Raw genomic sequence first — 112795 nt, forward strand, 5'->3', positions numbered from 1 at the left:
GGATCAGCGGCGCGAGATAAAACTCTACACGGATTCCCACCAGACGCAAAATCGGCCTGCGCACTCATCCTTGGCTTCAAAAACTCCGAATTCTCGCGGTTCCTGAGCGGATAGGAGTGTATCCTCCCCAAAAACAACTGAAATTTGTTGTTATGAAGCGGGTCACTCTACGAAAAAAGGGTTGCCACCTGTCTCTCGACAAGTGGCAACCCTTTGAAGAATGCCCAGTGCTACTTGGTGCCCTGATTACGCAGACGGGAAACTTCGTACAGCGAAATGCCGACGGCCATCGACGCGTTCAGCGATTCCATGGCGGAGTCGATGGGGATCGAGACAATGGCGTCGCAGTTTTCGCGAACCAGTCGGGACAGGCCCTTGCCTTCCGAGCCAACCACGATGCACAGTGGGCCGGTCGCCAGTTCAAAGTTTGGCAATTCCATGTCGCCACCGGCGTCTAGGCCGATCACGAAGATACCGGCGGCCTTGATTTCCTTCAGCGCACTGGTCAGGTTGCTGCACTTGGCAACAGGAACGCGCACGGCAGCGCCGGCGCTGGTTTTCCATGCCGAGGCAGTCATGCCAACACTTCGACGCTCAGGGATGATGACGCCGTCTGCGCCAAATGCGGAGGCCGAGCGAACGATCGCGCCAAGGTTGCGCGGGTCGGTGATGCCGTCCAAGGCAAGGAACAGCGGCTGGGAGTTGGTGTACCCGCGGTCGTAGTCCTTGATAGTCTTGGTCGCCAACTGAACGGCGTCCTTGTATTCGTAGGGCGGAATCTGCAGGGCAAGGCCCTGGTGGATCGCGCCATCGGTCATCCGGTCGAGCTCCTGCTTGGAGGCTTCCATCAACGGAATGCCCTGGGCCGCAGAAAGCTTGAGGGACTCGCGCACGCGGTCGTCAACATCAACGCGGATGGCTACATGCAGCGCCTTGGCAGGGATGCCGGCGCGCAGTGCTTCAACCACCGAGTTGCGGCCGGTGACAAATTCGGCGTTGACCTTGATGCGGTCGGTGCGATTGCCGGTGCTGCGCTTGGCTGCCGAGCGCTCGGAAAGCTGCTTGGCGCGGTAAGCCTTGTGGTACGGGCGGTCTTCTGCCTTCGGGGTCGGGCCCTTGCCCTCGAGGGAACGTCGTCCCTTGCCGCCACTGCCCTTGGTTGGGCCCTTTTTGCTCATGGTTTGTGTCCTTAAAGTTGAGTTTGTTGTAGCCGCTAGGTCGGCTAGTTGTTCAGTGTCCAGCGGGCGCCGTCGGCCGAGTCGAGCACCGTGATTCCAGCGGCGGCCAAGGCATCGCGGATCGCATCCGAGCGGGCCCAGTCCTTGGCGGCTCGCGCCTGGGCGCGTTCAGCCAGCTGCGCCTGGATCAGCTGATCCAGGACATCGTGCTCGGCAGTTGCCTTGGAATTCTGCTGATTGCCGGCATCGTCCAGTCCGAGGACCCGGGTCATCGCCAAAACCTGGCCCAGTGCGGTGGCCGTGGCTGCGTCGTCGTGCTTGTCCAGCGAGGCATTGCCGTGGCGCACGGTTTCGTGCAACGCCGCCAGGGCCATCGGGACGTTCAGGTCGTCATCCATCGCACTGGCGAATGCCTCCGGCACCTGCGTGGCAACGATCGAATCTGCCGCGGCACCCAAACGGTAGCGGGCGTTGGAGATGAAGGTGTCGATGCGTTCCACCGCGGCACCGGCTTCGGTCAGCGAGTCCGGACGGTAGTCCAGCATGGAGCGGTACTGGGCCTGGCCCAGGAAGTAGCGCACCACTCGGGCGTCGGCCAGGGCGAGCATTTCCTCGGGGGAAATGGTGTTGCCAATGGACTTGGACATCTTCTCGCCCTCGTAGGTGACCATGCCATTGTGCATCCAGAAGTTGGCGAACCCGTGGCCGGCCGCATTGGACTGCGCCATCTCGTTTTCGTGATGCGGGAAACGCAGGTCCAGTCCGCCACCGTGGATGTCGAACTCGCTGCCCAGGTATTTGCCGGCCATCGCCGAGCACTCAAGGTGCCAGCCCGGGCGGCCGCGGCCCCATGGGCTTGGCCAGGAAGCGGTGCCCGGATCGGATTCCTTGTGCCCCTTCCACAGGGCGAAGTCGCGGGCGTCCTTTTTGCCTCGCGGATCGGAGTCCGCGGCGTCCTGCATGTCCTCGATCTTCTGCCGGGTCAAGGCACCGTACTGCTCGTACGAGCGCACGTCGAAGTACACATCGCCGGAGCCATCGGCGGCCGGGTAAGCGTGGCCTCGCTCGATCAGCTCCGAGATCAGCTCATGCATTTCGGTGATGTGCCCGGTAGCGCGCGGCTCATAGGTCGGCCGGCGTACACCGAGCGCTTCATAGGCGCGGGCGAATTCCTGCTCGAAGCGGTAGGCCAGGGCAAACCATTCTTCGCGCGGCTTGTAGTGCTTGTCGGCCTCGAAATCTGCGGTAAAGGAGTTGGCGGACTTCTCCAGGATCTTGTCATCGATATCGGTCACGTTGCGTACCGTGGTGACCGCAAACCCGCGGTATTCCAGCCAGCGAACCAGGACATCGAAAACGATGGCGCTGCGCACATGGCCTACATGCGGCATGCCCTGTACGGTGGCGCCGCAGTAGTACAGCTTGACTTCGCCTTCGGCTAGCGGCTGGAAGTCGCGTACAGATGCTGTTTTGGTGTCATAGAATCGCAGGCTCACGCCTTTAAGGTTATCCGATGGACACGGCCTTTGTACTTCACTTGTGATGCGCTCGCTGATCTGGGCATTCGCCGGGCCTGCGCGCTCACCGCTGCCGGGGGAAGACCAGGGCGGTGGCGTAGGCGGTAATTCCGGTGCCTTCGCCCTCGTACCCCAGGCCATCGCTGGTGGTTGCGATGACGCTGACTGGGGCGCCTATCGCATCGCTGAGCACCTGGCTGGCCTCTTCGCGGCGGGCCGAGAAGCGCGGGCGCCGTCCCACAAACTGCACGGCGACATTCCCGATTTCGAACCCTGCCTCGCGAACCAGGCGGGCCGCTTCTGCAAGCAGGCTCACACCGCTGGCCCCGGAGAATTCCGGCCGGTCCACCCCAAAGTGGGTTCCCAGATCGCCGATCCCGGCAGCGCTAAAGAGCGCATCGCAGGCAGCATGGGCCACCGCGTCGCCGTCCGAATGCCCCGAAAGGCCAACATCGTCCGGGAAGTGCAGGCCAGCCAGCCACATTGGCCGGGCGGGGTCCTGGCTGACGGCGTGGACGTCGATGCCGTTGCCGATGCGTGGCAGAATCATTGTTTCCCTGGCAGTGTTGGCGGAGCTGTTCTGGTCGGTGGCCAGCTGGTTGGCGGTCTCCAGGTCCTCGGGGTGCGTGACCTTCAGCGCCTGCTGCGCTCCGGCGACGACCTGCACCTTTTCTCCCTGCGCGCTCACGATCGAAGCGTCATCGGTAACTTTTTCCAGTTCGGCTTCGGTGCAGTGGTCGAGCTGGGCATGGGCCTGGCGCAGCACCGCTGCGTTGAATCCCTGCGGAGTTTGCACCGCGCGCAGGGTGGATCGCGGCGGTGTGTGATCGATGAATTCAGCACCCGCCGCGCCTCCCGGCTCCACGACTGAGATCGTGTCGGTTACCGGCAGCGCGGGGATGACCGCATTGGCTTGCCCCTGGTCCAGGGCATCGAGGACCCGGTCGTAAAGCTCTGCGGGGGCAAAGGCGCGGGCGGCGTCATGAACCAAGATGGCCGAGGCCCCGGGATTGACCGCTTCGAGCCCGCGGCGTACAGAATCGGCGCGGCTGCTTCCGCCGGGCACGGTGCGCAGCATGGAACCAAAGGCGGCTAGCGCTTCGGCCATGCGGTGGTCGCCAGCGGGTGTGACCACGATGATTTCGGTGATCCGCTTGACCTGGAGGATTCGGTCGATGGCGTGCTCCACCAAAGTTTTGCCGGCCACCTGGACCAGTGCTTTGGGGATTCCGGCGCCGAGCCGCGTGCCCATTCCGGCAGCAACCAGGATCAGGCTCGAAGAATGCGATGGGGTTTGCTTCACAGCGCCCAGCTTATCGTGTTCATCGGCAAGTGATTGGGCTTTTAACGGCAACAGCCGTGAAACGCTTTATAGCGCTCCACGGCAAGATGCAATCGGGAGTTTTGCCTAGGCCGAAGCCAAGACCTCATCCAACAGGCCCTCGGCCTTGGTCTCATCCAGGTCCTTGGCCAAAGCCAATTCGCTGATCAAAACCTGACGGGCCTTGGCCAGCATGCGCTTTTCGCCAGCCGACAGACCACGATCATTTTCTCGGCGCCAAAGGTCACGCACGACCTCGGCAACCTTGATGACATCGCCGGAAGCCAGCTTCTCGACGTTTGCCTTGTAGCGGCGCGACCAGTTGGTCGGCTCTTCAGTAAATTCAGCACGAAGGACATCGAACACATGGTCCAAGCCTTCCTGACCTACCACGTCACGCACGCCAACCAGATCAACGTTCTCTGCAGGAACTTCGATGGTCAAATCGCCCTGAGCCACCTTGAGCTTGAGATACATTTTCTCTTCGCCCTTGATCTTGCGCATCTTGATCTCTTCGATCATTGCGGCGCCGTGGTGCGGGTAGACAACAGTCTCGCCAACCTCAAAAACCATGTGGATAAACCCCTTTCCCACAAACTAGTCTAACATGTTTACCATCAACGATCCCTCGTTTGTGCCCCATATAACCGCGAATTCACGCGGAATCGCCTCTTCCATTCGCAAGAGAAACATGGTAAGAAGAAAGTACGCTGAACAGGGTTTTATACCTCTTCATCCCTTTCCCGGTTCTCTACCACTTGTCGAAAAGCGTGTGTTGCACGTCGCTAAATCGCGTCTTTGCGTTAAAAACAGCTAGGCTTAGAGGTAATCGTGGTCTAAATCTTGGGTTGCCCCTGCTCTGGGCGCAGCCAGGCAGATAGCCTCGAACCGAAGCAACTCATTATTCTCACCGAGGAGTTAGTGTCGTGATCACCGCACGCATGACCGCTGGACGCCGCATTGCCGCGTCCCTCGCTGTGGCTGCCCTGGCATTCGGTGTCACCAGCTGTGGCGCCATCAACGAGCAGTCCACCAACACCGACTACGCTGCCAGCGATGGCGTGCATGTCGACGTTGCCGACGCACAGGTCCGCAACCTGATGTTCGTTACCAACAGCGACGGCTCCAAGGCGCGCCTGATCGGCACCGTTGTCAATGATAGCGATTCCTCGCTGACCCTGACCGTCAAGGCAGCCAGCACCCAGCCGGTAACCATCTCGGTTCCAGCCGACGAAAGCGTCAAGCTGGAAGACGACGCAAACCAGAAGGTCATCTCCGGCCTGAACATTGCAGCCGGCGAGCACGCAGAGACCGCTTTCACCGCATCTGGTGAGACCGTGGACTTCAGCGTTCCAGTCGTAGACGGCACCTTGGCTGAATACCGCGACTTCGTACCAGGCGGATCCGATGACTCGGTCACCGACCACCTGAAGAAGACCGAGAGCCACTCGACTTCGGGCCACTAGGGCTCAGCAGAACAGGGAGCCTGGGAGCGAATCCTTTGATTCGTTCCCAGGCTCCCTGTCGTTTAAGTATTGTTGCCGGCTACACCACGAACTTGTAGCCCAAGCCGCGCACGGTCACCAAGTGCTCTGGCGTGGCCGGGTCGGGTTCAATCTTCGAGCGCAGGCGCTTGACGTGAACATCGAGGGTCTTGGTATCCCCCACATAGTCGCTGCCCCAGACGCGGTCGATCAGCTGGCCGCGAGTGAGCACTCGGCCGGCATTGCGCAAGAGCATCTCAAGCAGTTCGAACTCCTTGAGCGGCATGGACACCTCGGTATTGTCGACCGAGACCATGTGGCGTTCAACGTCCATGCGCACCGGGCCGGCGGTGACCACATTGCTGATGAGCTCCTCGCCCTCGCCCTGGCGGCGCAAGACGGCACGGATGCGGGCCAGCAACTCGCGCGATGAGTAGGGCTTGGTGACATAGTCGTCGGCGCCCAGCTCCAGGCCAACCACCTTGTCGATTTCCGAATCCTTGGCGGTGAGCATGATGACCGGGACCTGGCTATTGAGTCGGATCTGGCGAATCACCTCGGTGCCCGGCTGGCCCGGCAGCATCAGGTCCAAGAGCACCAGATCGGCGCCGTGGCGTTCGAACTCGGTGACGGCAACCAGCCCGTCCTCGGCGATCCGTACTTCAAAACCTTCGCGCTCCAGCAGGAAAGACAGCGGGTCAGAGAGCGATTCCTCATCCTCTACGATCAATATGCGGGTCATCGTCGTCCTCCTTCGCGATCGGAGGTTCTAGCCTCGACCGCTCGTTCCTTCATCATCTCGTCGGCGGCACCATCGGTGCCCGTCCGTTCTTCATCCGCTAGGGGAAGTCTTAGGGTAAAAGTGGAGCCTTGGCCGGGCTGCGACCACAGGGATACTTCGCCACCGTGGTTGGCCAGCACGTGCTTGACAATGCTCAGCCCCAGTCCGGTGCCACCGGTTTGCCGCGAGCGTGCCGAGTCCACCCGGTAGAAGCGCTCGAAGACGCGTTCTTGCTCTTCGGGTGAAATGCCCGGCCCCTGGTCGGTGACCGAAATCTGCGCGTAGCCATCACGCTGGCGGATCCCCACGCCCACCTTCGTGTTCGCCGGCGAGTAGCGGATCGCGTTATCGATGAGGTTGCGCACAGCGGTCATCAGCAGGTCGGGATCGCCCAGGATCGGTTCCTCCAGATGTCCGCCCACGGTGATGCTGATGCCCTTTTCCTCGGCAAGCAAGTGGCTGCGGTCCACCGCTTCGGCCACCACGTTGTGGATGTTCACTTCCCTGCCCTGCACAATGGCATCGCTGGCTTGCAGCCGGGAGAGCTCGATAATGTCCTGGACCAGCGCGGCAAGCCGCCGCGATTCCTTGTCCATCCGGGTGGAGAAGCGGCGCACAGCTGTCGGATCGTCGGCGGCTTCGGTAATGGCCTCGGCCAGCAAGGAGATCGCACCGACGGGTGTTTTCAATTCGTGGGACACGTTGGCCACGAAGTCATTGCGCATGGCTTCGGTGCGCGTGATCTCGGTGCGGTCATCGGCCAGCAGCAGAATATACTCATCACCCAGCGGCGCAACACGCACGTGCACAATCAGCTGGCCGGCGCCGAGCGTTGAGCGTTGCAATTCGTACTGGCTTTCAGCGATCACGCCGTCCGCCCGGACCTGGCGCACCAGGGCCAGCAGTTCGTTGTGCACGAGCGTATGCCCACGAACCAGCCCGTAGGCATAGGAAGCCGGATTGGCCCGCACCACGCCGTCGACATCATCGAGGATCACGAAGGCGCGTCCGATGACGGACAGGACAGCGGCTGCACCTTCAGGGAGCAGGGGCTCGTCAACCTGCGGCAGTCGGGCGGTCCGGCGCTGCGACATCCTGAAAGCGATCACGCCAACGATGCCCAAGGCCAGACCGAGGACACCGGCTATCAGAGTCGAGATCACATCGTTCACCCTTTTAGCCTAGCTTCCCCGCTGGGTTCCTTCGTTCCTAAATGACGCGAAAACGGCCAAATCGGCGCGCTGTTCACCAAACGTTCACGTTTCGTGGCATATTCGTTAATCACCCGCTGACAGGCTGGAGTAAGACCCTCCACCATGCCATAAATCTGTTTGGGGTGGTTCGCTGCGAAGACAGGGAACCCGCTGGCATGGGAACCGACACTCGAAAGGAACTGCTGTGCGTAAGGTTTTTCAGGCAGATCTACAACAAATTGGCGAAGAACTTATTGAGATGGCCAACCAGGTCGCGACCGCAATGGATCGCGCGTGGGATTCATTGGCGAATGCCGATGTGGAGCTAGCCCAGGAAGTTATCGCGGCGGACGCGAAAATTGATTTCCTGCAGAACCAGCTGGATGAACGAGCCATCGACACCCTGGCACTCCAGGGCCCCGTGGCCAGCGATCTGCGCATGATCGTCGGTTCGCTGCGCATGAGTGCTTCCCTGGAACGCATGGGCGACCTCGCACGCCACCTGGCGCAGCTAGCCCGCCTGCGTTTCCCGCAGCCGGCAATTCCAGAAAGGATCTCGGCAACCTTTTCTGAAATGGCCAGGATCGATATCCAGATTGCCCAGGCGGTAGCCCGCCTGCTCGATACCCGCGATCTGAAGATTGCCGCGGAAATTATTGAATTGAACCACGAAGTCGATCGCCTGCACTCCAGCGTGTTTGCGCGAATTGCGGAAGCGGATTGGGATGCTTCGGCACCGACTACCGTTGATGTTTCATTGACCAGCCGCTATCTGGAGCGTTTCGGCGATCATGGTGTTTCGGTAGCACGCAAGGTGACCTACCTGGTTACCGGCGAGTGGGACCCGTCCGACGCCTGAGCCAGTGAGCGCGTGCTGAATTCTTGACGTAGTGCCTGTTGCCGGAGAACTCCGGCAGCAGGCACTACTTTTTTGGCCATGTGCGCCATGAGCCGTTAAGGCGAAGGGCAACCCGCCAATTGGCGGGTTGCCCTAGAAATTTTCGACGCACTAATAGCGCCAGCGTAAAGCGGGTTTTAGCCTTCGCACTCTACGCAGAAACCTACATTGCCTTCTTCGCGAACCAGCTGTGAGCGGTGGCGAATCAAGAAGCACGAGCCACAGATGAACTCGTCGTCTTTCTGTGGAATGACGGTAACCGTCAGTTCCTCGTTGGACAAATCTGCACCTGGCAGATCCATACCATCAGTGTGATCGGCTTCGTCGAGCTCGCGCACGACGGACTTGGCGTCCGGTGCGTTTGCGGACTTAACCGCATCCAGAGAAGCCTTACGTGCCTCAGCAACGTCTGGGCGGACTTCATCGTAATCAGTTGCCACGAATTGCATTCCTAACGTGAGCCATTGAGCCTATTCGAAATAGGAGATTACAGCATACTAATGCCAAAAATACAATCGTGCGCAGTAGTTTCGCTCACAGCCATATAGCCGGCCCATATTCGCGCTTAAAGCCGAAACGGCGGCACCAGCATTTCCAAGCTCAAGGCCTGGGGTTCTGGTACCGCCGAATAGTGGGTCTTACTTGCGTCCCTGGTTTGCGACAGCCTTGATGGCGTCGGCCGCAGCTGCAGGATCCAAGTAGGTTCCGCCGGCGGTGATCGGCTGGAAATTGTCGTCCAGCTCATAGACCAGCGGGATGCCGGTTGGGATGTTCAGGTTGGCGATGTCTTCATCGCTGATGCCGTCAAGGTGCTTGACCAATGCACGCAGCGAATTGCCGTGGGCGGTGACCATAACGGTCTTGCCTGCGGACAAATCTGCCTTGATGTTGTTTTCCCAGTAGGGAAGCATGCGGTCGAGCACGTCCTTGAGGCACTCGGTGCGTGGTGCGGAATCGCCCAGGGCGGCGTAGCGCTCGTCGTTGATCTGGCTGAATTCCGAAGCGTCGTCCAGGGCTGGTGGCGGGGTGTCGTAGCTGCGGCGCCATTCCATGAACTGCTCTTCGCCGAACTCGGCCAAGGTCTGCGCCTTGTCCTTGCCCTGCAGCGCGCCGTAGTGGCGTTCGTTCAGGCGCCAGTCGCGGTTCACTGGGATCCACGAGCGGCCTGCGGCCTCCAAGGCCAGGTTGGCGGTGACAATCGCACGGGTCAACAGCGAGGTATGCAGCACCTCTGGCTTGTATCCGGCTTCTGCCAGCAACTGGCCGCCGCGTGATGCTTCAGCACGGCCCTGTTCGGTCAGCGATACGTCGTACCAGCCGGTGAACAGATTCTTTTCATTCCATTCGCTCTGCCCGTGGCGAAGCAAGATCAAAGTGTGACTCATGTAATCCATCCTATCCAATGCTCCAGCGCAGACGCGCCAAAGTTAAGGAGTGTTCATTAATTGAGAAGACCCGCCCCTCCATCTGCAGGAGAGTGCGGGTCATCAAAAGATTCATGTTCTTTGCCGGGGCCTAGTAGTTGTACCAGCCGCCGCCTTGGCCGCTGACTGCTGGTTTCACATCGGCCAGGTAGACACAGGCAATGCAGGCACCAATCAACTGCAAGAAGCCGATTCCACCCCCGCTGAGGATGCCCAGCAACGAGACAACGGCACTGGCAGCCGTCAGGCCGGTCCAAAAGCCTTTGGTGCGCTTGCCTTCCTGCGCAAAGCGCTGTGCACCATGGCGCAAGCAGTCAATTACCGCCCAGACCGCGAGCACCAGAATGATCACGCTCAGAGCCAGCATCAAGTAGTACTCGATCAGGTGGGCAACATACATCATGGACATATCTTCACTCTACCTATGGGCGTTGGAATTTTTTGGTACTGCCACGCGCTAGAGCTGTTCCAGCGCCTGCTTCAGATCCGACCACAAGTCCTCGACATCTTCAATCCCGACCGAGAGGCGGATCAGGTTCTCGGGAACGGTCTGCGGCTCCGACGCATGGCGTGCCCGGCGCTCGGCCAAGGTTTCCACCCCTCCCAGGGATGTCGCTCCGGTAATGAGGTTGAAGGCAGCGACAACCTGGTCGGCGTGCTCGGCGCTCTGCCCCGCTTGGAAGGCGATCACCGAACCGAAGCCGTCCATCAGCTGCGCAGCGCGCTCATGTCCTGGATCCTGTGCCAGGCCGGGGTAGCGCACCGCCTGCACCTTGGGGTGTTCGGCCAGGCGCTGTGCCAGCACCTGGCTGTTGCTCTGCGAACGATCGATGCGCACCGCCATGGTGCGTACACCACGCAAGGCCAGGAAGGTATCCATCGGGGAGGCGATGGCGCCATGCAAGGTCCGGTAGCCATGCAGCTTCTGGCGCAGCGACTCATCGCTGGTCACCAGCGCGCCCATGATGACATCGGAGTGCCCTGAGAGGTACTTGGTGACAGAGTGCACCACTACGTCGGCTCCCGAAGCCAATGGACGCTGCAGCAACGGGGTGGCGAAGGTGTTGTCCACGATGCTCAGCACGCCGCGGGCCTGGGCTTCTGCCAGCAGCACTGGCAGGTCTGCGACCTCCAGCATCGGGTTGGTCGGCGATTCCACCCACAGCACGTCAGCACCCTGCAAGGCGGCGATCACTTCATCGGTGTCGGCAATATCCACCGGGCGAATGCTCAGCCGGCCGGCAGCTTGCAATTCCGAGCTCAGGGCCAGCGAACCGTTATAGGAATGCCTTGGCATTACCAGCACGCCACCGGCGGGAACCAAGCTCAACGCTGCAGCAATGGCAGCCATGCCCGAGGAGAATACCAGCGCCGGCAACGCGGCAACTTCCAGCTGGCCCAAGACCTCTTCAAATGGGTCCCAGGTCGGATTGGAGAAGCGCGCATAAACGCGTTCATCGGCAGCGGCTTGCCCATGGGAGTGATAGGTCGAGGTGAAGGTCACCGGATGGTTCACCGGTGCATCGATGGCATGGGCCGGACGGCCACCTGCAACGACAAGGGTCTTCGGATCCCACTCGGGGCGCGGAGCTGATGGCGTGCTGCTGGAGTTCATGGAAAAAACTTTACGCGCAGCCGCCGCACAGCGTTGGATGGATTTCACTACATTTCATCTGACGAATCCACCACACTGGGCGATTAGTTGCGCACGGCCCAGGGGTTGCGCAGATGTTTTGCCGGCTCCTTGGATAGGCTAGAGGGGTGAATAACGAATCGAGCGCGCCGGCCCCAGGCTTGTTCATAGTCTTTGAAGGCGGCGACGGCGCAGGCAAGTCCACGCAGGTCGCCCTCGCCCAGCAATGGCTGGAAACACGTGGGTCCAAGGTCATTACCACCCGCGAGCCAGGCGGAACCCAAATCAGCGAGGCACTGCGTTCGCTGGTACTTGAACACGGCCATGGCGATATCGATTCACGCACCGAAGCCCTGATCTACTCCGCAGCCCGGGCCGCCCACGTCCAGCAGGTCATCACCCCGGCTTTGGCCGCTGGCACCCATGTCATTTGTGACCGCTTCGTTGATTCCTCACTGGCTTATCAGGGAATCGGACGCGCCCTGGGAATTGAGTCGGTCGCAGGGATCAACCATTTCGCCACGAACGGGTTGAAGCCAGATGCCACGATCATCTTGGACATCTCTGCAGCCGATGGCCGAGCCCGGCGCATCGCTGCTGGTGGCGGTGTGGAAGCGGCCGACCGGCTGGAAGCAGAACCCGACGATTTCCACGAACGCATCCGCCAGGCCTTCCTGGAACTGGCTTCCCTGGAGCCGGACCGCTATCTCGTCCTGGATGCCAACAGCAGCGTCGAAGACCTGCACCACGCTGTCACCACACACCTGGCTGGACTGCTGTGAGCCGCCCGGTCTTTGGCGATCTGGCTGGCCAGCAGCGCGTCATCGATACGCTGTGCGCCGAGGTCGACCGCGGCAATCCAACCCATGCGTGGCTGGTCACCGGCCCTCCTGGCTCGGGGCGAACTACGGCGGCCCGCGCCTTTGCGGCAGCCTTGCAGTGCACCACCAGCCCAGCCGGCTGTGGCGAGTGCGAGAACTGCAAGCTGGTGCTCGCTTCCTCGCACCCGGACGTATCCTTTGTCTCCACCGACAAATTCGAATACCAGATTGCCGATGTCCGCCACCTGATCACCCGTGCGCAGGAAAGCGCCAGCACCGGGCGTTGGCGCATCATCATCATTGAAGACGCGGACCGCATGTCTGAACGCAGCACCAATGTGCTGCTCAAGGCCATCGAGGAACCGCCAGCGCGGATGATCTGGATCCTCTGCGCTCCCTCCCCGGCCGACGTCTTGGTCACCATCCGCTCTCGTTGCCGCGCGGTGAATCTTTCGGTGCCCTCCACCGCAGACGTGGCGGACCTCTTGGTGCGCCGCGACGGCCTTGATCCGCAGCAGGCCCTCTTCGCTGCCCGAGTCTCGCAGTCGCATATTGGCGTGGCCCGGCTGCTGGCCCGCGATGAGCAGGCACGAATCCAGCGTGAAAAGGTTGTTACCCTGCCACTGCGCACCACCACTTTGCCCCAGGCCATGGCGGCCGCCGCGGAAATCTCCAAGTTGGCCACGGAACGCGCGGAGAACATCACCGGCACCGATCTGCAGAAGAAGACCGAACAGCTGCGCCATGCCAATGGCCTCGGCCCTGAAGAAACCATTCCTCCTGGGTTGCGCGGCCAGTTCAAGGCCTTGGAAGAGGATGCGAAGCGATTCGCGCGACGTGCCAGCTTTGATGCCTTGGACCGGACTTTAACCGACTTGACCACGTTTTTCCGTGATGTCTTGAGCCTTCAGCTGGGAACCGGGATCGAGCTGATCAACGAGCATTTGCGCGAGAAGCTCGAAGCTTATTCACAAGGCCAGAGCAAAGAAAAATCGTTGGCCCAGTTGGACGCCATCAACCAGACGAGAAGCCGCTTGGCCGCCAACGTCAATCAGCTCATGGCTTTGGAAGCATTGATGACTCGACTCCTTCCGAACCCGGGTCGCCGCTAACCAACGCAAGGAGACACTCAACGTGCCTGTACGCTCATCCAAACTGCGTTTAATTGCGGTGGCGACCCTGCTGGCCTTTGCCGGGCTGACCAGTTGCTCCGCTGGATCGACGCTCCCTGACTCCGAAGGGACCGACGCCACTCCGAGCGCCAGCAGCGTCGAAGCCCCGCAAGGACTGGAGAGCTACTACTCCCAGCAGATCGATTGGGAGAAATGCGGCGATGTTATTGAATGCGCCACGATCAAGGTGCCGCTGGACTATGCAGACCCAACCGGTGACAGCATCGACCTTGCACTGAACCGGCGTGTTTCCGAGGGAGCCAGCCGAAACCTGCTCGTGAATCCTGGCGGTCCCGGTGGTTCTGGGCTGGATATGGTCGAATCTTCGGTGCAAGCCATGTTCAGTGCAGACTTGCAAAAGGCCTACAACGTGATCGGCTTTGACCCGCGTGGCGTGGGTGAAAGCACCCCGATCACTTGCCAGAGCGATGCCGAGACCGACGAAGGAAGGCAGGAGAACCTGCGCGCCTGGTTGCCTGAAGATCAAGAACAGATCGTCGAGGAAACCGAGCACTACGCGGCCGATTGCGCGGCCAACACCGGGAAACTCTTGGGCCACGTTGATACGGTCTCGGCTGCCAAGGACATGGATGTCATCCGCGCGGTGCTCGGGGACAAGCAATTGGACTATCTCGGGTTCTCCTACGGAACCTTCCTCGGGGCAACCTATGCGGACCTGTTCCCGCACAAGGTGGGTCGCTTTGTCCTTGATGGAGCCATGGATCCAAAAAGCCAGGCCGCTGACCTGACCAAGGCGCAGGCCGTTGGTTTTGAGCACGAGATTGAAGCTTGGCTGGCCCAGTGCGTTGAATCCGAAGGCTGCCCTTTCAGCGGAACGGTGGAATCCGCCAAGGTGCAGTTGCAGCAGTTCTTCGCCCAGGTCGAGAACGAGCCCATGACCTCCAGCGATGGCCGCACCGTGCCAATCATCGATTTTGTCAACGGCTTCATCTTGCCGCTGTACGACAATTCAAATTGGCCGTACCTGACCCAGGCCATGGCATCAGCGGTGAATGACGGGAACGTCGATGCCATTCTCGGATTTGCCGACCTCGCCGCCGATCGGCAGGCCGATGGAACTTACGGCTCGAATTCCAGCGATGCGTTTGCTGCCATCAATTGCTTGGATCGGCCAATGAATGCCGATGCTGAGGCAATGGGGAAGGAAGCCACCGAGCTGATGCGCGTAGCTCCGACGCTGGGCAAGTATCTGTCCTACGGCGAGATCGCCTGTGACGCATGGGATCACAAGCCCACTGGCAAGGCTGGAGCGCTGGACGCCAAGGGTTCCAGCGAGATCCTCGTCGTTGGTACGACCTCGGATCCTGCAACCCCGTACCAGTGGTCGCAGTCGCTGGCCAAGCAGTTGGATAACGCCACGCTATTGACCTACCAAGGGCATGGGCACACTGCCTACGGCCGTTCCAATGACTGCATCACCGAAGCGGTCGATGGCTACCTGATTGACGGGAAGGCCCCGGCACCGGATACACAGTGCTGAGCGGGGCGTTCATGTCTTCCTCGTTTTGACGATCAGACAATTCCTCGGATAAAGTGACGTGGTGCCTGTTTGCAGGTACAGGCCTCCTTAGCTCAGGGGTAGAGCAGCTCCCTCGTAAAGAGCAGGTCGCCGGTTCAAATCCGGCAGGGGGCTCGGTTGTGAAGAAAAACCCCGGAATCATGTGTTGCATGATTCCGGGGTTTTTCGCATTGCCGGCCCTTAGCTTCCACCGGTGATTTCATAGTCGAGTGTTATTGCTCCCCCGGTAGCGTAGTTGGGAACGTCAGCGGCGACAGCTTGACCCTCGGGTGAGCCCATCGCAGTGCGGAAGGCTTCAACATCGCTGAACTCGGCCTCGAAAATCGCGAAGTACCCAGCTGCCTGGCCTTGCGCGTCCGGGGAAATCCCGGTCGAGTAGCGCCACGCACGAAGCCCTGGAAGCTTTGCCGCGAGCGGCAAGTGGGTCTCTTCGTAGTATTTGATAAAGGCGTCGCGATCAACTGGTTCTGGATATAGGACGATGAGCTTGTGCATGGCGAAGTCTCCTCATGGATTGCCGGTTATCGGGAGCGCAACGGCCCCTCGAATTCTTGGAAATCCGAGGGGCCGTGCGCAGGCTTAATGACCTATTCGAAGTCGGCAGTAGCGGGGTCAGCCGCGATGCGCCCTTCGGGTCCACGATCCAGGGTAGCGATCGCTTCGATATCTTCAGCGTCAAGGGCTACCTTCAGGGATTCGAAGTTCTCGACGATGCGCGCATCGGTCACGGACTTCGGGATCACGACGTTGCCCAGGGCCAGATGCCAGGCGATGACAACCTGTGCCACCGAGGCGCCATGCTTCTTGGCGATGCCTTCGAGCACTGGGTCCTTGAGCAGGTCCCCGCCCTGGCCCAGTGGCGACCACGACTCATGCAGGATGCCGTGTTCCGCTTCGTAGGCGCGCAGTTCGGCCTGCGGAAAGTACGGGTGGGTTTCCACCTGGTTGATCACCGGGCGCACACCGGTTTCGGTGTAGAGCTCTTCAAGGGCTTCTACGGTGAAGTTGCAGACGCCGATGGACTTCGCTTTGCCGTCCTTCTGCAGCTGGATCAGCGCCTTCCAGGTGTCCACGTAGGTGCCGCGCTTCGGCTGCAGCCAGTGGATAAGGTACAGGTCGACATAGTCCAAGCCAAGGCGCTCCAGCGATGCCTGGGCAGCTGCGATGGTCTTCTCATAGCCCTGGTCCGCGTTCCAGACCTTGGTGGTGATGAAGAGGTCTTCACGGGCAATGCCGCTTGCGGCAACTGCGCGGCCGACGCCAGCCTCATTGCCGTAGATCTTTGCGGTGTCGATGTGGCGGTAGCCAGCCTTCAGCGCCTTGCCAACAGCTACTTCCGCTTCGTCGTCCTTGACCTGCCAGACGCCGTAACCCAGCTGGTCAATGGTGTTTCCGTCGAGGAACTTACTTGTGGGTATTGTTTGGGTCATGCAACCAATTTAGTGCACGGCTTGCCCCGATTTCTAGGACCACCACGCAACTGATCGGGAAAAGTCAATTATTCGCTGTCAGCGAGCAGCTGCATGGCCCGGCCAACGTCTTCCTTGACCAGCTGCGCGCGATGGCGGACCGATTCAATATCGATCGGCTCCCCCGCTTCAGCCTGCATCCGCATCATTGCAATGACCTGTGCGGTGGTCGCAAGGTCGTTAGCCGACTTGGTGAGGCTGCGGTGCACCCCTGCGGTGGATTGCGGAATATGCTCGTCGTTGCTCGGCGTGATCCGGTGGGCCATGCAGCAAAGCTGACGCACCGCGGGCAACAGATCCGCCATCTCGTTGGCTTCCTTCACCAGCAGGTTGTACACCTGGTCATCGGCAATGCCTTCGACCACCTGGAAGACGCGATCCAGGGACCGCTGGAAGCGGTCGTGGGCGCGGCGCCAGACGCCCTCGCCAAGTTCGCGAGTGGCTGCGCGCTCAGCGCGAAGTCGTGAAAAGAACGCCATGACACTTCTTTGCCGGTGATGTACAAGGATCGATAGCTCTAGCCTACCGGTGACCAGGCACCGCTTAGACCTCGAGCACGACACAAAACGAAACCGGTCCCGGAGCCTGCCGCAGGTGCGGCGGGTCCAGGACCGGTTATTGATGCTTCTAGCAGCAACGCCCTTCAGGATTCTTCTCTTGCCAGTCGGTGTAGTCCTTCCAGAATTCCCGTTCACTCATCGGTTTCTGGTCCGGATGGGTGCGGGCTTGGTGTTCCAGATAGTGCTGGTATTTATCCGCTCCCAGCACACCGTCCACAAACTTCTTGGCCTGCAAGAGGCGTTCCATCAGCGAAGCCATGGCTAGTGGCCGCCACGCTGAATTTGTGATGCCGCCGGAACCTGCTTCCATTCCTTCTCCAGCTGCTTTTCGGCAGGAGTGGAAATCAGCCCCGAGGGTGCGTACATCTTGGAAGGAACAGCGGGATCCTCTGTATCGTTTCCGCCACCGTTCTTCTTGGCCTTGATGGTCGCCATGACAGCGGTGACAATCACCACCGCGGTCAGCAGCAAGAAGAGCACCGACAGCCAACCCTGAACTCCGGTATTGCGGACCACGGCTTCCATCGCTTCAACTGTCTTGGCCGAACCGAGGGAAGTTTCGCCGTTGGCCAGCGCCTCCTTGTAGGCATTATGGTTGGCGAAATAGCCGACCTTGGCATTGGTTGAGAAGATCTTCTGCCAGCTGGCAACGAAGGTGACCACCACGGTGAAGGCCAGCGGCAGCGCGACAACCCACAGGTATTTGAAGTTGTTCCGCTTGGCGATGATCGTCATCACCACGGCCAAGGCGATTGCCGCCAACAGCTGGTTGGCAATGCCGAAGAGCGGGAAGAAGGTGTTGATGCCGCCGAGCGGGTCGGTCACGCCCAGGATGAGGATGTATCCCCATCCAGCCACCATGACCAGGGTGCAAATCCACACCCCGGGACGCCATGAGGTGTCCTTGAACTTCGGGAAGAAGTTGCCGATGGTGTCCTGAAGCATGAAGCGGGCCACGCGGGTGCCAGCGTCAACTGCGGTGAGGATGAACAGTGCCTCGAACATGATGGCGAAGTGGTACCAGAAGCCCATCATCGCGGTGCCGCCGAACCATTGGTGCATGATGTGGGCGATGCCCACAGCCAGGGTCGGCGCGCCGCCGGTACGCGAAACCACACTGGTCTCGCCCACATTGGCCGCCAGCTCGGTGAGGGTATTCGGTTCCAGGTTCACGCCGGCAAGGCCCAGCGAGTTCACAAACGCTACCGCGGTTTCCACGGTGCCGCCGGTAGCTGCCGCCGACGAATTCATGGCAAAGTACACGCCACGGTCAATCGAGATCGCTGCAACCAGCGCCATGATGGCCACCATGGATTCCATCAGCATTCCGCCGTAGCCCAGGAAGCGGGTCTGCTTTTCCTTTTCAACCAGCTTCGGGGTGGTGCCTGAGGAGATCAGTGCATGGAAGCCCGAGAGCGCGCCACAGGCAATGGTCACGAAGAGGAACGGGAAGATATGCCCGGAAACCACCGGGCCATCGGCGCGTCCGGCGAACTCGGAGAATGCAGGAACCGTGATTTCCGGGCGCACAATAATGATGGCTACGGCCAGCAGGCCGATGACGCCGATCTTCATGAACGTGGACAGGTAATCACGCGGAGCCAGCAACAGCCAGACCGGAAGTACGGCGGCGATGATGCCGTAGATGATGATGGCCCAGGCGATAGTGGTGCGATCCAGGTGGAAGAATTCAGCACCCCACGGCGATTCGGCGATCCAGCGCCCTGAGATGATCGCGAACATCAACAGGACAAAGCCGATGATGGAGATTTCCAGAACCTTGCCCGGGCGGATGAAGCGAAGGTAAATGCCCATGAACAAGGCGATCGGAATGGTCAGGCCCACCGAGTACACGCCCCATGCGGATTCGCCCAAGGCGTTGACCACAACTAGTGCCAGGATGGCAGTAATGATGATCATGATGGTCAGCGTGGCGATCAGGGCGGCGGTGCCGCCGATCAAGCCGAGTTCCTCGCGGGCCATCTGGCCCAGCGAACGCCCGCCACGGCGCATCGAGAAGAACATCACCAGGTAGTCCTGGACCGCGCCGGCCAAAACTACACCGACAATAATCCAGATCGTTCCCGGCAGGTAGCCCATCTGGGCTGCCAGAATCGGGCCAACCAGCGGGCCGGCACCGGCGATAGCCGCGAAGTGGTGCCCGAAGAGCACACGGCGGTCGGTGGGCACGAAGTCGCGCCCGTTGTTCACCGACTCTGCCGGGGTTGCGCGGAAATCATCGGGCTTGACGATCTTGCGTTCGATGAACTTCGAGTAGAACCGGTAGGCGATCAGGTACGTGGCCACGGCCGCGAAGACAAACCAAATCGCATTGATGGTTTCTCCTCGCGAAAAGGCAAGGAAAGACCAGGCAATGCCACCAATCAGGGCGATGGCAATCCAGACGGCGATCCGCAAAGGCGTCCAACGCTTTTCTTCGCGTTGGGCGACTTCAGGATCAACGCCGGCCGGGGGCAGCGTATTTTGGGCACTCAAGGTGAGCATCCTCCTCAGGGCGTGACAAGTGATGTGCGCGACCGGCCCCTATAAGATCGGTCACGTGATTAAGGCTACTGTGTCACTTTACGCGCCTGAAACATTTCCGGCTAAACCCTCACGACGATCTTTCCCGTGTGCTCACCTGAATCAAAATACTCATGAGCACTAGTCAGATCGGAAAATTCGAAGACTTTGGACACGTTGATGGACAGTTTGCCCTCATCGACCAACGGCATCACTCGTGCGACGGCCTGCTTGATGATCTCGCTCTTCTGCTCCAGCGGCCTGGACCGGAGAGTCGTGGCGATCACCCGCGCCCGCTTTCCGAGCATCACGCCCAGATTCAGTTCAGCTTTCGTTCCTCCCTGCAGGCCAATAACTACCAAACGCCCATCCACGGCGAGCGCATTGATGTTGCTCTGCAGGTACTTGGCTCCGATAACGTCAAGGATCAGGTTCACTCCCTGTCCATCGGTCAGTTCCTTGACGCGCTGCTCAAAATCCTCTTCTCGGTAGTTGATGCCCTCATCAGCTCCCAGCTGCTGGCAGTACGCAAGCTTCTGGGCCGATGACGCCGTGACAATCACCCGTGCGCCGGCCGCCTTGGCCAGTTGAATCGCCATGGAACCGATGCCGCCAGCGCCACCGTGAATCAAGATTGCCTGGCCTTCTTGCAGCCCGCCCTCGATGAACAGATTGGAGACTACCGTTGCGGAAACTTCTGGCAGCGCGGCGGCTTCCACGCTGGAGAGTTCATCGGGGATTCTGATGAGCAGTTCGGCCGGCACGTTGACGTACTGCGCATAGCCGCCTCCGGCCAGCAGGGCCGCTACGCGGGTTCCAATGCTCCACTCGGTCACCCCGGCACCAACCGCGGCAATGCTTCCGGATACTTCCAGCCCTGGAATGTCGCTGGCACCTGGAGGAGGTGGATACACGCCCTTTCGCTGTTGGACGTCTGCCCGATTCAAACCAAAAGCTTCGACCTTGACTAGTACTTCCCCGGGGCCGGCAGCAGGGATTTGCCGTTCGGTAAGTTCAATAACTTCTGGCCCGCCACCAGCGTTGTAGATGTAGGCATTCATTGTTTGGCTCATGGGGCCCAATTCCTTTCATTCGGGGTTCATGCCGTATACTTTTTCGGGTTGGATGGTTGTCCGAGCGGCCGAAGGAGCTGGTCTTGAAAACCAGTAGGCGGCAACCCCGTCTCATGGGTTCAAATCCCATACCATCCGCGTTATGAGTTTGGCGGGCTGATCTTCGGATCGGCCCGCCAAGCTGTTTAATGCCGTTCGGCCGGCAGCCCTTCGCCCACCAGGAAACCGGCAAGGCGCGCCACTTCGTTGGCCACGTGGGTAGCGTCCTTGAGTGTTCGTGCTGCGGGATTGTTCAGGTCACCGGCTTGCGCAGCAATGGCAGTCCCCCATTGGGCTGAGGATAGCTGCAGTCCCATCACAAAAATGCCGCGGTGGGCCAGGCCCTCGCTGTTGACCAGCCGGTAGGGTTCGCCAACAACATCAAATCCCGAGCCCGGGAGGCTTTCACCTTCAGAATTGCGCCACGTGTGCGCCCGGCCAACGTGGTCCTTGAGCAACTGCCTGATCAGCGTTGTGTCATTCTGCAGTACGCGGTTGCTGGGCATCATTGCTTCGCACATGGTCTTGGCTGTGTGCACTTCTGCGTCCACCCATGGCGATGAAGCCGTGAACTGGCCAGAAACTTCATCAAAGGCGAACTCGGGCTCCGGGCCGATAAAGGTCACGATGCCAGCGCGGGACAGCGCCAGCAGCTGTTCAATGCGTTCCAAGGGCGGCCCGGAGGCCAGCCCCTCGACCAGCGGCTCGAAGTGTGCCTGGATCTCTTCTATTCGAGATTGCTCGTCGATAGCGCCTGCGACTATCAGTTCCTTGACCAGCATGCGACCGGCGTTCATGGTCATGATTGCGCAGGACAGCGGGTCATCGAGTCCCGCTGAGCTGTGCCGGGCATTGCTGGCCAGATAATCCTGCACTGCCAGTTGGTAGTCCTCGTTGGAGGCAAAACCGATCTCTTCAAAGGGGCGTGCGAGCTTGGGAACATCCAGCCATTGAATCTCCGGGAATTGCGAGATGAATTTGCGCAGCTCTCCCAACCACACCTGGCTGCCTTCACGGTGTTCGGCTACGAGGATTGCCTCTAGCTGGTCAACGAATTCTTCTGCTGTGGACCCCGCAGGCGCACCGCTGATCTGGACGCACTGCCGATAATAGGCAAAGAGCACATCACGATGCAGCTTGGGCCAAATATGCCGCGAGAATTCTAAAGTGGCGTTTGAATTTGTCGCCCGGATCTCGGCCAAGTGGCCGATCAGATCCTGGACATCAAGAAAGCGCAGTTGAATCTCATCGGGAATGAACTGGTCAACTACCGGCTTGCCCCAGTACGGAGTTCCGCGGCGCGAGGCGACAATGAGTTCCGGCTCCCTCCCGGAACCAACGTACTCAAGGCGCTGCCCTGGCTCGGCACCGACTTCCCGGAATATGCCGCCTCGGCCCAAGGTCAGTTCTGCCATGCAGTCAAAGAAGTTCAATCCCAGTCCGCGAATCAGCGCTGGCTGGCCCCCTACGAATTTATTGAAATCCAGGTCCGCCGGGATATTCGGGGGCAGATAGGTAGCGCCGGAATTAGTCGCGGCTTCCTGAAGCTGCTTTTGCCACGGATTCAGCTCTGCACTTTGATGCCCCAGAGCCAGCACCACTGCGTCCACCGGCAAATGCTGCACCTCGGAACCGTGAGCCGCCGCTTGGTATTCCAATTGGTACCCGTTGCCCTGCGTCCGCAGCGCCAGAACCTCGGCGGCAACATGCTGGATGCTGAAGGAATCATGCTCACGCAACACCTCGCAGCTTCGGTCAAAAACATGCTCCAGATATTCGCCGTAGATGGCCCGTGAGGGATAGGTCCCCGCGTCAATGCGCTCAATGGTTCTCGCATGGTCTTCGCTGAGCTGCCGTCCATCGCCCTTCAGCTGCACAAACTGCCTGAAACTCAGGCCAGGCTCATCGGTGGCCCGTTCCGGCGCGACCGTAGGAAATGAAGCGGGGGTGTTCATCCAGAAGTTCTCCGACTGGCGTGGATTCCAGACATGCCCCGATCCGGGACGGTACGGGTCAAAAACCACAATGTTCAGCCGGCTGCCTTTGGGCGTCAGCTTTAGTGCCAAGTCAGCAAATCTTTCGACCACACTGGTGCCGCGCGGGCCCGCCCCGACAATGGCCAGGCTGTACTCATTCTTGGGGTTCTCCATCACGGTGCTCACTCCTATAGGTTATTACCTTCAACGCAGGCCACGAGCCCCAACGCATAGACTATGCCCATGACTGAGCAAGTTTCTAAGGCGACGAGCACCGATCCATATTCATGGCTGGAAGGGACCCGCGACGAAGCTGCCCTGAATTGGGTACGCCAGCAGACGCAGCGGACTGAAGACGAGCTCTACGATGACTCGTTCCGCGGACAGGTCCAGCACATCAAGTCTGTTCTCGATGCCCAGGACCGCATCCCGATGGTCACAAAACGCGGCGAGCACTACTACAACTTCTGGCGCGACTCGGAACACCGTCTGGGACTTTGGCGGCGCACAACCTGGCAGTCCTATCTCACCGATGCTCCTGAGTGGGAGGTCCTGCTCGATCTGGATGCCTTGGCGATCGCCGAAGGACAAGAATGGCATTTTGCTGGATCCTCGCTGCTTCGTCCACAGAAGTCAGAACCCTACGAACGGGCGCTGATTCGCCTGAGCCCCGACGGTGGCGATCAGGTGCGCGTCCGCGAGTTTGACTTGACCAGCAAGGGTTTTGTCGAAGACGGCTTCGACTTGCCGTTGGCCAAGACCCAGGCCTCCTGGATTGACCGGGACACCTTGCTGGTCGGCTCAGCCAGTAGCGGGCAATTCACCACGCGATCCACCTACTCGAGCACGCTGCGCCGCGTCGGTCGGGGCATTGGAATTGAAGAGGCGCCGATACTGTTCGAGGTCGACAAGGAGCATGTGGCTGCCTTCGGCTACTACGATTCCACCCCGGGCTTTGAGCGCGTGGTGACCACTGACGCCATTGATTTCTATCATTCGATCACCGGGGTCTTCCTCGATGGAGAGCATCATGTAATTGATGTGCCCACCGATGTTCAGGTCAGCCTTCACCGGCAATGGGTGCTGTTCGCCCCGCAAACTGATTGGGAGCATCAAGGCCAGGTCGTCGCAGCCGGCTCATTGGCGATCGCCCAGCTCGATGTGTTCCTAGCCCATGGAACTATCGAAAGAGTGCTCTTTGCCCCCGATGAAAGCACTGCCTTGGAGTCTTTGAGCTTCACCGCAAACTATCTGCTTCTCACTATTTTGCATCACGTCGCCGCTCAGGTGCGCGTCATTAGCCTGCGCGATAATTTCAGCGAATCGCAAATGCCGCTGGAAGATCCGATGCTGAGCATTTCGGTGGGTGCCGTCGACGATGAAGACGGCCTCGCTGGCGATGACTATTGGATGACGGTCACCGGTTTCACCACTCCGACGACGTTGTTGAGAGGTGCCGTCGGTTCCAAAGCCGCCACGGTGAAGAAATCACCAGAACGCTTCCCCGCCGATGGACTTGCTGTCACCCAGCATTTCGCAACCTCAGCTGATGGCACTCGGGTTCCCTACTTCCAGGTGGCGCCCGAAGACGTGGTTCTTGATGGGCAGAACCCGGTACTGATGGATGGCTATGGCGGATTCCAGCACAGCATGACCCCTGGCTATGCCGCCGCGATGGGCGTGGGATGGCTGTCTCGCCACAACGATAGCGGCCGACGAGCAATATACGTGATGGCCAACATTCGAGGAGGCGGCGAATATGGTCCGGCTTGGCACCGTGCGGCCCTGCGCGAAAAACGCCACCGGGCCTACGAGGATTTTGCGGCGATCGCCGAAGACCTGGTGCAACGTGATGTGACCTCACGCGAGCATTTGGCCGCTACCGGCCGATCCAATGGCGGTCTGCTCATGGGCAACATGATTGCCGGGTACCCCCAGCTGTTCGGCGCCATCTCCTGCGGAGTCCCGCTGCTTGACATGCAGCGCTACACCCAGCTCGCCGCGGGGCATTCATGGATCGCCGAATACGGGGATCCTGAAATCCCCGAGGATTGGAAGTTCCTTCGGACGTTTTCTCCCGTGCATCGCCTCAGTGACCAGCCTCATCCAGTGGATGACTATCCTGCGTCGTTGATTTGGACCACAACCTCCGATGACCGGGTCGGTCCCTCGCAAGCACGCATCATGGCGGCCAAAATGATGGATCTGGGTATTGATAATGTGCGGTATCACGAGCCAGAAGGTGGCGGCCATGCGGGTTCCACCGACAACGAGTCAACCGCGAAAATGCTGGCTACAAGTTACGAATTCCTCTGGCGACATGTGCAGTAGCCGACTCGTTTTGGAACACGCGCCTATCTTCAGGTAGGCTAGATTCTGCTGGAAACAGCGGATGGACACGTGCCAGAGCGGCCGAATGGACTTCACTGCTAATGAAGGGTCGGGCTAAAACTCGACCGGGGGTTCAAATCCCCCCGTGTCCGCCATAAAACCCCTACTCAGGTAGGGGTTTTTTTCTTCCAACGCCATGGAACCGGGCAAAAGCGTCATAGCCTTGCCGCATACTAACTTCATGGCAAGCTTCGACACCTACACCAGCCGAAAAACATCACGAATTACCGTGTCCGCTGGTACTCAGATCACGATCTCCTATCGCAGATATTCGACACCGAAAAAGACGCGCTCCGATGGTTCAGATGACCTAGCAGGTGCGCGCGCCACAGATGGTATCGTCCAGGTAATTCTCAATGCTGTTCCTCTCCCCTTCTTGTCCATGTCGATGACTCGCACGATGCCGCCGACCGCATAGCGCGCGGGTTATGGTGAGTCATGCGAGCCGGATGTGGCAGATCCCCCGATCCATCCATCGGAGGCTTTGTCGTGGTTGGGTCAGCGGGTGTTGGCATCGATGTGAAGATCCACAAGGGCAGGAGCAAGAAAGTAGTTCATAGTCGAATTCTTTCGGGCCGAGGAAAACCCAGAGACCTCTCGTGCCCGGGCATTAGACAAGCCACCGCGCTGGGTGGCTTAGGTTTCTGGTGTGTAGTTCGGCTTCAGCTTGCCGACATCCCTGGCAAGTTTGTTTAGGGCTTGTCAGATTCCTCTGCGATCGCTTTATGCTGGTTGAGCGTTGCGATGTTCTCAGCGAGTTTCTCCGCATTCTCCGCCAGCATATAGGCTGTTTTGTTTCGCGAACTTCAATGCGCTCCGTCTGGTCTTTGACTGATCCACCCTGAGTCGACGTGACCTCACGTTGGATCCGCCCAGTCCTTTTCTCCAAAGCGAGGGTCTTAGCGGAGACACCAAGCGCTGCGGGCTGGATGGTTTTTCCGGCGCGGCCCTTCTTCTCTGGTTTCCCGTTCCACTCGTCGAGCAAGTCCGCGAATTCTCGTAGCCGGCACCCGCTGACCCCAGCGGCTTCAAATAGAACGCCGCAAGAGTACGAGGGTGGATATTATCCCCATCGCTTGAGACCAGCTCTTAGGAATTCAGGGATCGGGGGCATCAGTCCTCCATATGCCTGACAGTGTGGTTGGCATAATTACTTTGTTTTATAACTTTTGTGCAACGTTGGACTATTGGTGCACAAATAGCCCAAACCTTGTGATTAGCTGGGAATCCACGAAATGCTCATTGGGGGAAAATTGGGGTCAAGCAAAAGGTCATCTTCGGAATTCAGACCATTCAACGCGCCGTTGATTATAAGAGCCGCCGATGCAATCCATGATGATCATGAAGTCTACGAGGTAGCATGGCAATGCCCCGAATGTTCGCACAATTCGCTGGCGTCCGCTGCCTGCAGAGCGTCCGGATTTGACCCTGAAGTCTTCGCCGGAACGAACGAGTTTTGCCCGAATTGCGCTCAGTCGTTTGAAGGAAAAGCCGAAGAGTACTTCCTAGGGCCGTTGGCCAGGCCTGCAGGGGGTCATTAGATTATTGGCGAACCAGCCTAAACTGCTTGGAACTAGAAGGACAGGGCCTGACGCCACCCTGGTGAACGATGTCTCAGGACATGCAGGCCGTGTCAGCAAATGGTTCCGGGTGGCGGAATTGCTGTCGTGGTGGGCCGGATGGATATGTTGGAACCAGAGGCAGAACCGTCACCGATGTCCCAAGAGAAAACAATTTCTTTTTAATCCGCAAATTCACGCGCAGCTCAGAAGCCGCCTGCACCGCGAACGCCCAAGAAAGCCTCGAAGACTACTTTCCTGATGCTATCGGCGCCCGATTCCCTGCAACTGAAATCAAAAAAGGCGCCCCGAGCTTGGTGCTCGGGGCGCCGATTTGAAATCCTGCAGGCGAATCGTCAGCCTGCGCTAGTCCTTGCGCTTAACAAAGGTCTGCAGCATGTTCTGCACGATGTCTTCCGGCAACGACGTATGACGCACGATAATCTCTGACATGCGGTCCAAGTCAGTATCGGCGATCGCTTCAAAGAGTGCTTCACGGTCGGCTTCAGGCAGTTCCGCCGCGTCGAAGTGCACAGGTCCGTCAGGTCCTTGGCCCTCAAAACGGAAATCAGCAACACTGCCATCGGTTGCTCCACCGGACATTGGCGAGGTCGCGATCATCCGCTCCAGGTCTTCCACCGGCAGACCGGTGTAGCCATGCAAAATTTTTGCCGCTTCTTCAAAGTTGGAATCGCGCAGCATGGAGAACAGCTGGTCGTATTCATTTGCTGGCAATTGCTCGCTGGAGAATTCGCGGCTCTCGCCATCGAGCTCAAAGGCCATCTTGAAGTGGGTAGCGCTCGGCTCATTTTCCAAGCCGAACTGCTCGCTCCACTCCTGCGGAACCACCCAAAGGTCATCAGTGGATTCCGGATGGGAGTCCTCTGCCTTGTCCGTGGATGCCTCGCGGTCTTCACGCTCGACCTGGGCTTCCAGCTTGTCGCTCAAGGCCTTGATCTCAGCATCATCAATTGGAAGTTCCTTGGCTGGAGCAACCTGCGGGTACTTATCGAGGCTGCGCACCGCGATGACGCAGTTCTTCACCGAATCGCCGGTAGCCGCACGGTAGATCTGCACGGCCCCCATGACATCGCCCTTGGCCAAGTTGCGGTAGACCGAGTTGCGAGAGGAATCATCTAGTTTCGCGTTAGCTGCTTCGGCCGCTTCGCGGGAGATCGCCTGCGCAACTTGCGCAGTGTTCTTCTTCCGCAATGCCTGCAGACCGAAGTAGCCCAGGGCAATCACGGCAATGACGACGACGAGCCAGATGATAATTTCCATACATCCAGACTACTTCGTTTAACTGTGCAATCACCCTGCTACGCCCAAAGTGAAAGGCAGGACACCTGGCGCCCCGGCAATCCGCAAAGCACGGCCGGCCATCGCCAGCGACCATCGCGAATCTGCAAGGTCGTCAACCAGCAAAATCGGACCGGGAGCCCCCGAAACCAGTTGTTCCAAGGCCATCGGAAGTTCGAAGGCGTCGGCTACCGCGGCCACGCGGAACGCGGAGTTGCCCCCGGAGCCGTTTTGCGGCCCCGCGCCCCGATACTCCAGCTGCCCCAAGTATCGAAGCCGCCCCACCTCGGCCAAGTTCTGAGCCAGCGAGGTGATCAGTTGCGGGCGCTTATTCGAAGGCATGGCAACAACACCCACCGGGCGTTCTTCCCAGTTCCATTCGGCCAGAACCTTGACACAGGCATCAAGCATCGCCTTGTCGATGGGGTGATCGGCCGGGTCGGCAAACAGCTGGCGCAAGCGATTGCCCCACCCGAGATCGGTCAGCCTGGCCAGTGCGCGGCCATTGGCCAGCTGCTCATCAACAGGAATTTTCCCCTTGAGCGAATAGCCCAATCGGTCCAGTCCCGAGGGGTAGAGCTTGCGCGGCTCGATCGGGATGCCGACCCGTCCCAACGCCGCCTGGGCGCTGTCCTTGGAATTTTCTGGAATGTGGTCATCGAACCAGACCCCGGCACAATTATCGCAACGGCCGCAGGCCACCGAGCGCGGGTCATCCAGTGCCTCGGTCAGAAACTGCATTCGGCAACCCCGGGTGTTCTCGTAGCTGACCATCAGGGTTTGCTCGTGAATGCGGCTTTGCGCCACGCGCTTGTACCGATCAGCGTCATAGGCCCACGGCATATCGGTGCGCATCCAGCCACCGGCTACGCGTTCCACGGCCCCGTCCACGGCCAGCACCTTCAGCAATAGCTCCAGCGGGGAACGGCGCAAATTCACCGCGCTCTCCAAGGCAGGAACGCTCATCGCGCCATCGGTGCTGGCCAAGGCGTCAAGCACCTGGGTAGCGCGGAGCTGATCCGGCATGGAACTGGTGGCGAAATACTCCCAGATTTCCGAATCGTCCGGGCCAGGAAGCAGCAATACGTCGGCATTCACACTGCCACGGCCGGCACGGCCAACCTGCTGGTAGTACGCTACCGGCGAGCTCGGGGCACCCACGTGAAGCACAAATCCCAGATCTGGCTTATCGAAGCCCATCCCCAGCGCGCTGGTTGCAATCAGCGCTTTGACCTCATTGTTTTTCAGGGCTTGTTCTAGCCGCTCGCGCTCCTCCAAATCGGTGCGCCCGGTGTAGGCGGCCACTTCATGCCCGGCTTCACGCAATAATCTGGCGATATCCTCAGCTGCGGACACGGTGAGCGTGTAGATAATGCCGGAGCCCTTGAAGTCGTTGATGTGGCTGAGCAGCCACGCCAGCTGCATACGCGGAGATGGCAGGCGCAGCACGCCAAGGCGCAGCGAATCACGGGCCAGGGTGCCGCGCAGGGTGAATACCTGCTCGGTCCCGCCGGCCAGTTGTTCAGCGACGTCTTCAACCACGCGGCTATTGGCTGTTGCGGTGGTGGCCAGCACTGGCAGGCCCTGGGGCAAGCGGGCGATCAGGTCGCGAATGCGGCGATAGTCCGGGCGGAAGTCATGGCCCCAGTCGGAAATGCAGTGCGCTTCATCGATTACCAGCAAGCCCAAACGCTGCATCAGCATGGGCAATTGCTGTTCGCGGAAGGACGGATTGTTCAGCCGCTCGGGCGAGACCAGCAGCACATCAAGTTCATTGCGCTGCAGCTTGTCAAGAATTTCACGCCATTCGAGCACATTGGCCGAGTTGATGGCCGCGGCACGGACCCCGGCACGTTCTGCGGCGGCCACCTGGTCGCGCATCAGTGCCAGCAGCGGGGAGACGATCAGGGTCGGGCCATAGCCTTGCTGCCGAAGCAGCAGCGACGCGATGAAGTACACCGCGGATTTTCCCCAGCCAGTACGCTGGACCACCAGCGCGCGGCGGCGTTCAGCGACCAGGGCTTCGATCGCTTCATACTGTCCGTCGTGGAACTGGGCTTCCGGGTTTTGCACCAGGGCGCGCAATTTCTGCAGCGCCAGTGTTTTCAGATCCACCTGCATTGAGCCATCCATGGCTCAAGTATTTCAGTTTCCTCCCCTGTTTTAGTTCCGGGGCGGGACGATTTGTGCAAGAAGCGGGAAACAGAGGGTGACGGGAACCTTTATTTAGCGGAAGTGTTAGGCATTTCCCATGCACAATAGCGCCATTCTCGATGATTTGAATCAGTCAAACCGGTAGGCTGAAAGGTGTGAGTGAAGAAATTGATCTTAATCAGAGCTTTAAGGCCTACGACGTTCGCGGCGTAGTCGGCGAGAGCCTGAATGCCGAAGCGATCGAAGCTATCGGCGCTGCCTTTGTCGATGTCTTGTCCCTGGCCGGCAAGGACGTATTGGTCGGTGGCGACATGCGCCCGTCCTCGGCAGAATTTTCCCAGGCCTTTGCCCGCGGTGCCACCTACCGGGGCGCCAACGTCATCATGCTCGGATTGATTTCCACTGACGAGCTGTACTTCGCTTCCGGCAAGCTGGATGCAGCCGGCGTCGTTTTCACCGCCAGCCACAACCCTGCCCAGTACAACGGCATCAAGATGTCCAAGGCTGGCGCTCGTCCGATCTCCTCGGCCACCGGCCTCTTCGACATCCGCGACCTCGCGCAGCAGTACCTGGACGAGGGCCTGCCGGTCTCCGGCGATGCCCCGCAAGGAACCATCTCCGAGCGCGATGTCCTGGCAGACTACGCCGCCTACCTGCGCGAACTGGTTGATCTCTCGGCCATCCGCCCATTGAAGATGGTGGTGGATGCTGGCAACGGCATGGGCGGCATGACCACCCCTGCGGTCCTCGGCGATACCGTGCTTGCGGCGCTGCCTTTGGAAATCATCCCGCTGTACTTCGAGCTCGATGGCACCTTCCCCAATCACCCGGCCAACCCGCTGGAACCGGAAAACCTCAAGGATCTTCAAGCCGCGGTGCTGGAGCACTCCGCCGATCTGGGACTGGCCTTCGACGGGGATGCCGACCGCTGCTTCGTGATCGATGAGCGCGGCCTGCCGCTCTCCCCATCGGCGATCACCGCACTGGTTGCGGTCCGCGAAATCGCTCGTGTGCAGGCCGCCGGCGAAGCGAACCCGGTGATCATCCACAACCTGATCACTTCCAAGGCTGTTCCTGAATTTGTCGCCAAGTCTGGCGGCACCCCGGTGATGACCCGCGTGGGCCACTCCTTCATCAAGGCCGAGATGGCGACCCAGGGCGCGGTTTTCGGTGGCGAGCACTCCGCCCACTACTACTTCCGCGATTTCTACAATGCCGACACCGGCATGCTTGCTGCCATGCATGTTTTGGCGGCGCTGGGCGGGCAGGACCTTCCGCTCTCCGAACTGGGCGCCGAGTATGAGCCCTATGTTGCCACCGGCGAGATCAATTCGCAGGTTGAGGACAAGGAGGCCGCCACCGCTTCGGTGCTCGCGCACTTTGACGGACAGCCGGTGGATGTGATGACCATGGATGGCACGACCATTTCTGCTGCCGACGGCAGCTGGTGGATCAACCTGCGCCCGTCCAACACCGAACCATACCTTCGCTTCAACGGCGAGGGCCGCACCGCAGAAATCATCGAGCCTGTGCGCGATGCCGTATTGGCGATCGTGCGCGGAGAAAACGCCACCAACTAGCAAAGGGAAGACATGAATCTCGAATCATTGGATGAGGGCGTCAAGGACGCGCTGAACAAGGTTCTGGGCACCGCGCTGGGCGTGGCTCGCGAACAGCTTGAAGAGCAGGGCGTGTTCCTCCCCTTCGCCATCGCCCTGGAGCCGAAGGAAGGCGAAGACGAGCCTGAGCTGCGCCTGATCGCCGTCCCGCCAACGGACGATCCCGAGGATCCGGACGCCGATATCGACACCGAAGCCATGGCCTCCGAGCTGGTCCAGGTCCTGAATCAGCAGGGCACCCACTTCGAGTCCATCGCCATCGCCTCGGACGTGCTGCTCCAGGAAAACGATCGCGACGCCATCCACGTGGTGGCCGAGCACCGCGTGGGCGCGGCCCTGGCGATCGTCCAGCCGTACACCATGCCGGCAGAACCAGGCGGCGAGTGGCTCTTCGACGAGCCTGCTGCAGAATCCGCGGAGGCTGTCTGGGCCAACGCGCTCTAGAACCGGCCTTGCAGTTTTGGGGTCAGCATGGTCACTATGCTGACCCCAAAATGCTTTCCCCGCGTAAAGTAATAAGCATGAAACTCAGCGCCTTCACCGATGTGTGCCTGCGAACCATCATGGTTCTGGCAACACCCGGCACCGGGCAGCTGACCAGCCGCGAGATCTCCGATTCGGTTGGAGTCCCCTATAACCACGTCGCCAAGGCCGTGCTGGAATTGCGCACGCTGGGAATTTTGCAGGTCACTCGCGGCCGCAACGGCGGCGCGGCCTTGGGCGATAACGCGTTGCACACCTCGCTCGGCGGGCTGTTGCGCCAATTGGACAAGCGCACCGATATCGTCGATTGCTCCGAACATGACGCCCAAACGGCTTGCCCGCTGTCGGGCAATTGCCGATTGCGGGCTGTCTTCCGCCAGGCTCGTGAAGCTTTCTACGCTTCCTTGGATCCCTTGACCATCCAGGACATCTGCCCTGGATCATCCGCGTCGCCGATCACGTCGCTTCCGTTCCCGATGGTGCGCGATTTTTCCTAGCTTCTCCTCGCCGCTGAAGTGATTTCGCTTGCTCTTCGCGGGTGGCCCGCCGATGAATTTGCAATCTTCTTCTACGAGGCGTAGAAATGAATCATAAATCTTGCATTTCATATGCGAGTTATTCCTACTCCCAAGGAGACCCGATGCTGTCCCCCAAGTCCTTCCCTTTCATTGAGGCCACTTTGCCGATCATCGCAGAGCGCATCTCCAGCATTACCCCGAACTTCTACAACCGCCTGTTCGCAGCCCACCCGGAACTGCTCGACGGAATCTTCTCCCGCTCGAACCAGAAGAACGGCACCCAGCAGCAGGCCTTGGCCGGGTCGATCGCAGTTTTTGCCACCTATCTGGTCAAGCACCCTGGCACGGCTCCTGAAACGATGCTCGCCCGCGTAGCCCACAAGCACACCTCCCTTGGGGTCGCCGAGGAACAATACCCCATCGTCTACAAGCACCTGTTTGATGCCATTGCCGAAGACCTGGGCGACGCGCTGACCCCGGAGATCGCCGACGCCTGGACAGAGGTCTACTGGCTGATGGCCCACGCGCTGATCAAGATCGAGAAGGGCCTGTACGCGCAGCAGGCCAATGCCGGGATCTACGCCCCGTGGAAGCTCGTCGAGCGCGCTGAAACCGGCGTTGATTCGGTAATCCTCAGTTTTGAACCGGCTGACGGCACTCCAGTCACCGTGGCCAAGCCGGGCCAGTTCGTTTCGGTGCGCATGCCGATGGCCGACGGTCTGCGCCAGGTTCGCCAGTACACCCTGAGCAACGATGTCGAGCATGCCCGCCGCCGCACCATCACCGTGAAGCTGGATGTGAACGGCGAGTTCTCCCCGGTAATCCACAACAACCTGGAGATCGGCGGCGTGATTGAGCTATCGAACCCCTATGGCGACCTGGTCATCGACAACGAGGGCTCGCCCCTGGTGATCGCCACCGCCGGCATCGGCTGCACTCCTAGCGCCGCCGCATTGCAGACCTTGGCTGCCCACGGCTCCACCCGCAAGATCACCGTGCTGCACGCAGACCAGGAAATCACCACGTGGCCATTGCGCGAGCAGATGCTTGAATCCATCGGCAAGCTGCCAGGAGCCACGCTCAGCACCTGGTTCGAACGCGGGGAATTGCCCGAGGGGCTGAACGCCCAATCCGGCTATATGGACCTCGCCGCGGCGCTGTCCGAGGATGCCCAGGTCTACCTTTGCGGTCCCCTGCCATTCATGAACGCCGTGCGCACCCAGGCGCTGGAAGCCGGTATTCCAGCCGAGCGCATCCACTATGAGGTCTTCGGTCCCGACGTGTGGCTCGCCGCCTGATATCAAGGGTGCACTTCGGCGCTGCCGGCGGATTCAGGGAGAATTCGCCGGCAGCGCCTTGTGCCGCTACTTTTCGGTATCCGCAGGATCTTCCCGGCGATCGCCTTGCTGCGGCTCCTTCTTCTTGAAATCGAGTTTCGCGGTGAACCTGCCCGGCTTCTTCTGCCCGGCTTCTTCTGCCGCCCCCATCGATTCCTCGGCTGCCCGGCTTTGATCTGCCGGCGCTTCAGCCGGCTGTTCCGCTGGCGCCGGCTTGGCGCCGCGTGCCGGTTTCACCGCCTGCGGGTCAACGAGGATCTGGTGCAGGCCGCCATCGGCAATCCACTTGCGCAGCACCGAGTTGAAGAGGATCGGATTTTCGATATTCCACTGGTGATGCATTCCCGGAACCACGCGGGTGATCGCCTGCGGAAGCTTCTCGCGCAATGCCGCGAACGACTTCTGCACGATTTTCGGCTCTTTGGCGCCCACCAGCGCAAGCACCGGCCCTTGATAGGCTTCGAGGTTCCCAGGCAGCCCGCCAGGATCCAGGTCGTTCATGATGGCACGCATATTTTCGGGCTTCAGCTTGACCCCGTGTTCAGTGAACAGCTCGCGCTCGTCGTCAACCATGCCGTAGGCCCCGGCTTGGAAACGCCAGTACCATTCGCTGCCGATCAGCTTCAGCTGCATCCGGTGGAAGGCGCGGGCTGTGGCGCTGGCCCCGGTCACCGGCGCACCGGTGATCAGCACCGAGTCCACCAGTTCGGGATGCCGTGCAGCCACGTGCAGGGCAATGACCCCACCGAGTGAAATGCCAACCAGATGCACGCCGCCTTCGGAGACTTCATCGGCGATCAGCGCTGCTACATCGTCGGCGGCCGATTCCAAGCCCTCCCAGGTTTCCTCGAAGCGGGCTCCGAAGGCCGGCAGGTGCAGGGTGAGGATGTTGAAGTCGCCGAAGGCCAGGACCTGGGGATCCCAGCTCCAGTTGCCGACGTTGCCTCCGTGCAAGAAGACCAGGGTTGGCACCTGGCGCTGGCCCTCTGCCGCCCGCCCCGGGTGGACCTCGGGGTAGTCGGTGGCGTCACGCGCTGTGCCTTGAGCTGGCTTGGGCCCGGAATCTTTGGCGGAAGTCATGGCAGGTACTCCAATACCGCGTCGAGCCATTCCAGCTCGGCGGCTTGTTGTCGGATCGCATGGTCAAGGGTGGCGGCCATCAAGAAGCTTCGCCGGTCGGCGGCCGCGCGCATATCGATGCCTTCGCGCTGGGAGAGGTAGTCATCGAGGATGAACTGGGTAGCTTCGCGACGCTGCACCAGCAATGCTTCGATGTCTTCGCGCTCCAATTCGGCGGCGAAGAACACCTGCCCCATGAAGGGATCACGTTCTGGAGATTGCACGGCTCCTGCCGACAGCCACCCGGTGAGGACTTCGCGTCCCGCGTCGGTGATGTGGTGTTCTTGGCGGTCAGGGTAATTGCTTTGCGCTACGGTGCGCACGGTGGCATAGCCCTTATCAACCAGCTGAGCCAAGGTGCGATAAATCTGTGCCTTGTCCGCATTCCAGAAGTGGTTAATAGAGGAGTCAAAGTGCTTTTTGAGCTCATAGCCAGTCATCGGCGACAAGCACAGCAGCCCAAGAATCAAACGTGCCAAAACCATAGGGTTATCTTTTCACAGTTAGTTGATTTTGCACCCACTTTGGCTCGGTGTGGGAAAACTGTGCCCGGATTGTGACAATTGCGCGCCACGGTTGCTTTTTGCGCAGGCAAAAGGCTCCTCGCCTCTGGAATCCCAGAGGCAAGGAGCCTTTCATCCCTTATTGACCAGCGTTTCAGCCTAGGCGTTCAGGCGCGACTTCAAGCCATCAAGCTCGGCCCGCAGCGAAGCTGGCAGCGCGTCGCCGAAGTTTGCGTACCATTCTTCGATGCCCTCGACCTCGGTGGCCCATTCGTCCTTGTTCACGGCTACGGCAGCCTCGACGTCGGCCGGGGTGAAGCCTTCCAAGCCGGTCAGGTCGATAGACTCGCCGGTTGGCACGTTGCCGATGATGGTCTCCTTGGCATCGGCGGTGCCTTCGATGCGCTCGATAGCCCACTTGAGCACACGCGAGTTGTCGCCGAAGCCTGGCCATGCGAAGCCGCCATCGGCGGTGCGGCGGAACCAGTTGACCAGGAAGATCCTCGGCATCTGTTCAGGGTTGAGCTTGGCCGAGATGTTATCCCAGTGGTTCAGGTAGTCACCTGCGTTGTAGCCGATGAATGGCAGCATGGCCATTGGATCGCGGCGGATCACGCCGGTGGCGCCCGCGGCTGCCGCGGTGGTTTCCGAGGACAGGGTGGAGCCCATGAAGATGCCGTTGGTCCAGCTGCGCGCTTCGGTCACCAATGGGATGGTGGTCTTGCGGCGGCCGCCGAAGAGGATCGCGTCAATCTTCACGCCGTTTGGCGAGTAGTAGTCCTCCGAGAGCATGTCGACCTGCGAGATCGGGGTGCAGAAGCGCGAGTTAGGGTGCGCTGCCGGGCGTCCGGACTCCGGGGTCCAGTCATTGCCCAACCAGTCGGTCAGGTGTGCTGGAATCTCGTCGGTCATGCCTTCCCACCACACGCCGCCTTCGTCGGTGAGGGCCACATTGGTGAAAATGTTGTTGCCCTTGGCAATGGCGCGCATGGCGTTCGGGTTGGTGGACCAGCCGGTGCCTGGCGCTACGCCGAACAGCCCGTATTCCGGGTTCACGCCGCGCAGTTCGCCGTCCTTGCCGATGCGCATCCAGTTGATGTCATCGCCCAGGGTCTCTGCCTTCCATCCATCGATGGTTGGGTCCAGCAAAGCGAGGTTGGTCTTGCCGCAAGCCGATGGGAAGGCAGCCGCGATGTGGTAGGCCTTGTTCTGCGGGCTGGTCAGCTTCAGAATCAGCATGTGCTCTGCAAGCCAGCCCTCATCGCGGGCCATGGCCGAGGCAATGCGCAACGAGTAGCACTTCTTGCCCAGCAACGCGTTGCCGCCGTAGCCCGAACCGAAGGACATGATGGAGCGCTCTTCCGGGAAGTGCACAATCCACTTGTTCTCGTTGCATGGCCACGCAACGTCTTCCTGTCCTGGCTTCAATGGTGCGCCGACCGAGTGCAATGCCGGTACGAAGAAGGCATTCTCCGCTTCCATCTTGCGCAGGACTTCAGTTCCGATCTTGGCCATGATGCGCATGGAAGCCACGACGTAGGCGGAGTCGGTGATTTCTACGCCGTAGGCAGGAGTTTCGGCATCCAGCGGCCCCATGACAAAAGGAATAACGTACATGGTGCGTCCGCGCATCGACCCGTCAAACAGGCCATTGAGCATGGACTTCATCTTCTCCGGGTCTTCCCAGTTATTGGTGAAGCCAGCGTCTTCCTTCTTCTTGGAGCAGATGAAGGTGCGCTCTTCTACTCGCGCAACGTCCTTGGGATCCGAGAATCCAGCGTAGGAGTTAGGGAAATTTGGATCGGTCAGCTTAACCAGGGTTCCGGCCTCGACCAGCTCGGCGGTCAGTCGATCGGCTTCTTCAGCTGATCCGTCTACCCAATAAACACGATCCGGCTTCGTCAGGGCGGCCACTTCTTCAACCCAGCTTGCCAACGCCTTGTGCGAAGTGGCGGCTGCGTCGATAACGGTCTGATCCGAGCTCGTGCTCATTATTTGTTCCCTCCATTGGGCTCAACTAGCAATGAATCAAGGCTATGGGGAGCATGCGGAGCCGACCGTGTGATTGAGACCTCAGAATTCTCACGCGCGTTAATTCAGAAGTAGAAAATTCCCGAAATTCCGGGGAAGGGGAAAGCGCGACGTGTAAAAATATGTGACGAAGGTCACGTAGACCGGTACCCTTTAGCCCGCTTCATATATCCTTTTGTTCACCTCGGCACGGTAGCTTTGCCCGCCAATTTGTACATGCCGAAAACGACCTGTATAGTAATTCGAGGTTCGTGAGAACGAATCAACAACAGAATATGCGCCCATAGCTCAGCTGGATAGAGCGTCTGTCTACGGAACAGAAGGTCAGGGGTTCGAATCCCTTTGGGCGCACAAATTGAAAATTCCCACTCAACCGAGTGGGAATTTTTTTGTTCCCACGGAGAAGTTGATGCGCCAGCTAACCCTTGATTCGCACACCGCCCTTCGACTGCTCAAAGTCAGCGACGCCTCGCAGCTTGCCCAGGCTTACCTGCGCAACAGAGAGCATCTAAGCGAATGGGAACCAGAGCGGGCCGACGAATATTTCACCGAAGCCTGGCAGGCCGAGAATATTTCACAAGTCCTTGCTGCACATCAAAACGGGCTGGCCTACCCCTATGGACTCTTCCGAGGAGATGCGCTGGTCGGCCGTTTTAATATCGCTTCAGTCGTCCGCGGCCCCTTCCAGAGCGGCAGCCTCGGCTACTGGGTCGATCACAACTTCACCGGCCAGGGCCTCGCCTCGCGCGCCGTGGCCGCGCTGCGCACCGAAGCCACCGATTCCCTTGGCTTGCACCGGCTCGAAGCCAGCACCCTCTTGCACAATCACGCTTCGCAACAAGTGCTCCTCAAAAATGGCTTTGGCAAAATCGGCATGGCACCGAATTACCTGAAAATCGCTGGCAGATGGCAAGACCACAACCTCTATCAGGCGATACTCCACGACCGAGCCTGATCTCCCGGGCACAGGCCCTGGATTCTATGGCAATCAAGCCATTCAATGCCCTCTCCACTAGATATTTTGTGAATCACGGCACTTTTGCCCATTTCGGTTTTTTCTCCGCCTCAAACTCGTGTACAGTTATTCAAGTCGTCAAGACGACAACAAATAAATATGCGCCCATAGCTCAGCTGGATAGAGCGTCTGTCTACGGAACAGAAGGTCAGGGGTTCGAATCCCTTTGGGCGCACAAATTGAAAATTCCCGCTCAACTGAGTGGGAATTTTTTTATGTTCTTGCCGGAATTCGACCTGCCAGCTAGTGGGAATCGCGCAGCACAAGTTTGGTGTCCATGATGCTCCACTCGGGCACCTGCTCGCCCTGGATCCTCTTGATCAGCAATTCAGCCATGATCTCGCCCTGGCGTTCAGGGAACTGCGCAATTGTGGTCAGGGGCGGGGTGGAACTGCGCGCGAACGAGTCGTCGTCCACCGCAGTCACCGATACATCCGCGGGCACTTTGAATCCTGCTTCGGCCAGCGCCTGCAATGCTCCGAAACCCATCTGCGCACTGGCGGCAAACAAGCCATCAAAATCGGCCTTGCTTTCAATCAGCTGCTGCATGATCCGGTGTCCGCTGGCGGGTGTGAAATCACCAATCCTTATGACCGCCGGTTCTAGCCCGGCGTTGTGAACTGCCTGCTGGAATCCGGTCAAGCGGTCCAAACCGGCGCCCATGTCCTGCGGCCCGGCGATCATCGCCAGCCTGGTGCGCCCCTGGGCAATGATGACTTCGGTTGCTTGGCGGGCGGCAGCAATATTGTCGATGTCTACTACATAGATTTCATTCTGGTCGGTGCTCATGGTGCGTCCGCCGTAGACCAGCGGCAGCAGGGAGCCCAGATCCGCATAGGAGCGGTCCGCCGCATGATGCGACAGCACCAAAGCCCCATCAACGTTTCCGCCCTGGAGATAGCGGGTGGTTTTTGCAGGATCCGATTCGGTCGAGAGCAACAAGGTCAGCATGAATTCGGTGCCCGCCACATATTGAGCGGCCCCCTGAACCACCTTGGCAAAATAGGGATCTGCGAAGAACTTCGCCGTATTTTCGGGAACCACGAGCGCAATCGAGTTGGTCCTCCCCTGGGCCAGCGAACGAGCTGCCCGGTTGGGGACATAGTTCAGCTCCCGGATCGCCTGTTCAACGGCCTTCCTGGCATCAGCTTTCACCCGGTCCGAACCGTTGACCACACGCGATACCGTGGCGCGCGAAACCCCGGCTCGCTCTGCGACCACTTCCAGTGTTGCCTGCGGCTTGCGTGGTTCTTGCATGCTCATTCCTGTGCGCCTGGGTCCGGGTAGTTTGCTGGCCACCCAAGCACGCAAGATGGTCCGCAACGCCCCTAGCCGGGGCCGCGGACCATCACGCTCAGGTGTTATGCCATTGTACGATTAGCGGCAATCAGGCTTGCGTAGGCCCGACCGCTATTCTTGATGATTCGTTCTTGGCTCTGGTAATCGACATAGATGATGCCAAAGCGCTTGTCATAGCCCCAGGCCCACTCGAAGTTATCCAGCAATGACCAAACGAAATAGCCACGGACATCTACGCCGTCCTCGATGGAACGGGCAACTTCATCCAGATGGTCCAAGATGTATTCGCTGCGCTCGTGGTCATCGACGGTTCCCGCTTCGCTCACCTCATCGGTGTACGAGGCACCGTTTTCGGTGATGTAGAGCGCCGGCAGGTTCGCGTAGTCCTGCCGCAAACGGTTAAGCAGCACCCGCAATCCCTGCGGGTTCACTTCCCACCCCATGGCGGTGCGAGGCAAGTCGCGCGCCGGGAAGGTCACGTACTCGCTGCCCACGAATGGAGAAGACTTGGCGGAATCCGTGGGAACCACCGCAGCTGGCTGGCCTTCTGGAAGCGGGTGGCCGGACACATTGTCATCGTGGTAGTGGTTGACGCCAAGGAAATTGATGGGCTGGTGGATGATTTCCAGGTCCCCGGGATGAATCACGCCGGACAGCCCCAGATGGCCGACATCCTCCAAGAGGTCTTCCGGGTAGGAGCCCTTCAGGACCGGATCCAGATACATCCGGTTCCACAACGCATCGATGCGGCGGGATGCTTCAAGGTCCACCGGATCGGCAGGGTCATTGGGCACGGCATTGGTCAGGTTCAAGGTGATGCCAAGTTCTTGCGCACCCAATTCGCGCAACCGCCGGGTGGCAAGCCCGTGGGCCAGATGCTGATGGTGCATGGCGGCCAGCGCGGCCTCAGGTTCTTGGCGTCCCGGTGCATGCTCGCCGGCGGCGTAGCCGATCAGCGACGAGCACAGCGGCTCGTTGAAGGTGGTCCAGTGCTGCACGCGGTCGCCGAGCTTGCCGTAGACCGCCTCGGCGTACTCGACAAATTGGTAAGCGGTATCGCGGTTGGCCCAGCCACCGTGTTCTTCCAGCGCCTGGGGCAGGTCCCAGTGGTAGAGGGTCAGCCATGGCAGGATGCCGTTCTCCAGCAGCTCGTCAACGAGGCGTGAATAAAAATCCAGCCCCTGCTCATTGACCGCGCGGCCGCCGGGCACCACCCGGGCCCAGCTGGTGGAGAAACGATAGGAATCAAGCCCCAGTTCCCGCATCAGCCCTACGTCTTCGCGGTAGCGATGATAGTGGTCTACCGCCACCTCGAGGTTTTCTCCCCCGGCGATGGCTCCTTCCTTGCGGGCAAAGGCGTCCCAGACGGAGTCTTCCTTGCCATATGAATGGCCTGCGCCCTCGATTTGAGCCGCCGCGGTGGCCGAGCCGAAGAGGAAGTGCTTGGGCCACGAAAATTCTTGGGATAGGTGATGAGTCATTAGCCCTTTACAGCTCCTGCCATAATTCCGGATACAAGTTGTTTGCCTGCCACGACGAAGAGCAACAGCAGGGGAATCGTGGCCATTAGCGCGCCAGTCATCACGATGGTGTAGTCGACATATCGGGCAGATTGCAGCTGGCTCAGGGCCACCTGCAGGGTGGGTGTTTGCGGGGCCACGAGCATCGGCCACAGGTAGTCGGTCCACGCGGTCATGAAGGTGAACAGCGACAGGATCGCCATGGCCGGACGGGCCGCCGGCACGCCAACATGCCAGAAGGTGCCAATCATTGATGCTCCGTCAACGCGGGCAGCTTCAATCAGTTCGTCCGGGATGTTGTCCACCAGATACTGGCGCATGAAGAAGACTCCAAAGGCAGTGACCAGAGTCGGGATCATGATCGCTCCTAGGGAGCCGGTCCAGCCCAGCTGCTTCATCATCATGAACATCGGGATGATGCCCAGCTGGGTCGGCACCGCCAATGTGGCGATCACGAAGATCAGCAGTCCCTGGCGCCCGCGGAAGCGCAGCTTGGCAAAAGCATAGCCTGCCAAGGTGGAGAAGCTGACAACCGAGAAGGTGATCACCGAGGAGACGACCAGGCTGTTGCCCAGCGCCGCCCAGAAGTCGACCGAATCGAACACCTCGGCCACGTTGACCCAAAATTGCCCGCCGGGCAACAGCGGCGGCCAGGCCGAGGAGAAGACGGCACCGGTGGAGGAACCAATGACGAAGGAATACCACAGCGGGTAGGTGCTGCCGATGAGGAATGCCAGCAGGATGCCGTAGGTGAGGAATCCGGGGCGCCGGTCGGCGGAAAAGTTCTTTCCCCGGCCCGGGCGCGCGACCTTGGGCACCGAGGCCCGTTGCACGGTGGCGTTACTCATCTTTGGCACTTCCTGTCTGCAAGCTGGCGAAGCGATTCCTGGCACGTTTGTCGGCGCGGTTGACCGCTCGGCGGGGTTTCTTCTGCTCCGATGACGAGGCGATGGTGCCGGAGATCAAGAAGTTGATCACGCCAATGACGATGATGATCAGGAACAGGATCCAGGCCACGGCCGAGGCGCGGCCGAAGTCTCCGCGGTTGAAGGCCAGGTCCCACAGGTAGAGCACGGTGGTTTGGTATTGCCGGTCTGGCCCGCCGGGGACCGAGCTGCTGGGGTTGAAGAGTTTTGGCTCGGTGAAGATCTGCAGGCCGCCGATGGTCGCGGTGATGATCACGAAGATCATTGTGGGGCGGATGCTGGGCAGCGTGATGGAGAAGAAGCGGCGAATCGCCCCGGCCCCGTCAATGGCTGCCGATTCATGCAGTTCACGCGGCACCGCCTGCATGGCCGCGAGCAGGATCAGCGCGTTGTAGCCGGTCCAGCGCCAGTTCACCATGGCCGCGATGGCCATATGCGAGGGGAACACCTCGGTCTTCCAGGCGATCGCATCCAGGTTCAGGGCACCGAGCAGGTTGTTGATCAGGCCATACTTCTCGTCGAAGGCTGTGGAGAAGATCAGCGTCACCGCCACCGGGGTGACCACATAGGGCACCAGCACGCTCATCCGCCAGAAGGTCTTGGCGCGAATGTTCTGGTCGAGCATCGAGGCAATGAACGTGGCCACCACCAGCTGCGGGATGGCCGAGAGCAGGAAGATGCTGAAGGTGTTAAACAGCGAGTTCCAGAACAGCGGGGACGCCAGCTCGGCTTTGTAGTTATCCAGGCCCACCCAGTCGCCAGCCCCGCCCAGCAGGTCCCAGTCGTTGATCGACACCACAAAGGTATAGATCAGCGGGAAGAGCCCGACCAGTGCAAAGAGGATGAAAAAGGGCGAGATGTAAAGATACGGCGAGTATTTAAAGTCCAGCCGCCCGCGCAGGTGCCGTCGGCGCATGGCGCGTTCGGCCTTGGATTCCTCCAGTTTTTCGACGGTGGGAGTGCTTGGTTTTTCGGCCGCGGGTTTCGGCCGTGACATAGGTGTCGTGGTGCTCATCAGTGTCATCTTTTCTGCTGCAGTTGCGTTGTGCGGGGCCAGGCCCGTAGGTGCTGCCCAGCCCCGCACCATGCGGTGGTGGCTATCGGATTACTTGATGTCCAGTTCCTGCAGCGTTGACAGGGCGCTGTTCCAGGCGGCTTCGCCGTCGGTGCCCTGGTCGATGGCGATGGTTGCTGGCCCGAAGACCTGCTCCTGGATGACCGAATCCTCGGCGCCCTTGAACTGGGCCTTCACTCCTTCGGCACGGTGGCCGAGGATTTCGCCAATGGGTGCGCCGTTGAAGAACTTGGTCAGCTCGTTCTCGCCGGTGACGGCCTTGGACTTCTGGGCTTCAAGGTTGCTCGGGAAGGCTCCCGCTTCTTCGAAGGAAGTGGCCTGCGAGGTGGCGCTGGTCAGGTACTGGGCCAGCTTGGCTGCTTCGGCAGGGTGCTTGGAGGTGCTTGGCACCGTCAAGAATGCGCCACCCCAGTTGGCCGGGCCGCCCGGGAAGACATCGGCAAAGTCCCAGCCGTCCTTCGCATCGCCACCGGCGCCTTCGACTTGGCCCTTGACATTGCCCAGCATCCAGCCTGGGCACGGCATCACGGCGAAGGAGCCATCAACGAAGGCCTGGCCCTTGCCCCAGTCCCACTGGGTCTGCCCCGAAGACAGACCCTTGGACGCCGCAGCGGACAGCTGGTCCCAGCGCTGGCGCAGTTCGGTGTTCGAGTCGATGTTCAAGGTGCCGTCGGTCTTGTAGTAGCCTTCATCGAGCTGGTTGACCATGGCATTCCAGACGAAACCGGACTGGTCGTAGAAGGCCTTGCCGGATTTCTTCACATAGTCCTCGCCGACAGAGAAGAAATCCTCCCAGGTGGCGTCGTCGCCGCCGAAGAGTTCGGCCACCTTGTCGCGATCGCTGGGCAGGCCGGCATCCTTGAAGAGCTTGCTGTTGAAGCACAGGCCCATGGGGCCGATGTCGGTGCCGTAGCCGATGGTTCGCCCGTTGGCATCGGTGGCCTGCTTGACCTTCCAGTCCACCCAGTCGCCCGAGATTTCGCCCGCGCCATATTCATTAAGGTCGGTGAAGCTGTCGGAGACGGTCATGACCTGGCCGAGCCAGCCTTCTTCCACGGCCTGGACATCCGGCAAGCCCGCACCGGCGGCTTGCTTGGTCTTCCAGTCGGTCAGCGCGTTGCCGCCGGTGTCGATATTGGTGGCTTCGATGGTGACGCCCGGGTTCTCTTGTTCGTACTTCTTGTAGAGGGGATCCAGTCCCTGGGTGCCGAAGGTGGTGACCGCCAGGGTCACGGGATTCTCGGCCGAGGCTGGCTGGACGGCGTCTTTGCTTTCGCCCGATGAGCAGCCTGCGGCGAGCAGTGCGATGCTTGAGGTCAGTGCTAGTACCTTGGCAAGCCGAGTTGTTCGTGAGGGGTTCACGGTGACTCCATTCAAGTTCGGTTCGTGCGAGTGGGTGGGACCAACTAATTTTGAGAGCGCTCTCAAAATACAGCAAAAATAATAGGGCCCATCCCTGAACCCTGCTTGCCATGGCAATGAAAGCAGCTCCGCTTAGTGATTTTGTGAGCGCTCTCACAAAACTTCTTCATCAATTCTCCACGATGGAACTTTCTTGTCAAGCCCCAAAGAAAAATTGGCCGGGCACCCTTCACGAGGAAGGGTGCCCGGCCAATCAAAGGGGCGGCAACTAGCCCTTTTTATTCAGTTCCAGTCCGACGAGCACCGGATCATGATCCGATGAGCGGTACTGGTTCGCGGTAAACAGGTCGGTGATGTTGTAGTTGTAGCGGCTGTATTCATAGCCCACGGATTCGATGGCGTTGATATTCCAGATATCCTGCCCGGTCACCTTGGCGGCCAATTCTGGCGAGGCCAGAATATGGTCCAGGGAACCGCTCAATCCGTCATAGATGTAGCTCTGCGAATCCGCCGAGGCGCCCAGGTCAACGTAGCCCGCATCGGCGAGCACCCGGATTGGATCCTCGGCGGCGTAGGAGTTGAAGTCTCCAGCCAGCAGCACCTTGCGGGTATTGCGCGACTGCTTGAGCTGATCGGCAAAGCCAACCAGGGCCTTGGCCTGCTCAACGCGGTCGGCATTCCAGGCTCCCTGTCCGTCGCCGGAGTCGGCATTGCCCGAACCGTCATCGGGGTTGGATCCCTTGGACTTGAAATGGTTGGCCACCACGACAAAACGGGTGTTCTGGTTGCCGCCGACCTTCTGGAAAGCCTGGCCCAGTGGATCTCGGGCATTGCCAAAGGCCTCATCGTCGAGGATGACCGATTCGTCAATCGGCTTCACCGTCTTGGCGCGATAGATGATCGCGGTGCGGATCACATCTTCGTCAGCCGGAATAGCCGCCGGGCTTGGCACGTAGCTCCAGATCTTCTGGCCGGCAGCCGAGTTCAGCTGCTCCACGAGGTGGGCGAGGGCGGCGTCGCGGTCCTGTCCGGAACGGGCCGAGTTTTCGATCTCTTCGAGCACCACCACATCGGCGGTGAACTTGCCCAGCGCCGCAACAATCTTGGACTGCTGGCGTGCGAAGCTCTCCGCGTTGGCAGCTCCGCGGGCATCACAGCCCTGGCGCACGGTCAGCGGATTGCCCTCGCGGTCAGTGTAGTACTTGCACCCTTCGAGCTGGTCTCCGGTGGTGGTGAAGTAGTTCAGCACGTTGAAGCTGCCGACACTCACATTGCCGCCTACTTCTTGCGGTGCTTCGTTGTCGATCTGCTCAAATGCCAGGGCAATGTCCGCGTCGTCAGCGCCAATCACCTGGCCCTGGGGCTGCAGCCGCCACAAATCGTAGCGGTAGTCCAGGATCATCGGACCGGTGAAGGCGGCGTTGGCGCCAACGCTGACCCGCTGTTCGGCGTCAATGTAGGGCAGGGCCACCGTGGTGTTCTTGGCGGTGCTGAAGTTCAGCGTGGCGCCGTCGTCAACCACGATGGAGCGCTGCGCATTTTCTTCGGCGAGCGCGGCAGCCTGGCCACTGCCCGGGGCAAAAACATCGGTGGGCTGGCGGAGCAATTTTTCACCTGGCAGGATCGAGCTGGTTCCCATGGCCAGGCTCAGCTCGCCGTACTGGTTCAGCGAGTAGTTATCCGAGACGGTGAACTCGCCCTGCGGTTCTACGAGCATGGATTCGATCTGCTCGCGCCCGGCCTCGTCGCTGGGCAGGGAGATGGCCAGCGGCTTGATGGCTTCGGCGGCTTCCTCCAGGCCCTGGACGCTTTCGGCTTTGATCTGGGTGAGCCCATAGTACTCGCTGACAGTCCCGGAAACCTGCAGGTGATCCCCCACCTGCACGGAGGACACCTCGTCGGGAGCGTAAACGAATACCGCCGGGCTGCCGCCGGTTGGCAGCTGGGCCCCGGTGCCGGCGCTTTGCAGGTAAAAACCGCGGATCCCGCCCTCGGCGTAGGCGCCGGTGACCACCCCGCGCACGGTGGCTTGCTGGCCAGCCAGCGCAGAGCTGTCGCCGGTGCCCTGCACCTGCTCGATCGGGGTGATCTCGATGGTGTCGGCCTGGGCTGCGCTGAAGCTGGTTGCGGCAACCGCCCCTGACAACAACACTGCTGCAATGCGCGTAGTTCGTCTTTTGCTCATGATGTCCCTCAGTTGATGATCGATGGTGTCCAGGCCTGAAGATAATCAAAGTCCGGTGAACGACTCATGAACTTCACCCGGTCTTTGCAAGGCCTATCCAAGAACCATCCAAAAGCATCAAGCGGTTTACGTCCAGAGGTGATTAAAGGAATATTCGCACTAATTGAACTGACCGGTCAGTTCAATTAGTCTGTAACTGTGCTTATCGCAGATTCAGTCACCGTCAATGGACGCCACGACCAGCTGGTGCCGCCTACCTCGCTGCAGGTCATGCCCGGCGAGGTCCACCTCGTGGTTGCCGACCCGCAAATTTCGCGCACCGCACTGGCCCTCGCGCTCAGCGGACGGATGAAGCCCACCACCGGCGCGGTGTCCTGGGGCCACGCCGACTCGCTGAAAACCCTGCGCCAGCACACCGCCCTGCTCGATTCCCCCGAGGTCAACGAGCCCGAATCCCATATGAAGGTCCGCGATGTCATCGTCGAGGATCTCGCCTTGATCCCCGGCCCGATCTGGCGCAAGCCGCGGCCCAAGAAGTGGATGGAACAGCACGGATTCAGTGATGTCGCCACGCAATGGGCCGATGCCATCGACCCGGTCCGGCGCCTTGAACTGCTGCTGCTGCTGGCCGCCGAGAACCCGAAAATCCAATCGCTGGTCCTCGACTCCCCTGACCGCCACGACATGCACGACGAGATGTGGCTGGGCCTGCTGCTGGACTTTGCCGAATCGCACCGCGAATTCGCGGTGGTCGCCATCGTCGCCAATGTCCCCTACGACTGGGATGGGCCGGTCAGCCACCTGGGCTCCAGCTGGCAAGAACCCCTTGAAATTTCCCCGCCGGAAACCGGCCTGCTCGATACGGCACTGCTGATCGACGAGGCGCCGGAGCAAGAAGAGCCGGCAGCCGAAGAATTTGTGCAGGAAGAACTGGATCTGGATCTTCCCGAACCAGCCAGCGAAGCGAAGGACAACTAATGACGACGTTGCAGCTCGCGCTCTCCGAACTCAAGCGCATGACCCGCGGCACCCTGCCAAAGCTGGCGCTGATCGCCCTGACCTGCGTACCGCTGCTCTACGGAGCGCTCTACCTCTATGCCAACTGGAACCCGCAGGGAAACCTCGACAAGGTCACCGCGGCCGTGGTCAACCTCGATGACGGAGCCAAAAAGGACGGCGAGTTCACCCGCGTCGGCGATGACGTGGTGGAGAACCTCGAAGAGGACGGCACCTTCAGCTGGGCCCACCTCGACACCCGGAAAGAAGCCGAAGACGCCGTAGCCAGCGGCGAATACGCGTTCGCCCTGGTGCTGCCCGATGACTTCTCGGCAGCGCTGGTCTCCCCCGGCGACTTCAAGGATGCCGACCAGGCCGACCTTGAGCTGCTGACCAACGACGCGAACAACTTCATGGTCTCCAATTTTGCGCGCACCCTCGCCGGCGAGGTGCGCACCTCGGTCTCCGAAGAGGTCGGCACGGAAACCGCCTCGGCAATGATCGCCGGCTTTGTGGACATCCACAGCTCCATGGGCGATGCCGCCGACGGCGCGAAGAAGCTCTACGACGGAACCCTGAGCCTCGGAGACGGCGTGCTCACCCTGGCCGATGGCACCACCAAGCTGGTCGACGGCAGCAGCGAGCTCTCCGAGGGCAGCGTGAAGCTCAAGGACGGCACCTCCCAGCTCTCGGGAGGACTGCAGGATTTGCTGGCCGGACAGAAAAAGCTGAGCAATGGGGCCAGCGATTTGGCCGACGGCACCGGCGAATTGGCCACCGGCGCGGACAAGCTGAGCAAGGGGCTGCAAACCATGCAGGCCAAGACCAAGTCCCTCCCTGACTCGGTCAGCCAGCTTAACGACGGCACCCAGAGCGCCAAGGGCGCCGCCGATCAGCTGGCCACCGGCTCGCGCCAGGTCGCCGACGGAAACCAGCAGCTGGCCACCACCGCAGATGAGGCGATCTCGGTGATCAACCAGCTGCAGGCCGACACCGACCAGCGGCTGGAAAACGTCAAAACCGACGCCCAGGCGCAGCTGGATCAGCTGGTCGCCGAGGGCACGCTGAGCGCCGAACAAGCCAAGGCCATCAAGTCCACGATCAGCCAGAGCGTCGAGGAATCCGCCTTGCCCAACGCCCTGGAATCCAAGGTGGACCAGGTGAACAGCGGCTTGTCGTCAATGCAGTCGAAATTGCATACGCTTGCCGATGGCTCCGAAAAGGTCGCCGATGGCAATCAGCAGCTGGCCACCGGCCTGGGCACCCTAGCCGAGGGGACCAAGAAGCTGGACGCCGCGGTGCCAAGCCTGGTGGATGGCATTTCCAGCGCCGCCGACGGCTCGGCCGCACTGGCCACCGGCGCCCACAGCGCCAACGACGGAGCCAAGAAACTGGCCGCCGGGGAAAAGTCGGCGCTGGCCGGAACCTCCCAGGCTGCCGGCGGCGCCAAAGCCCTCGATGAAGGCGCCGGAACCCTGGTGCAGGGAACCGATGCGCTGCACGGCGGACTGGTCAAGCTCTCCGACGGCGTCGGCGACCTGTCCAAGGGCGCCGGACAGCTCGAAGACGGATCCTCGCAGCTCTCCAGCGGCCTGGATGACGGGGTCAAGCAGGTCCCGAACCCCGATCAGAAGACCAGCGACCAGCTGGCCGACGTCATCGGCTCCCCGGTGGCGCTGGATAACGTCAAGCAGGCCGAAGCCCAGTCCTATGGCGCCGGCTTGGCCCCCTTCTTCATGACCCTGGCCACCTACATCGGCGTTTTGGTCCTCACCCAGGTCATGCGCCCGATCACCAAGCGCGCGCTGCTCTCCAACGGAAGCAACTGGAAGATCTCGATCGGCGGGTGGCTGCCCTTCGCCGCCATCGCGGTGGTGCAAACCAGCCTGCTCTACGCGGCCGTGCACTTCGGCCTGGGCCTGACCACCGCCCACCCATGGATGGCCTGGCTCCTGCTGGTCTGCGCCGCCCTGTGCTTCAGCGCCCTGATCCAGGGGTTCTTCGCCCTGCTGGGCACCGCAGGAAAGTTCCTGGTGCTGGTGCTCATGGTCCTGCAGCTGATCACCGCCGGCGGCACCTTCCCCTGGGAGACCCTGCCGGAGCCGCTGCAGTTCCTGCACCAGATCCTGCCGATGGGCAACGTGGTGATCGGCATGCGCCACCTGGTGTACGGGGCCGATCTGGGCGTGCTTTCCACCGTGCTCGGCTCGCTGCTGATCTACACCGCCCTGGGCTTGCTGCTGAGCATGCTCGCGGTGCGGAAGAACAAGACCTGGACCCTGAAGGTCCTGCAGCCGGAGCTCAAGGAATGACCACGCCAGCCAGCCAACGCCGGCGGGTGCGCGCCACCGATTCCAAGGAACGGATTTTCGAGGCCGCCATGACCTTGCTGGGCACACGGGCCCCGGAGGCCGTCTCGGTGGACCAGATCGCCGCGGCCGCCGGGGTGTCCAAGGGCACCGTCTACTACAACTTCGGGTCCAAGGACGAGCTGATCAGCCAGATCCTCGACTTCGGCGCGCAGAAGCTGATGGACGAGCTTTCCCGCGCAGCCGCCGGGCCACAGCCCTACCTGGCGCTGAAGCACATGGTGGAATTCGCCATGGACTTCGTGGCCAGCTACCCGGCCTTTGTCCAGCTGTGGATGCAGGAGCAATTGCGCGCCGATGACACTAGCGACTTCAGCACCACGACGCTGCATCGCCAGGTCACCGATGTGCTGCTCCAGGTCCTCGAACGCCTGGTCCGGCTCGACCAGGCCGAAAAATTCCCGGTGGCCACCACCATCTTCGGCGCCGCCTTGTTCACCGCCCGGATGCGGGCCACCGGCCGCGCGGATTTGGCGCGCGATCAGGTCATCAGCGCCGTGATGCTCACGGTTGACGGGCTGCTGGCCACCCGTCCGCACGCCACGAGCTAGTCGGCTTAATCCCCGGCAGCTGCCCGGAGTAGATCACCACTCCCGGGTAGCGCTCCAGCCGCTCCAGCAGCTGGGCATAGCCCCGTGCCGGCAGCCGGGTGGCCAGCTCATCGAGCACCAGCACCGGCGGCTCGCGCAGCAGGGCGCGGGCCACCAGCAGCGCCGCCTGCTGGCCGCGTCCCAGCGGTTCCCCGCCTCGGCGCAGCCTGGTCTCCTCTGCCTGCGGCAGCGCTGCCAGATCCAGCCCGCACTGGGCGGCCAGTGCCAGCGCCTTGCCCATCGAGGCTCCGGGGTGGCGGTAGCGCAGGGCCCGCCCCAGGCTGCCGCGTTCTGGCACCATCGATTCCAGCGCCGCGCCCACCAGCTTGCGCCGGGAGGCTTCAGGCAGGTCCTCGCTGCGCCCTTCGGCGATCCATACGCCGGCTTGGCCCTGGCCGCACTGGCCATAGCTCCCGGTGGCGATGGCCGCCAACAGCCTGGAGCACTGCTCCTGGGTCCCCAGCACCTCAATGCGTTCGCCCGGCTGGGCGCGCAGCACCGGGAAGCGGTCCGGATCCCGCGCCGGCGGATGGATCCGCACCGCCGAAGGCTGGCCCAGCAGCTCCCTGGCATCCCGGGTGCTGGCCTGCCGCGCGTCGCTGCCTCGCCATTGCTCTTCCTGGGCCAGCAACGGGGCCAGGATCCGGCGCCCGGCCTTGTAGTTCTGCCGGTACTCCACCGCCTTGCCCCATTCGCCCAGGCTCCCGGCGCAAATCCCCATCAGCGTCAGCGCCGTAGCCACCGCGGAGCCAGGCAGGCCTGCCGCCGCGCAGATCCCGACCACCAGCGCGGTGCCCAGCAGCGGCACGGCCAATGCCGAGCCGCGCAGGGCGGCGGCATAGCGGGCCCGTTGCACCGACGCGTCGATCACCTTCTGCGCAGAACCCTGCACCCGCGCCACCTCGCGGTCGATCCCTCCCCCGGCGGCGATCGCGGTTCGCGCGGCCACGGTGTCGGAGATCCGGGCCGCCAAATTCCCGCGATGCCGGCGCAGGCTCCTGGCGCTGGCAAAAGTTCCGCCAGCCAGGCCCGCCAAAAGCGCCGCCTCGAGCAATAGCGTCAACCCCAGGCTCGCGGCCAGCAAGGGGTGCATGAGCCACAACCCGGCACCGCTGACCAGCAGCAACGGCAGCCCCGCCACCAGCGGCACCAGGCCCTGCACAATCCAGTTGCGGATCGAGGACAGGTCATTGGTGGAGCGGGCGATGGTGATCCCGGCCGAAGGGCCGCGCTCGCTGCGCAGCGCATGGGCGATCAGCCCGCGCCGCAATTGCGCCACATAGTGCTGCCCGAGTTTCTCTGCGAGCACCCGTTCCAGGTACTTCGCCGCAAAAAACCCGGTCACCAGCCCAATCACGGCGCACAGCGCAGCGATGGCATAACCAGCGGAAAGCTGCCCGATCAGCCAGCCGATGGCGATCGAGAGCAGACCGGCGAGAATGCCCAGGCCCAAGAGCCCCGCCAGCAGCCTGCGCCTCCCCGGTGCAACCAGCCGGGGCAAGCGGTTCCCAGATGCCAATGGCTGCACTACTTGGCACGCATCAGGCTGGTGGCTACCTCGGCCTGGCACAGCTCAAAGGTGCCGATCACCGGGGTGGACAGCTGGCTCTGGGCTTCCTGCGCGGCCAGCGGCGAAGCGGTCACCACCCCGCTGACCGCGGCCAGATCGAGCCCGGCTTCCAGCAAGATGCGCTCCCCGGCCTGCGCCCCGAGCGCGTCCTGGGCGCTGAACAGCACCCGGTCCACATGTTCGGCAAACATCGGGTCGGCCAGCAATCGGGAGGTTTCCCCCTGGAACAGCCCGTCGGCGATCTCGATGATCACCGCATCTGCTCCGCTGGCGCGCTGCTCCCGGATCATCGCCACGAGCAGCGAGCGCACCGTCTCATAGTCCAGCCGGTAGGTGGTCGGGTAGCCGAAGTCGGTGAAGTCGCACACGCTGAACGCTCCGGCATCGATGAACAGGTTCGGGTCGTTGCCGGCCCCGGTGCCGGTCGCCTTGCCCGCGGCCACGCTCATCCCGGCGTTGACCAGCCCATTGACCAGGCAGCCCAGGGTGGTGGACTTCCCGGAGTTCATCGAGGTGCCCAGCACCGCGATGACCGGCGGGCTCACCGCTCCGGCGTGCGCTGCGCGGGGCGAATCGTTGTTGATGTCCAGCGGCGCGAAGTCCAGGAGGTTCACCACCTTGCCGTGGCGCACCAGCAGGCCCACCGGCTCCAGCTGCGTGGCCTGGTCGATGGATGCGTGCTGCTCGATCACTTCGCTGGCCACGCCGCCTCCGGCCACCAGCTGGCAGGGCCCCAGATCCTGGGGAACGTGCGCCAGGAACTGGTCCGGCGCGTAGCGGTGGCCGTAGGCCACCATGATTTCCTGGCCAGCAAAAATCAGCTGGCGGCGCGAGGCAGGGGACTGCAAATGCTTATGCTTGCCCAGCTCGGTCACCTTCGCGATCACCACGTCTCCGGGGCCTGGAACCATCCGCGTCTGGCGCACGATCTGGAAGTCCTGCGGATTGCGCTGCAGTTCCGCGGCGACGAAGCGGGTGGTGTAGGCGGCCCGGATGGCCCGGGCACGTGCAGCGTCGATGCGCTGCTGCACGTCTTTGCGTGCGGCGGTGCTCTGAACTGGAAGTGTTTCTGCGATGACGGCCATGGTCCCATTCCTCTTTCACGCAAGGCCCGGTGCACCTGATGGTGTTCCGGTGCTGGCTGCGGTGCCAACAGTCCTTAGTGAATAGAGCAATGATTAAGAGAAGATGAACGAGGACTGAGGCCTTGTGGTGCAATCGATGAGAGGGCTTTCATCTGCTTCTCATAACCGCAGATCATCCATATAACGCGGGTTGACTAGTAGATAAGAATAAACTTGGTGAGAGTTTTCTCATTCTGGCCGCGGCGCAAGGAAATGCGTGACGCGGGCATCGCGAACATCCAGATGCGAGTACGGGTAGCTGGTTTCCAGCACGGTGGTACCGAGCGTTGGATAGTTCATCGCCAGCTCGTACACGGCTTCTTCATCGGAGTCGGCCGAGGCCAGCCGCAGGGCCAGTTCCTGGAGAACCGGCTGATGCCCGATCACCAGCAGATTGCTCACCGTATCGGGCACCTCGTTGATGATGGAGCACAGCTGCGCGACACCGGCGCCATAGATTCGCGAGTCCACATAGGGCGTTGGCCCTTTTTCGCCCAGTTCCGAGAGCACCCATGCGCAGGTGGACCGGGCCCGCAACGCGTCCGAGCACAGGATGTAGTCGGGAACCAGATCCTGTTCCACCAGCCAGGCGCCGGCCGATGGGGCCTCGCGGTGCCCTCGGGCAGCCAGCGGCCGATCGTGATCCACGACGCCCAGCGGGTAGTCGGCCTTGGCGTGGCGCATCAAGATGAGCTTGCGCGAATGCATGGTGTTCATCTTCCCAGCTTAAGACAGCAGCGGCGGGCAAACCGAATATGGTTTGCCCGCCGCTGCCAGGTGATGAAACTAGATCGAGTATTCAGGAGCTGCCCAGACGACAACTTCCGGGTGCTCGTAGAAGCGGTAGCCCTGGCCGCGCACGGTTCGCACGGTATTGGCCAGGCGGCCCAGCTTGGAGCGCAGGCGACGGATGTGCACGTCGATGGTGCGCTCATTGGGCACCTCTTCGGCATTGCGCCACAGGTTTTCCAGCAGCTCTTCGCGCCCGACGGTGCGGGTGCCGTTCTCCACGAGGAAGTTCAGCAGCTCGAATTCCTTGAAGGTCAGGTTCAGGGTCTCGCCGTCCAGGTACACCTCGCGGCGGGACAGGTCGATCAGCACACCCGATGGGCGCGGGGTGCTTGGACGGGCTTCGGCCCGCGGACGGCGCGAGACGGTTGGGTCTCCCAGCGCCTGGCGGACAACATCAATAGGCTCGCCCTGGGCGCTGGTTGGCGCCAAGGCTACCGCCGCGTGGGTCTGCGCCTGCGGCGAGAGGGTAGCGAGGAATGCGCGAACCTGGGTAGCCAGCTTGCCCAGCGAGGTGCCCTGTGCCTGGGCTGCGGTTTCATCCAGGCCCACATACAGCACGAAGCCGCGGGCTGAAGTGTCAGCGCTTGCCTGGCCCACTGGCTGTACCGGGGTGCTGGTCGGCTGATGAGCGGCTTCACGAGTTTCCTGGACGCTGGAAACAGCGCGCAGTGGGCGATAGCCCGCTGGTGCATAGTTGCCAGCTGCCTGGCGCTGTGCAGCAGCTGCGCGGTTCTGCGCGTTGCGAATTGAAACGTGGACGTATCCGGATCCAGCCGACATGATGATTTCCTCTTTTAGTGCGAAGGCCAAGTGGCTTGGCGCTCGTGCTTCGGGTTTTGCTTGCGCTGTTCGCGGCCTTCGTCCACGTCCAGCAGTTGGGTTTCCCGTCAACGACCGGCAAAATCTCGATTATGAAAGGCTCATAATTCCGTTTTTGCGCCGTTGACGCCGAGCATTCGATTGCAACATGCATCGGCAAACCTCGGCTGTCCGCCGGGATGCTTTTTGCTGTTCTGCGCCGTACTCACACATCTAGTTTCCTCGTAACATTGTCAACTTGCAAGTAACAAACCAGGCGGCTGTCCATATAGTGAGATGAAAACGCCCAAAGGTGATGCAGGACACTTTAGGCATATCTAGGGTATCTAAGCGCTTAACTACTCAATATGCTCAAGCTTTCCGACCAGATCATGCATACCGACCAGTCCATTCACGTCCCTGAATATCCATTCACCCCATAGCGTTGTCCACACTCCAATCATTCGCCGAACGCAAGGCTTGACCAAATTAAGCACTACCGGTCAGCAAAATTCCTGCATAAACTCGACATGCAGTCATAGCTCGCACACAGCAAAATCATATTCTTACCCCAAGGCAATAGGAGAGGCTGTTAAACATGAATGAATCCCGGTTTTCACCTTCGCAGCTGCCCCGCCTCACCCATCCCGACGGCACCCCCATCAAAGTCCTCGTCGTTGACGACGAACCCTCGCTGGCCGAACTGGTCGCCATGGGAACCCGCATGCTCGGTTGGGAAGCCACCATGGCTCATGACGGCCCGGAAGCTGTAGCCACCGCGCGCTCGCTGGCACCGGACGTCCTCGTTTTGGACTGGATGCTGCCAGGCTTTGATGGCCCAGAAGTGCTGCGCAAGGTCCGCACCCATTTCCCCGAGATCCCGGTCCTCTTCCTCACGGCCAAGGATGCGGTGGAAGATCGCATCGAAGGGCTCGGCGCCGGGGCCGACGACTACGTGGCCAAGCCATTCAGCCTCGAAGAAGTCCTGATCCGCTTGCACCGCCTGGTTGAGCGCTCCGGGGCAGCCGCCGCGGATACCGCCGAACTGGTAGTAGGGGATCTGGTGCTGAATATGGATTCGCATGATGTCTCCCGGGCTGGTCGCGATATCTCGCTGACCGCCACAGAATTCGACCTGCTCAGCTACCTGATGAGCAACGCCCGGCGCGTGGTGTCCAAATCGCAGATCCTCGATAACGTGTGGCACTACGACTTCGACGGCCAGGCGAATATCGTCGAACTCTACATCTCCTATCTGCGCAAGAAGATCGACGTTGATGCAGAGCCAATGATCCATACCGTGCGTGGCGTCGGCTATGTGCTGAAGCCGGCGGCATGAGCTTTTTCTCCCCCAGCACCAAGGTCAGCTCGCCGCATTCCTTGCAGCGCAAGCTCCTGCTCATCCTGTTGACCTCGCTCACCGCGGTCTCCGTGCTCCTCGGTGTGCTGTACAACGCCGGCATGCGCCAGACCCTGATGGACCAGCTCAATAGCCAGCTGCGTCTGACCACCGAGCGCGCACTGAATTATTCGCAGGGCGCTCCCGCGGTGAACTCCCGCTTGGATGCCCCGGGCCAGGCTGCCGGCACCCTGACCGCGCGCTTTGTCGACAAATATGTCTTCAACGGCGGGGTGCTCGATGAGCGCACCGGCGAGCGGCAGCAGCTGAGCCAGGAAGATGCCATCCCGATGGTGGATCTTGAACTCAGCGACCTGCATCCCGACAAGGATAATTTCCATCCGGTACGGGCCCATCTGACCGTGGGCGACTACTACCTGGTCGCAGTCAAGGATTCGGGCTCCAACGGGATCCTGATCGTCGGCTTGCCGCTGCATGGCACCGACCTGGCCCTGCGCGGCATGGCCTGGCTGACGCTGTTTATCGCCCTGATCCTGATCGCCGGCGCCGGATTGGCCGGCTCGTGGCTGATTTCCCGCTCGCTGGCCTCGCTCAAGCGCGTGGCCTCCGTGGCCGCATCCGTGGCCGCCGAGGACCTGGATTCGGGCAAGGTGGCGCTGACCCAGCGGGTCCCTTCCGCGGATGCGATCCCGGGAACCGAAGTCGGCAATGTCGGCAACGCGCTGAACGCCATGATCAGCAACGTCTCCACGGCGCTGACCGCCCGCGAAAAGTCGCAGGCCCAGATGCGCCAGTTTGTCGCCGATGCCTCGCATGAATTGCGCACCCCGTTGTCCTCAATTCGCGGCTACACCGAGCTGCTCTCCGCCACCGAGCACTTCTCCCCTGACGGCCAGCGCTCGATCGACCGGGTCTTGCAGCAAAGCAGCCGGATGGGGTCGCTGGTGGAGAATCTATTGCTGTTGGCACGACTGGACGAAGAAAATTCGTTCAAGCGCAGCAGGCTTGATTTGGGCATGCTCACCGCGGACATTACCGAGGACTTCAAGCTGACCGCCAGCGACCATCACTGGGAATTCGAGTGCTGCGCCGAGCAGACCATGGTTTTCGGCGACTCAGCCTCGCTGCGCCGGGTGATCACCAACCTGCTGGCCAACGCGCGCAAGCACACCTCTGCTGGCAATACGGTCACCGTGACGGTGGACCAGGATGACGAGACCGATGAGGCGGTGCTTGAGGTGCACGACACCGGCGAAGGCATTGCCCCAGAGTTCCTGCCGAAGGTTTTCGAGCGCTTCACCCGTGCCGACAAGGCCCGCTCCGGTTCCGATGGAACAACCGGGCTGGGACTGCCGATCGCCAAGAGCATCGTCGAAGCGCACGGTGGCAGCATTTCCGTGAGCTCCGAGCCCGGCAATACCGTCTTCGAGGTTCGCCTGCCGCTAGCCGGCGAGGAAACTGGGCCGAAAACGCCAGAGGCCGCGGTCAAGTAACCGCGGCCTATGGGCTATTGCCTGGTGCTTGCTAGGCGATAGGCGGGGTGACACCGTACAGGCGGTCACCGGCATCGCCCAAGCCTGGAATGATGTAGGACTTCTCGTTCAGCTTCTCATCCAGCGAAGCGAGCACTACGTGCACGCGGTTGTCGTCGCCGTGGATTTCTTCCAGGCGGGCGACGCCCTCAGGGGCCGCGATCAGGCAGATGCAGGTTACGGACTCGGCGCCGCGATCGAAAATGAACTTGATCGCCTCGGCCAGGGTGCCGCCGGTAGCCAGCATCGGGTCCAGCACGAAGACCTGGCGGCCGGTCAGGTCGTTGGGCACGCGATCCGCGTAGGTGATGATGTCCAGGGTTTCCTCATTGCGGGCCATGCCCAGGAAGCCTACCTCTGCGGTGGGGACCAGGCGCGTCATGCCTTCGAGCATGCCCAGTCCGGCACGCAGGATGGGGACTACCAGCGGGGTTGGCTTGGCAATGGCAGTGCCGATAGTGGTGGCGACCGGGGTCTGGACCTGGACACTTTCGGTCTTCACCTCGCGGGTGGCCTCATAAGCCAGCAGGGTGACCAGTTCATCGGTCAGCTGGCGGAAGATCGAAGACGGGGTGTTCTTATCTCGAAGAACCGATACCTTGTGTGCCACCAGCGGGTGGTCGACTACCTGTACGCGCATAAGTAGAAATCTATCAGCACACCGGCGGGCGAATCGAGGAAAGCGCCCGAAATTCCGCTGTCCAACGAGTTTGGTGTGCCCAAGGAAACAGGAATTGAGCGCCACGGCCAGCCTTGGACGCCCGAAAGCACGTAGAGTAAAAGCACTATGGTGCACGAATACGATGCCTGGATGGACCTCGCTTTGGACGAGGCGCGCGCGGCGCTGGCCACCGACGACGTGCCGATCGGCGCGGTGGTCATCTCCCCCGAGGGCCGTGTGCTGGCCACCGGGCGCAATGAGCGCGAAGCGATCAAAGACCCCACCGCCCATGCCGAAGTGGTCGCCATTCGCCATGCGGTGCGGGCCTTGGAAGAACGCGGCCAAGACGACGGTTGGCGCTTGGCCGACTGCACACTAGTGGTCACATTGGAGCCCTGCGCCATGTGCGCCGGCGCAATCGTCCTGTCTCGCATCCCCAAACTTGTTTTTGGCGCCTGGGATGAAAAGGCCGGAGCCTGTGGATCGGTGTTCGACATCGTGCGCGAACCGCGCTTGAACCACTGGGTCGAAGTCTATTCGAGGGTCAAAGAGCAGGAATGCGCCGAACTCTTGCGCGAATTTTTCAAGGCAAAACGCGGCTAATCGCCCCCATTTGTGTGTTTCGAGCCACTTCAGGGCGATTATCGCGCTCTCGTTTTTGTATTCACCTTTGGTTCGGTATAGAGTTATCAGGTCTGGTGACGTGTCCGAGCGGCCGAAGGTGCAACACTCGAAATGTTGTGTACGGTAACCCCGTACCGTGGGTTCAAATCCCACCGTCACCGCCAATGAAAACCCCGGAAATCCTTTGGATTTCCGGGGTTTTGCTTTGCCTAGAACCAGATGCGCACTAGTTTGCGAAAAGGTCGGTGAGCTTGCCCTTGGCATTCCACAACGCCAGCGAGTCGCCGTCGTTGTTCAGCACGCCTGCTCCGTCAACGTAGAACGCTTCATCGCTGTTGGTGCCTGGTCCGGAGTACACACGCAGCTTCGCGCCCGGTGCCAGCTCGTAGCCTTCGCCGATCTGCAGCTTGTTATTGGCCGCATCGCGAATCAGGTAGCCGCTGACGTCAATGGTGCGCTGGCTGGTGTTCTCCACGATGACGTGTTCGCCGTTTTCCGGGGTGACATCGCTGCCTGGCACATCGTTGACGGCATCCGATATCAGCACGCCGTTGTTTGCGGGGAAGACCTTCTGCCCTTCGAGGTGTCGATCAATCTGCTGCGGGAAGTCCCCGGTGATGCGCTCGACGCCCAGAGCCATGGCTTCGTCGGCCGCTTCAGGAGCGTTGACCGTGTAGACGCCCAGCCCCAGGCCGGCATCCTTCACGCGTTGTGCCCCGGCTGCGTCGAGAGTGCGGTAGCTGGTGCCGAAAGCATCAGCATAGGTTGCGTAGTGCTCCAGTTCCTGCGCCGAGGGAACGGTTCCGGTCAGCTGCTGCAATGGCACCTCAGGGGCCAGCTGGGCGAAACGTTCGTTGGAGGCCGCATCAAAACCAAGAACTTCAATCTTTCCGGACTCCAGCAAGGACTTCCACTGGCCATTCTTAGCCAGAGCGTCAGCGACTACCTGTTCGACTCCAGGGGACTTCGCTGGGTCCTTGATCTCGATGAACACGCCGATCTGGCCAGCCAATGCGCCGGGAACATCATCGAAGTGCGGAATCTTGGCACCGGCAAAACTGGCTGAGAAGTACGAGCCGGCGTCCAGCTGCTGCAATTCAGCCCAGGTGAACGAAGTAATCGGATCGTTAGCACGTTCTGGGAACACGTCTTCAACATTTGTGGTTCGGGCCGGAGTTCCGTCATGGAAGATGAACGGGACGCCGTCTTTGGAAAGCTGGACATCGATTTCGATGAATTCGGCACCCGACTGGCTTCCGGCCTTGATGGCTTCCAAGGTGTTCTCCGGTGCTACACCTGCAGCGCCACGGTGCCCAATGACCAAAGGGCCGGAATCCGATGACTCAATCTCCGTTGCTGCTGCCGGTGCACTAACTCCGGCAACCAGGCAGAGGGCTGCTGCCCCGAGGGTGATGTTGCGCAGTTTCATGGTGGATTTCCTTTGGTGTTGTTGATGAACACCAGCCATGCTTCCGCGCGCGCATGACCTCCACCTCAAGGTCAGTTGAAGCAGAGATTAATGTTTACTACTCAATAGCGTGTTCGCTGAATTGCGTCTCCAAATTCGTTCCATTCAGCTCAAGATAGATCTGGCCTTCGGTCACCGAAACGGACATTGTGTTTCTGCGGGTTAGGCAGCGCACCGCCTCATCAATGAAAACGGAATCAAAAGATCGAAAGCGAATATCTTCAGCTTGGTGAATGGTTTTGCCCCGCCAGGCCGAAAGCAGCTTGGCAGGATCCCGGTGAGTGTAGATGGCCGCGCGGTCTGCTCGTTTGCTGCCAAGGTGAAGCCTCTGTGCATCCGGCGCACCTACTTCAATCCATGCCGTGATCAGCCCAGTCAGATCCTTGACCAGGATCGCTGGCTCTTCGCCCGTGGATACGCCACCGGCCGAGAAGGTGATCCCTTCTTCGTATTCCAAGCAGTAAGCCAGAACGCGCGTGATCATGTAGGCATCGGTTTCAGAAGGATGCTGCGCCACGCGCAGAGAAAGATCCTCGTAAACCCCGCGATCTACATCAGCAAGTTGAACTTCAAAAGTGTGCATAGTCGCGCCGATAGCCATAGTTCTCGAGTTTACAGCGCGTGCGGCACCGCCAAGTGACATCCTCCGCTTTACGGAATCAGGATGCTTCAGGGAAGATTCGAATGATGCGAACGTTCCGAGGGGTTTCCGGGATCTTCGTCCTCTTATTGATCTGCCTGGTCAGCGACTCGTCCATTCTTGCTAGACCAGTTATTGGCGGAGGCGAAGATTCGTAGGTGACGCTCCCTGGAGGATGAATTCTGATCTTGTGCGGATTCTCCTGAACAACTTCTTCGGTCCAGCCCGGGGCCTCTTTGGCCAAATTACAGAAAGCGCATTTCATGCATCCGTTGACGCAACAGGTCTTTCCGCCCTTGCTGTGCTGATGAACATGGTCTGCGTGGCGGGGCTTGTTGTTGCAATATGGTGTGCGACAGTACGGGTCCCGTAATTGCAAAAGTTTGCGCAGCGACCCCTTGAAGAGCCGCTCTTTGGAATCCATGGCGACCAAATCCTGCGCACCAGGCAACGTATAGAGCCGCCGGATCATCGGGTAGGCCCTGATTCTGCGACGCAATGCAGCAAGTTCTGAAATCGGTGCGCAATCATCGATCTCGCCATAAGTTTCAATCAGGCGCCGTGCATACTGTGCTGGAACGGTGCCATAGCCGGGCATTGAAGCCGGCTCTTTTCCGTCCATCAACAGAGCCATATCCGTCATCACGAGATTTACGTGAAGTTTAATTGGCAATGGCTTATCCGCCGGATGCCCCGTCAGCCTGGAAACTAAAAGATCTGCTTTGAGCTGGGCGATGGAGCGTTCGTCGCCAGCATTCTTCAACTGCTGAGCTTCATGCTCAAGCGATGCTTCTACGGCAATTCCCACTTCAATGGGAAGTCCGGCGCTCAGCCTGACGCAGTCTTTTCCCTTGAAGAAGGACACTCCACGATGTTCTGCCTTGCGGTCAATATCTTCATCGCGATTTTCACCACGCACTTCGTCAACAGCTTTTTGTGCAAGGTCGCGGGCTTCGTTGACGGATGCCGTGTCAAACATGGCGGGAGCACTGGCAAAAAAGCTATCAAACTCCCGGCGTTCCGACCTGCTCATGTCCTCCAGCGGGGCCAGGATGGCCATAACCAACTTTTCGCTGAAGTCGCCATGCTGATAGCGCGAAAAAAGATACGGCAAGTCAGCTATCAAGAAATGCATGCGACGCACATAGGCGACAGAGGCATTTTGTGAGCGACGACGGGCCATTGCCACCTGGTGGGCCATCCCCCGCTGCTTGGCAGTCACCGGACCGTCAACAGTCCCGCCCTGAGTAATATCCAAATGAGCTGCAAGGCGGGCTTGAACTGAAGCGAGGAAGGCAGCCTGGGACTCGATTTTCTGAAGTGCTATGACGCTCAGGGTCGGATCATCTTCAGTGAGTGCCACGTTGATAAATGACAGATCGCTTTCAGAAAGGCAAGGAGTATTAGCGAAGCCTGTTCCCACTGGAATCGCGTCTTCGAAATTACTACCGAACACTCCATTGTCTTCGAACATATATCCAGTATACGCCGGATAACCCCGGAACAACAGGGATTATCCACAACAACTAATTCAACAGCGGACGTGGGTAATTCGAAAACTTGTGCGTATTAGGCATCGTTTTCCGGATGATCGTCGGACCACGAGTGAGCACGGGTGACCAGCTGTTGAGCGAGGCCGGGCAGATCGCCCTTTGCACTGCCCAAAGCGACGCCGAGCAGGAACGTGCTCAAGGGTGCCGCCGGGCGGGCGACTTCGTGGGCCACGTGCTTGGCGACGTCCAAGACCGTGGCGATGTCGATCTCGGTCGCGTCCAGGCCCAGCTCCCGGGTCGCGGCTTCGAGCCATTCGTTCAGTGCTTCGGGAGGCAAATGCACAGCCATGTCAGTTCCTTTCGTCGCGGCGGGCGCGTTCTAGCGCCTGCAAGGTATCGATGTCGTTGGTGGTCTCATCATCCACCGGCAGGTCGGCTAAATCCAGTTGGCCCAGCGCGGCGCGCACCGGGGCATTGACCAGCCGATCGCCAAGTTCGGCGCAGGCTTGGGCAACGGCGGCCGTGCGGTAGATGCCGGCGAGCCATTGCATGTAGCCGTGGGCATCGCGCAACACCAATCCGTCGGCGGCCCGGTGATCGAGGTTATCGAGCAGGACTTGGACGACTGCCTCGGGATGCTCCAGGTCGCAGGCCAAGATCAGGCACCAGGGGTTTTGCACTGCCCCGATCCCAGCGGCGATGCCAGCCAGCGGACCGGCAAAGGGCGGATCCTCGCGCAATACCGCATCAGCCAGGGTTCCGCTGGCCTTTTCGCCGGCCACGACCACGCGGACAGCACCTGCGTGGCGGGCGGCATGGATGACGCGGTCGACCAGTCGCTGCCCGTGCAGCAGCAGTTCCGGCTTGTTCGCCCCGCCCAGCCGGGTGCCGCGGCCGCCGGCGAGGACGAGCGCGTCGAAATCGGGGCTCATGGAATCATCCTCAGAACCTCGACTTCATCGCCGGGGTTGATCTGCGTGGCTCCGGCCGGAACCAGCGCGTACCCCTGGGCCGCTCCAAAGCCGCCGACCGAGTGGGAAATGCTGCTGGCCTGGACCGCCGGGGCGCAACGCAGCGTCGGCCCGTGCTGGAAAACCACGGGAATGACCTGCATGCGCCCGGCCGCGGCTTTCCACCCCACGGCGGCCACCGCCCGCAGGGTGGGGCGCAGCACTTCGCGGTGGCCCTGCATGGCGCGCAGGCAGGGGCGCACGAACAGTTCGAAGCTGACCGCTGCGCTGACCGGGTTGCCGGGCAGCGCGAAGACCATCGCGCCGGATTCCAATCGACCGGCGCATTGCGGCTGCCCCGGTCGGATCTTCACCCGGGCCGCCTGGACCCCCGGTTCGGCCTCCAGAACCTGGCGCATCACGTCATAGGCGCCGGGGCCAACGCCTCCGGTGCTCAGCACGGCATCATGGGTGGCGCCGAGGATATCGAGCTGTTCGCGGACCGCGCAGATGTCATCCACGCAGTGCACCACCGTGGCTGCCTGGATGCCGGATTCGGCCAGCAGGCCGGCCATGAGCAGCGAATTGGTTTCCGGGATCTGCCCGCGCGAAAGATCTTCGCCAGAGGCACGCAATTCCGCCCCAGTGACCAGCACGGCCACCCTGGGCGCGGTGCGCACCACCAGCGTGCTGGCACCGGCGGCGGCCAGGGCCGAAAGCCTGGCTGCGCTCAGCGTCTCGCCGGCGTAGGCCATCAGGTCCCCTGCGGCCTTGTCCTCGCCGCTTCGCCGGATATCCTTGCCCGGCGGCACCTGCACGTTGACCTGCACGGTGTCCACATCCCAGCCGCCAATGGCCGCCGAGGTATCCTCGATGCGCGCCACCGCATCGGCATCCGTCGGAATCGGGGCACCGGTCATGATCTTCACGCACTGGCCCGGTTCGAGCTTCGGGTCCCAGCCGCTGCCGGCCGGAACTTCGCCGATCACCTCCAAGGCAACCGGCGCTGCCGCGGTATCGACCGAGCGCACCGCATAGCCGTCCATGGCCGAGTTGTCCCACAGCGGCAGCGGGTGCGCGGAGGCGACATCTTCAGCCAGCACCGCGCCGTGCAGGGCGGCAAAGCCGCCAGAGACCTCGATGCTTTGCGGGGCCAGCGGCGCAATCTGCGCAAGCAACCGCGCGCGATGGGTTTCGAGGTCTACGGGTTCATTGCCGGTGCTCATGGTTGTCCCTCCTGGATGCTTCGCGGATGCCGGGCGGGCAGCGTAGCCACCACTGCGCGCACAAAGCGGTTGGCCGGGGCGGCGAAGACCTGCTCGACGGTGCCCCGCTGGATCACCTGTCCGCGCTCCAGCACCAGCAGGTCATCTGCGAGGGCCAGGGCGTCGGTGGCCGAATGCGAGATGACGATGGCGCTGGTCGCGGTGCGCTCCAGCTCCTCGCGCACCAGCGCGCGCATGTCCATGGCCGCTTCGACATCCAGCGAGGCGAAGGGCTCGTCGATCAGCAGCAGCCTGGGCCGGGCAGCCAGGGCACGGGCCAGGGCGATGCGCTGGCGCTGCCCGCCGGACAGCGCCGCCGGGCGCTGGCCCGCCAGCTCCTCCAGCCCCAGCCGCGCGAGCCATTCGCGGGCGGTGGCCAGCGCCGCGGCTTTGCCCGCCCCCGAGGCGTGCGCCCCGAAGGCTATGTTCCTGGCCGCGTCCAGATGCGGGAAAAGGTGCGATTCCTGCCCCAGCAGCCCCACCCCGCGCAGGTGCGGGGCCAGATGCCGGCGTCCATCGGCCAGGATCGCGCCATCGAGTTCGATCCGCCCGCCAGCGATTTTCTGGGTTCCGGCAATGGCGTTGACGATGGTGGACTTGCCGGCGCCGCTGGGCCCCATGATCGCCAGCGTGCTGCCGGAGCGCACCTCGAATTCCACGTTGACCTCGAAGCCGGTGCGCTCAACCCGCAGCTCGGCGAGCAGCCTCATTTGATGGCTCCCGGGCGCCAGGCGCGCACGCACAACAGCACCAGCACCGCGGTGGCCAGCAGCAGCAAGGACAGCGCCACGGCGGTATCCCGGCCCGCGCCGGCGCCATTGAACGCGGTGTAGATCGCCAGCGGCATGGTCTGGGTGACCCCCGGCGCGTTGCCGGCAAAGAGCGCGGTGGCCCCGAATTCGCCGATCGCCCGGGCGAAGCACAGGATCACCCCGGCCACCAGCCCCGGCGCGGCCAGCGGCAGGGTGATGCGGGTGAGCACCATCCATCGCCCGGCGCCCAGGGTCGCGGCGGCCTGCTCGTAGCCGGTGCCGGCCGCGCGCAGCGAGCCCTCCACCGAGAGCACCAGGAAGGGCAGGGCCACGAAGCCTTGCGCGATCACCACGGCGGCGGTGGAAAAGGGCAGGGTGAACCCCCACAGCGAATCGATCAGCTGGCCGATCGGGCTGGTGCGCCCGAAGAGGAAGAGCAGCGCCACCCCGCCGACCATCGGCGGCAGCACCAGCGGCACGGCAATCAGCGCGCGCAGCAATTGCGCGATCCTCGGGCCGCTGCGGGCGATCACCAGCGCCAGCGGCACCCCGAGCAGCACGCAGAGCGCGGTGGCCGCCACCCCGGTGCGCACCGAAAGCCACAGGGCCGCCACGGCCTGTTCGCTGGTGGCATCGGCCAGCAGGGTGGACCAGCTGGCGCGGCCCAGCAACGCCAGCAGCGGCAAGACCAGAAGGGCCAGGCCCAGCACCGCCGGGGCGAAGGTGAAGGCCGGGACGCGCAGCCCGGTATCGCTAGCCATTGCCCTGCGCAGCCCCGCTGCCAAAACCGTACTCGGCCAGGATCTCCTGGCCGCGCTCGCTAATCACGAAGTCCAGGAATTCCTGGGCGGCCGGGTTCTGGTCCAGGGTGGCGATCGGGTAGCTGTTGACCACCTCGTCGGCTCCCTCGGGCACGATGGCGGCCAGATCCGGCTCGTCCTGAACGTCGCTGGCGTAGACCAGCCCGGCGTCGGCTTCCCCGGCGGCTACCTTCTGCACCACCGCGGTGACATTCTGCTCTTCGCTCACCGGCTTGAGCTCTACGCCGGCATTCTCCAGCAGCTGCCGCGAGGCATTGCCGCAGGGAACCTGCGCTGCGCACAGCACCGTGCTGGCCCCGGCCAGGTCGGATAGCGAGCCGATGTTGGCAGGGTTGTCCTTGGGCACCGCGATCACCAGGGTATTGCTGGCAAAGATCACCGGTTCGTGGCCGAACCCGGCCTCGGTCACCTCGGCCATGGTGCGTTCATCGGCGGAGGCAAAAACGTCCACGTCGGCGCCTTCCACAATCTGGGTGGCCAAGGTGGAGGATCCGTCATAGTTGATGCCGGCGATCTGAACCTCGGGGTGCTCGGCCTGGAATTCCTTGGCGATCTGGTCGAACGCCTCATGCAGCGAAGCCGCGGCGGAAACCGCAATGACCTGCTGGTCAGCGGGCTTGTCGCTGCTGCACGAAGTCAGCGCAAGGGTGGCAGCGGTGCCTGCCAGCAGGATTCGGGCAGCCAGCGGCCAGGTTACGCGCATGAGTTCTCCAGTACTTGGGGTTTGTGCCCATGCTACAACCGGGCGCCGGGCAAGGGCGGTATTTTACGTGCTGATTTGCTGTTTTACCCGCCCTTCTTCCGCCACCTGCCTGCGCCAGCTACGCTGGTAGCTATGACAGTTCTACCGGCCGGGGATATCGCCGACGCCCGCGGACGGCCCTTGCATGACTTGCGGATCTCGGTGACCGACCGCTGCAATTTCCGCTGCGTCTACTGCATGCCCAAGGAGATTTTCGGCCGCGACTTCGCCTTCCGCGAGCGTTCGGAGCTGCTGAGTTTCGAGGAGATCGAACGGCTCGCCCGCATCAGCGTCACGCTCGGCGTGACCAAGCTGCGGCTGACCGGTGGCGAGCCCCTGCTGCGCCGGGGCATTGCCGAACTGGTCTCGATGCTCGCACAGTTGCGCACCCCCCAGGGCGCGCCGGTGGATCTGGCAATGACCACCAATGGCTCGGCCCTGCCCAAGATGGCGCAGTCGCTGAAGGACGCAGGGCTGAACCGCGTGACCATCTCGCTGGATTCGCTCGACGACGCCAAGTTCAAGGCCATCAACGACGTGAACTTCCCGGTCGCCCGCGTGCTGGAGGCCATCGAGGTGGCCCGCGAGGTCGGCCTGGGTCCGGTGAAAATCAATACAGTTCTCAAGCGCGGGGTCAACGACGATGAAATCCTGAAACTGGCCGAGCACTTCCGCGGCACCGGGGCGATCCTGCGCTTCATCGAGTACATGGACGTGGGCACCACCAACGGCTGGAAGCTGGACGAGGTCTTGCCCTCGGCCGAGGTGGTCTCAATGATCAACGAGCGCTGGGCCCTTGAGCCGGCGGCCAAAACCGAGCCGGGCGAAACGGCCAACCGCTGGCGCTACACCGATGGGGCCGGGGAAATCGGCGTGATCTCCAGCGTCACCAATGCCTTCTGCGGCAATTGCTCGCGCTCGCGGGTTTCGGCGGAGGGGCAGCTCTACACCTGCCTGTTCGCCGGCTCCGGCTATGACCTGCGCAAGCTGATGCGCGATGGGATCAGCGACGAGGATCTGGCCAAGGCGCTGGCCGGCCACTGGCGCAAGCGCGATGACAATTATTCCGAGCTGCGCGCCGCGCTGACCCCGGGAAACCGCAAGCGCATCGAGATGTCCTACATCGGGGGCTAGTGGTTACTATTGCGTTTTAGTCGCCGTGCGGCGGCTATGGCCTCTTCTGCGACGATCTCATAATTTTCCCTACTTTGGGACAACGAAATCGAGCCTTCTCCATATTTTTCGTAAGCGAGTTCAAGTAGTTCGCTGGCGTCGCTGAGTCTTAGAGCGTTAACCAGGTGCCCTAAATCAAGAATGTCTTTGTCACGCTCGGCGGCCAGCTTCATGGCAGCCAAGGTCTGCAAATCAGCAACTTCGACCGCGGAAAGATTAGGGTCAGATGCGAGCGCCCAACTGGCATTGTCGGGGATGAAAGCGGCAGCGCTGGGGTTCAACCACTTTCTAGGCAATCCGTGCTCAATTGCCATCGCCTCGATGATTTCTTCCACTTCTGTACGATGCGAGTAGTAGGCATCGATATCTTCCGTGGCACGATCGATCAGGCCATGAAGTAGCAGGGCCGAGCCGCCGACGACCCTAATGTTCACGCTGAGTCCCCGTTCGTTCAAGCGTCGTTCGAGTTCAGCGAGCAGCTCGACGACTCGGTCTCTTCTCAGGCCCGATCCATTCATGCTGTTCCCAAGCTCCGTTGTCGGATCCACACGTTCAGCTCTTGAAGTTCCGGAGGTGTTTCAGCACGAATTAGCTCCTTCATCTTCTCGCCTACTGGGTACAACTTTTCCGAGAGGAACACAGGTTCTGATGGTCGTGCAATGTCCGCAGCCCACTGCGGGACTGGCATATTGGTCTGACTCGCAATCCACTTGGTTATGGCAGCCAGAGCCACTTGGTATTGCGAGTCTTCCAATTCAGGCGACTGCGCTAAGAGAGGACGCCCTTCTGCGAGGGATTCAGTCGAGTATTCGCTGATAAGACGCAGCGCGAACTCGAAATCTTTGGCTTCCAAGGTCTCTCGGAAGTCCTCAGCTATTTCAGATCCCCGGTCATTAATAATGCGCAGTCCAGGTTCCTCAAACCCGAGTCTCTTGAGAACCCTGAGCACCAACCCTAAAGCAACCGTTTCTTTCCCCGATTCCAGATCAACGATGAACTTGCGGGAAACGCCGACTGAATTTGCCAAGGCGGCTTGGGTCAGGCCTAGGACACCACGTTGCGTCCGGATCCTATCTGCCAGGCTTGCGACAGTGAACGATGGAGATTTCATGTTCAAATCATGTCACCGTACGGTGACATAGTCTAGAGGAGTTTGCCGCCTGTTACTACCCCATGGATTTTTGCCCATCCAGGGATTCGCGGATGATGTCCGCATGCCCCGAATGCTGGGTGGTCTCGGCGATGATATGCATCAGGGTGCGGCGCACCGACCAGTGGGTGTCGACAAACCATGGGGCCGAGGGCAATTCGTGCACGGCATCCAGATCCACTTCGGCCAGCAGCGCGTCGGTGCTCTCGGCAATCAGCGCATAGTTTTCCAGCAGCGCTTCCAGGCTGTCCCCGTCCTGCATGCGGAATTCGTTGAGGAAGGCCTCGATCGCCTCGGGTGGCATCTGGCTGAAATCCGCTCCGTCCCAGGCCATGGCGGCCCGGCCCTTGACCATGAATTCCTGCCACTGCTTTTCCACGGCGCTCACATGCTTGATCAACCCGCCGAGGGTCAATTCGCTGGCGGTGGTGCGCTGCGCGGCCTGCTCGTCACTCAGGCCCTGGACGGTGAAACGCAGGAAATGCCGTGCGTTGGCCAGGGCGTGGAACAGGTCGGCACGTTCGCCGCTCAGCGTGGTGTTGGTGATGGCCATGGTGCTCATGATTGCCTCCTGGCATAAGCTGCAGCCGGTATTTCCAGCTGGCAATAACCAGAGTAGAAGTGAAAAGTGCCAGTTTCTGTCCTAAATCAAGGCAGACTTGTTGCATGAGTACCAGCACCAGATTCTTGCGCCTGCTCTCGCTCTTGCAGACCCATCGGTATTGGTCCGGGGACGAACTCGCCGACCGCCTGGACGTCAGCTTGCGCACCGTTCGCCGGGACATCGAGCGGCTGCGCGATCTCGGTTATCCGGTGCAGGCTGATCGCGGCGTGGGTGGAGGCTATCAGCTGGCGTCCGGCACCGCGCTGCCTCCCTTGGTGCTCGACGATGAGGAAGCCGTGGCGCTGGTGGCCGCATTGCAGTCCACGGTGCACGGCGGATCATCGGCGCTGGCCGAGGCGGCACTGCGGGCGATGGGCAAGGTTCTGCCCGTGCTTCCAGCCAGGTTAAGGAAGCGGGCGCAGGCGCTGACCGCGAGCACCGTCCCGCTCAATTCCCGGTCCTCGGCTCCGGATCCCGTGGACCCTGCAGTCCTGGTGGCTTTTGCCCAGGCCTGCCGCGACCACGAGCGAATCGCCTTCGACTACAAGGATGCCAAGGGAACCAAGAGCTCGCGCCGCGTAGAGCCGGTCCAGCTGGTGAATGTGGGCAACCGCTATTACCTGGTGGCTTTCGATCTGGACCGCGATGATTGGCGCAGCTTCCGCGTGGACCGCGCGCAGAACGCCTCACCCAGGGCGTTGCGCTTCATCCCCCGGCCGGTGCCTGGTGGCGATGCGGCGGGGTTTGTCCGCGCAGGATTGCGTGGCAGCGGGCAGCCAGGAGTGAGCGCGCGAGTTTACGCCAATGCCGAAAAGCTGGAGCCGCTCATTGGCCGCTGGTTCGAGATCCAGCAGATCGATGGGGACAGTTGCCTGGTGCGCACCGAAAATATGGATCTCCGCTGGGCCGCGTTCGGACTGGCCATGAGCGAGGCAAAGGTCAGCGAGGTGCAGCCAACGGAACTGCGCGCGCTTCTGGATTCCTGGATTTCGAATATCGGCCCCAGCCAGGAAAGTTGTGAGATGCAACAAAAAACGTCGTGACAGCTTGACGGTGCCACAACCGCGAGGCGTATAGTCTCTGGCGTGCTCATTGCATTCAAATCGTTCGGAGTAAACGCTTTGATTAGCGAATACTTAAAGATTGAATCTTCGGCATAGTCAGATCCACGCACCCTGAGGCGCTCTGCCCGCCCGTCGACTACGCCTAAGAAAGGCTGATTCATGACCACTGCCGACTTTACCGCCGATGCGCAAACGATCCTTCCCGAGCTGGTTGAACTGCGCCGCGCGTTGCATGCGGACCCGGAGCTCGGACTGGATCTGCCCCGCACCCAGCAAAAAGTACTTGACGCCCTTCAAGGGCTGCCCTTGGAAATCACTACCGGCACGCGCACCAGCTCGGTGACCGCAGTGCTTCGAGGCGAACTGCCCGGACCGACGGTCCTGCTTCGCGGCGACATGGACGCATTGCCGATTCTCGAAGAGACCAATCTGGCCTTCGCCTCTGTTAATGGCAACATGCACGCCTGCGGCCACGACCTGCATACTGCAGGACTTGTCGGCGCAGCCAAGTTGCTCTCGGCTCGGCAAAGAGAGCTTAATGGCTCGGTCATCTTCATGTTCCAGCCAGGCGAAGAAGGCCACGGCGGCGCCAAGATCATGCTTGAAGAGGGGCTGCTTTCGGCAGCCGGAGAACCTCCGGTTGCCGCCTACGCGATCCATGTAGGCCCCGGCCCGCGCGGAGTCTTCGCAACTCGGGGCGGCCCGGTAGCCGCCGGGTCAAACCAGCTAACCGTGAAGCTGAAGGGACGCGGCGGACATGGCTCGCAACCCCACCAGACCTTGGATCCGGTACCGGCAGCCGCGGAGCTCGTCCTGGCCTTGCAGAGTTTTGTAACTCGGCGGTTCAACGCCTTCGACCCGGTAGTTCTCTCGATCACGCGGCTGTCCACGGGAGACGGAGCGATCAACGTCATCCCGGAAAGCGTCGAGCTGGCTGCCACCATCCGCACCATGTCCCACGACTCGCTGGCCGTCCTTGAAGAAGGACTGCCGCGAGTCGTCCACGGCGTGGCAGCAGCCCATGAGCTCACCGCAGATGTGTGTTTTGAAACGCTCTACCCGGTGACCGTGAATGATGCCGCCGAGACCGAGGCAGCGCTGGAAACAATGCGCGAAATCTACGGTGAACAGCGCGTAGCACTGATGCCTTCGCCGATGATGGGCTCCGAGGATTTCGCGTTCGTGCTCGACGAGGTTCCGGGCACCTTTATTGGACTACTGACGTCTCCACCCGAATTGCCTGCCGAAGAAACCGAGTGGAACCACTCGCCACGGGTGGTTTTTGACGACTCAGTGCTCGCAGATCAGGCCGCAGCCCTGGCAGCCATCGCGTTTAAGCGAACTGCCAGCTGAAACTGGACAGGGAAGTGTTCTGGCTAGCGCCTATTGGGCGCGCGCCCGAACGCTGTTCAGCTTATGCAACGATTCTTGTTTATCCAGATTTTTAGAGCCTGAATCGACCATGTGAATTGTTAGGACGTTACTGTCCCAGGGCTCCGCTGCTTTTCCTGCACACACGTGGACAGCAGGAACCAGCCGACCGCCCGCACACAAGCCAAAAGTTGTGGTACCTGAGTTAGCTTGCGTGATGCGATCTTGGCATGTGCACGGCCTCTGATAACTGGCCTAATTGAAAACCCGCTGATTTGTATTAACTATGCGCTTGCCCCGCCCCTCGACGCACGATTCTTACACGAACAGACCCCCTATCAAGGGCGCTTCGCGTCGCTGCGCGATAGGCTTCGCCTACCCTTGACAGGAGGTCTGTTCGTGAATCTTGGCATTTATCTGAGGAACGGGGAAGGTGTGCAGTTAGTCGCCTATTCCAGTTCCCCTATCCGTACCTGGGCGATGAATTTTCGGTGCCCTCGATTGAGTTTCTCTAGCTTTGGGGAAAGCTTGCCGCGCTGACGCGACGCTGCGCGGAATGAGCTTGCCGTCATTCTTCACCTGGTCAATCTCCGGGGTGGTCGACCCTCGCCGGTACTGGGTGAAGCTCACAACACCTTTGCCGTTTTCGGCCAGCCACTTTGCCGATTCCTCGGTAGCAGACTTTCCATCTGGTGTGACCAGATTATTCGCAAGATCCGAGGGCACAGGACGGCCGCCAAGCTGGCTCTCTCCGCGCTCAAACGCTTCGCGTCCTGCCTGCCAACGGCCATAGATTCCAGCCTTTGATTCTTCGAACGTTGCCTGCACGCTCACCACGTCATAGGTGTATCCGCGCTTGTCCAAAGTAGCAGCAACTTCCTGCGCGGAGCCTTGCGATTTGAGCACCGTATCAATGACGTAGTTCGTTCCATCCTTGCGCAAGTCCTTTTGCAACTTGGCGCTGAGCATGGATGATTCTTCGTGCACTAACGCAGCAAACTCCATTGGTGCGAACTTGTGCCCCTGGGCTTCAAGTTCTTTCACCAATGGAGTTTTCAGACGATCCAGGTTCCCGCTCTCTAGCTCGTGCTGGATGATTTTCTCTTTGAAAATATCCGGGTCGCACTGAACGTAACCAGGAACATCATTCAAGCGTTCCCGCTGCACAGTGCCTTTGCCAACTCCGGGCGGTCCAGCCATCACAATAGCTCTTCCATCGTTCTTGATTTCTCCGCGCTTAGCCGAGTCATCAATCACTTCTTGCATCCACTTCTTATGCAAAAGTTCCCGCTCCGACGTAGCACGCGGACGCGATCCACTTTGAATAAAATACTGCTCTTGTCTGATTGTCGAGTATGCTCCGCGCGGGTTCATATCAGGATCAGCCAGCACCTAGCGCAGAGCCGCATAATGTCGTTCTATTGATTCGTCGTTAGCCAACGATTCACCCTTCGGTTGCTCGCCGCCTAATCGGCCGTCTTCATCAAAACTTCATCGTAAGTAGCAGCGTCAATCAGCTCATGCCGCAGCGCGTCGCCCACTTCTTCCCAAGTTCCATCCAGGCTCTCTTCGTACTCGCCGTACTCGTTCGCCCAAGGGGTCGGCTTATATGGCCACTCAACCAGTAGACGCACCAGTTCCTCACGGTCAATAAACCCTGCCGCGTACCGCTGGCACACCTCATAAGGGCTTGCAGCATTGAACTCACCAACAACCTCGGGCACAGCCTGGGCGCGTTGCAGAGCCTTGGCAACGGCCGGCTGGGACATACCCAGCAGCGCAGCCATTTCGCGCTGGCTCATGCCACCAGCAGCAGCCTTCAAAGTGCGTTTGTAATCCAGTGCGTCAACTTCTACACGTTGCCGCGCTTTCAACAACAGCGCGCGCATTTCTTCACGCTGCGGACGTTCCATTAGCTGGCTCATAACAACCTCCTAAACCTCGAAACAAACGTTCCCTCACTTAAACGATAACATTAGTTATCATCTTGATTCAATGATTTTCGGCCGAAATTGCACGGTAGATGCTTGCTGCGCTGACACCAAGGATCTTGCCGATCTGCGCGTAGCTCTTCCCTTCCTCGCGCAGCTGCCGCGCCGTGGCGGTGCGGTCTGTATCCATGACGCGCGGCCGCCCTCCGACCCTGCCCTGGGCGCGCGCGTGTGCTAATCCCCTGCGGGTGTTCTCCCTGATCATGGAAACGCGCAGCTGCGCCATTACCGCCATGATGCCCACGATGGCTTCGCCCATTGGCGTAGATATGTCCACGTCTAAGAATGGCTCGGTAAGGCTTTTGATCCGCACGCCGCGCTCCCCCAGCTCGCGGATAATCTCTATGGCCATTCGCTCTTCACCGGCCACGCGATCCAGCGCACGAATGATCAACGTATCCCCTGGCTTCGATTGCGCCTTGCACGCGACCCATTGCGGCCGCGCAGCTTCCCGGCTCGACTCCCCTCGGTCAGTAAATATCTGCTCGGCCCCGGCCGCGCGCAGCTCGGCTGCTTGCGACTCCGGGTTCTGCTCGCGCGTGCTCACTCGCGCATATCCAATGACTGTCATGCCAAAAACGCTACACAACCTGGTTGTGCAACGTTTTGGTTTTGAAAGGCCTTTCTGAAACAAAAAACCCCGGCGTGTCGCCGGGGTTTACTCGTCGTTGCAGAAACGACCGGTTTTGATCAAGCGGTATGGATCTGCCTAATCGACCGGCAATGAGGCTTATGCTCACATCCGAGTCGGTATCATAGCCGAATCCGTCAACATATTTCTCAATTAATTCTTGCTAAACAAAGTTTTTGATTCGAAATACTCATTAGTTAAAAATCTCTTGACTTTCCAATTTTCTCTATGAATACTAAGCGAACGCATAAATAGTGCGCATCCCAGCTTATAGAGCATTGAGGATCTTGTGAATCCTTTTCAAGACCGACGCAAGGGCAAAATGCTTTTGTGCGGAGCTGTAACCCTGTCATTGGTGGTACTGCCCTCATTTTCCGCAGTAGCTCAGCCAAGTCTCGTTCCTAGTGTTTCTTCATCAAAGTCTGCGAGTTCTAGTTCGCATGAAGAAACAGTGGTTCAGCTTGGCGCAATCGAGGCTTACGGCGATGCCGCGGAAGTGGTGCTAGATGCGCCAGGAGCATCTTCGTCATCGCTCGCTAGAATGGCCCAGCCCCTTTCTGATACGGCCGAAGAATCTGTTTCAGTCGCGCAAGAAGAATTGGGCGAAATTTCACTCACCTTAGGCGAACCTGCCGCCGGTGGTTACAACTCAAGCGTAGAAATTGAGTCTCCAAAATTGGTGTCCTCAACCGAGACACAGCAAAAAGTAAGTGCGATGGTGACTTTTAGCTACCATCTTCAGCCGGATGACAATGGATACTCTGGCCCGTCTTCTTGGGCAGATGAACATCTGTTGACCTTGGAGAAAGGTAATGAAGGCTGGGCTGTCGTTGCTGACGAAGTGGTTCCTTATGAAGAGAGCAGCCTGGCTGCCGATGAGAGCGACCCTACCCCCGAGCCAGAGGAAATTCCGATGTCTCCTGATCTGAAGTCGGATGACGATAAGCCCGGCATTCCGATCGAAGACATTGCACAACCAGCCGATGGAACAATCGGAGTACCAGCCGCAGGATACTCAAAGCAGAACAGCATTAATGTTCAAAACTTCGTCTCTTACGCGATTAGCCGCACTTCCGGAAGCTACGCAAAAGACGGCACGGCCTATGTCAACGGTACATATCCGAAGTACAACAACAACTGCGCTAATTTCGTTTCTCAGGTGCTGGACCAGGCGGGATGGTACCTGACCGGAGGCAATTCTACTCAGATTCATGAAAAGACGAAGTGGACTTTCAACCTTGCCGGTATTGCAGGGGCAACGAGAACTTGGACGAAGGCCAGCGATCTCTATTCTTACTCGCTGAACACCGGTAGGTACAAGTTCCTATCGAACGTCTGGAATGCACGTTCAGGAGACTTAATCTTCGTAGATTGGGATCCAAATGGATACCCAGACGGGTACATTGATCACGTAATGGCTGTCACAGGACGAGCAAACTATGCCCCAAGAATCTCACAAAAGTCATCGAACCGTTCGAATATTTCCCTCGAAACAACGGTAGCCTTAGCCAAGCAGCAGGGTAAGAAATACACCTGGTACGGACTGGAACTACGGTAGAAAGCGGTTGGAATGAATGATTTGTGGAATAGCCAGCCGCTCTCTTTTTGGGTCCTCGCTGGAGTGTGCGGAATAGGGTTGCTTTCAGTCGGGCCGCTACTTTGGTCTTTCTCTAAGTCGAATCGCAACGGCAAAATACTCGCGGTTGTGGGGACTCTTCTCGTTGCAGCTTCTCTAGTGGTGTTGGTTTACCCTGTCACCATTGATGGTGCGATGTGCGGTCGGGGAGCTGGTGCTACAGGCTGGGTTAATCCTCCTTCCTATGGTGGATATGAATGCAGGGACGCACAGTGGAGGGTGTTTTGGGCTGGAATGGTGTTGCTCGTACTGGGGGTTGGATCTTCAGTTGTTTCACTATTTCCACATTTCAAAGCACGTTCACGTGATTCTTCGTTGAGCCACTAAGCTCGTAGTTTTTTGTTGCATTTATGAGAACCGCTGCGGTGATTGGTATTCCTGGATGGATGCTAATTACGGCAGCGGTTTTCTATGCCGCTCTGTTTGTGCTGTCTCGTTTTCAGTGGGCCTGCATGTGTAGGAATCGAAAACGACCGTTTGTGACACCATGCCTATGGTCCTATACATGGCTCCTCGAGCTGCACCCACTCGAGCAAACCGTCAACCGGATCGTCCGGTAATAGAGGTGCTTCGGGTAGCGTCCGTATAAGGCGCCTTCACCCGGCATTTTGTCGGGCGGGTATACGGAATCAAGAATTATTGCTACCGCATAGTTTTGAAATCGTAGGTAGCCAACTAGCAAAGTGTCCCGTATGAGGACCGTCTTGCGGGACGATCTGCTGTCGAACATATGGATCACCGCTTTTGGGGACTTTGAGACTGTTTCGGTGGCAAAGAGGTGCTCTTTTGGATTCATTACAGTCAGGACCCGCAGTGCAGATGATTCGAGAATTCTGTGTTGCCACCTCCACACGGTGCCCAGAACCTCAATAGATATTCACCATCGCTTGAAAAGCGATAGAAGAGAACGATGCCGCGTGGTGGAACTATTGTGGGTAGTTCCATCGCCACCAACCCGAATCCGCCGTACGAAACCTAGAAGGGCTCATGAACAAGCCATTGAGCATGACATATGACAGGGAAGCCGGTGCCGGATACATCGCGCTAACTGGTGAACCAATCGGGGAGGCAGTGGAAGTCGAAAACACCACGCTCCCATTCGGAGTCAATGTGGATTTAGATGTTTCCGGCGAACCGATCGGGTTGGAACTGCTGGGGCAGGTATACGGAACCGTCGACCAGTTCCTTGCCTCCGTCGCAGACGGATCGCTTCGGGAGGCTCTGGCCGCTGCAGGCTATGAAATTCGCAAACTTTTTGGTCATCCCGTGGTCGTTGTTCACCGCATTGCTTGATCAGCGCCGCAACAGATCTCGCGGACACAGACTGAAATCCCAGGCGAATCGCGCAACGTGTATCGCACTGAAGGTTCCCTGTACGAGAACCAAATGGGTTCACTTCCGTTGTCGTCTAAAGTCTTCGTCTCCGTAGAAAATGGAAGCATAAAAGATGGATTCTATTTCGAATTAGTGGATTACTCTGATGTCATACATGACTCTGCAGGGCTGTATATAGTCGTATGCCGTCTATGGGAGATCACGGACAGCATGCCTGAGGTGAAAGATCCCCACATTCTCGATGAAGCAACCAGACGCGTGCAAGCTTTTGGAATGGAACCAAGTGTTATTGGTCTTCCAGGGCGGCAGGGAAGATTGGATAATCCAGCAACGTCTCTGCCTTGGTTTTTCAACAACGGCTTCGACGTATTCGAAATAGATTACGGCATGATGCAGTCTTGACGGTTGACCGTTCTGTCTTCCTAGCCGCGATGAACGTGTTCCAGTCAAGGTTCCTCTAAGGAAACAGATTGCTGAACTTTTCGCGACCAGCCTCTAGACCTCTACGAGCTCCCGAACTCGAAAGGTAGGTTGAGTGCTATCGAGAATCTTCAGTTTCTTCCAAACCATAGGATTCACGAAGAGCCTTAGACATGAACTCCCACCCTTGAATAACTGGAAGCAGATCCGAGGAATCGCGATTCAACCTACGTAGTTCACGTTGTTCCCCCTGTATTAGTAGAACGTACTGCTCCGCGTAGGCAACCAACTCAAGCACTTTTTGCCGTTCTAAAGTCGGCACGGTGGGAGGCGCTGGTTGAGGATCGCTGATCATTAAGTTCTTTCTAGGTGAACGGCAAAAACGACGATTGTCATGAATCGCGACTGGGCTATGGCCAAGAATACAACCGGTCATGTTCTAGTGCTACGGGTGTCCCAAAAAGGGTTCGGTTACCGGGATTGCTCGTCTCTGGCTTTCTGCCCTTCAGGCAGGATATCGAGCATGATGTACATCAGATTGCACTCGTGGTCTTCCCCGGGAGGCGGATTCTTCAGCTCGTGCTCCAACCGAGTGCGGAGCGCATCACCGGTCTCGGGCCACGGCACAAAATTTGTAGGTCCGGTGTATCTCCCGAGCTGGGCATACCCCTTGGCGCACAGGGCCAAGGCAGATCCTGTGGCCTCTGCAATGGCCTCGTCCTCCGTCAGGACGCTTCCCTTGGCTTCGTTGATGATCCCCATGATGTGGAGGAAAAGGACCCAGTCGTCTTCACCGTTTTCGATGATCTCAAGTTCGATGTCGTTCAGCGGATCAGCCATGGAGCCTCATCGACTCGCGGCTAAATGGAAGGGCCCTTCTCATTCGCGTTCCCCTTTGCATGGTCATTTCGATCACCGCAGTCTGCACCGAGCCGTCCTGGATCAGTTGAAGGAGAGTCTACCCATCCCGGAAGGACCGTCTTAGAAGAAGATCCTCCGAATCCGGTTCTCGGTGCGGATGGCCGGCCAACGAAATGTCCGGTGAAGGTTCCCCATACGGACGTCGCGTTGGTCGTTTACCTGTGTCACTGCCGCTATCAGGAAGCAGGATCTGTCGAAGCAGACGGTGATGCCGGGTGCTCCGGAACCTCGGGATACAGCTCTGTCGGCAGGCCCACCGTGAATCCGTCATCGCGGATGACCGTGCCGCTGATGTCGATCGCGCGGGAAGCGTTATTGCTGCCGTCTGTCAATTGGACGGCAACCCCACTTCCCATCTGTTCTCCAACTAACACAGTGACGTTCTGTGGGGTGATTCCCCGTTCGGCCAGAATTTCCCGCGTCTTGGCGACCATTGCGTCATCCAGAACTCCGCCCGGAAAAGGCGCGGTCACTCGGCATACGCCGCCCCGATCGGCGGCGTATGCGGCGGACACCAGGTCCCTGCCGGCTTGCTCCAGAGATCCAACTGGTTTACGTCCATCGCAGGTATCGCCCGAATAATCTCGGAATACGGAACACCCCATCAAGAGGCCTACGCACAGCACCGCTCCGATGATGCCTAAACCAGCAGATTGGTATTTATTCGGGAATCGCATGCTTCACCGTCCACGTTCGATCATGCAGACCATTATTGCCGAGGTGTCGCCAGACGCTGGACAATCGCTCCGTGTCGCTAGGCGCCGGTGGCGACTAGTCGAGTGTGCTCCCGATTCCATCTACAAACATCTGATCCTGGGCATCGTTCCGGTGAAGGTTCCCGATTCGGACACAAAGTAAGCCGTACAGCGAAGCTATTGTCGAATTGCCGGGCAAGCTTGGCTGCAACCTAATCTAGGCAGCGACATCCCGGACACAACGAAACGAGGAAATTATGGCGGCGAAACGCAAGACGGATTCTGGGCTGATCTGGAGCGCTCAAACCCAAAACGTTAACCTGCTTGATGGTTACCACGAACGGCTCAAGTTTGCCAACATCAAGCAACTAACTACCGGAGTCGGGCTTGTTCGCCGCAGAACTAGCCTCGCTTGATCCAGATATCCAGGTCGTGTCGATCGATGCCGAAGGCAATGTGGACCTCACCGGGATCGACTCCATGCCCCACCTTGTACATCTGCTGATTCATCACTGCCAACGAATCCTGCCTTACACGGCGCCCTCCACAGGGTCCCTAAACCTGACTCGCGTTTACATGCCCTATGCGGCCGGTGTGACGGAAAAGCTCATCGCTTCGCCACGACTCAGAAACCTGGAAGTGGACGGCGGAACCCTTGACATGCTCAATGATTTGTCCGGATCGCCCTTCCGGGTGCAGCTTCAACGGGTGACGAGCGCATCCGACAGCACGGACTGGGGACAGCTTGGCACTGTGAATGAGTTTCAGATCGTCCAGTCGGGGAAGATCGAAGTTCTTCCGCCACGAGACGGGTGGCCCATGCTCGTGAACTTTACTTTGGTGAGTTCGCTTCAGGGTCTCGTGCAGGCCTCAAAAATCCAGCCCGTCCGTTTTGTGGGACTGGAAGGAATCCGCACTATGGATCCGACCGTATCCATCTGGGAATTGCAGGCCAATGACGCATACATCAGCTTCAATGCCAGGCCACCTAAATGGCTAATCGAAGCATGGGACGACCGACTGGGCGAATACATTCCGGCTTCCCTACCATCAACTGCTTCCGGGGTCGGATGAGCAAGATTGGGGGAAATACGAAACCGGATACGTTGAAGATGATCAATGATCGTGGCTGAAATGCACGGGCCGAGTCGGCGGTGTTGAAACGATGGATTCCTCGTCTAGCTGTTGGCTGAATATGAGCCTCGGCATGGCCACATCCGATAATGTCCTGCAGAGGGTTCCCCCTACGGAAACCAAAAACTGTCGTTTATGACACACCTCTCCTCCAGCGTCCACGAAAATTCTTTACAGTTGAAAACTCAATAGATTTTTCAGTTCTATCTGTCGCAAAACCCAGTGCCGCAAACTATGTTTCGAAACAGTTTCCATTCCACGAGTATTGATACATTTAGAGCTATAGGCATCTTCTCGAATACGCCAGAGCCTCTACCGCTACCCCGACATACAACTTTAATTCAACATCATAGCCGGCTTGATATAATCCGAGGTCCCAGTGGTTAGCCGATTCATTCGTACTCTCACCAACGGCAAAGATTCAATAGAACAAATCCTAAAATGGTACATCGGCACTACCGCTTTTGCTGGCTTAATTTCAAGGATTAAGGCTTAATAACCTTATATGAATTAAACGGCAGGACGTGTCTCGCATTACCGCGATTCCGAATTTCGATTCTCACATCTTTCCATCTTTGCGCAATAGAACCTAATGATGCGGAAGGAATCCCTCCCCACTGTGGCAAAACCTCAAATACAGCATCAAGTGTCTTCAATGCAGCCTCTGACAAAGGCAAATGTTCTGTGCTTCCAACACCTGCGTTGTGTGCAGTTTGGTTCCTCACAAAACGCATGCGTTGCATTATCTCATCAGCGTCGTTCCGGATCTCATCGATGAACTGCATTAGTCTCATATCATCACGTAACATTTCCCTAACGCGATTTATTTGAAAAGCGGAGTGAGAACTAAGACCTTTCTGAAATATGACCCAATCTCGCATGGCATTTTCGGCTGCTTTATCCGAAACTCCACTTACTTTCGCGAGGTATTCGATATTTGATCCATCAGAAATAATCAAAGCCATCAATTTGTTCATATCAAATTCGTTCGGGTTTCGCTTCTTGGTTTTTGAACCCTTTCTACGGACATCCCTTTTGATCAGTTCGAGAACAGTCGAGGGTAGACTGGCGGCACCCGATTCGCGAGTAAGTGACCACCAAGCCGACACGCAGAGTTGTCGGAGAGCAACCAAGGCGACAACGGCTGGAACATGCTCGGAAACCAGATTCTGAGGAGCCTTTTGAGCGCCACGCCCCAAATACTCCAGAGCTATCCAAGCAAAAAATACCTGCATTGAACCAGCGCGTTCCCCTGCAGCTCGAGAGGCAAACCGAAGAGACCTATTCACACTCGGAGCCTGCGAGATATTCAACATGCGCGTAGTCGGAACCAGCTTGTTTCTTGATAGTACCTCGCTGGCACTTTTAGTCCCCTCTTCCCAAACCATGACTTTGCGCTTGACACCGAAGTGACTTGTTCGGTGTTCCGCATTTATACGATCAACCAATAATTCAGCTGCATCAAGGGCCGAATGACGTGCCTGTTCTACGTCCCAGGCCTGCGCCTTTAGTATCAAAATCTGTGATTTAAGGGCATGCTTTTCGGTTGAGTCAAACGAATTGCTCATCCCCCAGTGCTGGAGGCAAAATCTAGTGAGATCCATATCTGCTGTTGGTCGTCTCGACAAAGATGCTGTGGCATTCCATCCTATTGACTGTCGCGCATCAATGCGCCGGAAATTCTGCGTATCGATACCAACAGTACGGACAGTTGCGTCCACGACTACCGCCACCTGAAAACTCCGCGGTGCAACGTTTATGTATGCCGAAAGCTCGTCAGCTACACCCTTTGAAGTCCCACTCTCAGCTATCAGCTGGCGAATTGAGAGAGAAAACAGTTCGGGCGTTCGTCCTTGGTTTGCAACTGCCGCAACCAGCTCCCGTGCCATCGAAGACATGCGCGCTTGTTGACCGCGAGTAAATTTTCCATCGCTTGCTACTAGTTCTGCTATCAACTCGGTGAGCTCAGAGAGATACGTCGAATTTCTCTCGCAGGCTTCCGCGGCCTTAGAAGCGGCTTGAGATAGGGCAATGACGTTGGACTTCAAGAAAGCTAAAAGAACCCCCTTGTTGACTTCACGGCTTATAGCCGCATTCGCGAGACCAAGAAACGTTACTACCGAAGGGAGACCCATCGTCTTAGTTGCAGCGCTCCTGTTTACAGCTCTTTGGAATCTCTTGAGAGCTGGCACAACGGCTTTAAAAGCGTGGTCTGGTTCACTTTGAAAGGCCTCAAGCGCTTCGATGCTTTCGCTGATGGCAGCCGGAGGAACTACAAACGAACAAGCCGACGCAGACAGATGGGCACGCGGATCCGCTACAGAAGAGATAGCGTCGCTCATAAAAAGGGCGCGTTCCATTCCTTCAATTTTAGTAAGCGACTCAGAGGCCGACAAGGAAGTTGAATTCACATAAGCCACTGTACTGAATGAACAACTGGCTAAAAGAAAAACCCCCGGCGTACCAGGGGCTCTCAGCCAGTCGCCAATCCTTAGAAATAGGGGCATCTAGCTTCTTAGTGTTCCTCTAGTGTATTCCAAAGTAGTCCAGTCGGCAAGTTTTTGCTTTGACCTCTAAAGACTTTCTGCAGGGATAGCACCGAAAATCTCCACTAGATAGCTTGCAATAATATTACGCTTAACAATATGGGGAGTCTTGCAACCTATAGGTTGGAAGACGTCTCGCCCTCCGCACCTACATTCAGATGAAACGCCTCGAAGTCTCAATGCCCGAATTTTCTCGCAACTAGGTGTCGTAACCAACATCTTCGGATTACGACCCCGCTATTAGTTGCAAGACACCATTGGCTAGCTCGTCACAGATCGTCAAGGTGCCTTACCATCGATTGATGGTTCGAGGTTTATCCAGGTTTCTCACCATACCCCGCCAGCTTCAGTTGAAAACCCGACCTTTATAAAATCAAGCGCTCCAGGCAAGCTCATCGTTCACGAATCAAGATGCCCTTCGTGTAATCCAACGAACTGAAAACATCCAACAATCCTCGACTGAGGACAAAACGACTAGAGCCCAACCCATTCTGAACTGCCGGAAGTGAAATGCTGCTTCTTCCAGATCGGGACCTCGGCCTTGATGCGTTCCACGAGGTTCTCAATGGCGTCAAATGCTTCCTTGCGGTGTGCCGCCGCCGAGGCGGCGACCAGCGCGGCGTCGCCGATCTTCAGCGGACCCACGCGGTGCACTGCGGAAAGCTTCAGCCCGGTGCGTTCTTCTTCCTCGGCAATGATTTTCTCCAGGAAATCCTGCGCCTGCGGATGGTGCGAGTAGTCCAGGGAGTTCACCGACTGGCCCCCATCGTGGTTGCGGATGATTCCGTGGAAGAGCACCACTGCGCCTGCGGTATCTGACTGCACGGCATCGCGCACTGCGGCCTCGTCGATAGGTTCTTCGGTGATTAAGGCGTAGCTCATGAGCGGGCTCCTTCGGTGTGTGCGTTTTCGGCCAGCAGCTGCGGGGCCACTTCAGCCAGTGCGGGAAGCCCGCCTTCAAGGTAGTTCGTTTTGATGCCCCGGCCAGCGAGCAAGGCGGCCGCGCGTTGCGAGCGCGGACCGCGTGCGCAGTAGACCGTTACCTGTGCCGGGATCTGTTCCAGCTCTGCGCCGGATTCAATAGCTGCTTCCAGTTGAGGTAGCGGCAGATGCAAGGAACCGGCGATGTGCTGTTGTGCGCGTTCGTCATCATTGCGCACATCCAACAAGGCTGGCGCTTCATCGCCAGATAGTTCTTCTGCGAGCGCCTTGGCATCAATGCCCTGGACCTCTGGCAGAGAACCGGAACAGAAGAGCACGTAGTCGATCAGCTCAGTGACTTCAGCACCTTCGGGGTCCCGGGAAAATTCGAGGGTGCGCGTGCTGGCTGCCAGCGCATCGTAGATCAGCACCTTGCCCACCAGCGGGGTGCCGATTCCGGCGATCAGCTTCAGCGCTTCGGTGGCCAGCAGCGAGCCGACAGTGCCGCACAATCCGGGCAGCACTCCCCCAGCGGCGCAATCCGGGACGGTGCCCGGGGCAGGAGGAACCGGGAACAGGTCGCGGTAGCCCGGACCATATTCATGCCAGGCCACGGAGACTTGTCCGTGGTGCTGCAGTATGGATCCCCAGATCAGCGGAATGCCCGAAAGCTGCGCTGCGTCATTGGACAGGTAGCGGGTCGGGAAGTTGTCGCTGCCATCGATGACCAAGTCATAATTCGCAAAGATCTCCAGTGCGTTGGAAGAATCCAGGCGCAGATTATGCTCGATGATTTCCACATTGGGGTCCAGCGACTTGGCAGCCTGGGACAGGGAAGCGGTCTTGGCCAGGCCGATATTTGCGGTGGTGTGCGTAACCTGGCGGTGCAAGTTGGATAGTTCCACCACGTCATCATCAACGATGCCGATGGTGCCTACCCCCGCTCCGACAAGATACGGAACGCTGGCGCTGCCTAGCCCTCCGGCGCCGATCACCAGTACCCGGGCGGCAGCCAGCCTGCGCTGCGCGGTGTCATCAAATCCGGGCAGGGTCAGTTGGCGTGCGGCGCGAGCAGCCTGTTCCTCGCTCAGTGGCGGCCCGGGGGCCACCAGCGCGGGAAAGTCGCGTTCACTTTTCATCGTGCTCCTTATCGCGTTGGCGCGATAGCATGAAGTCATGTCGAAGATTACGATACGCTACTTCGCTGCCGCGGCGGCAGCAGCGGGCTGCGAGCAGGAGAGCTGGGAACGCCCGCAAACGCTCGCCGGGCTGCGTAGCGAACTGATCGATTCCTACGGGCCGGAAATGGCACAGGTTTTGCGTGCCGGAAGTTTCCTGATCAACGGCGTGGTGCGCCGCGATGCCGGCGAACTGGGCTCGGCCGAAGATCTCACGGTGGACGTGCTGCCACCGTTTGCTGGCGGATAGCCGATGACCTGCACCCTGGAGAATCATCGCGCAGAACTTGAAGCGCTGTTGTCCCCGGTCTTTGCTTCCCTGGACAGCGAAAAGCTGTTGGCTGATAGCCCCGAGGCAAACGGCCGCATCCTCAGCGAGGATCTGTACGCCCTGTTGCCCATCCCCGCATTCACCAATTCGCAAATGGACGGCTACGCTGCACGCAGCGCGGACTTGGCCACGGCAACGCCGCAGTCCCCCATCACCTTGCCATTGGGTTTCACGGCGGCCGCCGGCGACCGGCAAATCACCTTGGCTGAAGGAACTGCCAGCCCGGTGATGACCGGGGCCATGATCCCGCTGGGGGCCGATACCGTGATCCCCATCGAGGAAAGCAGCTCCGGGGTTTTTCCGGACTTGGTTCGGGCAGGCCGCGGCACTCCGAGCGGAAACGCGGAGTTCACTGCTCCCAGCGAATCAGGCCGTTTCATCCGCCCCGCCGGCGTCGATCTTGAAGCCGGCGCCCTGGTGGCCCGGGCCGGAACCCGGCTGACCCCGACCATGATTGCTGCATTGGTTTCCAGTGGACTGCGTGAAGTACCGGTACGCCGCGCATTGAAGGTGGCCGTGTGCACTACCGGTGACGAGCTCAGTGATGATCAGCCTTCCCAGGGCCAGATCCCGGATTCGAACTCCCCCATGCTCACCGCCTGGCTGCGCCAATACCAGGTGCAGGTGCGCACCCTGCAATTGCCTGATGATCCCAAGCGCTTCGCGCTGGCTATTGATGCGCTGCAGGAACAGGTTGACCTGATTCTGACCGTAGGCGGAATCAGTGCCGGTGCTTACGAAGTGGTCCGACAGGCTCTTGCGCCGCTGGGCGGTGCGTTCCACCACGTGGCGATCCAGCCTGGTGGTCCGCAAGGCTTCGCCCAGCTGCCCCAGGCAGCGGTGCTGTGCTTCCCCGGCAACCCGGTCAGTGCGCTGCTATCGGCTGAACTATTTTTGGCCCCGCTGCTGCGCAAGCTCAACGCCTTGCCCGATCCGGTGCCGCAGCACTACCCGCTGGCTTCCGATGCCACCTCGCCCGGGCATAAGCACCAGGTACGCCGGGCTGTGATCCGTGGTGGCCTGGTGGAAATCCTGGATCCGGGTTCGCATCTGGTCCACGATCTGGCCCGCGCCGATGCGCTGGTGCATATCCCTGTAGGCATCAGCCAGCTGATAGCTGGGCAGCAAATTGAAACTTGGAGCATGAATGTCTGAAAAACTTACCCACCTGCGTGAAGATGGCAGCGCCCACATGGTCGACGTCAGCGATAAGGCTGTCACCAAGCGCGTTGCTACCGCGGAAGCCATCTTTGCCACCCGCGAAGATGTCGTCCCGATGCTGATGACCGGCAACCTGCCCAAGGGCGAAGCATTGGGCACCGCCCGAGTCGCGGGCATCATGGCTGCCAAGCGCACCTGGGAGCTGATTCCGCTGTGCCACCCGCTGCCGATCTCCAAGGTCTCCATTGATTTCGAGGCGCAGGATTCCGCCGTGCGCGTGATCGCCCAGGTGACCACCAAGGGTGTCACCGGGGTGGAGATGGAAGCGCTGACCGCAGCAAGCGTAGCCGCGCTGACCCTCTATGACATGGTCAAGGCCGTGGACAAGCACGCCGAGGTTCGCTCCGTTAAAGTCTTGGCGAAGTCCGGCGGCAAGAGTGGCGACTGGGCCCGTGAAGACTAGTCGCCACGCGGCAGTCGTGGTCGCCTCGACCAGCGCTGCGGCGGGAACTGCCCAGGACAAGACCGGCCCGATGATCGCCCGGTGGCTGGCCGAGCGCGGGTTCGAGGTCCCGGGCCCGGTGGTGGTTGCCGATGGCCAGCCGGTGCGTTTCGCCGTGGATGACCTGCTGGCCGATGACGCGCAGGTGATCATCGTGACCGGCGGGACCGGGGTCAGCCCGGATGACCAGTCCCCCGAAATGGTTGCTCCGCTGCTGGATGTGCAGTTGCCTGGGATCATCGAGGCCATTCGCCGCCGCGGCGAGCCTAACACGCCGCTCTCGATCATCACTCGCGGGGTGGCCGGGTTCGCCGGTAGCAGCTTCGTGATCACCTTGCCTGGTTCTACCGGCGGGGTCAAAGACGGGCTGGCGGTGCTGGATCCAGTCTTGGAGCACCTACTGTCTCAACGTTGCGGCGGCACCGGCCACGGGCCACGCTGAAAAACACCATGTACTTTGATCTGGAAGGCTGAAGGATGAGCGTCGAACCTGGAATCTACGAACACTTCAAAGGGCAGCGCTACGAAGTGCTGGCCGTGGGCAAGCACAGCGAAACCGAAGAACCCCTGGTCTTCTATCGCAAGCTCTACGATGACTACAGCTTCTGGGCGCGACCGCTGGCGATGTTCGAAGAAGCCGTTGACCGCGACGGCTACAGCGGCCCGCGTTTTGCGAGGGTCGCCTAGCGGACGACAAGCCCGGAAGCCGCAGCCTTCTCAGGTTCGAGCATTGGACCGGTCCCGCGCAAGGCGCCCGAGCATCGCTGCCAGATGCGCAACTACGAGAAAGCATGGAAACGAGCATGAAAATTGGAGTCATCGGCGCAGGCGGAGTCGGCGCGTATTTCGCAGCAGCCCTAGCCCGCAGTGGTGCCGAAGTGCATCTGCTCGCCACGGAGCGCCACATCGCGCCGATTGCCGAACATGGCATCACTGTCACCAAGGGTGATGGCACGCCAGGATTCTCCGCCCGCGTGGCCAGTGTCAGCACGAAGGCTGAAGAAATCGGGGCCTGCGATGCCGTGATCCTCACCTGCAAAGCCGGACAGGTGACCGAAGCGATGGATGCCGCGCATGCATTAATCGGCCCGGAAACTGCAGTTCTTCCGCTTCAAAATGGAGTCACTGCTTCTGGTCGAATCGCTGAATCCGTCGGATCAAGCCACGCCTTGGGCGGGGTATGCGTGATCATCTCCTACCTGCAGGAGCCCGGTACCGTGCACCATGTGGGCGGACAGCCAGCAATTATTCTCGGTGAAATCGACGGGAGCATCTCGCCGCGCGCCACGCAATTGTCGGAAGCGTTGGCTGCTGCCGGTGTCAGCACAAGCGTGTCATCCGATATCGTCACCGACATGTGGCGCAAGTTCATGCTGATCAGCTCGTATGGCGGGGTGGGAGCACTGTGCAGGGAACCAGTTGGCCGCACTCGCGCAAATCCGCTGACGCGGTCATTGGTCGAAGATGCCATGCGCGAAGTCGCCCTTCTGGCAGGGAAAGTTGGCGCAAAACTTGGCGAACAAGATATCGATCAAATGATGGCCCAGGTCGATGCATTCGCCCCGGACAGCACGGCATCCATGCAACGCGACCTCATTGCAGGACGTTCTTCAGAACTAGAAGAGCAGAACGGAACAATAGTCCGGATGGCTGAACAGCATGCGGTCGCAGTGCCAATCCACCACACCATCTATCGGGCCATGGCGCTGCTCGACGGTTCAGCAATGTAGCGGCGCAAGCACGAGTCCACGACGCCTTGCCTCATCTGCACTTAGGCCGGTTCCAGGCCGAGCCTCAAATTCGGCGTGATGGGTGATGAGGAAGGCTAGGCTGTTGCCATGGAGGAGATTCTGCTCGCTGGCGGCAACGCATCCGATGGCGTGGTGCGAGTTGGCTCTACCGTGCGCAAACCGTGGGCGGAGTCCACTCCCAGCGTTCTCCATTACATGCGGGCCCTGCGCGCCGCAGGCATCGATGTTCCCAAGGTGTATGGCCAGGACCCGCAGGGACGGCAAATCACCGAGTTTGTTCCAGGACGCCTTGCCATGGATTCGGAGCCGTTGACTCCTTCGCAGCTATCAAGAGCGGGGCGCCTGGTGCGCTCCATTCATGATGCAAGTCAGGCGTATCGGCCAGAAACGGGATCTACTTGGACTCCACCCATTGCAGCCCCGGGTGCCGAACTGATCTGCCATAACGATCTGGCCCCGTGGAATCTGCTCGTTGGTGATCGGTGGGTATTTATCGACTGGGATGCGGCTTCTCCAAGTACCCGGCTCTGGGACCTCGCCTATTCTGCCCAGGCTTTCGCTTTGAATGATGCTTCAGCCGACCTGGTCAACGCGGCCACGAATTTGAATGCCTTTGTTGATGACTATGGGGCCAGCGGCGAGCTTCGCACAGCTCTTCCTGCCGCGATGCGGCAAAGAACAACAGTCATGTACAAACTGCTCAAGGACTCCCACGCTGGGGCAATAGAACCCTGGGGAACCATGTTTGCGACCGGGCACGGCGAGCATTGGAAGGCAGTGACGGAGTTCGTGGAGAACAACCAGTCGCATGGGCACGGGCGCTGGAATAACCCGGATTGGCTCACCACGGGCCGTGGAGCGCTTGCCTATTGCGAGTCAGCCTCGTTGTATCGCTCAAGAGCTGCCGCGAAGTCATTGATCTGCTCCGCGCTCCAGCCCTCCAGCCGCTCGACTACCGCGGCCCGGTGCACCGCCGCTGAAGCATTCAGCCGCTCTTGTCCAAGTTTGGTCAGTTCCAGGACACGGCCTCGACCGGCTTCGGAATCGTCGTAAGCCGCGTATCCCAGATCCAGCAGGGTACCGACTTGCCGGGAGACCGTTGAACGATTCAGCGAGAAGGCCTCGGCGATATCGGTAGCCCTGGCGCCTGGGGTGTCAGCGATGAATCGCAATAGCGAATGCTCCACCATGCTCAGGGGCTCGGCTAGCTGCCGTGAGCGCGAGTTGGCTCGTCGAGTGATCAGTTGCATGTGGTGGTAGACCGACTCGATGTCCGTCTCCCGTTGTTCCCTGCCCATGGTTCCGAGTCTAGTACGTGTCGGACAACTCAAGATATTCTGTTGCACAATGCAACATTAGCGGTATTCTTAATACATATGACTGCCACCGACACCACCGCACCCAGTACCCCCGCCGCCAAGCATTCCAACTCCGCACCGCCAAAACCGGCCACCGCCCAACGCGCACCGAAGGGATGGGGAAAGCTGGCGCGAACCATGCTGATCCCGTTCTTCCTCTGCGCCATCATGGGCCTGTTCTACCTCGGAGCCTTCCATCAGCCAACGCCGCACAACGTGCAGGTAGCTGTGGTTGGAGATTCAGCTGCAACCAAGGTCTTCGCCCAGACGCTGCAAGATGAATCGGATGGGGCGCTGACCGTGCGCACTGTCGATAATGGGGAATCCGCCCGGCAGCTGGTCGAAGATCGCGAAATCGTCGCCGCCTACGAATCGACCAAGGACTCGGCAACGCTCTACGCTTCCAGCGCAGCATCGGAAACCTCGGCGAACATCGCCCAGAAGGTCTTCATGAATGTGGCCTACAAGCAGGGCCAGCCGTTCCACGTGGAGGACGTTGTCCCCGCCGGAGAACATGACAGCACCGGGCAGGGCCTGTTCTTCCTGCTCGTCGCGCTGAGCATTGGCGGCTACGCCAGCGCCGTGCCGCTGGCAGGGTTCATGGGCAAGGTCAAGCTGCCCATCCGCTTCGCCATGGCCGCAATTGCTGCCGCAGTGATCGCATCGATTGCCGTGATCGTTTCCGGTCCGATTTACCAGATCATTCAAAACCACTACGCCAGCATTTGGCTGATTTCGTGGACCTACGCGGTTTCGATCATCATGCTGGGCATGGGCCTGCACCCGATGCTGCGCCACTGGACCACGCCGGTCTTGACCATGTGTTTTGTCGCCTTGAACTTCACCAGCTCCGGCGGCATCTTCCAGCCGGCCATGCAGCCCGGATTCTTCGGCGCGCTGAACACCTTCTGGAACGGCGCCGGCTGGCTGCACGCAGTTCAGACGCTGGTCTACTTCCCGGACCAGGGCATCGGCATGGATATCCTGCGGCTGATCGTGTGGCTGGTTCCCGGTGCGGCGCTGATATTCGCAACCCACGCATGGAGCGTGCACAAGACCCGCCTGGCCAATGAAAACGCGGCCATCCAGGAAGTGGAAGAGGCCGTCGCCGCATAGCGGATCCGCTGGGCCTCCAGGGGCCCGAGGCCGCCCTTCTGCTAGCGGCTGGAAGCCAGCGCTTCGCGCACCTGCTGCGCTGCCTGGAGCAGCCGAGGCAGTATCTTCTGGGCCGCTTCGTCAGCGCTTTGCTCGCTGGCCGGGTGCACGCTCATGGATACGTTCATGGCCGCCGCCACGGTGGAATCGGCGTTGAAGACCGGCACCGCAACCGAGCGCAACCCGATCTCCAGCTCCTGGTCAACCACCGCGTAGCCCTGTGTACGGATCTTTTCCAGTTCCTTGCGCAGGGCTGCTGGCGTTTTCAGGCCCAGCCCGGTGCGCGATTCGAACCCTTCGGCCAATACGGATTCACGAAGCTCCTCGGGCCCGAAAGCCAAAAGCACCCGGCCCATGGAGGTGTTCACCGCAGGGAATCGGGTGCCCACGGAGATGCCGACGCGCATGATCGAGCGGGTGTGCACGCGGGCGATGTACACGATGTCGGTGCCATCGAGCACGGAGGCCGAGGCGGACTCGTGCACCTTCGCCGAGAGCTCCTCAAGCACCGGCTCGATCATTTGCGGCAAGGTGGCGCTGGAGAGATAGGCATAACCCAGCTGCAGGACCTTGGAGGTCAGCTCGAAATGCTTGCCGTCAGAGCGCACGTAGCCCAGTTCCTGCAAGGTGAGCAGAAAACGCCGGGCGGTGGCGCGCGAGAGCCCGGTGCGCGCTGCGACCTCGGAGAGCGTCATTGAGATATGCTCCGCATCAAAGCAGCTGATGACGGCCAAGCCGCGGGCCAGTGACTGGACCGACGTTGAAGGTGTTGCCTGCTCGCTCACCATGCTCCTTGCACGCGCTGAAAACTGTCATGGGGTGCCTCCGCATGTTTGAAGGCACCCCACTAATCTACTGTGTCTCTAGGCCCAGGTCAGTTCCACCGGGACCTTGGCCTGCAACTGGTCAAAACTGATGCCGTGCACCGAGCGCACCAAGACCTTCGCATCGCGCAACTCGAAGATGGCCACTTCGGTATAGATCCGCGAGACGCAGCCCAATCCGGTGACCGGGTAGCTCAGTGTTTCAACCAGCTTGGATTCGCCGGTCTTGGTGAACAGGCTCATCATCACCCAGGTCTCCTTGGCCCCGATGGCCAGGTCCATGGCGCCGCCCACGGCAGGGATCGCGCCTTCGGCCCCGGTATGCCAGTTGGCCAGGTCCCCTGCCTGCGAGATCTGGAAGGCCCCGAGCACGCAGACATCCAGGTGCCCGCCGCGCATCATGGCGAAGGAGTCGGCATGATGGAAGTAGGCGGCGCCGGGCAGTTCGGTCACCGGGATCTTGCCGGCGTTGATCAAGTCCTCGTCGATGTCCTCGCCGGTGGCGACCGGGCCCATGCCGAGCATGCCGTTTTCGGTATGCAGGGTGACGCCCTGGTCGGCGGTGAGGAAGTTGGAGACGTTGGTCGGCTGGCCAATGCCCAGGTTCACGAAGGCCCCGGCAGGAATATCGCGGGCTACCAGCTGCGCCATCTCGTCACGGGTCAGTTTTTCTTCGGTGGTTCGCACGTCAGCCATTACTTTTCTCCTCCAAGAGCTACCACGGTGTCAACATAGATCCCCGGAGTGATCACGTGCTCCGGATCGATGCTTCCGACCTCGACGACCTCGTCAACCTGCACGATTGCGGCCTTGGCGGCCGTGGCCATGATCGGCCCGAAGTTTCTCGCGGTCTTGCGGTAGACCAGGTTGCCGAAGGTGTCGGCCTTCAGCGCCTTGATCAGCGCGAAGTCGGCATGGATGGGCGTCTCCAGGACGTAGCCGCGCCCATCGATGACGCGGGTTTCCTTGCCCTCGGCCAGCAGTGTGCCGTAGCCGGTAGGGGTGAAGAATCCGCCGATGCCGGCTCCCGCGGCGCGGATGCGCTCGGCCAGATTGCCCTGCGGAACCAGCTCCAGCTCGATCTCCCCGGCGCGGTAGGCCGCGTCGAAGTGCCAGGAGTCGGACTGGCGCGGGAAGGAGCAGATGATCTTCTTGACCCGGCGTTCCTTGATCAGCAGGGCCAGGCCGGCGTCGGCCTGCCCGGCGTTGTTATTCACGACCGTCAGGTCCTTCGCGCCGCAGTCCATGAGTGCGTCGATCAGTTCCATCGGCTGGCCGGCGTTGCCGAAGCCGCCGATCAGGACGGTGGAGCCGTCGGTGATTTCGGCGACGGCATCCGCGGCCGAGGTGGCAATGCGTGGTGCCATGATTCTGCCTTTCTGAATTCAAGATGCTGTAGGACCGGAGGTTCAAATCCCCCCCCCGTCGTTCAGCTTCTACTTGGTTGCGTTCACGTTCTCGACCACGACGGCCAGGCCCTGGCCGACGCCGATGCAGATCGCGGCGACACCGTATCGTTCGCCGGATTCGGCCAGGCGGCGGGCGACGGTGCCCAGGATGCGCAGGCCCGAGGCGCCCAGCGGGTGGCCGATGGAGATGGCCCCGCCCCAGGCGTTGACGATCCCCTGGTCGATATCCCAGGCGCGGATGCAGGCCAGGGACTGCGCGGCGAAGGCTTCATTGAGCTCGACGGAGGCGATATCCGACCACTTCAGCCCGGCCTTGGCCAGGGCCTTGTTGGCGGCGTCCACCGGGGCGAAGCCGAAGAACTGCGGATCCAAGGCGGAGGCGCCATTGGAGACGATGCGGGCGATCGGGTCCAGGCCCAGCAGCGTTCCGCCCTTTTCAGAACCAATGAACGCGGCCGAGGCGCCATCGCTCATCGGCGAGGCGTTGCCTGCGGTGACGGTGGCGTTCTCGCCGGTGCGGAACACGGTGCGCAGCTGGGACAGGGTTTCGGCGGTGGAGTCGGCGCGGATGGTTTCATCACGGGTGAATTCGGTGCCGCGCTTGCTGGCCGGCGGCACGGGAACCACCAGGTTCTCGTACTTTCCAGCATCCCAGGCAGCCGCGGCCTGCTGGTGCGAGAGGGCGGAGAATTCGTCCTGGTCTTCGCGGGAGATATTGTGCTTTTCGCGCAGCTGCTCGGTGGCCTCGCCCAGCGAGACGGTCCATGCCCCCGGCATGGCCGGGTTGACCAGGCGCCAGCCCAGGGTGGTGTTGGCCAGTTCCAGGTTGCTCATCGGGAAGGGCCGCTCGGTTTTTGGCAGAACCCAAGGTGCGCGGGACATTGATTCCACGCCGCCCACCAGCACCAGATCGGCATCGCCGGTGGCTACCTGGCGGGATGCTGCAATGGAGGCATCCAGCGAGGAACCGCACAAGCGGTTCATGGTGGTGCCAGGCAGCGAGGTGGGCAGGCCAGCGAGCAGGGTGGCCATGCGGGCAACATTGCGGTTCTCTTCGCCGGCGCCGTTGGCGTTGCCGAAGATCGATTCGTCGATGGTGCTGGTCTCGAGCTTCGGGGACCGTGCGACAAGTTCGCGCACCACATGCGCGGCGAGGTCGTCGGGTCGATGGCCCGATAGCGCGCCACCGATCTTGCCGAAGGGGGTGCGAATTGCGTCGTAGAGGTACGCCTGCTGCATGGTCTCACTGCTCCATTGCTGAAAGATGTTCACAATGTGAACTTAAGTTCGTAGAATGAACTTTATCAGCCTTCACCAGCCCGATCAAGAGGTTGCTAGAAAAGTTCGCTTTGTGAACTTTGGTGCGCACAATGAAAATAGTGCTAGGATCACAACGCCGTGGCAGCCATCACGTGCCGGGCACCAAGAGATCTCGAAGGGGCGACTCATGTCTTCACCACAAACCGATACCCGGAAACTCGAACTTGGCGGCTGGATCGCTGCGCTGTGCTTTTTCATCGTGGTCTTCGAGGGCTACGACATTGTCGCCCTGGGCGCCACAATTCCAGTACTGACCGATCCAGGCGTCGGCGGGTACAGCGTCAGCGAGATGAACTGGGTCAACACCTTTTCGCTGATCGGGGTCGGCGTTGGCGCGGCAACCATGGGACGGCTGGCCGACCGCTTCGGGCGGCGGCGCCCGCTTCTGATCGCAGTTCTCGTCTTTTCGGTGTTCACCTTGCTCTTCCCTTTCCTGCCCAGCGCTTTGCTGATGGGCGCATTCCGCTTCATCGCGGGCCTGGGCCTGGGCGGCTGCATGCCCGTAGCCCTGGCATTGATGCAGGAGAATGCTCCGGTGGGCCGGCGTGCACTGGCCAATAACCTGCCGATGGTCGGCTATCACCTGGGTGCAGTCCTGGCATCGCTGGCGGGCAAGGCAGCCGGGGTGCACTGGTCGGTGCTGTACTTCCTCGGCGGCGGGCTGGGCCTGGCCTTGCTGGCGCTGCTCTGGTTCAAGCTTCCCGAAAGCGATGTTGTCGCCAGCAATGAGCGCACGTCGATCTCCGATGTGCTCAAGCCCAAATACCTGCGCACCTCGATCGGCTTGTGGATTGCCGCGTTCATGGGATTGGTCCTGGTCTACGGGCTGAATGCCTGGCTTCCCAAGATCATGGGCGCTGCCGGCTATCCGGTAGCCGATTCGCTGACGATGCTCTTCGTACTGAATCTGGGGGCCATCGCCGGGCTGGTCATCAGCGCCTACGCGGCCGATTCCAAGGGCATCAAGCTCGTCTCGCTGATCTGGTTCGCGGCCTCTTCAGCATTGCTGCTGCTGCTGGCAGTGCCCTTTGGAAGCCAAGTGCTTTTGACCGCGCTCCTCTTTGTCACCGGCATTTTTGTCTTCTCCGCCCAGTGCCTGATGTACGCCTACGCAGGTCACGTGTACCCGCGCAACCTGGTGGCCACCGGCATTGGACTGGCTTCGGGCATCGGTCGCTTTGGCGCGATCATCGGCCCCTACGTCACCGGCCTGATGGTGGCCGCCGGCACCGCGTACCCGGGGGCGTTTTTCCTGTACGGCGGGGCAGCGCTGCTCGCCGTTGTCGTCATCGCGCAGATCCCCAAGCCGCAGCGTGGCTAGAGTTGTCCCATGGCCAATTCTCCCAGCGGGGATTCAATGCTGGACCGCCTGGTGCGGATCCTTGACTCCTTTGACGCGAAAACCCAGTCGCTCAGCGTCAGCGTCCTGGCGCGCCGGGCCGATATCCCGGTAGCAAGCATGTACCGGCTGCTCGATTCGCTGGTGGAACACGATTTGCTCAGCCGCGACGCCTCGGGCCAGGTGCGGCTGGGCCTGCGGCTATGGGAGCTGGCGAATCGCAGTGCGGCCACCCAGGATCTGCGCACGGCAGCGCTGCCCTTCATGGAGGACATCAACCAGCTTCTGCGGCAAAACACCCAGCTCTCGGTGCTGCACCAGGACGAGGTGCTGATCATCGAGCGGCTTTCCAGGCCCGGCTCGGTCGTCAATCAGGCCAATGTGGCCGGCCGCATGCCGGTGCACCGCACCTCCATGGGGATGGCCCTGCTCGCCTTTTCCCGTCCGGAAGCCATCCGGGACTATTTATCCCGCCACCAGGCGATCATGGCTGCCACCTACCCGGATTTCCGGGCTGAAATGGCTGAGATCCGCCGCACCGGCTATGCCACCTTCGATGGCTTCATCGATCCGGAAACAACCGGCGTCGCGGCTCCCATCCTTGATGATGCCGGATACCAGGTAGCCGTGATCTCCGTGGTGCTCCCCCGCCAAACCCGAGCGGTGCAATCCGCCGGACTGGCATTGCGCACCGCCGCGCGGGGCATTTCCAGGGCGCTGCAGCCGGGCGGATCGGCCTAGGACGATCGGCAGATCAGCGTGTGGATCCCGCCCCATTTTTCTCATTCAATGAGAACCGTGCTGATCGCAGGCCCATCCCGCACGCATCCTTATGCAAGACCCCATTTCCCCGGCCCGCACCGGACCCCTGCACTGCAGCGGGGACTCCGCCCGCTGGTCCCGGCACAGACAGGTAGGACCCATGGCACAGGCGCCACGCATCCTGAAGACCAAGGTCGGCATCATCGGCGGCGGTCCGGCAGGGCTCATGCTCTCCCACCTGCTGGCCGCAGCGGGCATCGAGAACATCGTTGTGGAAATGCGCGAGCACGAAACAATCCGCAACACCCACCGCGCCGGCATCCTCGAATCCCAAGCCGTCTCCATGCTCACCGAATCGGGCGTGGACGGACGGGTGCTCAGCCACGGAGACGAGCACGCCGGCATCGACCTGCGCTTCAACGGCGAATCCCATCCCTTGGACTTCCGGGACCTGGTGGACGCCACCGTGACCCTGTACGCGCAGAACGAGGTGTTCGTGGACCTGGCCGCCGCCCGGCAGCGCGACCAGGGCGATGTGCGCTACGGCTGCGAGGTCACCGAGATCCTGGACATGGAAACGCCCACCCCGAAGTTCCGCTTCACCGATGCCGACGGCGGCCTCTTCGAGGTGCACGCAGATGTGATCGTCGGGGCCGACGGCTCGCGCTCCTTCGCCCGCCGCCAGATGCCCGATGCCTCGCGCCAGGACTTCAAGGTCTCCTACCCGTTCGCCTGGTTCGGCATCCTCACCGAGGCGCCGAAGTCCGCGCCGGAACTGGTCTACGCGAACTCGCCGCACGGCTTTGCGCTGATCTCCCAGCGCAGCGAAACCGTGCAGCGCATGTACTTCCAATGCGACCCGAACGAGGACGTGAATGCCTGGAGCGAGGACCGCATCTGGGCCGAACTGCAAAAGCGCGTGGATGGGCCGGATGGCTTCGAGCTGAAGACCGGGCCCATCTTCGACAAGACCGTGCTCGGCTTCCGCTCATTCGTCCGCGAACCGCTCTCGCACGGGCGGATGTTCCTGATCGGCGATGCCGGGCACACCGTCCCGCCCACCGGGGCCAAGGGCCTGAACCTGGCCTTCGCCGACGTCAAGGTGCTCTTCGAAGCACTGGATTCCTTCTTCTCCACCGGCAGCGAGAAGCTGCTGGAGGGCTACTCGGACCTGGCCCTGAAGCGAGTCTGGAAGGCGCAGAACTTCTCCTACTGGATGACCTCCATGCTGCACACCCCGGTGGGCGGCGATCCGTTCATGGCCAAGCGCGCACTGGGCGAATTGGATACCGTCACCTCCTCGCGCTTCGGACAGCAATTTCTGGCCGAGTCCTACACCGGCTGGCCCCACGCCTAAGCCCACCCAATAACCACCAGAAAGGAGCCGACATGAGCGCCAACACCAACGCACTGGATCCCGCAGCCTCCGCGGCCACGCAGGAAGATATCAGCGCAGAGATCTCCAGCATCCACGAGGACTACCGCCAGCAGCTGCTGGCGGGCAAAAAGGCCGAAACCCAGCCACGGGTGGATTTCGCCCCCTACCGCTCCTCGCTGCTGCGCCACCCCACCAAGAACCTGCACCACGCAGACCCTGAAACCATCGAGCTGCACTCCCCGGCCTTCGGCCAGCGCGATGTGCACGCACTGGAGTCGGACCTGACCATCCAGCACAACGGCGAACCCATCGGCGAGCGCATCGTTGTCTCCGGCCGGGTGCTGGACGGCGACGGCCGCCCGGTCGCCGGGCAGCTGGTGGAAATCTGGCAGGCCAACGCCGCCGGCCGCTACGTCCACAAGCGCGATCAGCACCCCGCGCCCATTGACCCGAACTTCACCGGGGTGGGCCGGGCCATCACCGGAGCCAACGGCGAATACTCCTTCACCACCATCAAGCCGGCCCCGTACCCGTGGAAAAACCACCACAATGCCTGGCGTCCGGCCCATATCCACTTCTCGCTGTTCGGCACCGACTTCACCCAGCGCATGATCACCCAGATGTACTTCCCGGGCGATCCGCTCTTCGCCCTGGATCCGATCTACCAGTCCATCACCGATCCCGCGGCGCGCGACCGCCTGGTCGCCACCTACGACCACTCGATCACCTCCCACGAATGGGCTACCGGCTACAACTGGGACATCGTACTGACCGGATCCAACCGCACTTGGATGGAAGAGGAAGAGGCAGAGCACTAATGAAAAAAGCTCCAGAACTGAAGCTCGTCCCCACCCCGGGACAGACCGTCGGCCCGTTCTACGGCTACGCATTGCCCTATGACAAGGACAATGAGCTGGTCAACCAGGGGCACCCGAATTCGGTGCGGCTGCACGGGGTGGTTTATGACGGCAAGGGCGAGGCCATTCCCGATGCGCTGCTGGAAATCTGGCAGGCCGACGAGCAGGGCAACGTTGTCTCCCGCGAAGGCTCGCTGGTGCGAGATGGCTACACCTTCACCGGCTGGGGGCGCACCGCGGTGGACAATGCCGGCCACTACACCTTCACCACTCTCAACCCGGGAGCCACCGAAGCCGGCAAGGCGCCGTTCATCATGCTCACGGTGTTCGCCCGCGGCTTGATGAACCGGCTGTTCACCCGGATCTACCTGCCCGAGGATGCCGAAGCGCTGGCCAGCGATCCGCTGCTGTCCTCGCTGTCCGAGGCCGAGCGCAAGACCCTGATCGCCACCCGCGAGGACGACGGATCCTTGCGCTTGGATCTGCGCTTGCAGGGCGAAGATGAAACCGTCTTCCTCTCCTATCCGCGCGAAAGCTAGAAACGGGCTCGGCCTTCTTGGCGGCGGCTTGCGCGTGCGGATTATGACGGGTGCGCCGGCCGATGCCGGTGGCAACCAGCGCTCTGGCGCTAGAGTTCTAGAGCGTGGGAACAAATTGAACCAGTGAAGAATCGAGGGTCTTGATGGATGGCGCAGACTACGGCGTGCTGGCCCCGGCATGGGCCGGCACCGCGGCCGCTTCCTTGTCCAGCGACACCGCATTTGTCCAGGCCATGCTGGATGTCGAGGCTGCCTGGGTGCAGGTCCAGGCCGATGCCTCACTGTGCAGCGCCGAGGATGCGCAGGCAGTTCATTCGGTGGCCAGCGTGGAACGCTACGATCTGGCGCTCTTGGCTTCGCGGACTCCCGATGGCGCCAACGCGCTGATCCCCTTGCTGGGCATGATGCGCGAACTGCTCGCCCGCGATGGCGCGCCGCAAACCGCAAGCTCGGCCCTGCACCGCGGGGCGACCAGCCAGGACATCATCGACAGCGCGCTGATGCTGGTCCTGTCCAAGACCATGGCCCAGACCCTGGCCGATCTGCGCAGTGCCGCCGACGGGTTGGCCCGCCTCGCGCAGGCCCACCTCTCAACGGTGTGCATTGCCCGATCGCTGACCCAGCACGCGTTGCCAACCACCTTCGGCTGGAAGGCCGCCAGCTGGCTCTCGGCCATCGTGGACGCCGAAAAGCAGCTGGACACAGCTTCGAGGCAACTGCGCCTGCAGTGGGGCGGGGCGGTGGGAACCCTGGCCTCCCTGGAACAATTCCTCGACGGGGCAGGCGGCACCAAGGCCAGCAGCCAGCAGCTCAGTTCCCAGCTTGCCCGCGTCCTGGGCCTGCAGGATCCGGGCACGCCATGGCACACCAACCGCATGCCCATTCTCCAGCTCGGCTCCGCCCTGGGCGCGGCCATTGCGGCGCTGGGCACCTTTGGTGCAGATGTGCTCACCTCTTCGCGTCCGGAGATCGGCGAGCTGTCCGAGCCACGCGAAACGGGCAAGGGCGGTTCCTCGGCCATGCCGCAAAAGCAGAATCCGGTGCGCTCGGTGCTGCTGCGCAATGCCGCGTTCAGCGCTCCCGGTCTGCTCTCCACGCTCTTCACCGCTGCCGGCACCGCGGTGGATGAACGCCCCGACGGCGGCTGGCATGCCGAATGGGGCGCACTGCGCGAGCTGGCCCGCCTGGGAGCAGGAGCCGCATTCCACGCAGCGTTCCTGGCCAACGGCCTGGGCGTCAATCTTCCGGCCATCGCACGGAACCTCGCCTTGGGCGGCGACGCGGTGCTGTCCGAACGCCTGGCTTCCGTCCTGGCACCGCTGGTGGACGGAGGCAAGGCAGCCATCCAGAAGCTGGTGCGCCGCAGCTTGGATGAAGAGCTGTCCCTGCACGAACTTCTGCGTTCGCAGATTCCCGCAGATCGCCTGGGTGATGCCGAATTGGCCGAACTCTTTGATCCCGCCGGCTACCTTGGTGCCGCGGATCGCTTCACCACAACTGTATTAGCCGATTATTCGGCACGGAAGGAACAATGGCAGTCCCAGAACTAACTCCGTCGCTGCTGCATACCGACAGCAAGCTCCCCACCCTCATCACAGGACCCTCCCTGGGCACCGCGGCCCTTCCTCTGTGGGCCCCTGCCCTGCCCTACCTCAAAGAGCATTTCCAGGTCATCGCCTGGGATCTGCCCGGGCACGGAGCCAGCAAGCCATCGACGCAAGGCTTCACGCTGGCCGAACTCGCCAGCGGCATCACTGCCATGGTAGGGGCCCTGCGGGCTGACGGGGTCATCGCCGAAGGCGCCAAGCTGTTCTATGCCGGGGTTTCGGTGGGCGGCGCCACCGCACTGCAACTGGCCGTGGACCATCCCGGCTTCTTCAACGCCTTGTCCTCGATCTGCTCGGCCGCCAAGATCGGCACTCCCGAGGGGTGGACCGAGCGCGCCGAGCTTGTTGCCAAAGCCGGAACCCCGACCATGGTTGCCGGTTCCGCCCAGCGCTGGTTCGCCCCGGGGTTCATCGAGAAGGAACCCGAGATTTCCGCAAGCCTGCTGCACAGCCTGCAGGATGCTGACCGCTTTGCCTACGCCCATGCCTGTGCCGCATTGGCCGGCTTCGATGTGCGTGGGCGGCTCTCGGCCACCACGGACCGCATCCTGGCCATCAACGGCGCCCAGGACCAGGTGTGCCCTCCGGCTGATGCGCAGTTCATCGCCGAGAACGCCCCGCAGGGCCAGGCGGCCATTATTGACTCCGCAGGCCATCTGGCTCCGGCTGAAGCACCGGAAGACACCGCGGCCCTGCTGGCCGAATTCTTCCTGGCCAACTAGGAAAGGGCAGTACTTCCATGACCGATTCCCAGCGCCTGCCAGGCGATACCTACGATGCGGGCATGAGCGTGCGCCGCGAAGTCCTTGGCAACGAGCACGTTGACCGCTCTACCAAGAATTCGAACGAGTTCACCGACGAGTTCCAGGAAATGATCACCCGCTATGCGTGGGGAACCATCTGGACCCGTGACGGATTGCCGCGCACCACGCGCAGCGCCATCACCTTGACCGCCATGATTGCCGGAGGCTACTGGGAAGAGCTGGAAATGCATGTGCATGCAGCCCTGCGCAATGGAATGACCCCGGAGGAAATCAAGGAAGTCTTCCTGCAGTGCGCCATCTACTGCTCCGTGCCCGCCGCGAATGTGGCCTTCAAAATCGGCAAAAAAGTCCTGGACGAGTACGCAGCGCAGTAGGTACCGCTCTCGCGGCTCGTTCAACGGACAGCTGGCCATTGAGGCGCAGCCACAAGATCAGCTCAGTTTCGTGATCGTGCGCCAGCGGCTGGAATCAGCGATGATTCCAGCCAGCTGCGTTCCTGCTCGGTGAGCGCCCGAGAGGAAACGCCATCGGAGGCCAGCGGCACCATGACAGTGGTGGAATCGAACACCGGTTGCCCGTCCTGGTAGCCGATGCCCCGCACAGTGAACGACTTGTTGCCGACTCGGCTGATTCCCATGCGGATCAGCATTTCAGACTGGTAGTACAGTGGCCGTTTGTAGTCGATCTGGATGGAAGCCACGACCGTTCCGAATTCGAATCGTCCTGCCTTCCCGTCTTCCCGGGTCCAGCGGATGCGCGCTTCTTCCATTAGCGTGACGATGCGGGCATTATTGACATGCCCCAAGGCGTCCTGATCCGACCAGCGCAGCTGCAACATTATTTCCGTTGCGGCTGCCAATTCATTTGCTGCTTCATTGCTCATGAGCTCATTGGATCAGAGTTCAAGTACATCGCCCCCAGCGTGACAGAGCGTTAACCCCTAGAGCCTTCGTCCAAGACCCAGTGCGCATTATTGCTGTTGGCATCCACGCATTTCCAGTATTGCGATGGTTCGCTCTCGAGCAAGCCATCGATGAACCAATACGTTTTGCCGGGGTCCCACCCGGCTATGAGCGTAGCGAATTTAGCATCTACCGGCAGGCATTGTCCGGCGAGCGCGAGGTAGGCGCCGATACTCAGATGCACCCCGTCATAATTGCGTGCTACCGCTAGCCAATCTGGAATGACCCACGCACCGTCACGGCCCGTGACGTGATACCAGTCGTGGCGTTTCTGTGCAGTGACCTCGATTGGGTGATCTTGGCAGAGCTTGACCCAATGCTCCGCTGAGGAAATTTCCAGAACGTTGGAGCTAGGGGGTATGTCTACTAATCTTGTGGTTGCTTTTTTCCCACCCGAAGCCGTCTTCAACGCAAATCAAACCAACGGGTTGCGCCGTAGCGAATTCTCCGCACGTTTCCTCTAGGTACATGTTTGGCGCCGACCACCATTCACCGCCGAAATTTCCTATAGGGAGTGACTGGTTCTCCCGGGCATCACGCATTTCGGTTCGGAGCACGTGATCTTTCCACGCGATCAATGATTCAAGACCAGTCCGCTTCTTATCCGTACCAGGGGCAAGAGACCCCGCAATATCGAAATTCACCCGGTGCTGCGCTGCCATATCCAACGGGTCGAACCAATAATCTATTTGCCCCGAAGCCGCTATGTGTTTTGCGATTCTCTCCAGTTGGACGCTGAGGATCGGGGATGCCAAGACGAATTCTTGCCCATACGGTGGTTGCCAGTACATCGCCGCGTCGACGGAACTTTCCAATGCCGATTGCAACATGCAATGCTTTACTTCGAAAAGTTCGGTACGTTCAAGCAATTCGGCGAGCTTCTCTGCCCCTTCCCGCACGGTGCGCTCAATCTCAACGATCACGTCGGATGATTCGAGCCCGCGATACTGCAGGCCATCGATACCGGTTGAGGCGTAGTACATCGCCTCGTGCAAAGGATGCGGGGAAAAATCAGTTTGCGATTCGTCTTCGCCGACCGTCATGAACTCCCACAACAGTCGCCGCCCTCGCTGCCCTTGCAACAGTGCGTCAACAATCTCCATGGTCACCTCCGCTTTCCCTGGTCATAGATTGCTAAATACGCCCAAGACACCATGTAAGTATTTACGGAATCGATAATTCAACATTACCTGAGCGGGTGCTGTTATTCATCTGAGATTGACAGCGTTGGCGAAGGCCGGCCAGAGGGCCGGCAGATTGCCACCACCCCGGAGGAACGCACGTGAAATTCTTCGCTCGACCCGGCAAAACCAATCACATCACCCCGCTGCGCATCACTGCAGGAACACTCGTTGTCCTGGCAGCTTCGGCCGCTCTCACGGCCGCCAATTCCGCACCCGATCCAGAACCAGCAGCTACGACGGCCGTGGACTGGAACTCCTCAGCCTACCGGGGATCAGTCCAGGTGGTCCGTGCCGCCGGCAAAAAATCTCCAGCAGCAGGCAAGACGCTGGAAGGCGTCGTTTTCGAGGACCGCAACAAGAACTCCAAGCAGGACGCCAACGAGCCAGGACTGCCCAAGGTCACCGTTTCCAATGGCCGAGATGTTGTCACCACCGATTCGCAGGGCCGCTATGCACTGCCTGCCTTTGAGAACATGACAGCCTTCGTCACCCAGCCACGAGGCTTCCAGGTGCCAGTCGACGAAAATAACGTCGCGCAGTTCTCCTACATTCACCTGCCAGACGGCTCCCCCAAGCTGAAATACGGCGGCATTGCCCCCACCGGCGAATTGCCAGACGCCGTGAACTTCCCGCTGGCTCGCAGCGAAGCCACCCAATCCCCTGAGCAGAGCTGCGCCATCGGCGCCGATGTGCAGACCTATAACCAGCAGGAAGTCGAATACGCTCGCAAGGGCGCCTTCGCCGACCTCGCTGCCCGCACCGACTACACCGGGTGCGGGGTGCTGTTCATCGGCGACCTCGTCGGCAATGACCTGTCCTTGTTCGCCCAGACCCGCGAACTGACTTCCATGCTCAATGGCCCGGCTCGTTTTCTTCCCGGGAACCACGACATCGACTTCGACTCGCTCGACGGCGTGCACGAATTTGATACCTACCGCGCCCAGTTCGGCCCCGAGTACTACTCCTACGACACGGGCAAAACCCACGTGGTTGCCCTGAACACCATCGAGTACCCCACCAAGGTTCCTGCCAAGAGAAGCGACTACACCTACCAGCTCGGCAAGCAGCAGCTTGAATGGTTGCGCGCAGACATTGCCAAGGTGCCGAAGAACAAGGCCATCGTCCTCGCCGGCCACAGCCCATTGCTGGAATTCTTCTTCAACGATGAGCACACCACCAAAGAGGTCAAGGAAATCTACAAGATCCTCAAGGGCCGCGAAGTGGTCTCCCTGGGCGGCCACACCCACATGTCTGAAAACCTTCGCGAAGGCGATCTGATGAAGGGCTGGCTGGACGAAGTCGGCGAGGATGGCCTGCCCTTCACCCACCTGACGGTTCCGGCAGTTGCCGGCCAGTGGTACGGCGGGCGAGTCACCGAGACCGGTTACCCGACCTCCCTCCAGCAAGACGGCACCCCTCCTGGGGTGCTGACCTTGGACATCAAGAACACCAAGATCACCGAGCGCTTCACCCCAACCGGCGGTGATGAGAGCAACCAGATGGCCGTAGGCCTGAACACTCCTGCCTACCGTGATTGGTACAAGGAAAATGTCGACAAGGAATACGGCACCATCGAGGCGCTGGAGAACCCGTTGTCGGTGAGCCGCAGCGGCTTGGCCGAGGACACCTGGCTGACCACCAACTTCTGGATGGGGAGCACCGGTTCCACGGTGGCGGTTTCCATCGATGGAAACGCCCCGGTCAAGTCAACGCGCACGCAATCGCTCACCGGAGAAACCGCACGAACTGGCGCCAAGTACTCTGACCCGGTGGCTATCGCCGAGCAGTTTGTCCACGGCGGCGGACTGCCTGAGAAGACCAGCCATTTGTGGCGTCTTGAACTGCCAGATGATCTGGAAACCGGATCGCACACCGCTGAAGTGACGGCCACGGATGTCCACGGTCGTTCCTTCACCGACAAGCTCGAATTCGAAGTCACCGACTAGCAGCCAATCTGTGAACGGCGGCTGGTGCCCTGGGTGCCAGCCGCCGTTGTGCATTCCGGCTGCCTAAAGGCGGGCAACGAAGTAACTAAAGGGTCACCACGGCACAGGAACACCTAGGATGAACTCATGCGCATTGCCATTTTGGATGACTACCAGAACGTCGCTACCGACCTCGCAGATTTTGAAGGCCTGGCGAACGAGCTCAACGCCGAGCTGACAGTATTTACCGAACACCTCGGACATGACGACACAGCTGTCTGCGCTGCGCTGAAGGGCTTTGATGTCATCGTGGCTATGCGCGAGCGCACGCCGTTTCCCGCGTCGCGGTTCGAGCTGTTGCCGCAGTTGAAACTGCTGGTCACCACCGGACGGCGCAATGGCGCCATCGATCTGGAAGCTGCCATCGAGCACGGCGTCGTGGTGTCGCATACCGGCTATGTCCCCACCGACGCGGTGGAACACACCTGGGCATTGATCTTGGCTGCGGCCCGCAGGCTGGATGTAGAGCTCTTTTCCTCGAAGTCCCCTCGCTCCGAAGCCGAACCGTGGCAAACGAGCTTCGGCATGGGCCTGGCGGGGAAAACCCTTGGCGTGTATGGACTGGGGAATTTGGGTTCCAAGGTGGCGAAGGTCGGGTTGGCTTTTGGCATGCGGGTCATTGCCTACAGCCAGAACCTCACGAAGGCTCGGGCCACCGAGGTCGGCGTGGAATTGGTCTCCGAGGCGGAGCTTTTTGCCACCAGCGACATCGTGACCATTCATCTGAAACTCTCGGAGCGCAGCACCGGTGTCATTGGCTCAAAGCAGTTGGCCTGGATGCGGCCGGAATCCATTTTGGTGAATACTTCGCGCAGCCGAATCGTGCAGACTCCTGCACTTATCGAAGCCCTTGAAAACGAACGACTCTACTTGGCGGCCCTCGATGTTTTCGACACCGAGCCATTGCCGGCCAAGGACCGACTGCTGGGCACCCGTGGCGTGATTGCAACCCCGCATATTGGCTACGTAACCATCGAGCAGTTCTCGATGTTCTACCGGGACGCTGTGGAGGATATTCGAGCTTGGGCTAGCGGTTCACCGATCCGCGTGCTGAGCTAGCAACCCTGCGCCACGGCACGAAGAAGTAGTGCAGGATGGCGACGACGGCAGCCCACGCGGTTCCAATCAGCAAGCCCACCAGCACGTCCGAAACCCAATGGTGCCCAATGTAGATTCGCGATGCGCCCATGGCCAGAACAAACAACGTTGCCACGATAGCGATGAGATAGGCGTAGCGGCGCAGCCCGTAAATGATGGCCAGGTAGCCAGAGATGCCAATCAGCGCCGCGGAATTAAGCGTATGGCCGCTGGGGAACGAATAGGACAGCGGTGGCGTCGGCCCGCCTGGAATGCCTTCCGGGCGGTGCACTTGCAGGCTGGCCTTGAGCAAAATGGTCAGTCCGACAGAAACCGCTGCGGTCAGCGCCACGGCAATAAATGGCCAGATGCTTCGTGTTTTCCAGCTCAGCAGCCCGGTAATCAGCACCATGATGATGCTCATGCCCGGCGTTGATCCCCAGAAGTACAAAAAATCGGAGACCGCAAAAAGGGCCGGCGACTGGTTGTTCAAGACCCATTGATAGGCAGGTGCATCCAGGTCTGTGGCCCATCCGCCTGCATGCAATGAGACCAGCACCCGCCGGGTGAAATAGAAGATCGCGGTGACGATGCCAAAGATCATCCAGAGCACCTGCACGCCGCTTGGTTGTTTGCCTTGCGGAAGTGGTCTGGGGTTTCTCATATCCTCCATCGTATCGGTGCCTGATCCAAAGCAACCAACCGGGGAATGCGGAACAATGGAAGCATGACAATCAAGGTGCTGGCAGTAGGCAAGAAACATGAGTCGTGGGTCGATGAGGGAATTTCCCGCTACGAGAAGCGGCTCAAGAAGCCGTTTAACCTCACCTGGCAGCTGCTCAACCACTCATCGCGCGAGAACGACGCTGCCCGCACCGAAGAGTCCGCACGCATCCTGGCGAAGATTGATGATCGCGACTTCGTAGTGCTGCTCGATGAGCGTGGCAAAAACGTGGACTCCCCGGCATTGGCAAACAAGCTACGCGCCCCCATCGATGCTTCACGCAATGTCGTGATCATCATCGGCGGAGCCTACGGCGTGGATCCCACTGTGCATTCCCGTGCCGACTTCACCTGGTCCTTGTCCAAACTCGTCTTCCCGCACCAGCTGGTGCGCTTGATATTGACCGAGCAGCTCTACCGTGCCCAGGACATCTTGGCCGGTGGAAAGTACCACCACGTGTAAACCGAACTGTTGACTTTCCATTGCGGAAAGACAAGACTTTCCGTAACGGAAAGTGGGTATCATGGATTCGCCAGAAGTTCGCAGGGACCAAAAGCGCGCAGCCAAGCTGCTGCAATCTGTCGCGCACGATTCAAGGCAGATGGTCAAAGCGTCCGGGAATCCGCGTGGATTGTTCACCAGCATTGTCGCAGTCTCAGCTGTTGTCTTCACGTTGTGCCAGGCCTATCCACCCCGGGCTTATTGGCTCGTGATGCTCTATCTTCCATTGATCCTCTGGTATGCCGTGGCCCAGCGCGGTCGGGCCAAGCCGCGCTCATTGATCAATAGCCCAAAACTTCTGACGGGCGCTTACGCAGGATACTTCTTACTCTGCATTCTGCTGATCAATTGCCTCAGATTCTGGGAAGCAACCCAGGTGGAAGAAGTTCTTGCGAAGATTCTTGTCACGTTCACCAGTGCCATGTTTTTGGTGACCAAGATGCAGGCCGCCTATAACAGGGCTCGCGTCGAGGACGGCAATGACCAAGCCAACTAGCAAAGCCCACTTTGATGAATTGATCCATGCACCATTACGGTTGCGGATTTGCGCGAGCCTTGCCCCGGTCGACTGGGCAGAATTCGCGCATCTCAAACAGAATCTGGGCGTCGCTGACTCGGTGCTCAGCAAGCATCTGAAGCAACTGGGCGACGCCGGTTACGTTGATATTGAACGGTTCACGAAACTGGGCCGCAGCCACGTGAGAGTATCGCTAACCACGGCTGGCCGTCGAGCCTATGTTGGCCACGTTGCCGCGCTTCGGGAAATTACCGCAAATTAGGTAAAGGCACCGCCATCCGCGGACAGGTGGCCATGTTTAAAAGTCAGAGTCCATCCCGAGCCAGGATCAACAAGTCCTGCCGTCTTGACGGTCGCTGAAACCTGGCTCACGGGCGAAAGATCATTGCCACTGCCTGCGGAGCGGGGCCCCGAAACTGCACAGGCACGGTTGGAGCACAGGGAAGCTAAAGTGAGGTTATGGCTAGGCTCAATCCAGTAACCCTGCGCGGAAAATATGTCACTCTCGAACCGCTAAGCGAGAACCATCATGACGGGCTTGTCGATGCCGCCTGCGATGGTGAACTTTGGAATCTTTGGTACACCGCTGTGCCCCGTCCCGAAGAAATGCGCAGCGAAATCCAGCGTCGCTTATCAATGCAAGAAGCCGGATCCATGCTTCCCTTCACGACACGGCTGAATGATCCAGTGACTGGTGAACCCGGAAAGATCATCGGGATGACCACGTACTGCGACATTGACGCTGAGCTGCCACGCTTGGAGATCGGCTACACCTGGAATGCAGCCAGCGTGCAAGGAACGGGAACTAATCCCGATAGCAAGCGGCTGCTGCTGGCCCACGCATTTGAAACCCTGGAATGCGTCGCCGTGGCCTTCAGCACGCACTGGATGAATATGCAGTCCAGAGCCGCAATTGCCCGTCTGGGTGCAAAACAGGATGGCGTCTTGCGTTCAACAAGCCGTATGGCCGATGGTTCACTTCGAGACACCGTCTATTTCTCGATTATTGCCTCTGAGTGGCCCCAAGTTCGCAGCGGGTTGGATCTTCGGCTCTCGAAAAAACGCTGAGCGGACACTACGTGGCGGTCGATGATCTTGCGCGTTCGACCTTGCCAAACACCAAGAACAAGAATCAACGCCAGTGCCTACCACTGCCGTTATCTCAACTAAATCCACGTTGACCAGGTGGTATCGCGTAGCGGCCTTGCGGCGGGAGTACCACTCGATAGCTTCGCCGCCCAGGCTATGAGCTGCTGGAGAATGAAGAACATGAACAAATGCCCCGTCCCGGCCGATCCAGCCCTGCACCCAGCGTTAGCAGGCCGTTTCAGCCCAGTGCAATTCGACCCCGAATCCACTGTGACAAGCATCGAAATCGACGTGCTGTTGGAAGCGGCTCGACGTGCGCCGTCGGCTGGAAATTCACAGCCCTGGAAATTCATTGTTGCTCGACGAGGCGATGCAAACCATGAGCAAATACTGCGCCGTTTGGCGCGTAGTTCATCTCTGTGGGCTCCGAGCGCTTCGCTGCTGGTAGTGAATCTGGCACATATCTTCGTTGAAGGCACTGAAGATTGGGAGTATTCAGAGTTTGCGCGCTACGACCTTGGACAGGCAGTCGCTCATATGACAGTTCAAGGCCTATCGATGGGCTTGGCGGCTCATCAGTTCCGCGCCTTTGACCGCGACGGAATCGGCTCGGACTTCGCCGTGCCATCTCACTGGGAGGTAACGTCGATAACCGCGTTCGGTACCGCAGACCCCTGCGCAGATGAAGTAGAAGCGCCCGGTACCAGTCGAGAACGCCTGAGTCTTGATGAGATCACCTGGTCGCGATGCTGAACGTTCTGGCCCGGACAATAACTACTTTATTCACGCGGGATTTTGCTTCCTCATAGGAATTCATATCCGGCCATTCTTGAGTCAGCAATGCTCGCTAAGCATCCTCGTAGAATTCCCGGCCAATTCCGTTGCGGTACAACCGGTATCCGAACGTGAGATACGCGGTTCATTGCCCGCAGGCCGCCGACACATTGGGTTTGAGTTCGAGTGCGATTCTGTGCCGAAGTGATTCCCCTAGAGCTGCCGGCTCCAGGCAACCTCACGTTCAAGCTGGCCTGTTTCAGCAAAGAGTTGCACCTGGTGCGTCGAAGCCAGGGCCACGGCAAGATCCTTCGTGTCTGCTGAACTGAATCCAGCTTTCTGCCAAAACGGACCGGACCTGCGGCTAAACAGCCACGCTTGTTTTGCTCCAGCTTCGACAGCTCGATCCATCGCAAATTGTGCAAGTTCCAATCCGATGCCGCCGCCGCGCAGCTCGGGAGCCACCGCGACGCTTCGGATTAGTGCATGCAGGCCGTCTTCGCTGCTTTCAAATCCAGTGGTGGCGACAATGCGGTCCGTTGTTGCATCCCGCAAGATCCACAAATGCACATTCGGTGAATCAAGCCCGCTCAGCGTGAGGTCAGCGATGC

At 60.2% G+C, this 112795-nt stretch carries 109 protein-coding genes, 6 tRNA genes and 1 pseudogene (1 of these 116 cut by a window edge); 54 read left to right on the top strand and 62 right to left on the bottom strand.

Translation table 11 applies throughout. The features are described 5' to 3' along the window. Positions 1 to 230: 230 nt before the first annotated feature. From rlmB to H6F58_RS08205, 4 genes are all read right to left on the bottom strand, one after another. Positions 231 to 1178 (bottom strand): 23S rRNA (guanosine(2251)-2'-O)-methyltransferase RlmB, encoded by a 948-nt coding sequence (gene rlmB, locus H6F58_RS08190; RefSeq protein ID WP_060700607.1) that lies wholly within the window; start codon positions 1176 to 1178, stop codon positions 231 to 233. A gap of 44 nt (positions 1179 to 1222) precedes the next feature. Beyond that, on the bottom strand, positions 1223 to 2674 hold the full coding sequence (cysS, locus tag H6F58_RS08195) for a cysteine--tRNA ligase (RefSeq protein WP_060700606.1): 1452 nt from the start codon (positions 2672 to 2674) through the stop codon (positions 1223 to 1225). Between the two features lie 85 nt (positions 2675 to 2759). Next, on the bottom strand, positions 2760 to 3998 hold the full coding sequence (locus tag H6F58_RS08200; RefSeq protein WP_075972400.1) for a bifunctional 2-C-methyl-D-erythritol 4-phosphate cytidylyltransferase/2-C-methyl-D-erythritol 2,4-cyclodiphosphate synthase: 1239 nt from the start codon (positions 3996 to 3998) through the stop codon (positions 2760 to 2762). 105 nt (positions 3999 to 4103) lie between these two features. Continuing rightward, positions 4104 to 4589: a CarD family transcriptional regulator gene (locus H6F58_RS08205; RefSeq protein ID WP_022877089.1), complete on the bottom strand. Its 486-nt coding sequence runs from the start codon at positions 4587 to 4589 to the stop codon at positions 4104 to 4106. Between the two features lie 353 nt (positions 4590 to 4942). On the opposite strand from H6F58_RS08205, the gene H6F58_RS08210 reads away from it, so the two are divergent. Next, the gene (locus H6F58_RS08210) at positions 4943 to 5482 is read left to right on the top strand and encodes a hypothetical protein (protein ID WP_060700605.1); all 540 of its coding nucleotides are present in this window, start codon (positions 4943 to 4945) and stop codon (positions 5480 to 5482) included. Between the two features lie 79 nt (positions 5483 to 5561). Here the strand turns inward: H6F58_RS08210 and H6F58_RS08215 are convergent, their stop codons facing one another. After that, complete coding sequence (locus tag H6F58_RS08215; RefSeq protein ID WP_060700604.1) at positions 5562 to 6242, bottom strand: response regulator transcription factor; 681 nt, start codon at positions 6240 to 6242, stop codon at positions 5562 to 5564. After that, positions 6239 to 7444: an ATP-binding protein gene (locus H6F58_RS08220; protein ID WP_060703273.1), complete on the bottom strand. Its 1206-nt coding sequence runs from the start codon at positions 7442 to 7444 to the stop codon at positions 6239 to 6241. The genes H6F58_RS08215 and H6F58_RS08220 overlap by 4 nt, the downstream gene beginning before the upstream one ends. A gap of 235 nt (positions 7445 to 7679) precedes the next feature. Here H6F58_RS08220 and phoU point away from each other — a divergent pair, with 235 nt between their 5' ends. Further along, complete coding sequence (phoU, locus tag H6F58_RS08225) at positions 7680 to 8333, top strand: phosphate signaling complex protein PhoU (RefSeq protein WP_060700603.1); 654 nt, start codon at positions 7680 to 7682, stop codon at positions 8331 to 8333. Positions 8334 to 8509: 176 nt separating this feature from the next. Here phoU and H6F58_RS08230 read toward each other — a convergent pair whose 3' ends face one another. The 4 genes from H6F58_RS08230 to H6F58_RS08245 all read right to left on the bottom strand — a co-directional run bounded on the left by H6F58_RS08230 (position 8510) and on the right by H6F58_RS08245 (position 11411). Further along, positions 8510 to 8812 (bottom strand): DUF4193 domain-containing protein, encoded by a 303-nt coding sequence (locus H6F58_RS08230; protein ID WP_022877094.1) that lies wholly within the window; start codon positions 8810 to 8812, stop codon positions 8510 to 8512. A gap of 198 nt (positions 8813 to 9010) precedes the next feature. After that, entirely contained in the window at positions 9011 to 9757 is a 747-nt protein-coding gene (locus H6F58_RS08235) for a phosphoglyceromutase (protein WP_060703272.1), read from the bottom strand. A gap of 130 nt (positions 9758 to 9887) precedes the next feature. Beyond that, the gene (locus H6F58_RS08240; protein WP_146277670.1) at positions 9888 to 10205 is read right to left on the bottom strand and encodes a DUF2516 family protein; all 318 of its coding nucleotides are present in this window, start codon (positions 10203 to 10205) and stop codon (positions 9888 to 9890) included. Between the two features lie 48 nt (positions 10206 to 10253). Continuing rightward, positions 10254 to 11411 (bottom strand): aminotransferase class I/II-fold pyridoxal phosphate-dependent enzyme, encoded by a 1158-nt coding sequence (locus H6F58_RS08245; RefSeq protein ID WP_060703271.1) that lies wholly within the window; start codon positions 11409 to 11411, stop codon positions 10254 to 10256. A 146-nt stretch (positions 11412 to 11557) separates the two neighbouring features. Between H6F58_RS08245 and tmk the strand changes: the two genes are divergently transcribed. The 4 genes from tmk to H6F58_RS08265 all read left to right on the top strand — a co-directional run bounded on the left by tmk (position 11558) and on the right by H6F58_RS08265 (position 15076). Beyond that, the gene (tmk, locus tag H6F58_RS08250; RefSeq protein ID WP_060700601.1) at positions 11558 to 12211 is read left to right on the top strand and encodes a dTMP kinase; all 654 of its coding nucleotides are present in this window, start codon (positions 11558 to 11560) and stop codon (positions 12209 to 12211) included. Then, positions 12208 to 13362 (top strand): DNA polymerase III subunit delta', encoded by a 1155-nt coding sequence (locus H6F58_RS08255; RefSeq protein WP_060700600.1) that lies wholly within the window; start codon positions 12208 to 12210, stop codon positions 13360 to 13362. Before tmk ends, H6F58_RS08255 begins: the two co-directional genes overlap by 4 nt. A gap of 22 nt (positions 13363 to 13384) precedes the next feature. Then, positions 13385 to 14923, top strand: a complete 1539-nt coding sequence (locus tag H6F58_RS08260) for an alpha/beta hydrolase (RefSeq protein WP_060700599.1) — start codon at positions 13385 to 13387, stop codon at positions 14921 to 14923. A gap of 81 nt (positions 14924 to 15004) precedes the next feature. Then, positions 15005 to 15076 (top strand) — tRNA-Thr (locus H6F58_RS08265). A gap of 66 nt (positions 15077 to 15142) precedes the next feature. Here the strand turns inward: H6F58_RS08265 and H6F58_RS08270 are convergent. The 6 genes from H6F58_RS08270 to H6F58_RS08295 form a co-directional block, all read right to left on the bottom strand. Beyond that, positions 15143 to 15457: an EthD family reductase gene (locus tag H6F58_RS08270; RefSeq protein WP_060700598.1), complete on the bottom strand. Its 315-nt coding sequence runs from the start codon at positions 15455 to 15457 to the stop codon at positions 15143 to 15145. Positions 15458 to 15549: 92 nt separating this feature from the next. Continuing rightward, the gene (locus H6F58_RS08275; RefSeq protein WP_060700597.1) at positions 15550 to 16392 is read right to left on the bottom strand and encodes an aldo/keto reductase; all 843 of its coding nucleotides are present in this window, start codon (positions 16390 to 16392) and stop codon (positions 15550 to 15552) included. Positions 16393 to 16460: 68 nt separating this feature from the next. Further along, a complete protein-coding gene (locus H6F58_RS08280) occupies positions 16461 to 16910 on the bottom strand; it encodes a hypothetical protein (protein WP_060700596.1) in 450 nt (149 codons plus the stop codon). 148 nt (positions 16911 to 17058) lie between these two features. Then, positions 17059 to 17250 carry a YbdD/YjiX family protein gene (locus tag H6F58_RS08285; RefSeq protein ID WP_146277668.1) on the bottom strand — a complete coding sequence of 64 codons (192 nt, stop codon included), beginning with the start codon at positions 17248 to 17250 and terminating at the stop codon, positions 17059 to 17061. Between the two features lie 2 nt (positions 17251 to 17252). Beyond that, positions 17253 to 19496: a carbon starvation CstA family protein gene (locus H6F58_RS08290; protein WP_060700594.1), complete on the bottom strand. Its 2244-nt coding sequence runs from the start codon at positions 19494 to 19496 to the stop codon at positions 17253 to 17255. A 101-nt stretch (positions 19497 to 19597) separates the two neighbouring features. Further along, positions 19598 to 20587 (bottom strand): NAD(P)H-quinone oxidoreductase, encoded by a 990-nt coding sequence (locus tag H6F58_RS08295; protein WP_098945486.1) that lies wholly within the window; start codon positions 20585 to 20587, stop codon positions 19598 to 19600. 50 nt (positions 20588 to 20637) lie between these two features. On the opposite strand from H6F58_RS08295, the gene H6F58_RS08300 reads away from it, so the two are divergent. Continuing rightward, positions 20638 to 20725, top strand: a tRNA-Ser gene (locus H6F58_RS08300). Positions 20726 to 20772: 47 nt separating this feature from the next. On the opposite strand, the gene H6F58_RS08305 is transcribed toward H6F58_RS08300, so the two are convergent. After that, positions 20773 to 22788, bottom strand: a complete 2016-nt coding sequence (locus H6F58_RS08305; RefSeq protein WP_206693577.1) for an FAD/NAD(P)-binding protein — start codon at positions 22786 to 22788, stop codon at positions 20773 to 20775. A gap of 57 nt (positions 22789 to 22845) precedes the next feature. On the opposite strand from H6F58_RS08305, the gene H6F58_RS08310 reads away from it, so the two are divergent. The 3 genes from H6F58_RS08310 (at position 22846) to H6F58_RS17960 (ending at position 25411) form a co-directional block, all read left to right on the top strand. After that, entirely contained in the window at positions 22846 to 24933 is a 2088-nt protein-coding gene (locus H6F58_RS08310; RefSeq protein ID WP_060703270.1) for a prolyl oligopeptidase family serine peptidase, read from the top strand. A gap of 63 nt (positions 24934 to 24996) precedes the next feature. Continuing rightward, a tRNA-Ser gene (locus tag H6F58_RS08315) sits at positions 24997 to 25088 on the top strand. 86 nt (positions 25089 to 25174) lie between these two features. Continuing rightward, positions 25175 to 25411: a hypothetical protein gene (locus H6F58_RS17960; RefSeq protein WP_171919333.1), complete on the top strand. Its 237-nt coding sequence runs from the start codon at positions 25175 to 25177 to the stop codon at positions 25409 to 25411. A gap of 1507 nt (positions 25412 to 26918) precedes the next feature. On the opposite strand, the gene H6F58_RS08320 is transcribed toward H6F58_RS17960, so the two are convergent. Then, entirely contained in the window at positions 26919 to 27833 is a 915-nt protein-coding gene (locus H6F58_RS08320; RefSeq protein ID WP_060700591.1) for a hypothetical protein, read from the bottom strand. A gap of 30 nt (positions 27834 to 27863) precedes the next feature. Further along, positions 27864 to 29984 carry a RecQ family ATP-dependent DNA helicase gene (locus H6F58_RS08325; protein WP_060700590.1) on the bottom strand — a complete coding sequence of 707 codons (2121 nt, stop codon included), beginning with the start codon at positions 29982 to 29984 and terminating at the stop codon, positions 27864 to 27866. Between the two features lie 176 nt (positions 29985 to 30160). Here H6F58_RS08325 and H6F58_RS08330 point away from each other — a divergent pair, with 176 nt between their 5' ends. From H6F58_RS08330 to H6F58_RS08345, 4 genes are all read left to right on the top strand, one after another. Next, complete coding sequence (locus H6F58_RS08330) at positions 30161 to 31585, top strand: phosphomannomutase/phosphoglucomutase (protein WP_171918632.1); 1425 nt, start codon at positions 30161 to 30163, stop codon at positions 31583 to 31585. A 12-nt stretch (positions 31586 to 31597) separates the two neighbouring features. Next, positions 31598 to 32068: a hypothetical protein gene (locus H6F58_RS08335; protein ID WP_060700588.1), complete on the top strand. Its 471-nt coding sequence runs from the start codon at positions 31598 to 31600 to the stop codon at positions 32066 to 32068. A 77-nt stretch (positions 32069 to 32145) separates the two neighbouring features. After that, positions 32146 to 32604, top strand: a complete 459-nt coding sequence (locus H6F58_RS08340) for an Rrf2 family transcriptional regulator (protein ID WP_060700587.1) — start codon at positions 32146 to 32148, stop codon at positions 32602 to 32604. Between the two features lie 143 nt (positions 32605 to 32747). Next, positions 32748 to 33923 (top strand): globin domain-containing protein, encoded by a 1176-nt coding sequence (locus H6F58_RS08345; RefSeq protein ID WP_171918631.1) that lies wholly within the window; start codon positions 32748 to 32750, stop codon positions 33921 to 33923. Between the two features lie 66 nt (positions 33924 to 33989). Here H6F58_RS08345 and H6F58_RS08350 read toward each other — a convergent pair whose 3' ends face one another. The 3 genes from H6F58_RS08350 to H6F58_RS08360 form a co-directional block, all read right to left on the bottom strand. After that, positions 33990 to 35042 (bottom strand): alpha/beta hydrolase, encoded by a 1053-nt coding sequence (locus H6F58_RS08350; protein ID WP_171918630.1) that lies wholly within the window; start codon positions 35040 to 35042, stop codon positions 33990 to 33992. After that, on the bottom strand, positions 35039 to 35566 hold the full coding sequence (locus H6F58_RS08355; RefSeq protein WP_060700584.1) for a PadR family transcriptional regulator: 528 nt from the start codon (positions 35564 to 35566) through the stop codon (positions 35039 to 35041). Before H6F58_RS08355 ends, H6F58_RS08350 begins: the two co-directional genes overlap by 4 nt. 177 nt (positions 35567 to 35743) lie before the next feature. Continuing rightward, positions 35744 to 37576, bottom strand: coding sequence for a phosphoenolpyruvate carboxykinase (GTP) (locus H6F58_RS08360; RefSeq protein ID WP_146277659.1), 1833 nt, complete (start codon positions 37574 to 37576; stop codon positions 35744 to 35746). A 316-nt stretch (positions 37577 to 37892) separates the two neighbouring features. Here H6F58_RS08360 and H6F58_RS08365 point away from each other — a divergent pair. The 3 genes from H6F58_RS08365 to H6F58_RS08375 all read left to right on the top strand — a co-directional run bounded on the left by H6F58_RS08365 (position 37893) and on the right by H6F58_RS08375 (position 38805). Beyond that, positions 37893 to 37966, top strand: a tRNA-Arg gene (locus H6F58_RS08365). 58 nt (positions 37967 to 38024) lie between these two features. Further along, positions 38025 to 38570: a GNAT family N-acetyltransferase gene (locus tag H6F58_RS08370; RefSeq protein WP_060700582.1), complete on the top strand. Its 546-nt coding sequence runs from the start codon at positions 38025 to 38027 to the stop codon at positions 38568 to 38570. Between the two features lie 161 nt (positions 38571 to 38731). Then, positions 38732 to 38805: transfer RNA gene (locus H6F58_RS08375), tRNA-Arg, on the top strand. Positions 38806 to 38873: 68 nt separating this feature from the next. On the opposite strand, the gene H6F58_RS08380 is transcribed toward H6F58_RS08375, so the two are convergent. The 6 genes from H6F58_RS08380 to H6F58_RS08405 all read right to left on the bottom strand — a co-directional run bounded on the left by H6F58_RS08380 (position 38874) and on the right by H6F58_RS08405 (position 46997). Continuing rightward, a complete protein-coding gene (locus tag H6F58_RS08380) occupies positions 38874 to 39887 on the bottom strand; it encodes a LacI family DNA-binding transcriptional regulator (protein WP_244652494.1) in 1014 nt (337 codons plus the stop codon). A 104-nt stretch (positions 39888 to 39991) separates the two neighbouring features. Further along, on the bottom strand, positions 39992 to 41410 hold the full coding sequence (locus H6F58_RS08385) for a GH1 family beta-glucosidase (RefSeq protein WP_146277657.1): 1419 nt from the start codon (positions 41408 to 41410) through the stop codon (positions 39992 to 39994). Continuing rightward, positions 41410 to 42297 carry a carbohydrate ABC transporter permease gene (locus tag H6F58_RS08390; protein WP_146277655.1) on the bottom strand — a complete coding sequence of 296 codons (888 nt, stop codon included), beginning with the start codon at positions 42295 to 42297 and terminating at the stop codon, positions 41410 to 41412. The genes H6F58_RS08385 and H6F58_RS08390 overlap by 1 nt, the downstream gene beginning before the upstream one ends. After that, positions 42290 to 43291, bottom strand: a complete 1002-nt coding sequence (locus H6F58_RS08395) for a sugar ABC transporter permease (RefSeq protein ID WP_244652517.1) — start codon at positions 43289 to 43291, stop codon at positions 42290 to 42292. The genes H6F58_RS08390 and H6F58_RS08395 overlap by 8 nt, the downstream gene beginning before the upstream one ends. A 189-nt stretch (positions 43292 to 43480) precedes the next feature. Continuing rightward, positions 43481 to 44812 (bottom strand): extracellular solute-binding protein, encoded by a 1332-nt coding sequence (locus H6F58_RS08400; protein WP_171918629.1) that lies wholly within the window; start codon positions 44810 to 44812, stop codon positions 43481 to 43483. Positions 44813 to 45080: 268 nt separating this feature from the next. Next, positions 45081 to 46997, bottom strand: a complete 1917-nt coding sequence (locus tag H6F58_RS08405) for an ExeM/NucH family extracellular endonuclease (protein ID WP_171918628.1) — start codon at positions 46995 to 46997, stop codon at positions 45081 to 45083. 198 nt (positions 46998 to 47195) lie between these two features. Here H6F58_RS08405 and H6F58_RS08410 point away from each other — a divergent pair, with 198 nt between their 5' ends. The 3 genes from H6F58_RS08410 to H6F58_RS08420 are packed head-to-tail and all read left to right on the top strand — an operon-like array spanning position 47196 to position 50913. Further along, on the top strand, positions 47196 to 47975 hold the full coding sequence (locus H6F58_RS08410; RefSeq protein ID WP_171918627.1) for an ABC transporter ATP-binding protein: 780 nt from the start codon (positions 47196 to 47198) through the stop codon (positions 47973 to 47975). Then, positions 47975 to 50305 carry a YhgE/Pip domain-containing protein gene (locus tag H6F58_RS08415; RefSeq protein ID WP_171918626.1) on the top strand — a complete coding sequence of 777 codons (2331 nt, stop codon included), beginning with the start codon at positions 47975 to 47977 and terminating at the stop codon, positions 50303 to 50305. The genes H6F58_RS08410 and H6F58_RS08415 overlap by 1 nt, the downstream gene beginning before the upstream one ends. Then, positions 50302 to 50913: a TetR/AcrR family transcriptional regulator gene (locus H6F58_RS08420; protein ID WP_171918625.1), complete on the top strand. Its 612-nt coding sequence runs from the start codon at positions 50302 to 50304 to the stop codon at positions 50911 to 50913. Before H6F58_RS08415 ends, H6F58_RS08420 begins: the two co-directional genes overlap by 4 nt. Here the strand turns inward: H6F58_RS08420 and H6F58_RS08425 are convergent. The 4 genes from H6F58_RS08425 to H6F58_RS08440 form a co-directional block, all read right to left on the bottom strand. Further along, entirely contained in the window at positions 50867 to 52471 is a 1605-nt protein-coding gene (locus tag H6F58_RS08425) for an ABC transporter ATP-binding protein (RefSeq protein ID WP_195181573.1), read from the bottom strand. The two genes, H6F58_RS08420 and H6F58_RS08425, sit on opposite strands and share 47 nt — an antisense overlap. Before the next feature lie 8 nt (positions 52472 to 52479). Further along, positions 52480 to 53607, bottom strand: a complete 1128-nt coding sequence (locus tag H6F58_RS08430) for a DUF1611 domain-containing protein (RefSeq protein WP_171918623.1) — start codon at positions 53605 to 53607, stop codon at positions 52480 to 52482. Between the two features lie 228 nt (positions 53608 to 53835). After that, entirely contained in the window at positions 53836 to 54363 is a 528-nt protein-coding gene (locus tag H6F58_RS08435) for a histidine phosphatase family protein (RefSeq protein WP_060700571.1), read from the bottom strand. A gap of 69 nt (positions 54364 to 54432) precedes the next feature. Then, the gene (locus H6F58_RS08440) at positions 54433 to 55218 is read right to left on the bottom strand and encodes a winged helix-turn-helix domain-containing protein (RefSeq protein ID WP_060700570.1); all 786 of its coding nucleotides are present in this window, start codon (positions 55216 to 55218) and stop codon (positions 54433 to 54435) included. Positions 55219 to 55834: 616 nt separating this feature from the next. Between H6F58_RS08440 and H6F58_RS08445 the strand changes: the two genes are divergently transcribed. Continuing rightward, positions 55835 to 56575 (top strand): response regulator transcription factor, encoded by a 741-nt coding sequence (locus tag H6F58_RS08445; RefSeq protein WP_022875560.1) that lies wholly within the window; start codon positions 55835 to 55837, stop codon positions 56573 to 56575. Further along, positions 56572 to 58089: a HAMP domain-containing sensor histidine kinase gene (locus tag H6F58_RS08450; RefSeq protein ID WP_171918622.1), complete on the top strand. Its 1518-nt coding sequence runs from the start codon at positions 56572 to 56574 to the stop codon at positions 58087 to 58089. The genes H6F58_RS08445 and H6F58_RS08450 overlap by 4 nt, the downstream gene beginning before the upstream one ends. A gap of 31 nt (positions 58090 to 58120) precedes the next feature. Here H6F58_RS08450 and upp read toward each other — a convergent pair whose 3' ends face one another. Beyond that, positions 58121 to 58768 carry a uracil phosphoribosyltransferase gene (gene upp, locus H6F58_RS08455; protein WP_060700568.1) on the bottom strand — a complete coding sequence of 216 codons (648 nt, stop codon included), beginning with the start codon at positions 58766 to 58768 and terminating at the stop codon, positions 58121 to 58123. Between the two features lie 147 nt (positions 58769 to 58915). Here upp and tadA point away from each other — a divergent pair, with 147 nt between their 5' ends. Together tadA and H6F58_RS08465 are read left to right on the top strand one after the other, a co-directional pair. After that, the gene (tadA, locus tag H6F58_RS08460) at positions 58916 to 59392 is read left to right on the top strand and encodes a tRNA adenosine(34) deaminase TadA (RefSeq protein ID WP_060700567.1); all 477 of its coding nucleotides are present in this window, start codon (positions 58916 to 58918) and stop codon (positions 59390 to 59392) included. Between the two features lie 94 nt (positions 59393 to 59486). Beyond that, positions 59487 to 59577: transfer RNA gene (locus H6F58_RS08465), tRNA-Ser, on the top strand. A gap of 62 nt (positions 59578 to 59639) precedes the next feature. Here H6F58_RS08465 and H6F58_RS08470 read toward each other — a convergent pair. From H6F58_RS08470 to modA, 9 genes are all read right to left on the bottom strand, one after another. Continuing rightward, complete coding sequence (locus H6F58_RS08470; protein WP_171918621.1) at positions 59640 to 60842, bottom strand: glycerophosphodiester phosphodiesterase family protein; 1203 nt, start codon at positions 60840 to 60842, stop codon at positions 59640 to 59642. A 97-nt stretch (positions 60843 to 60939) separates the two neighbouring features. Then, the gene (locus tag H6F58_RS08475) at positions 60940 to 61482 is read right to left on the bottom strand and encodes a YaeQ family protein (RefSeq protein WP_146277639.1); all 543 of its coding nucleotides are present in this window, start codon (positions 61480 to 61482) and stop codon (positions 60940 to 60942) included. A gap of 58 nt (positions 61483 to 61540) precedes the next feature. Continuing rightward, complete coding sequence (locus tag H6F58_RS08480) at positions 61541 to 62995, bottom strand: hypothetical protein (protein ID WP_171918620.1); 1455 nt, start codon at positions 62993 to 62995, stop codon at positions 61541 to 61543. 95 nt (positions 62996 to 63090) lie between these two features. Continuing rightward, positions 63091 to 63363, bottom strand: coding sequence for a DUF6457 domain-containing protein (locus H6F58_RS08485; RefSeq protein ID WP_060700563.1), 273 nt, complete (start codon positions 63361 to 63363; stop codon positions 63091 to 63093). A gap of 1 nt (position 63364) precedes the next feature. Continuing rightward, positions 63365 to 63946: an NTP transferase domain-containing protein gene (locus H6F58_RS08490; protein ID WP_171918619.1), complete on the bottom strand. Its 582-nt coding sequence runs from the start codon at positions 63944 to 63946 to the stop codon at positions 63365 to 63367. Beyond that, positions 63943 to 65190, bottom strand: a complete 1248-nt coding sequence (gene glp, locus H6F58_RS08495; RefSeq protein ID WP_060700561.1) for a gephyrin-like molybdotransferase Glp — start codon at positions 65188 to 65190, stop codon at positions 63943 to 63945. Before glp (H6F58_RS08495) ends, H6F58_RS08490 begins: the two co-directional genes overlap by 4 nt. Beyond that, positions 65187 to 65939, bottom strand: coding sequence for an ATP-binding cassette domain-containing protein (locus H6F58_RS08500; protein ID WP_146277631.1), 753 nt, complete (start codon positions 65937 to 65939; stop codon positions 65187 to 65189). Before H6F58_RS08500 ends, glp (H6F58_RS08495) begins: the two co-directional genes overlap by 4 nt. Then, the gene (locus H6F58_RS08505) at positions 65936 to 66742 is read right to left on the bottom strand and encodes an ABC transporter permease (RefSeq protein WP_060700559.1); all 807 of its coding nucleotides are present in this window, start codon (positions 66740 to 66742) and stop codon (positions 65936 to 65938) included. The genes H6F58_RS08500 and H6F58_RS08505 overlap by 4 nt, the downstream gene beginning before the upstream one ends. Next, positions 66735 to 67505: a molybdate ABC transporter substrate-binding protein gene (modA, locus tag H6F58_RS08510; RefSeq protein ID WP_195181574.1), complete on the bottom strand. Its 771-nt coding sequence runs from the start codon at positions 67503 to 67505 to the stop codon at positions 66735 to 66737. The genes H6F58_RS08505 and modA overlap by 8 nt, the downstream gene beginning before the upstream one ends. A gap of 132 nt (positions 67506 to 67637) precedes the next feature. Here modA and moaA point away from each other — a divergent pair, with 132 nt between their 5' ends. Then, the gene (moaA, locus tag H6F58_RS08515; protein ID WP_195181575.1) at positions 67638 to 68678 is read left to right on the top strand and encodes a GTP 3',8-cyclase MoaA; all 1041 of its coding nucleotides are present in this window, start codon (positions 67638 to 67640) and stop codon (positions 68676 to 68678) included. On the opposite strand, the gene H6F58_RS08520 is transcribed toward moaA, so the two are convergent. The 3 genes from H6F58_RS08520 to H6F58_RS08530 are packed head-to-tail and all read right to left on the bottom strand — an operon-like array spanning position 68675 to position 70429. Beyond that, positions 68675 to 69235, bottom strand: coding sequence for a DUF6036 family nucleotidyltransferase (locus H6F58_RS08520; RefSeq protein ID WP_195181576.1), 561 nt, complete (start codon positions 69233 to 69235; stop codon positions 68675 to 68677). The two genes, moaA and H6F58_RS08520, sit on opposite strands and share 4 nt — an antisense overlap. After that, positions 69232 to 69828: a helix-turn-helix domain-containing protein gene (locus H6F58_RS08525; protein ID WP_146277625.1), complete on the bottom strand. Its 597-nt coding sequence runs from the start codon at positions 69826 to 69828 to the stop codon at positions 69232 to 69234. Before H6F58_RS08525 ends, H6F58_RS08520 begins: the two co-directional genes overlap by 4 nt. A 55-nt stretch (positions 69829 to 69883) precedes the next feature. Next, positions 69884 to 70429 carry a DinB family protein gene (locus tag H6F58_RS08530; protein ID WP_146277624.1) on the bottom strand — a complete coding sequence of 182 codons (546 nt, stop codon included), beginning with the start codon at positions 70427 to 70429 and terminating at the stop codon, positions 69884 to 69886. A gap of 104 nt (positions 70430 to 70533) precedes the next feature. Between H6F58_RS08530 and H6F58_RS08535 the strand changes: the two genes are divergently transcribed. Together H6F58_RS08535 and H6F58_RS08540 are read left to right on the top strand one after the other, a co-directional pair. Then, positions 70534 to 71514, top strand: coding sequence for a YafY family protein (locus H6F58_RS08535; protein ID WP_195181577.1), 981 nt, complete (start codon positions 70534 to 70536; stop codon positions 71512 to 71514). 180 nt (positions 71515 to 71694) lie between these two features. Further along, entirely contained in the window at positions 71695 to 72888 is a 1194-nt protein-coding gene (locus H6F58_RS08540) for a M20 family metallopeptidase (RefSeq protein WP_195181578.1), read from the top strand. Between the two features lie 459 nt (positions 72889 to 73347). On the opposite strand, the gene H6F58_RS08545 is transcribed toward H6F58_RS08540, so the two are convergent. The 3 genes from H6F58_RS08545 to H6F58_RS08555 form a co-directional block, all read right to left on the bottom strand. Continuing rightward, positions 73348 to 74163: a zeta toxin family protein gene (locus tag H6F58_RS08545; protein ID WP_195181579.1), complete on the bottom strand. Its 816-nt coding sequence runs from the start codon at positions 74161 to 74163 to the stop codon at positions 73348 to 73350. Between the two features lie 209 nt (positions 74164 to 74372). Then, positions 74373 to 74831, bottom strand: a complete 459-nt coding sequence (locus H6F58_RS08550) for a hypothetical protein (RefSeq protein ID WP_195181580.1) — start codon at positions 74829 to 74831, stop codon at positions 74373 to 74375. Between the two features lie 67 nt (positions 74832 to 74898). After that, positions 74899 to 75468: a recombinase family protein gene (locus tag H6F58_RS08555; protein WP_195181581.1), complete on the bottom strand. Its 570-nt coding sequence runs from the start codon at positions 75466 to 75468 to the stop codon at positions 74899 to 74901. 349 nt (positions 75469 to 75817) lie between these two features. Here H6F58_RS08555 and H6F58_RS18410 point away from each other — a divergent pair, with 349 nt between their 5' ends. The 3 genes from H6F58_RS18410 (at position 75818) to H6F58_RS08570 (ending at position 78901) form a co-directional block, all read left to right on the top strand. Beyond that, on the top strand, positions 75818 to 77086 hold the full coding sequence (locus H6F58_RS18410; protein ID WP_195181582.1) for an amidase domain-containing protein: 1269 nt from the start codon (positions 75818 to 75820) through the stop codon (positions 77084 to 77086). A 1065-nt stretch (positions 77087 to 78151) separates the two neighbouring features. After that, positions 78152 to 78457: a DUF2283 domain-containing protein gene (locus tag H6F58_RS08565; RefSeq protein WP_195181583.1), complete on the top strand. Its 306-nt coding sequence runs from the start codon at positions 78152 to 78154 to the stop codon at positions 78455 to 78457. Between the two features lie 57 nt (positions 78458 to 78514). Beyond that, positions 78515 to 78901: a hypothetical protein gene (locus H6F58_RS08570; protein WP_195181584.1), complete on the top strand. Its 387-nt coding sequence runs from the start codon at positions 78515 to 78517 to the stop codon at positions 78899 to 78901. A 489-nt stretch (positions 78902 to 79390) separates the two neighbouring features. Here H6F58_RS08570 and H6F58_RS08575 read toward each other — a convergent pair whose 3' ends face one another. Both H6F58_RS08575 and H6F58_RS08580 read right to left on the bottom strand, forming a co-directional pair. Beyond that, on the bottom strand, positions 79391 to 79759 hold the full coding sequence (locus H6F58_RS08575) for a hypothetical protein (protein ID WP_195181585.1): 369 nt from the start codon (positions 79757 to 79759) through the stop codon (positions 79391 to 79393). Positions 79760 to 80016: 257 nt separating this feature from the next. Then, positions 80017 to 80517, bottom strand: a complete 501-nt coding sequence (locus tag H6F58_RS08580) for a hypothetical protein (protein ID WP_195181586.1) — start codon at positions 80515 to 80517, stop codon at positions 80017 to 80019. A 405-nt stretch (positions 80518 to 80922) separates the two neighbouring features. On the opposite strand from H6F58_RS08580, the gene H6F58_RS08585 reads away from it, so the two are divergent. Next, complete coding sequence (locus H6F58_RS08585) at positions 80923 to 81609, top strand: hypothetical protein (RefSeq protein WP_195181587.1); 687 nt, start codon at positions 80923 to 80925, stop codon at positions 81607 to 81609. 545 nt (positions 81610 to 82154) lie between these two features. On the opposite strand, the gene H6F58_RS08590 is transcribed toward H6F58_RS08585, so the two are convergent. The 3 genes from H6F58_RS08590 to H6F58_RS08600 form a co-directional block, all read right to left on the bottom strand. Then, positions 82155 to 84029: a hypothetical protein gene (locus tag H6F58_RS08590; RefSeq protein WP_206693579.1), complete on the bottom strand. Its 1875-nt coding sequence runs from the start codon at positions 84027 to 84029 to the stop codon at positions 82155 to 82157. Between the two features lie 660 nt (positions 84030 to 84689). Continuing rightward, on the bottom strand, positions 84690 to 85097 hold the full coding sequence (locus tag H6F58_RS08595; RefSeq protein ID WP_022875540.1) for a molybdenum cofactor biosynthesis protein MoaE: 408 nt from the start codon (positions 85095 to 85097) through the stop codon (positions 84690 to 84692). After that, entirely contained in the window at positions 85094 to 86275 is a 1182-nt protein-coding gene (locus H6F58_RS08600; protein WP_195181589.1) for a ThiF family adenylyltransferase, read from the bottom strand. Before H6F58_RS08600 ends, H6F58_RS08595 begins: the two co-directional genes overlap by 4 nt. Positions 86276 to 86312: 37 nt before the next feature. On the opposite strand from H6F58_RS08600, the gene H6F58_RS08605 reads away from it, so the two are divergent. The 7 genes and pseudogenes from H6F58_RS08605 to H6F58_RS18415 all read left to right on the top strand — a co-directional run. Further along, positions 86313 to 86564 (top strand): MoaD/ThiS family protein, encoded by a 252-nt coding sequence (locus tag H6F58_RS08605; protein WP_060700546.1) that lies wholly within the window; start codon positions 86313 to 86315, stop codon positions 86562 to 86564. 3 nt (positions 86565 to 86567) lie between these two features. Beyond that, positions 86568 to 87800: a gephyrin-like molybdotransferase Glp gene (gene glp, locus H6F58_RS08610; protein ID WP_060700545.1), complete on the top strand. Its 1233-nt coding sequence runs from the start codon at positions 86568 to 86570 to the stop codon at positions 87798 to 87800. Next, entirely contained in the window at positions 87793 to 88269 is a 477-nt protein-coding gene (moaC, locus tag H6F58_RS08615; RefSeq protein ID WP_060700544.1) for a cyclic pyranopterin monophosphate synthase MoaC, read from the top strand. Before glp (H6F58_RS08610) ends, moaC begins: the two co-directional genes overlap by 8 nt. Continuing rightward, on the top strand, positions 88259 to 88750 hold the full coding sequence (locus H6F58_RS08620; protein WP_060700543.1) for a MogA/MoaB family molybdenum cofactor biosynthesis protein: 492 nt from the start codon (positions 88259 to 88261) through the stop codon (positions 88748 to 88750). Before moaC ends, H6F58_RS08620 begins: the two co-directional genes overlap by 11 nt. Before the next feature lie 35 nt (positions 88751 to 88785). After that, complete coding sequence (locus tag H6F58_RS08625) at positions 88786 to 88995, top strand: DUF1653 domain-containing protein (RefSeq protein WP_060700542.1); 210 nt, start codon at positions 88786 to 88788, stop codon at positions 88993 to 88995. A 116-nt stretch (positions 88996 to 89111) separates the two neighbouring features. Continuing rightward, positions 89112 to 90038: a 2-dehydropantoate 2-reductase gene (locus H6F58_RS08630; protein ID WP_060700541.1), complete on the top strand. Its 927-nt coding sequence runs from the start codon at positions 89112 to 89114 to the stop codon at positions 90036 to 90038. A 108-nt stretch (positions 90039 to 90146) separates the two neighbouring features. After that, positions 90147 to 90557: pseudogene (locus H6F58_RS18415) on the top strand (phosphotransferase); the annotation flags it as partial. A 368-nt stretch (positions 90558 to 90925) separates the two neighbouring features. Here H6F58_RS18415 and H6F58_RS18175 read toward each other — a convergent pair. Continuing rightward, the gene (locus H6F58_RS18175; protein ID WP_060700540.1) at positions 90926 to 91357 is read right to left on the bottom strand and encodes a helix-turn-helix domain-containing protein; all 432 of its coding nucleotides are present in this window, start codon (positions 91355 to 91357) and stop codon (positions 90926 to 90928) included. A gap of 78 nt (positions 91358 to 91435) precedes the next feature. Between H6F58_RS18175 and H6F58_RS08640 the strand changes: the two genes are divergently transcribed. Continuing rightward, the gene (locus H6F58_RS08640; RefSeq protein WP_195181591.1) at positions 91436 to 92533 is read left to right on the top strand and encodes an ABC transporter permease; all 1098 of its coding nucleotides are present in this window, start codon (positions 91436 to 91438) and stop codon (positions 92531 to 92533) included. A gap of 41 nt (positions 92534 to 92574) precedes the next feature. Here the strand turns inward: H6F58_RS08640 and H6F58_RS08645 are convergent, their stop codons facing one another. From H6F58_RS08645 to H6F58_RS08660, 4 genes are all read right to left on the bottom strand, one after another. Further along, complete coding sequence (locus tag H6F58_RS08645) at positions 92575 to 93360, bottom strand: IclR family transcriptional regulator C-terminal domain-containing protein (RefSeq protein ID WP_060700538.1); 786 nt, start codon at positions 93358 to 93360, stop codon at positions 92575 to 92577. A gap of 75 nt (positions 93361 to 93435) precedes the next feature. Further along, complete coding sequence (locus tag H6F58_RS08650) at positions 93436 to 94092, bottom strand: 3-oxoacid CoA-transferase subunit B (protein ID WP_060700537.1); 657 nt, start codon at positions 94090 to 94092, stop codon at positions 93436 to 93438. Further along, a complete protein-coding gene (locus H6F58_RS08655; RefSeq protein WP_060700536.1) occupies positions 94092 to 94763 on the bottom strand; it encodes a 3-oxoacid CoA-transferase subunit A in 672 nt (223 codons plus the stop codon). Before H6F58_RS08655 ends, H6F58_RS08650 begins: the two co-directional genes overlap by 1 nt. 69 nt (positions 94764 to 94832) lie before the next feature. Continuing rightward, a complete protein-coding gene (locus tag H6F58_RS08660) occupies positions 94833 to 96044 on the bottom strand; it encodes a thiolase family protein (RefSeq protein ID WP_195181592.1) in 1212 nt (403 codons plus the stop codon). A gap of 208 nt (positions 96045 to 96252) precedes the next feature. On the opposite strand from H6F58_RS08660, the gene H6F58_RS08665 reads away from it, so the two are divergent. From H6F58_RS08665 to pcaC, 8 genes are all read left to right on the top strand, one after another. Further along, a complete protein-coding gene (locus H6F58_RS08665) occupies positions 96253 to 97446 on the top strand; it encodes an aromatic acid/H+ symport family MFS transporter (RefSeq protein WP_195181593.1) in 1194 nt (397 codons plus the stop codon). 9 nt (positions 97447 to 97455) lie between these two features. Next, a complete protein-coding gene (locus H6F58_RS08670) occupies positions 97456 to 98205 on the top strand; it encodes an IclR family transcriptional regulator (RefSeq protein WP_146277598.1) in 750 nt (249 codons plus the stop codon). A 181-nt stretch (positions 98206 to 98386) separates the two neighbouring features. Continuing rightward, positions 98387 to 99583, top strand: coding sequence for a 4-hydroxybenzoate 3-monooxygenase (locus tag H6F58_RS08675; protein WP_146277597.1), 1197 nt, complete (start codon positions 98387 to 98389; stop codon positions 99581 to 99583). 32 nt (positions 99584 to 99615) lie between these two features. Further along, on the top strand, positions 99616 to 100422 hold the full coding sequence (pcaH, locus tag H6F58_RS08680; protein WP_060700531.1) for a protocatechuate 3,4-dioxygenase subunit beta: 807 nt from the start codon (positions 99616 to 99618) through the stop codon (positions 100420 to 100422). After that, the gene (gene pcaG, locus H6F58_RS08685; protein ID WP_171919579.1) at positions 100422 to 101000 is read left to right on the top strand and encodes a protocatechuate 3,4-dioxygenase subunit alpha; all 579 of its coding nucleotides are present in this window, start codon (positions 100422 to 100424) and stop codon (positions 100998 to 101000) included. Before pcaH ends, pcaG begins: the two co-directional genes overlap by 1 nt. Before the next feature lie 143 nt (positions 101001 to 101143). Continuing rightward, positions 101144 to 102550, top strand: coding sequence for a lyase family protein (locus H6F58_RS08690; protein ID WP_146278259.1), 1407 nt, complete (start codon positions 101144 to 101146; stop codon positions 102548 to 102550). Further along, on the top strand, positions 102532 to 103329 hold the full coding sequence (locus tag H6F58_RS08695; RefSeq protein WP_146277596.1) for an alpha/beta fold hydrolase: 798 nt from the start codon (positions 102532 to 102534) through the stop codon (positions 103327 to 103329). Before H6F58_RS08690 ends, H6F58_RS08695 begins: the two co-directional genes overlap by 19 nt. Positions 103330 to 103346: 17 nt before the next feature. After that, positions 103347 to 103745 carry a 4-carboxymuconolactone decarboxylase gene (gene pcaC / locus H6F58_RS08700; RefSeq protein WP_060700527.1) on the top strand — a complete coding sequence of 133 codons (399 nt, stop codon included), beginning with the start codon at positions 103347 to 103349 and terminating at the stop codon, positions 103743 to 103745. A 62-nt stretch (positions 103746 to 103807) separates the two neighbouring features. On the opposite strand, the gene H6F58_RS08705 is transcribed toward pcaC, so the two are convergent. Then, positions 103808 to 104254 (bottom strand): acyl-CoA thioesterase, encoded by a 447-nt coding sequence (locus H6F58_RS08705; protein ID WP_060700526.1) that lies wholly within the window; start codon positions 104252 to 104254, stop codon positions 103808 to 103810. Between the two features lie 429 nt (positions 104255 to 104683). Next, complete coding sequence (locus tag H6F58_RS08710; protein WP_194943756.1) at positions 104684 to 105436, bottom strand: hypothetical protein; 753 nt, start codon at positions 105434 to 105436, stop codon at positions 104684 to 104686. 179 nt (positions 105437 to 105615) lie between these two features. On the opposite strand from H6F58_RS08710, the gene H6F58_RS08715 reads away from it, so the two are divergent. Both H6F58_RS08715 and H6F58_RS08720 read left to right on the top strand, forming a co-directional pair. Further along, positions 105616 to 107463, top strand: coding sequence for a calcineurin-like phosphoesterase family protein (locus H6F58_RS08715; RefSeq protein ID WP_060700523.1), 1848 nt, complete (start codon positions 105616 to 105618; stop codon positions 107461 to 107463). Positions 107464 to 107589: 126 nt separating this feature from the next. Further along, entirely contained in the window at positions 107590 to 108561 is a 972-nt protein-coding gene (locus tag H6F58_RS08720) for a D-2-hydroxyacid dehydrogenase family protein (RefSeq protein WP_060700522.1), read from the top strand. On the opposite strand, the gene H6F58_RS08725 is transcribed toward H6F58_RS08720, so the two are convergent. Continuing rightward, the gene (locus H6F58_RS08725) at positions 108530 to 109243 is read right to left on the bottom strand and encodes a phosphatase PAP2 family protein (RefSeq protein ID WP_171919580.1); all 714 of its coding nucleotides are present in this window, start codon (positions 109241 to 109243) and stop codon (positions 108530 to 108532) included. The two genes, H6F58_RS08720 and H6F58_RS08725, sit on opposite strands and share 32 nt — an antisense overlap. Before the next feature lie 63 nt (positions 109244 to 109306). On the opposite strand from H6F58_RS08725, the gene rlmH reads away from it, so the two are divergent. The 5 genes from rlmH (at position 109307) to H6F58_RS08750 (ending at position 112163) form a co-directional block, all read left to right on the top strand. Further along, positions 109307 to 109765 carry a 23S rRNA (pseudouridine(1915)-N(3))-methyltransferase RlmH gene (gene rlmH / locus H6F58_RS08730; RefSeq protein WP_171919581.1) on the top strand — a complete coding sequence of 153 codons (459 nt, stop codon included), beginning with the start codon at positions 109307 to 109309 and terminating at the stop codon, positions 109763 to 109765. Positions 109766 to 109826: 61 nt separating this feature from the next. Further along, positions 109827 to 110300 carry a hypothetical protein gene (locus tag H6F58_RS08735; protein WP_146277587.1) on the top strand — a complete coding sequence of 158 codons (474 nt, stop codon included), beginning with the start codon at positions 109827 to 109829 and terminating at the stop codon, positions 110298 to 110300. Beyond that, positions 110284 to 110583, top strand: coding sequence for a transcriptional regulator (locus H6F58_RS08740; protein ID WP_146277585.1), 300 nt, complete (start codon positions 110284 to 110286; stop codon positions 110581 to 110583). Before H6F58_RS08735 ends, H6F58_RS08740 begins: the two co-directional genes overlap by 17 nt. Positions 110584 to 110780: 197 nt before the next feature. Beyond that, positions 110781 to 111389 carry a GNAT family protein gene (locus H6F58_RS08745; RefSeq protein ID WP_060700519.1) on the top strand — a complete coding sequence of 203 codons (609 nt, stop codon included), beginning with the start codon at positions 110781 to 110783 and terminating at the stop codon, positions 111387 to 111389. A 201-nt stretch (positions 111390 to 111590) separates the two neighbouring features. Beyond that, the gene (locus H6F58_RS08750) at positions 111591 to 112163 is read left to right on the top strand and encodes a nitroreductase family protein (protein ID WP_060703267.1); all 573 of its coding nucleotides are present in this window, start codon (positions 111591 to 111593) and stop codon (positions 112161 to 112163) included. A 234-nt stretch (positions 112164 to 112397) separates the two neighbouring features. Here H6F58_RS08750 and H6F58_RS08755 read toward each other — a convergent pair whose 3' ends face one another. After that, positions 112398 to 112795, bottom strand: partial view of a GNAT family N-acetyltransferase gene (locus tag H6F58_RS08755; RefSeq protein WP_060700518.1) — the 3' portion only. It continues 58 nt past the right edge of the window; only the last 398 of its 456 coding nucleotides appear in the window; its start codon lies off the right edge, out of view; the stop codon is at positions 112398 to 112400.

Origin of the sequence: Glutamicibacter sp. FBE19, from assembly GCF_015524875.1 — a bacterium.
Taxonomy (GTDB): domain Bacteria; phylum Actinomycetota; class Actinomycetes; order Actinomycetales; family Micrococcaceae; genus Glutamicibacter; species Glutamicibacter halophytocola.

Coding starts and splice junctions, on each gene's coding strand:
- rlmB (WP_060700607.1), bottom strand. CDS start 1,178: ATGAGCAAAAAGGGCCCAACCAAGGGCAGTGGCGGCAAGGGACGACGT.
- H6F58_RS08205 (WP_022877089.1), bottom strand. CDS start 4,589: ATGGTTTTTGAGGTTGGCGAGACTGTTGTCTACCCGCACCACGGCGCC.
- H6F58_RS08215 (WP_060700604.1), bottom strand. CDS start 6,242: ATGACCCGCATATTGATCGTAGAGGATGAGGAATCGCTCTCTGACCCG.
- H6F58_RS08235 (WP_060703272.1), bottom strand. CDS start 9,757: ATGAGTCACACTTTGATCTTGCTTCGCCACGGGCAGAGCGAATGGAAT.
- H6F58_RS08240 (WP_146277670.1), bottom strand. CDS start 10,205: ATGTCCATGATGTATGTTGCCCACCTGATCGAGTACTACTTGATGCTG.
- H6F58_RS08245 (WP_060703271.1), bottom strand. CDS start 11,411: ATGAACTCCAGCAGCACGCCATCAGCTCCGCGCCCCGAGTGGGATCCG.
- H6F58_RS08270 (WP_060700598.1), bottom strand. CDS start 15,457: ATGCACAAGCTCATCGTCCTATATCCAGAACCAGTTGATCGCGACGCC.
- H6F58_RS08275 (WP_060700597.1), bottom strand. CDS start 16,392: ATGACCCAAACAATACCCACAAGTAAGTTCCTCGACGGAAACACCATT.
- H6F58_RS08280 (WP_060700596.1), bottom strand. CDS start 16,910: ATGGCGTTCTTTTCACGACTTCGCGCTGAGCGCGCAGCCACTCGCGAA.
- H6F58_RS08285 (WP_146277668.1), bottom strand. CDS start 17,250: ATGGCTTCGCTGATGGAACGCCTCTTGCAGGCCAAGAAGTTTGTGGAC.
- H6F58_RS08290 (WP_060700594.1), bottom strand. CDS start 19,496: ATGCTCACCTTGAGTGCCCAAAATACGCTGCCCCCGGCCGGCGTTGAT.
- H6F58_RS08295 (WP_098945486.1), bottom strand. CDS start 20,587: ATGAGCCAAACAATGAATGCCTACATCTACAACGCTGGTGGCGGGCCA.
- H6F58_RS08310 (WP_060703270.1), top strand. CDS start 22,846: ATGACTGAGCAAGTTTCTAAGGCGACGAGCACCGATCCATATTCATGG.
- H6F58_RS17960 (WP_171919333.1), top strand. CDS start 25,175: ATGGCAAGCTTCGACACCTACACCAGCCGAAAAACATCACGAATTACC.
- H6F58_RS08320 (WP_060700591.1), bottom strand. CDS start 27,833: ATGGAAATTATCATCTGGCTCGTCGTCGTCATTGCCGTGATTGCCCTG.
- H6F58_RS08325 (WP_060700590.1), bottom strand. CDS start 29,984: ATGGATGGCTCAATGCAGGTGGATCTGAAAACACTGGCGCTGCAGAAA.
- H6F58_RS08335 (WP_060700588.1), top strand. CDS start 31,598: ATGAATCTCGAATCATTGGATGAGGGCGTCAAGGACGCGCTGAACAAG.
- H6F58_RS08340 (WP_060700587.1), top strand. CDS start 32,146: ATGAAACTCAGCGCCTTCACCGATGTGTGCCTGCGAACCATCATGGTT.
- H6F58_RS08345 (WP_171918631.1), top strand. CDS start 32,748: ATGCTGTCCCCCAAGTCCTTCCCTTTCATTGAGGCCACTTTGCCGATC.
- H6F58_RS08350 (WP_171918630.1), bottom strand. CDS start 35,042: ATGACTTCCGCCAAAGATTCCGGGCCCAAGCCAGCTCAAGGCACAGCG.
- H6F58_RS08355 (WP_060700584.1), bottom strand. CDS start 35,566: ATGGTTTTGGCACGTTTGATTCTTGGGCTGCTGTGCTTGTCGCCGATG.
- H6F58_RS08360 (WP_146277659.1), bottom strand. CDS start 37,576: ATGAGCACGAGCTCGGATCAGACCGTTATCGACGCAGCCGCCACTTCG.
- H6F58_RS08370 (WP_060700582.1), top strand. CDS start 38,025: ATGCGCCAGCTAACCCTTGATTCGCACACCGCCCTTCGACTGCTCAAA.
- H6F58_RS08380 (WP_244652494.1), bottom strand. CDS start 39,887: ATGCAAGAACCACGCAAGCCGCAGGCAACACTGGAAGTGGTCGCAGAG.
- H6F58_RS08385 (WP_146277657.1), bottom strand. CDS start 41,410: ATGACTCATCACCTATCCCAAGAATTTTCGTGGCCCAAGCACTTCCTC.
- H6F58_RS08390 (WP_146277655.1), bottom strand. CDS start 42,297: ATGAGTAACGCCACCGTGCAACGGGCCTCGGTGCCCAAGGTCGCGCGC.
- H6F58_RS08395 (WP_244652517.1), bottom strand. CDS start 43,291: ATGCGCCGACGGCACCTGCGCGGGCGGCTGGACTTTAAATACTCGCCG.
- H6F58_RS08405 (WP_171918628.1), bottom strand. CDS start 46,997: ATGAGCAAAAGACGAACTACGCGCATTGCAGCAGTGTTGTTGTCAGGG.
- H6F58_RS08415 (WP_171918626.1), top strand. CDS start 47,975: ATGACGACGTTGCAGCTCGCGCTCTCCGAACTCAAGCGCATGACCCGC.
- H6F58_RS08420 (WP_171918625.1), top strand. CDS start 50,302: ATGACCACGCCAGCCAGCCAACGCCGGCGGGTGCGCGCCACCGATTCC.
- H6F58_RS08430 (WP_171918623.1), bottom strand. CDS start 53,607: ATGGCCGTCATCGCAGAAACACTTCCAGTTCAGAGCACCGCCGCACGC.
- H6F58_RS08435 (WP_060700571.1), bottom strand. CDS start 54,363: ATGAACACCATGCATTCGCGCAAGCTCATCTTGATGCGCCACGCCAAG.
- H6F58_RS08440 (WP_060700570.1), bottom strand. CDS start 55,218: ATGTCGGCTGGATCCGGATACGTCCACGTTTCAATTCGCAACGCGCAG.
- H6F58_RS08445 (WP_022875560.1), top strand. CDS start 55,835: ATGAATGAATCCCGGTTTTCACCTTCGCAGCTGCCCCGCCTCACCCAT.
- H6F58_RS08450 (WP_171918622.1), top strand. CDS start 56,572: ATGAGCTTTTTCTCCCCCAGCACCAAGGTCAGCTCGCCGCATTCCTTG.
- upp (WP_060700568.1), bottom strand. CDS start 58,768: ATGCGCGTACAGGTAGTCGACCACCCGCTGGTGGCACACAAGGTATCG.
- tadA (WP_060700567.1), top strand. CDS start 58,916: ATGGTGCACGAATACGATGCCTGGATGGACCTCGCTTTGGACGAGGCG.
- H6F58_RS08470 (WP_171918621.1), bottom strand. CDS start 60,842: ATGAAACTGCGCAACATCACCCTCGGGGCAGCAGCCCTCTGCCTGGTT.
- H6F58_RS08475 (WP_146277639.1), bottom strand. CDS start 61,482: ATGGCTATCGGCGCGACTATGCACACTTTTGAAGTTCAACTTGCTGAT.
- H6F58_RS08480 (WP_171918620.1), bottom strand. CDS start 62,995: ATGTTCGAAGACAATGGAGTGTTCGGTAGTAATTTCGAAGACGCGATT.
- H6F58_RS08485 (WP_060700563.1), bottom strand. CDS start 63,363: ATGGCTGTGCATTTGCCTCCCGAAGCACTGAACGAATGGCTCGAAGCC.
- H6F58_RS08490 (WP_171918619.1), bottom strand. CDS start 63,946: ATGAGCCCCGATTTCGACGCGCTCGTCCTCGCCGGCGGCCGCGGCACC.
- glp (WP_060700561.1), bottom strand. CDS start 65,190: ATGAGCACCGGCAATGAACCCGTAGACCTCGAAACCCATCGCGCGCGG.
- H6F58_RS08500 (WP_146277631.1), bottom strand. CDS start 65,939: ATGAGGCTGCTCGCCGAGCTGCGGGTTGAGCGCACCGGCTTCGAGGTC.
- H6F58_RS08505 (WP_060700559.1), bottom strand. CDS start 66,742: ATGGCTAGCGATACCGGGCTGCGCGTCCCGGCCTTCACCTTCGCCCCG.
- modA (WP_195181574.1), bottom strand. CDS start 67,505: ATGCGCGTAACCTGGCCGCTGGCTGCCCGAATCCTGCTGGCAGGCACC.
- moaA (WP_195181575.1), top strand. CDS start 67,638: ATGACAGTTCTACCGGCCGGGGATATCGCCGACGCCCGCGGACGGCCC.
- H6F58_RS08520 (WP_195181576.1), bottom strand. CDS start 69,235: ATGAATGGATCGGGCCTGAGAAGAGACCGAGTCGTCGAGCTGCTCGCT.
- H6F58_RS08525 (WP_146277625.1), bottom strand. CDS start 69,828: ATGAAATCTCCATCGTTCACTGTCGCAAGCCTGGCAGATAGGATCCGG.
- H6F58_RS08530 (WP_146277624.1), bottom strand. CDS start 70,429: ATGAGCACCATGGCCATCACCAACACCACGCTGAGCGGCGAACGTGCC.
- H6F58_RS08535 (WP_195181577.1), top strand. CDS start 70,534: ATGAGTACCAGCACCAGATTCTTGCGCCTGCTCTCGCTCTTGCAGACC.
- H6F58_RS08540 (WP_195181578.1), top strand. CDS start 71,695: ATGACCACTGCCGACTTTACCGCCGATGCGCAAACGATCCTTCCCGAG.
- H6F58_RS08550 (WP_195181580.1), bottom strand. CDS start 74,831: ATGAGCCAGCTAATGGAACGTCCGCAGCGTGAAGAAATGCGCGCGCTG.
- H6F58_RS08555 (WP_195181581.1), bottom strand. CDS start 75,468: ATGACAGTCATTGGATATGCGCGAGTGAGCACGCGCGAGCAGAACCCG.
- H6F58_RS08565 (WP_195181583.1), top strand. CDS start 78,152: ATGAACAAGCCATTGAGCATGACATATGACAGGGAAGCCGGTGCCGGA.
- H6F58_RS08575 (WP_195181585.1), bottom strand. CDS start 79,759: ATGGCTGATCCGCTGAACGACATCGAACTTGAGATCATCGAAAACGGT.
- H6F58_RS08580 (WP_195181586.1), bottom strand. CDS start 80,517: ATGCGATTCCCGAATAAATACCAATCTGCTGGTTTAGGCATCATCGGA.
- H6F58_RS08590 (WP_206693579.1), bottom strand. CDS start 84,029: ATGGAACGCGCCCTTTTTATGAGCGACGCTATCTCTTCTGTAGCGGAT.
- H6F58_RS08595 (WP_022875540.1), bottom strand. CDS start 85,097: ATGAGCTACGCCTTAATCACCGAAGAACCTATCGACGAGGCCGCAGTG.
- H6F58_RS08600 (WP_195181589.1), bottom strand. CDS start 86,275: ATGAAAAGTGAACGCGACTTTCCCGCGCTGGTGGCCCCCGGGCCGCCA.
- H6F58_RS08605 (WP_060700546.1), top strand. CDS start 86,313: ATGTCGAAGATTACGATACGCTACTTCGCTGCCGCGGCGGCAGCAGCG.
- glp (WP_060700545.1), top strand. CDS start 86,568: ATGACCTGCACCCTGGAGAATCATCGCGCAGAACTTGAAGCGCTGTTG.
- moaC (WP_060700544.1), top strand. CDS start 87,793: ATGTCTGAAAAACTTACCCACCTGCGTGAAGATGGCAGCGCCCACATG.
- H6F58_RS08625 (WP_060700542.1), top strand. CDS start 88,786: ATGAGCGTCGAACCTGGAATCTACGAACACTTCAAAGGGCAGCGCTAC.
- H6F58_RS08630 (WP_060700541.1), top strand. CDS start 89,112: ATGAAAATTGGAGTCATCGGCGCAGGCGGAGTCGGCGCGTATTTCGCA.
- H6F58_RS18175 (WP_060700540.1), bottom strand. CDS start 91,357: ATGGGCAGGGAACAACGGGAGACGGACATCGAGTCGGTCTACCACCAC.
- H6F58_RS08640 (WP_195181591.1), top strand. CDS start 91,436: ATGACTGCCACCGACACCACCGCACCCAGTACCCCCGCCGCCAAGCAT.
- H6F58_RS08645 (WP_060700538.1), bottom strand. CDS start 93,360: ATGGTGAGCGAGCAGGCAACACCTTCAACGTCGGTCCAGTCACTGGCC.
- H6F58_RS08650 (WP_060700537.1), bottom strand. CDS start 94,092: ATGGCTGACGTGCGAACCACCGAAGAAAAACTGACCCGTGACGAGATG.
- H6F58_RS08655 (WP_060700536.1), bottom strand. CDS start 94,763: ATGGCACCACGCATTGCCACCTCGGCCGCGGATGCCGTCGCCGAAATC.
- H6F58_RS08660 (WP_195181592.1), bottom strand. CDS start 96,044: ATGCAGCAGGCGTACCTCTACGACGCAATTCGCACCCCCTTCGGCAAG.
- H6F58_RS08665 (WP_195181593.1), top strand. CDS start 96,253: ATGTCTTCACCACAAACCGATACCCGGAAACTCGAACTTGGCGGCTGG.
- H6F58_RS08670 (WP_146277598.1), top strand. CDS start 97,456: ATGGCCAATTCTCCCAGCGGGGATTCAATGCTGGACCGCCTGGTGCGG.
- H6F58_RS08675 (WP_146277597.1), top strand. CDS start 98,387: ATGGCACAGGCGCCACGCATCCTGAAGACCAAGGTCGGCATCATCGGC.
- pcaH (WP_060700531.1), top strand. CDS start 99,616: ATGAGCGCCAACACCAACGCACTGGATCCCGCAGCCTCCGCGGCCACG.
- pcaG (WP_171919579.1), top strand. CDS start 100,422: ATGAAAAAAGCTCCAGAACTGAAGCTCGTCCCCACCCCGGGACAGACC.
- H6F58_RS08690 (WP_146278259.1), top strand. CDS start 101,144: ATGGATGGCGCAGACTACGGCGTGCTGGCCCCGGCATGGGCCGGCACC.
- H6F58_RS08695 (WP_146277596.1), top strand. CDS start 102,532: ATGGCAGTCCCAGAACTAACTCCGTCGCTGCTGCATACCGACAGCAAG.
- pcaC (WP_060700527.1), top strand. CDS start 103,347: ATGACCGATTCCCAGCGCCTGCCAGGCGATACCTACGATGCGGGCATG.
- H6F58_RS08705 (WP_060700526.1), bottom strand. CDS start 104,254: ATGAGCAATGAAGCAGCAAATGAATTGGCAGCCGCAACGGAAATAATG.
- H6F58_RS08710 (WP_194943756.1), bottom strand. CDS start 105,436: ATGGAGATTGTTGACGCACTGTTGCAAGGGCAGCGAGGGCGGCGACTG.
- H6F58_RS08720 (WP_060700522.1), top strand. CDS start 107,590: ATGCGCATTGCCATTTTGGATGACTACCAGAACGTCGCTACCGACCTC.
- H6F58_RS08725 (WP_171919580.1), bottom strand. CDS start 109,243: ATGAGAAACCCCAGACCACTTCCGCAAGGCAAACAACCAAGCGGCGTG.
- rlmH (WP_171919581.1), top strand. CDS start 109,307: ATGACAATCAAGGTGCTGGCAGTAGGCAAGAAACATGAGTCGTGGGTC.
- H6F58_RS08735 (WP_146277587.1), top strand. CDS start 109,827: ATGGATTCGCCAGAAGTTCGCAGGGACCAAAAGCGCGCAGCCAAGCTG.
- H6F58_RS08740 (WP_146277585.1), top strand. CDS start 110,284: ATGACCAAGCCAACTAGCAAAGCCCACTTTGATGAATTGATCCATGCA.
- H6F58_RS08745 (WP_060700519.1), top strand. CDS start 110,781: ATGGCTAGGCTCAATCCAGTAACCCTGCGCGGAAAATATGTCACTCTC.
- H6F58_RS08750 (WP_060703267.1), top strand. CDS start 111,591: ATGAACAAATGCCCCGTCCCGGCCGATCCAGCCCTGCACCCAGCGTTA.